This window comes from Brumimicrobium aurantiacum (genome assembly GCF_003402975.1).
Taxonomy (GTDB): Bacteria; Bacteroidota; Bacteroidia; order Flavobacteriales_D; family Crocinitomicaceae; genus Brumimicrobium; species Brumimicrobium aurantiacum.
Genome location: NZ_QURB01000008.1, coordinates 1 through 115,343, shown reverse-complemented (window position 1 = coordinate 115,343; position 115,343 = coordinate 1). Strand labels below are relative to the sequence as shown.

Genomic DNA, 115,343 nt, shown 5'->3' with positions numbered 1-115,343 from the left:
TAAGCGCAATTCGAACCGCTTCTGCCGTTTTTACATTTTCTTTTTTCTTGATATCATCAATCAAATGAATCAATACTTCTGTATCTGTTTCACTTTTGAATTCATAACCTCTAGAAATTAATTCTTCCTTCAGAGAATCATAATTTTCAATAATTCCATTGTGAATCAAAGCCATTTCTCCATCGGAAGAAACATGTGGATGTGCATTTACGTTATTTGGCAAACCATGGGTAGCCCAACGCGTATGACCAATTCCAATTGTACCCGTCGTATCATGATCAGCAGCGAAATTTTCCAATTCCGAAACTTTCCCTTGACGTTTGTAATTATTTAGGTTGGTATCATCATTTAATACTGCAATTCCAGCACTATCATAACCTCTATACTCAAGCCTTTTAAGACCTTTTAAAATAATTGGAAAAGCCTGTTCTTTCCCAATATAAGCTACAATTCCACACATAATGTTAAAGTTTTTAAGTTAGTTTAAAGTACCGTATATACAATACTCAGTTTAGGTTTGTTCTTATTCATTGTATTTACACCGTTAAGAATAATTCTTTCGGCAGTTGTAATATAATTTCTTGGTGAGATAAAAATACCGGTATTTGGTACATCACCTTGTAAAACCAATTGGATATAATCTCTTAAATCTATCTGATATGATTTACTAGAACTATTATACTGAACTCCACTTGTTTTAATAAGGTATTTATCCCCGTCTGAAAGTGCATCGGCACTAACATTTATTGTTGTACTTGGGTAATAATTACTCCCTAAATAATAATTCACAGGAAGCTCCAATGTTGCCTCGTGAATAATAATATTATCTGGTAAAGAGTCTATAGAACTAAACTCGACTTTTGCCAATGTAGAAAAGGCTTGAACGTAATATTCTGTTTGTCCAAGTGTTGGATCATTGATAACTTGTTCAACTTTAGTCCCTGTAAAATCTGTATCTACATGATTATAATCAACAGCAGAACCATTGATAATAAAATCGTAAAAAGATGATTCTCCATTTTTAGTATAGTATACCGTTAATTTTGAGGCAGCTTCTGAGGAAGCCAAATAAACGATAGAACCTTCTCCAGGCGAATTCATTGAATTATTCACTTTAAAATGAAGCCCTTTAAAGCTTTGAAGAAAGTCTTCATCCGTTGAGGCATTCTGAGCATAACCAAGTAAATCACGGGCAAAATTGGTGTCCAATGGAATTCTTAACTGAGGATCTAAAGTGTCATCTCCAACCACTGTCATACTTTCGGTATCAGGGGTAATTAGACCTTCATTATTTAAAGTCGGAACTAAGTTTTGTGAAAAGACATTTGTAGTTGACGTTCTCAAATAACTTGAGTCTCTAGTCAATTCATCTTGAATTTCATAAACTTCGAACAATTGCTCATTTAAATCACCGTAATATCCTCCATATTCGAAAGCCATTACCGCAGAATCTATGGTAATTTGCGTTAAATCCCCGAAATCTGGAGAAAACCCAGACAAGGTTAATTGGGTATAAAAGTTGGCATCAACCGTTCCAAAAACCTCATCGTTATAACTCCCTATTAAGTTAAAGGCAGGATCCATTGAAAAAATAGAATCTTGTTCAACTGTTGAGGTTTTTAACTGAAAAGTATCTACACCTTTTGAATTCATTAAGGTTTCAGAAGACAATGCATCTGAACCTACAGCACTTCTCTTCTTTTTACAAGAAGTAAATGCGATACTCAAACAAAAAAAAGCAGCGAAAAATATAGATATTTCTCGCCACGTTCTTAATTTATTATTTTTTATCCTTGTCATCATTGAATCAATGCTTCTTCGTCTATCACTTTATCAAAGAATTCACTCATTACCTTTGGTTGAACTTCTTCTGATTCGTAATCTAACTTTAGCTTATCAGAATCTTCAAAGGCTTTTTGCAAATCTTCGTTGATAGAAGCACTACCCATAACTACTCCATCAGAATAGTCTATGGCAGCTTTGTTTAAACTGGTAAAATCACCTGCCTTTATCGACTCTACAATATCGTCGTTAAAGCCTTCAAATTTAAGTTTTTCATCAAACCTCCCCTCCCAATTTTTGTTAAACTCATTGTTATACAAAGAGTATACAACTTTTGTGTCAGAGAAGTGCGGATCATTCTTGTAGATATCTTTTACATACATTGGCATAAGCGACGTCATCCAACCATGACAGTGAATAATATCTGGTTTCCAACCTAACTTTTTCACTGTTTCAAGAACCCCTCTACAGAAGAACATTGATCTTTCATCATTATCTTCGAATTCCACCTCTTTATCATTTGAGAAGACTCCTTTACGCTTAAAGTACTCATCATTATCAATAAAATACACCTGCATACGTGCAGTTGGAATTGATGCTACTTTAATAATTAAGGGATGGTCCATGTCATCAACAATAAGATTCATTCCTGACAATCTAATTACTTCGTGTAATTGGTGACGTCTTTCATTAATAACCCCAAATCGAGGCATAAAAACTCTGATCTCTTTACCTCCCTCTTGAACTCCTTGCGGAAGTTTACGGGCAGCAACTGAAACCTCTGACTTTGGTAAAAACGGGTTAATCTCTTGCGAAACAAAAAGGATTTTCTTTTTCTCCATGAAATGTATTTTGGTAAAACGTGTACAAAAATATAAAAAAAAATTCGGATTTTCAGCATAAAAAGATAGTTTTGCTGTTTTGCTTTAAATTTAGTTTCAGAAACATTGATACAATTACACAGCATAGACGATCTTGACGCTCAACTTCATCAATTAAGGGAAACTGGTCACAAAATAGGTTTTGTCCCTACAATGGGCGCCCTTCATAACGGACACATCTCTTTAATTCACAAAGCTAAATCAGAATGCGAGGTGGTTATCGTGAGCATATTTGTTAATCCTACGCAATTCAACAACCCAACAGATCTTGAAAATTATCCAAGAACTGAACGTCAAGACATCCAGCTTTTAGAAGAAAATGATTGTGATTTCGTCTTTTTACCGACTGTTGAGGAAATGTACCCACCAAATTATGTCCCAAAAAAGATTGATCTGAGTCTTTTAGAAAACACCATGGAAGGTAAACACCGACCTGGACACTTCGATGGCGTGGTGAATATCGTGTCGAGATTCTTTGATCTTATCAAGCCTCACAAAGCATATTTCGGAAGAAAGGATTTTCAGCAGGTTGCAGTAATTAAAGCAATGGTCAAACAACTTAAGTTTGCTGTAGAAATAGAAGTTGTTGAAACGAAAAGAAGACCGAACGGACTTGCTATGAGCAGCAGAAACATGCGACTCAATGAAGAAGAATTAGAACAAGCACTAATCATTGCGCAGGTTTTAAACAAAGGAAAAACTTGGTCAGAATCTTATGCCCCAAGCACAACCTTAAGTAAGATGAAACAGTATTTTGAAGAAAGTAAGCTTGAGCTTGAATATCTTCAAATTGTACACCCAGAAACCCTCAATGATTTAAATCAATACTGGGTGCCCGGAGCAACAGCATGTATTGCTGCATTTTGCGGGAATGTTAGATTAATTGACAATATGGAATTGGTTCCAAATAATGAAAACGAATAATTATGTTTACTGGTATAGTTGAAGGTCTAGGAACAATAAAGAACATTGAAAAAGAAGGAACAAACATTCACTTCACTTTATCATGCCCTTTTACCGACGAATTGAAAATCGACCAAAGTTTAGCCCATAATGGAGTTTGTCTTACTGTTGTAAAAATTGAAGGAGACGAATACACAGTAACTGCAATTGATGAGACCCTTTTGAAAACAGATCTTGGTAGCTGGGAATTAGGCGACAAAGTAAACCTAGAACGTTGTATGCCAGCTCATGGACGATTTGACGGCCACATTGTTCAAGGCCATGTTGACACTACTGGAAAATGTATAAGCATCGAAGAAAAAGATGGTAGTTGGATATTTACATTTCAATACAACTCAAAAGACATCACTGTTGAAAAAGGATCGATTACTGTAAATGGCGCAAGTCTAACAGTTGTAAACTCACAAGAAAATCAATTTTCAGTTCACATTATTCCTTACACATACGAACATACACAGTTTCACAGCTTGAAAGAAGGTGATTTTGTAAATTTAGAATTTGACATTTTAGGAAAGTATATTGCGAAGATGTTTAAAGGGAGAGAATAAATAAAAATGATAAATGAAGAATGAAAAATTCAGTTGAATTGGGTGTTTTCATCACTTCATTTCTCATCCTGTTTCTCACTCTGAAATAAATGCGGGACAAATAATTACGAATTAGTTAACTTTCGAATTGGAATCAGATTTCTCAGTCACTACGTTCCATCGAAATGTTGGAGAAATCTTAAACAAAAATTAATTACGATTCGAAAGTTTTCAGATTGAATGCAAAACTAATTACAGATATTAAAAAGATTGTAAGTTTCATAAGATTTGATTTTTGGTTTAAGAACTATCGAACAATTACTTTCTGTCTGTAATGTTTCGTTTCACTGACTACTTCAACAGTATAAAACCCTTTTGATAAATTAGGTGTTGAAACTGTACAACTTTTTGTGTTTTCAATAATCGAATACATTACCTCTATTTCTTTACCCAGATTATCATAAAGTTTAACTTCATCAATTCTCGCAATTCCATCAGCTTGAATTGTAAAAGTATTTCCTGTTAGGGGGTTAGGATAAATTTTAATATTCGGATTTTTTTCATTTTTAATCAAACTTGCTGTTTGACAAAATTGAGAATTAGAATCTCCCCCAAAAACCATTGTGTCTCTTAAAATTAACGTATCTGTTTGACTAGTATATGTTGCTTCATATTCACAAGGACAAAGCCCGAAAAGACCGTAATATAAAATAGGAGTAAAAGGATGCAATCCACCTATTCCTTCTATTAGATAATCTATCCATTGGTCATCCATAGGATGAATCGAATACCTAACCTTGTCAACATTGTTAATTTGAATTGTATCAATTTCAGCAATTGAAAAGGTCACATTTTTTGATGAATTCGTAAAAGAGACAGTATCTCCAACAACAACCGTGTCAAGTACATCAAAATCATATAAAAGAAAGTATTCATCAAGTGGATAACCTGAAGGATTATTAAAATCAGGAAAGAAAACAAATTGAGAGGCTATTGTAAGATTATTTGAATTTACTCTCAACCAAGTTTTTCGACCATCTATCCATAAATTAGCGAAAACATTCCCTGCTACATCTTTTACTCTTAAAGTATCAGAGATAGGGTCATCCGAAAACACTGTTAAATGTTCAAATTGATTAAGGCCTTCAAAATCCCATGCATGAGTGCAAATTTCAGCTTTATAACTTGTGAGGTTAGTAAAAATACTATCACTTTGTGCACTGATTGAAAACGCATTAATAATAGCTAAAATCCAAATTAATATTTTGTTAGTATTCATAATAGTTGCGTTTTTTATTAAACATATAAAATTGTACTACCTGTAAAAATCAATCATTTATAATATAGGTCAAAATAAAATGACATGATTTTCACAATTAAGAATCATTCTCTTATACAAGTTCAAACATAATTGCATTGATTTCAGTACTTCATTCGGATACCTTCGGTTTTATTTTTGCATACTTAATATCTCAAAACTGTCGCTGTAATGGAACGCGGATTTAGAACTAAATGAAATGTTGGAGAAAGCTAAATAATTACGAATTAGTTAACTTTCGAATTGGAATCAGATTTCTCAGTCACTACGTTCCATCGAAATGTTGGAGAAATCTTAAACAAAAATTAATTACGATTCGAAAGTTTTCAGATTGAATGCAAAACTAAAAATGCAAAATTCAGTTCAAGCGAATTTTGCATTTTTCATTGATCATTTTTCATTAATCCCATTTAACCTACATCCAATCCTTCTTCAAGCGTTTCTCCACTTTCTTCAGTAGCTTCTTCATTACGGCATCTTTTGAACCTACGGTTCCTGTGCGGATCATTTCATAATGAACTGGCTTCATATCTCTGTAAAAAGTAAAAGTGAAAGTCACATTTGCAGCACTTTCTCTATATAAAGGATATAAATGCCCAGCACTTAACTCTTCTTTAATTGATTTAATATTCTCTGAAGGTCTAAATCGGTTATTATATCCACGAATAGAAACAAGTAAGTAAGTATCGAAACCTTCTTCTTCAAGTGCTTTTCGAATTGAATCTTGCACCAAAGTTGTATCAGAACCTCTTTGTTTCACAACATTTAAAGATGCTTTTGATTTTATACCATACTGATTAAATAATTGAAGCAAACCGACTTCTAAAGTATATTGATCAGACAATTCATCTTGCTGTCCAACCACCAAAACGTTCTTCAAGTTTAAATCTTCCACATTTTGAGCGAAAGAAAAACAAGAGATCAATAAAACAGAGCTAAGTGTTAAAAATAGATTTTTCATGTTGTTTAATATTTTAAAATAATTCTGAAGCAATTTGTTTCACCTCAGATGAATTAGTCATCGTATAATAATGGATACACGGTACGCCAGCTGCTTTCAACTCTTTTGATTGCTGAATTCCCCATTCAATCCCCACCTGTTTAACTTCTTCATTCGTTTTACATTTCAGCAATTCTGAAGACAATTCTGTCGGTAAATCAATATGGAAGAATTTCGGCAAGAAAGAAATATGTCTTAAATTAGAAATTGGTTTTAAACCTGGAATAATTGGAACATTAATACCAACCTCACGACATTTCTTTACAAAATCAAAGTACTTTTGGTTATCATAAAACAATTGAGTTACGATATAATCAGCACCCATATCTACTTTTTGTTTTAAGTATTGCAAATCTGTTGCCATATTCATTGCCTCGAAATGTTTTTCGGGATAACCGGCAGCGCCAACACAAAAATCAGTCGGTTCTAACTGAATTTCGTCCATTGTGTATTGCCCCTTATTCATGTTTTGAATTTGTTCAATCAACTCAACGGCATATTTATGTCCTTTTACTGCTGGCTTGAAAGTAACCTCAGTTTTGATAGGGTCTCCTCGAAGCGCCAAAACATTATCAATACCTAAAAATTGTAAATCAATTAATGCATTCTCAGTGTCTTCTTTACTAAATCCTCCACAAATTAAATGAGGAACCGCATCAACGTGGTATTTATTCATAATTGCAGCACAGATTCCAACTGTTCCTGGTCTTTTCCTAATGGACACCTTTTCGAGTAAACCTTTATCACGTTCTTTATAAACAAACTCCTCGCGGTGATATGTAACATTGATAAACTTTGGTTTAAACTCCATTAAAGGATCTATACCATTATAGATTGACTGAATACTCTTCCCTTTTAACGGAGGAAGAATTTCAAAGGAGAAGAGCGTATCCTTTGCTTCGTTTATATGATCTATTACCTTCATTGAATTTAGTTTTAGCAAGACAAAAGTAAGAATAGCCTTTAGATTTAAGATCTAAAAATCAATCAATCCTATTATTTTTTCATAAAAAACTCAACCAACTTCAAATCAAAAGGTGTCGTAATCTTAATGTTCTCTTCATTTCCTTCGGTTAGCTGTACTTTTTTTCCTGAAGCCTCTACTAAACTTGCATCATCAGTAACTTTCGAAGAGAATTCTATCAAATAGGCTTCTCGAAGGATTTCAGCACGAAAGGCTTGAGGTGTTTGAACTTCCCAATAATTTGCGCGATCAATATGTTTACTCTCATTTTTAGTTCCTTTTCTCAAGGTACTTTTAATGGGTAAAACAGGTACTGCTGCACCATCTTCAATCGCTTTATTAATTACATTTTCAATTGTGAAGTCATTAACTAAAGGTCGAACAGCATCATGTACTAAAACAATCTCTCCTGTTGCATTTTTCAAAGCATTTTGAATTGAATGATAGCGCTCTTTTCCTCCTTCAACAATTGAGTGTGGGATTTCAAAACCATGCTTTTGACAAAGTTCTTTCCAAAACCCAATGAATGAAGAAGGCAAGGATATAATTATTTCAAAAGTCTTATCGTAATCATAAAACCGATTAATGGTATGCATCAAAATGGGCAATCCACAGACTTCCAGATATTGTTTTGGCAAATCACTTCCCATTCGTTTTCCAATTCCACCGGCAGTTATAATTACAGATTTTTTCATAAAACGAAGTTAAAAGAAAAGTCGCTATTCAAAACTGAATAACGACTTAATATTTTTGTATAAGATTATCTTTCGATTAGAGGATCAACATCACGTCACCGTAAGAATAGAATCTGTACTTCTCTTTTATTGCTTCTTGATATGCTTTCAACATCAACTCGTGACCTAAAAATGCAGACACCATCATCAACAATGTAGAAGAAGGCGTGTGAAAGTTTGTAATCATTGAATCAGCGATACTAAAGTCATAAGGAGGAAAAATAAATTTATTTGTCCAACCTTCGTATGGTTTTAGCATACCGTCCGTAGAAACAGATGTTTCGATTGTACGCATCGAAGTTGTTCCAACAGCACAAACACGCTTTTTATTTTTCTTTGCTTTATTCACAATATCAGCTGCTTCCTGAGTGATTTCAGCTTGTTCTGAATCCATTTTATGCTTCGTTAAATCTTCAACCTCAACAGGTCTAAAAGTCCCTAACCCAACATGTAAAGTGATTTCTGAGAAACTAATACCTTTAAGCTCTAACCTTTTCAGTAGTTGCTTTGAGAAGTGCATCCCTGCAGTTGGCGCCGCTACAGCTCCCTCTTCTTTGGCGTAAATTGTTTGAAAACGCTCAGCATCTTCTGGTTCAACTTCACGATCAATATATTTTGGAAGTGGAGTCTCTCCTAATTCATCAATCTTGTTTTTGAATTCTTCGTAAGTTCCGTCGTATAAAAAACGTAAGGTACGTCCTCTTGAAGTTGTATTATCGATTACCTCAGCAACCAATGATTCATCTTCTCCAAAATACAATTTATTTCCGATACGAATTTTTCTAGCAGGATCTACCAAAACATCCCATAACAAAGATTCTCTGTTGAGTTCTCTCAGCAAGAATACTTCGATTTTGGCTCCAGTTTTTTCTTTATTACCGTATAAACGTGCAGGAAATACTTTAGTATTATTACGTACCATTACATCACCTTCATCAAAATAATTGATGACGTCTTTAAATAATCGATGTTCAATTTCACCTGTTTCACGATGAATAACCATCATGCGAGACTCGTCTCTATTTTCAACAGGGTGTTTAGCGATGAGCTCTTCGGGCAATTCGAAGTCAAACTCAGAAAGTTTCATTTTATTCAAATCGTACTCTTTTTTTTAAGGGTTACAAATGTAATAAATATAAATGTGAATATACATTAAAGTACCATCAAATGTAAAAAGGCAGACCAAGTGGAATGGTTTTAAATCAAAACGATGGCTATCTTTTTACTCTGACAGCAGCTTTCAACAGAACTTCTTCACCAATCATTTTCTCTATTTTATATTTTATCTTATCAATTTCCTCCTCCTCAGGCACATGATCTGAGACAACATCTAACGAAATAACCATCGGACTTCTGGTTTCCATTACAACTTTTTCAAGTACCATTCCATTAATTTCGGTTTCGTTCAGCGATCGAATAATTTTATTTTCTTCAACGACCTTAAAAAATCCATAACCCAATGGAATACTGATAGACAAAACAACAAATAATGATATCAAAATACCTTTTCTAGCCAATTGAAAAGGACTATACCCTGTGAGTAAAAACACGAGAGAAGCCGCCAAGACCATCCCAGTTAAATTGGTAATCAAAAGTAAAAAAGCTCCGAAAAACACATCAAAATTCAACCATGCAACACCTATTCCCGAAACAGCTAGTGGCGGCACTAACGCAACAGCAATCGCTACTCCGGCCAATGTTTTGGCTATTTCTTCTTTCGAATAGGCGTATGCTCCTGCAGCTCCAGAAATCACAGCTATACCTAAATCAATAATATTGGGTTTTATCCTTGAGGTGATTTCCCCATTAAGTTGTGTTAAAGGCGTAATTAAGGTAAAAATAATAGCAAACAAATATCCTACCCCAATTCCTACTAAAATTGTAATAAAACTATTTTTCATGAGTTCCCGATCCTGCCTTAAAACACCCATCGAAAATGAAATGATAGGTGACATAAGCGGCGCTAAAATCATCGCACCAATAATCACAGGAGAAGAATCTGCAAATACACCAAGAGTAGCTAATATGACCGACAAAATCATTAAAACAACATAGTTTTGAGAAGGTCTTGCATTTTCCCTAAGCTGTTTAAAAAGCTCTTTGTATTCATCTGCTGAAGCATGCGAAATAAAAGGTAGATGTTTACGCACCATTTCTTTTTTCAGTCCACCTTTAGGTAAATGTTTTGTTTGAAAACTTTTGGCGCCACTTTGGTCCTTTGTTTCCAAATCATAAACTATTGATTCGCTTGGAATATGATTAAAATCTTCAACAAAAGAGAAATTCAATTGTGATTGTCTTGAAATTCTTCCATCGATATGGCAACGAAATTTCTGATTAGATGAAATACATAAATCCTCTGTTTTCAATCGACTAAGAAAAGTAAAATCTCTGTTTTTCTGCCCTGTTCCTAGAAGCATTTTCATGACATAAGATTTCACTAATTGCAAAACACTTCTAGGTGAGAATATAAAAGTATGAAAGAGCTTTTCACTTGTAAACTCATTGGAAGCGAACACACGAGAAACGACGGAGTTGTGAGCAAATTGTACGATTAACACATCCGTTGCTGCGGTTTCAACCGGATCCTTATCTTCTGTTTGAAAAGTAAATGGCAGGGCTTTAATTTTTACTAACCTTTTTAGGTAACTGTAAAACCTACGTAAACGATGAATAATTCCTCTTTCTGTCGATTTTTTGGTTAAGAAAGTAACCATTTCACCAATCACCACATAGTTTAATACGACTTCGTTATTACAACAAAGGACTCCAGTTTGAATAACGCGCTCAGTTTCCACTAGTTCGTCAAAAGCATCTATTAAATTTTTCGGAACTTGATACCCAGATATGGTTTGTTTTCCATCAGGATGTGGCAAAAAACCAATTTTACAGTTGGTAGCAGCCAACTCAGGCATTATCTTTTTTACCTCATCATCACTAATAAATAAAAGCACACGCGTTTCTTTGTCAAAGATATTTAAGTCGAATGCTTTGATATCGACAACATGTGGACAGTTTTCATAAATATGCTCCTTAGCCTTGTCACTTTCTTTTTCCAGTGCTTCGAGATCAGCAAGGAGATAAACGTTCTTAATTGAGTCCATGTTTTCACTTTAAGTCGAAAAAATCATACAATGAAATGCGCAATACAACACAATTCGGTAATTGCAAAGAAAATTTTCGCATTAACTCAAACGAATATAAGAATAGATAAGGAAGGAATGAAGAAGAATGGATTAATATTCAAACTATTGACTTAACTCATCAGTCATTTCATTGGCGTCAATAATCTCTATCCATTCCTCTACGGATTTCGAATTTTGAATTAAAAACTCACCTGACTGAGTTCTTCTCAAAGCGATTAAAGTAGCTCCAGAATCAAGCGCTTTACCAAAATCATTTGCTATTGAGCGAATATATGTTCCTTTCGAACATTTAATTTCAAAATCTACCTCAGGAAAACGAATAGCTGTGATTTTAAAGGAATGAATATGGATATCATTTTCTTTTAACTTGACATCAATCCCTTTTCGCGCAGATTCATAGGCACGCTTACCATTCACCTTCTTAGCTGAGAAAATAGGCGGTGTTTGTTTTTGATCACCTTGAAAAGATTCCGCCGCTTCATTTATGGCCTCGGAAGTGATATGTTCTAGCGGATATTCCTGATCAAATTCTGTTTCAAGATCGTAGCTTGGCGTTGTTTTCCCCAACAAAAAAGTTCCAGTATATGTTTTATCTTCAGAAGTAAGCTCTTGACTTATTTTTGTACTCTTCCCTGTACAGATAATTAACAAACCAGTGGCTAAAGGATCTAAAGTTCCGGCATGACCAACTTTAAATCTTTTGATTCCGTATTTTTTACTGAGTCTCCAACGTAGTTTATTTACCACATCAAAAGAAGTCCAGTTCAGCGGCTTATCTACCAATAAGACTTCACCTTTTCGAAATTGATAGATTTTATCAGCCATAAAAAAATGTTACGATTACTCCTCGATTTTTTTAGTATCGTCACTGATTTTTGGTTTCTTCATGATACTATAAATAATTACAGCATATCCCAAAATAATTAAGATTGGAGCAACAGTAAGACGTACAGGAGAGAATAATTCTTCTTCATTAAATTCGTTTAGATCTTCCGCAGCACCGCCAATCATTAATAAGAATCCGATAACGTTAAGCAATACACCAGCTATAAGTAAGATATAGTTCGATTTATTGAATAAGAATGTTGTTTTTTCTTTTTCCATATTGAATATTTTCTAATATAAGTTATCTAATTTTTTCCTTAAATACTTATTAAGTGCAAACCAAGTTGAGAGCAGACTAATCAATACACCCAAGCAAATTAACACACCAAATAATAATAAGAATGTTTCAAAATTGTAAGTTGAACTTACGATTTCCATGTAACTTTTTAAGGCATAAAAAACACCTAAAAGAAGAGACATTCCGACAACGGCAGACAATAAGCCTTGAACAATTGAATTCCATAAAAATGGTCTTCTAATGAATCCTGATTTTGCACCTACCAGTTGCATTGTTTTTATTGTAAATCTTTTAGAATAAAGCGCAAGACGTATTGTATTATTGATCATTGCAAAGGCAATAATAGCCAACAAAATCCCAATAGCTACGAACAAATAAATCCATTGAAGGAATCCTAGGTTTACTTGCTCAACTCTGTTTTCATCGTAATTCACTTCTGCCACTTGATCAGGATAGGTAGACAGAATTTTCTGCTTAATTTCCAACAAGCCTTGTTTGTTTACGATATTTCCAATGGGATTAAATGAAACAGAAGGAGGAAATGGACTTTGGTCATTGAAAATTGCTTTAATTTCGTTGGCCTCCTCTTCATTCGATTGAAAAACCTCTAAAGCTCTTTCCGGAGATACAAACCAAACTGACTTGATATTCTCCCAACTTTTCAATTCTTGTTCGATAAGTTTGATATCAGAATCATTCAAATCAGGATTAAAGAACAAATCGATTTCAATATCTTCTTTAGCAGCATTTTGAGTATGCTCCAACCCGAAGTATGCACCCAGCACAAGACCGAGCATAAAAAGCACCAATGAAATCCCTACAACTACTGATAAATAGCCAGATTGCAAGCCTCTTCTACCGTATTTTTCAATATCCTTTCCCATTTAACGCACGAATTTAGAAAGATTTTTTTGATAATCTAATATTGCTATTGTATAAAACGAAATAACTTAAGGAATAAAACCTTTAAAACGAGAGAAAACAACGCAGAACCAAGTCCACTAATTGTCTGTTTTCACATATTTTACAATTCTTTAACTCCTTCAGCACAATCTGTTAATCGACTACATACCTTGGTACATATTTTTTTGCTATTTTAGCAAAAAATAAAAAATACTAAAATGAAAAAAGTAATTTACGGAATTTTCGCATTTGCAGCATTATCATTGACTTCTTGTGGAGGAACTGAAGAAGCTGAAACAGAAACAAACAATACGGAGGTGAACGCAGAGGAAACTGAAGAGGTTGTTAAGGCTGAATACCAATTAAAGAAAGACGATAGTAAAATCGCTTGGACTGGAACATGGGTTGGTGGTGAAAACGATGGAAAATCACACCACGGAACAATATCTTTCAATACTGGAGAAGTGAAGCAAAACGGAGATGATATCAAAGGTGGCTTTACGGTTGATATGACTTCTATCAGTGTAGAAGATTTGGATGAGACAAGTGGAAAAGGGAAACTAGAAGGTCACTTATCAAACGAAGACTTTTTCAATACATCAGAGTATGGAGAAGCAAAAGTAGAGTTATTAAACATCGTTGAAGACCAAGCAGAGATTGTTTTACATGTTGCTGGTGTTGAAATCAACAGAACTATTCCATTAAACATCGATACAGATGAGGATGTAATGACAATTAAAGGTGATTTCACTATTGACTTTACAAAAGCAGAAATGAAAGGAATGCAACCAAATCCTGAGAAACCAGAGGAAGGTTCAGTTTCTAACGAGATTCACTTTGATCTAGAAGCTGTTTTAGGAAAGGTATAATCCCTTTAAAACAATATTTACCAAAAGGCTATTTATCCGATAAAAGGAATTGAATAGCCTTTTTTTTATCCCATTAATAATGAAAATTAAAAACATCATTCTTGACCTTGGTGGAGTTTTACTCAACCTTAATTATCAACTGACAATTGATGCTTTTACCGCTTTAGGCATAAAAGATTTTCAAAGTTTATACACCCAAGCCAATCAAACAGATATATTTAATCAAATTGAAAAAGGAGAGATTAAAGATGGAGATTTCATTAAAGGCCTGATGTCTTTTTTACCTAAGAACACTTCTACAGAAGATGTGACCAATGCATGGAATGCCATGTTACTTAACTTTCCAGCTGAAAGATTAGCCTTTCTTAAAAAGTTAAAAACAAATTACAATGTTGTTTTACTAAGCAATACCAACACTATTCACCTTGATTATTTTCACAAAGATTTAAAGGAGAAGCATGGAATAGAATCCTTAGATGATTATTTTGATCATGTGTATTTTAGCTGTGACATGGGCATGAGAAAACCAGACTCAGAAATCTTTGAGGAAGTATGCAAAAAGGAAAACTTCACTCCAGAAGAAACCTTATTCATTGATGATTCAATTCAACATGTTGAAGGAGCAAAAGCAATAGGTATCAACGCCCACTTATTAGATGTTAAGAAAACAGACGTAATTCAACTAGTCCGTTCGCTCTTGGCAAAGTTCAACCAATAAACCAGCTGTTGATTTTGGATGTAAAAAGGCAATTTTCTTATTGTCTGCTCCGTTTTTTGGTGTTTTTTGAATCAATTGAAAGTCTTCGTTTAATAGACGTTCGATTTCTTCTTCAATATTTGTAACATCAAATGCAATGTGATGCATTCCTACTCCACGTTTTTCGATAAATTTAGCAATAGGACTTTCTGGATTTGTAGCTTCTAGAAGTTCAATTTTAGATTCTCCTACTTTAAAAAATGCGGTTTTAACTCCTTCAGACTTCACTTCTTCTACTTTGTAGCATTCAGTATTGAGCATTTTTTCATAAATGGAAATAGCGCTATCCATATCTTTTACTGCAATTCCTATATGTTCTATTTTATTCATCTTTATTCTCTATTTTTCAATCTCGAAATTAAGGATTAATCTGATTTTAGCGCGGAGTTTTTCAAAACATTTTATCCAAAAAAAGATATTCAAAAGTTGATTTTAATTACATCTCAAGAACATGAAATCAATTTATTGTTCTTAAATTAGAGGGAAACATCACTTCATCAGATTATTTTTACACATCGAAACATGGGGCACACAGCGTTAGGAAAATTACTTACTTTTTTACTGTTCAGCATTTTATTTGCATGTACAAGCGAAAACAAGGAAGAGTTTAAATTCGAAGGTGGAACACTAAATTACGCCATTGATAGAGCGCCATTTACTGATGATCTAAGATCTTCATACCGCCTAAATTCAGCTTTATTATACAGCCAAATTTTCGAAGGACTTGTAGCTCTTGATCCTAAAACCCTAAAAACAAAACCTGGATTAGCGGAAGAATGGCAGATTTCACCCGATGGTAAATTCATTACTTTCATCCTAAAAGACAGTGTTTACTTCCATCAAAACAATAAGCAAAAGGAAAAAATTCCTTTCACGGCAGAGGATGTTGTTTTTTCAATTGAACAATCGTGTACAAAAACAGATAAAAATCAAAATACAGCCTATTTTTTAATCTTTAAAGACAAGTTAAAAGGTGCGAATGATTTCTATAACAAGGTCAATGATCATATAACAGGGCTGAAAGCTAGCGGTAATTCTATTCAACTTGAATTACTTGAGCGAGATGTAAATTTCCTTCCAAAATTATCACTTCCCATGGCAAGTATTGTTTCAAAAGAAGCTTTTGAAGATCAAAAAGAACTTATAGGAACAGGACCATTTCAGTATAATTCACAAGAAAAAGACGATCAGGAAAAATATATTTTAGTTCGCAACGAAAACTACCATGAAGTTGATCAGGAAGGAAATACTCTTCCGTATTTGGATTCAATTGTTTTTCATTTAATACCAGACAAACTTGAACAATTGAAAATGTTTAAGTCAGGAAAACTACATTTAATTGAAAACATTCCTCCACATGAAATGTCAGCAATGTTGGGTGAAGAGAATATAGAAAAATTCAATGGTATTCCACCTAAGTACCTTCTCACAAGAGAACCATTGTATTCAACTCAATATTATTATTTCGACTTTAATGATTCGTTATTCCATGACATCAACCTCAGAAAAGCGATTAATCTGGCCATCAACCGCGATGAAATTATTTCAACGGTATTAAATAACCAAGCCATCGACATTGATGATTCAGGTTTAATTCCAAATGGTATATTTAATGGATACAATACTGAAATTGCCTCGAAAAACAATTATGTGTATGACGCTCAAAAAGCCAAACAATTTTTTAGAAGGGTGGAAAGCGTAAAAATTGATAAATTTCCAACAATCGTTATCTCACCAAGAAAAGGAAGTACCAACTTTATGGTGGCGCAGAAAATTGCGGAACAACTTGCACAAACCTTAAACATTGAGGTTGAAGTCAAAACTAATCCATCTGACACAAGTCATGTCATTGCACAAGCACCACAAATCATAAAAAACAAGAGTCCAGAGAGTTATCTTACAACTGCCAATAGTCATAAAATCCCTGAAGACTCTCGCGTTACTTCATTGATTAATTTTTCGAAATACAGCAATGAAAAATATGATATGTTACTTTCAAAAGGAAGGAAAAGTAAGGATATAGTTGCTCGCTATGATGCTTTTGAAGCTGCGGAATCTGAGTTAATGAAAAACCCTCCTTACATTATTTTATGGCATAATAAAAAGATTAAGATACAATCTTCAGCCCTACGTAACTTTGAAATAAATGAATTAGAAAGACCGAATTTCAAAAAGGTTTACATAAAAGAATGGACAGCTGAGGAATGGCAACAGCAGAAAAAAGATTAATCTAGGACACCTAAACTGTATTGTACTTTAATGAAGGCCTGTTGGTTTTTGGCAATCATCTTTATAAAATCTATTTGTGCTTTGATTAAACTCATTTCTCTTTGATTGACCAAGAACAATGAACTTTCACCCACATCAAAACGTTTTTGCTCTCCTTCAACAAGTTTTTCAACATTCACTACTGTTTGATTATAAATATTGATTTGAGTTTGGGTTGTTTCCCAAGTATTCACAGCAGAATTTACGCTTGATTTCAATTTTGCTTGCAAGTACTCTAATTCCAATTTTTGATCTTGAATTTTCACATCAGCTTTTTTTACCGCAGCTCGTCCTTTACGCAAAAACAAAGGCATTGAAAAAGTTAATCCCCATTTATAATTATTGATGGAATATGCGTTAAAAACATCTCCGTTTACTGGTTCGTTGATGGCATTGTATTTTAAATCAACTTGTGGCTTTATTTGTTCTAACTTCAATCTTCTCTCGATTTCCAACTGATTAATGTAAAGTTGATTTTTCTTCAAATACGGATGATTATGAATCAATGAATCCATTTTCCCCTCTTGTTGTAGCACATTAATTTTCGAAAACAACTCTTCATTTGAAGGTGGTTCTATTCGATCAGAAATTTCTAAAGGAACTTGATTTTCATCCCAGAGATAAACATTAAGTGCTTCTTTAGCATTTTCGTATTCTAAAACGGCATTTTGAAGAAGGATTTCTCTATTCTGCAATTGAATTAAAGCTTCTAAAGTATCGATAGTTGGTGATTCTCCCATCAGAGCACTACTTTTAATTCCTTTGAACCTAACTTTTGCCAATTCAATTGATTTTTCAACTACTTTTATTTTTTGGGCCGCTGCATACCAACTCCAATAAACATTTGAAGCGTCTAGTAAGAGATCATTTACTAACAATCTTCTTTCTTCCAATGTAAGTTCATTATAAATCTTTGCTTTTTTGAGCTGTGCCCTCCTCTCATCCATAAACAAGCCTTTCCCCAAGGAAACTGAAACACCAGCGTAAACCAAACCTTCATCTGGAGTATAGCGCTGCGGATTAATATTTACACCTTCTCCTTGTTCATATCCTGAATAAACTTCAACACCAAACCAAGTGGGTATTTTCAATCCAGCATCAATTAAACTATAATACTGTTTGTCATCAAAATATTTTTGGTTGATATCACCAAATGCTTTTGGATCGAATCCTCCTTTGGAATACATTAGTTCTGCAGCACCAAGTTCCGTTTGTAATTCTGCTTGTTTTGCCAAAGGGTGAAACTTTTTCACGATCGTCAAGTAATCATCAAAACCAAATGATTGAAGACTGTCTTGAGCAAACAAAAAAGGAAATGAACAACACAGTTTCATCAATAAGAGAAGTTTTAAAATTGCACTCATATTAATTCGCTTTTTGATTAGAAGTACCTGCTTTATTTTTTGTTGCTTGACTTTTGTAATAATCTGGTGGGAATCCGTTAAACTGACGCCACAGCTCATACCAAACAGGAACATCGTTCAGTAACAACATACTGTTTGCTCCACCACCAACTCTAATTTCATCTGGCCAAGGATATCCATCATCATCTGGAATGACTAAAACTCTGAAGAGTCCTTGATTGTTTGCAAAGTTATCGATAGCGAAAACTTCTCCAGCATAAGTTCCATAACTTGTATTTGGCCATCCAGAGAACACTAATGCAGGCCATCCATCAAATTGGATTCTTACAGGCTGACCTTTTTTGATTAAGGGCAAATCAAGTGGACGAACGAGCATTTCGACAGCCAATTGATAATCTGCTGGCATTATACTCACAATTTGCTGACCTTCTTTGATTAATTCTCCAATTCCAGAAGTTGTTGCTTGTGTCACATATCCATCTTGAGGTGCAGTCACGAAATACATTCCTTGACGAACAGAATAATTCATGTATTGGTTTTGAAGCTTGGCTACTTGACCTTCTGCGTCGAATTGATTTGATTGCGCTGTAGACTTGTCTGCATTTACTTTCGCAATAGTGTTTTCGTATTCTGTTCTAATGCTAGCCAATTCGATTTTAGCATTGATTAGTTCATTTCGACTCGTTAAAAGCTTATTTTCTACAGCTACTTTTTTAGCTAAAGCTTCTTGATATTTAAGATTTCTATTTTCTAAATCTGTTTTAGATTTCAATCCTTCATCATACAACTTTTCAAAACGATCCAATTGTTGTTTGGCTGTTTCCTGATTGATTTTAAATGCGACCAAATCTATACTGTCACTAGCCACTTTCAGTCGGGCTTGTTTTAATTTATTTTGTCCTTGCTCCAATCGCAATTGCAACATATTTTTTAAAGCATTGGCCTGATTATCCAAGGCTTCAACCTTTTCTTTATAGGCCTCCACAGCTCCCTCTTTTGCAGAAACCTGTTCTTTTGCACGATCTAACAACTCAGGGTCAAAGTAATTGCTTTTAACTTCTGAAATTTTTAAAATAGTATCACCTTTCTTAACGAATTCGCCTTCTTGAACATACCACTCTTCTACCCTTCCTGGAATTACAGAATTCAACATTTGCGGACGTTGAGCCGGATTAAGTGTATTTACTTTTCCAGTGGCTCTAATATTTTGTGTCCATGGAACGAATAAAAAGATGATGAATAAAATCAAAAGTGAGATTAATATTCGAGGTAAAATTTTATGCGCCAATCTCCCTTCAGTTTTCTTTAAAGATGAAAACTTAGCTTTATCAATTTTTCTAGAAATTGTTGTTTTAGAAATGTTCAGCATATTTGTTTATAATTTATTCAATTCTACCTCCAACTCGTCATAAGTTCCTTGAGCAGTAATTCTACCTTCATTCATAATAATTACATTGTCACTTTTTCTGGCTACTTCAAGGTCTTTCGAAATTGCTATAACCGTCCAATTGTTTGATTTATCATAAATGAAATCCATAATTTTCATTTTATCTGGAAAATTCAAATGTTCAAGTGAATATTCGAGTAACAGGAGCTTGGGTTTATCAACAATACTTCTTGCAATTAATAGTTTTTGAACGACACTTTTAGGTAAGGTCTTCCCATTTGGGAAAATAAGTGTATTGTAACCATTTGGTAATTGCTGTATAAAATCAGAAAGTCCAACCTTTTCTATGACCCATTCCACATTAGCAAAGCTTGCTTTACTTCTTCCCATTGTAATGTTCTCCTGAATGGTTCCATAAAACAAATCTTCACTGTTTAAACTTGCTCCAATAACATTTCTCAAGGAGTCTAGATTTAAATTTCCTAATGGTAAGTTATTATAGGATATGGTTCCACGTTCTAGGTCGTATAACCCAGCAATTAAATGTAACAAGGTACTTTTACCTGAACCGTTACTTCCTGTAATGACCACACTCTGATTTTCCTTAACATCCAAGGAAATGTTATTAATGGTAGTAAATTTACTATGCGGATATTTAAAAGTAACGTCATTCATCTTGACGATAAGTCCTTTACCATTACAGCTTTCATCCAAATCAAGTCCATCCGTATTTTCTAAATCTAGATCTGTAACTTCAGCCACCTTTTCAACTGCTGTGATCACATCATAAACGACATCTAAATTTCGAATCAATTTTTCAACTGAGTTTATAATCATCACAATTATGATTTCCGCTGCAACAAATTGGCCAATATTCATCTGCTGTTCCATCACCAACATTCCCCCGATAGCTAACAAACCTGTAGCAACTAGAATTTTAAAAATGACCAATAAACTGTATTGTGAAATCAATACCTTAAAGTGTTTTTCTCGTGCATTGATATAGTTATCGGCGTGAATATTTGTTCTGTCAAGGTTATAAATTGAATCCCCAGCCAATTTAAAAGAGATACTTGCTCTCCCTATTTCTTCCAACCAGTGTGCTAATTTATATTTATGATGAGACTCTTTAATACTTGTATCCAACCCCTTCTTTCCAGTAAATTTAAAAATCAGGAATAGTATAAGAATCAGGGCAAAACTAAAGATGATAAAAAAAGGATGGTATAAAGAAAGTAGTAAAAGCCCTAATATCACCTGAATACCAGCAGTAGAGATTGTAATAATCAATTTTGACAATCCTTTTTGAATGGTCATTACATCAAAGAAACGATTGATGAGTTCAGGTGCATAATTGTAAAACAGTTTTTCTAATTTCACCTTAGGAATTCGGTATGAAAATTCGAAAGCCGCTCGCGTAAAAATACGTTGCTGTATGTTCTCAGTCACCCGCAATTGAAGAATTTGTAACACACCACTAAATGCGACTCCAAGCACAACCACAACCACCATTACTACCCAAGCAGAGCTGATACGCCCACCTTGAATTAAATTGATAATCGCCTGGATCCCTAAAGGCAACGAAAGTCCGATAAGACCAACAAAAAAGGAGTAATAATAAACATTTCGAATTTCCTTTGCATCCGACTTAATCAGCCTCCAAAATCTCGCAGTCTTTGATAGTTTTTCACTCATTCTATACAGTTTATCTCTGCAACCTAGCCCTTTAAGTTACAGATTGCTTGATTTTAGTCACAAGCAAGTTGGTATTGTCAGTTTTTATTGTTGAATATTAGATGATTTCATAGGTGAGACCTTCTAATAACTTTAAAATATACAGTACTTTGGGCTATTTTGTTTTAAAAACACCAAAAATATTTTTAGAAATTTTAAGTAGAAAGAAATACGATAACTAAAATACAAAAAGTAGATTTTTTTAACATTTTGTAAACCTCATGTTCACCGTTTCTTAAAAAAACAGCGCCAAAAAGTTAAAAAACCATAATTCTATCTATTTTTGAACACGAAGTCTCAGCGAAGCGAATTTAAAATAAAGCTATGTATAAGTATTTAAGTCTAGTTTTTTGTTTAATCTCATTGCCCCTACTTAGTCAAATATCTCAAACAGTTAAAGGAACTGTTGTGGATTCTGAATCACAATATCCATTAATAGGATCCAAACTTTCTTTGGTTTCTTCAGACTCTACAGTTGTTTTGAGAAACATGACTGACCTTGATGGAAGATTTAGCTTTAAAGATGTGCCAATTGGAAAATATCAATTAACAGCAACTTATACTTCTTATAAAACAAGCAGTACGACTGTGACTGTAAACTCAGGACGTGAAAGCATTGTGAACATTAAGCTTCACGAGAATATTCAAACTACTGAAGAGGTCAATATTGTTGGAAACAAAGCCGGAAGAATCAACAATGAAATGGCCACTATTTCAGCACGTCAATTTAGCGTTGAAGAAACCAATCGATATGCAGGTTCTCGAGGTGATCCCGCGCGTATGGCGAGTAATTTTGCTGGAGTTCAAGGAGCAGATGATTCACGAAATGACATTGTTGTACGAGGAAACTCTCCGATTGGATTGTTATGGAAGGTGGAAGGAATAGATTTACCCAATCCAAATCACTTTGCTACATCGGGTTCAACAGGAGGTCCGGTGGCGATTCTAAACAATAAAATATTAGCCAATTCAGACTTTTTTATGTCGGCATTTCCAGCTGATTATGGTAATTCGATTTCAGGAGTTTTTGATTTAAAATTGAGAAATGGAAATACAGAAAAGCATGAATTTACAGGACAATTTGGGTTTTTAGGAACAGAAGTATTAGCAGAAGGTCCAATCAATAAAGACAAAAGGTCTAGTTACTTAGTAATGGGACGTTACAGTACCTTGAGTATTTTCCAAGCCATGAATATCACAATTGGAACAGATGCCGTTCCGACCTATGGAGATGGTGCATTTAAGTTTTCTTTTCCATTAAAAAATGGTGGAAACTTAGGCGTTTTTGGAATTGGCGGTGCTTCAGATATTGCCATTAAAATCTCCGAACAAACAGAGGTTTCCGAGGAAGCTTTTGGAGAAGGAGATAGAGACCAATATTTTGGAACAGCAATGGCAACTGTAGGTTTAACTTATAAAAAACCAATTTCGAAAAGCACATTTTTCAAAGCAACGCTAGCACAAAGTTTTGATCAGCAAAAATCAAGACATGACTACCTTGAAAGAAGCTTAGACACTAGTGTTGTAGATGGAGAGGAAACGTTTCAAATAAGAACTGATTCGATCTACCAATTGATGGGTTACAAATTTCAAACCTATAAAACAGCGCTTTTTGCGAGTTTAAATCATAAAATTAATACCCGTAACATTATTCGAGCGGGAATAAACCTTGATGGATATTATATTAAAAATAATGACTCTGCTTTGGATGTTTCGCACACAGCATTTCAAACCCGTCATGATTACGAAGGTTTTAGTATGCTTGTTCAACCTTTTGTTCAATATAAATGGAGGGTAAATGAGAAAATGGATTTCACGGCTGGTATTCACAGTCAATACTTCTCAATGAGCGACAGTTGGAGTTATGCTGAACCACGAATTGGTTGGCAATGGCGCATGAAAAACGGAAATCAAGTGAGCGCTGGAGCAGGAATGCACTCACAAATGCAACCTACCTACCAATATACTTATCAGCAAACCGATTTAACAGGAAACACGCAACGATTTAATGAAGACATGGACTTTACGCGTAGTTTCCATAGTGCGCTTGGATATCAGAAAAGCTTCAAGAATAACCTATCTATTAAATCAGAAGTATATTACCAGTATTTATACAACATTCCAGTTGACATTTATTCTTCTTCGTTCAGTTTGATTAATCAAGGATCAGGTTTCCAACGTTTTTTCCCAGACGAACTCGTTAATGAAGGAACAGGAGAAAACTACGGTGTGGAATTAACCGTGCAAAAATTCTTCAATAAGTCATTCTACTTTATGGCTACGGGTTCACTTTTCGAATCAAAGTATAAAGGAAGTGACGGAATTGAGCGAAATACTGACTTTAACGGAAATTACGCTGTAAATTTCTTAGCTGGTAAAGAGATTAAAATCAACGACAGAAACAAAATTTCGGCAGGATTTAAAGTTACTGCTGCTGGAGGAAGAAGATATGGATATGTTGATGTTGCACAAACACAAATCAACAACGAATTGGTGTTTAAAGATTCATTGTTCAACACCCGACAGTTTAAGGATTACTTCCGTTTAGATTTAAAAGTTACCTATGTATTGAATACGGATAAATTGACCCATGAAATAGGATTGGATTTGGTGAACATTTTAAATACAGAGAATATTTTGGCCTTGAGCTATGCACCAAGTTTAACAGATCCATCTGCTGAACCAATAGCGGAACGTTATCAACTCGGATTTTTACCTATATTCTATTATAAGGTTGATTTTAGTTTATCTAAAAGAAGGAAATAATGAATTTTTGTCATGTTTTGGGACCTGGAGAATGCGGACTCTCTTACGAAGATATAAATGAAAAACTAAAAATGAAAAGTGAAAAATTCGGTAAAATTCAATTTTTCACTTTTCACTTTCATTTTTTCATTAATAATCATTCCTTCACGAATTTTCTGATAACCACTTTTGTTCCGTTTGAAAACTTACAGAAGTAAATCCCTTTTCGCAATGTAGAAACATCTATTACATTTTGCAACTTACCTTCTCCGATATGATTATACTCCTGATTATAGATTCGCTTTCCACTTAAGTCATAAATTTCAACTTCCATTTTTGATGCATTTGTGCTTATTGTGAAGTTGAGCTGGTTTTGAATTGGGTTGGGGTAGAGATTTATATTTGAGAAAGAAGATTCTGTTTTTAAACTAAGGTCTTCATAAACAGTGAAGTCAACAAGGGTGGTATCAACTAATGTTTCAATATCAGAATAGGTTCTAGCGAATAGGTGCAAAGTATGATCCCCTTTATGAAACCCTATTAAAGGAATAGTATCCACTCTAAAACATTCTATTTCTATGTTTTCTGTTGAATAATTAGCGCGTAAATAAATATAATTTCCTGAATGTGAAAAAGTAAAATATATGCTATCTAATTCGCAATTAGTTCGTTTGTTTTTAGAATAGACCACTGCTTTTAACTGATCCACATATTCTGATGGAAATTCGGGTATTACTTTAACACTATCAACTAATGGATATTGAATATTTTGTGCAGTTACATTATTTTTAATCAAAATACACGTAAAAAGTATTAACCAAAATATTATTATCTGTTTTCCCATAATTACTGTTAAAAAATTATCTACTCCAAATTAATTTTAGTCTCTTCCAAAGTCTCTGTATTAATTAACCAAATTGTAGAGTTCTGAACAATTTTACCAGCCCCTGGCCAAGATTCCATTTCGACAAGTTTAGCTGCTGTTCTTTCTCCAATAAGGTACTTCCCATCAGCTGAACAAGAAATATTTGAATATTGCTTACTTTGACAAAAGTCCATTATTTTTTCCTCATGACCGCTTAAAGTTATTTTATACAAACCTCCATTTCCATTGTTTCCTTGATAGCCAGTTGTTGAGTAGAAGTACTCGCCTGATGGGTGCCATGCGAGTCCTGTTAGCGACTTTGAAAATTCTGTTATAACATTGAAACTATCTCTACTAAAGAAGTGAAGAATATCTAGGTCGTATATCCCATAGTAAGTTGATGGATTAGCACTAGATTCAATATTTGTTACAGTTAGGATCTTATTATTTATAACATCTGCAGTAAATATTGTTGTGCTAAAACCGACTGTATCATTAATAAGTTGGTTAATATTTTGTCTTAATTCAAATCCAGAACTTGATGACGGAGAATGGTCCCAATACAAATCGTCTCCAACCCAGAAAGGAAATGTGTTCTGGGTTGAAGTTGAAACCTGTCTATAATCACTACCATCCTCTTTTACCACATGGACATGATGCATATTGCTAAAAGCAATCCAACCATTTTCATTCCATTTTGGTTGATTATAAATACCCAAATTAGCAAGAACAAGCTTTTGCTTAGTTAGTATATTATATTTAATCAATTGTTGAATATTGTTTTCGTAATCATAAAAACTATAAATAAACTCATTTGAATTATTGGGATTAAAATAAGGTGTACGATATTGGTATCTTCCCCATCCATGAGAAATTATAGTCATACTATCCGAGGCATACTCTTCACACTTTAAGGTGTCCACCCATTCTACTTCAGCTTCGCCACATGATCCAGAATTTAGCTTTTCTTTTTTACAAGAGAAAAAAACAATTGCAATCATGGCAAAATAAAATATATAAATAGATAATTTCATAACTTTTATTGTTTAATAATTTTTTTGGTAACTTGTTCATTTCCATCAATAAAATTACAGAAATAGAGTCCATTCGTTAATTCTTAAATATCATCAATTGCCGTATCTGTTACAAAAACATTATTGTCATCATCAACAAACAAATCAGCAGCAAAATCATCCATATTAGCTGCACCATTAAAAGTTTGTTCCCAATGAAGATTTCCGTCTGGATCAAACTTTTGCAAAATAATATCGTGATTTCCACTTAAAATAATGGACGAACCTGCCATATAAACATGCCCCAACCCATCAGTTGCGGTAGTGTTTTTGTAAAATAGTGTAGCCTCGCCACCTTCTTCCATCCAATTTTCAGAAAAATAAATCTGATTTTGACCAAAAAGTTGGTTGACAGAAAACATAAAAATTAGGTTTAATGAAATTAACCAGAATAATAGCGACTTTCCATTAGCGCTGTGTGTGTGTGTGCGTAGTTCATAATTAATAGTGTTAAAATTATGTACTAAATTAGGAATAAATTAGCAATAGCCAAATTTTAAGTTGTTAAAAGTCATCCACTTGCATTAATACGTAGATTATATAGTCGAGGTAGGAATTTATTGGATCGCACTGCTTCTCGATACACCTTCATCCGATAACTACTGGTTAACGAATATTTAAGTTGCGATGGAACCTGGAGGGTACGGATTCTCTAACGAAGATATAAATGAAAAACTAAAATCCGTTAGGTATCGGATTTTAGTTTTTCATTAATCGAATTCAGCTATCTTCGGTATTCGAGGAGGCGAATTTAAATTTATTGAACAATTACTTTTTTGGTTACTACCTTTTCTTCAGAATGAATTTTCACGAAATAAACACCATTATTCAAATTCGAAATTTCGAGTGATTTTTGAATATTTTTGAATGTCGCAACTGTTTTTCCTTGTGTATTTACGACATCAATTTTATCAACTTTTTGATCTGTTTCAATTTGAATTGCGCCTGTTGAAGGATTTGGATATATCTTTAATGTATTATCTATTTTATTTTCATCAGCAATTGACAGTAAATCTGCCGAATTGTACTGACGAAAAAACCTCCATATTTCAATGCTCGCATCGAAATCGTGGTTAGTAACATCGACATCAACTAAAGCTCCAGGCCAAGAATGTCCACCCCCGATAATCTTGTAATGTTCTACTGTTGCACCATTGGTTCCATTGGCATAAAGATAATGTTCTGCGGTGCAGCCATCCGTGTTGTCAATATCCGGAACTGGCGTCATAATAGGAGTTTCATCAGCCCCAGCTATTCCAATCCAATGATTTAAAACATCATCTACCGGGAGGAAAATACCATTTCCGCCATATGGCACAACTGGATCGTTCGTACCATGAATTAACATCGTTGGAATTGGTTTTGTTGGATTACAGCCTGCCGCTTGATTTGCAATCATAGTTCCAGTAACAGAAGCTACGGCTGTAATTTTATCTTCTAATTCACAGGCCAAATGGTAACTCATAAAACCACCATTACTCATTCCAGTAGAATAAACACGGTCTTCATCAATAGCATATTGCCCAGCAATAGAATCGATTAATTTCGAAAGAAATCCTAAATCATCTTCCCCATTTGTAACGAAAAAATTCCAATGTCTTTGATTACTAGTGTTAAGTAAGCCATTCGGCGTAACCAAAATAAAATTGGCAGTATCAGCAATTTCACGGAATTCTCCGTAAATTATTTGTTCATTCATCGATGAACCTAATCCATGTAAGTTTAGCACTAACGGAACAGCTGTTTGTCCGTCATACATCTGCGGAACATATAAAATATATTCACGCGTTTTGCCATCATGTTGTATACTAGAGGTAGATTGTGTTCCCGTCTGTGCAATTGAAAACGCAGCAGTTAAAACGGAGAGAAAAAAAAGTATTTGTTTCATGATAATGGAATTTCATGATGAAATTACAAATTAAATATGAAAATGAAGAATACTCAATACTTTAGCTTCATGAAAACCTTTTTGAAAACCTCGATTTTATTCACATGTTTCTCCGATAGACTTTGACGCCACCAACTCATTGTAGTTCTCATCAACAAAGGCTTCCAAAGTTTTGAAAAAGGCAAGGATATCTTCATGTTTATTTTGACCATTGATGGTAACAAACCTTACAAAGTCATTTTCTTGAAAAGTACCGTGACTTACCATTAATTTTTCCTTTTCATAAAGCGCGGTACACAATTTTTGAGGCGAAACTTTTTTGTAATTGAAGCACACTGAAATAGAATCGTCAAAACTATAAAATGTATAATCGGGATGATTTTTAATATAGTCACGCGCTGTATCTGCTAATGCAAATTGATGATCTACAAGTTTTTCTAGACCTTTTGTTCCAACGCTTTTCCAAAATGTCCAGAACTTTAGGGCATCGTTTCTTCTACCACATTGGAGCGAGGTTTTACCTAAATTAAATTCATCCTCATCCGTTTGGAAAAGGTATTCGGCTTCATTGGCAAAAGAATCGCGTAAATGCTTTTTATCTTTTACAAAGATCATTGAACACGTCAATGGTGTTCCGATCATTTTGTGGGCATTGAAACTAAATGAATTCACGTGTTCTAAGCCTTTTAGGAAGTGTTTATATTTTTCACTAAAAATGACAGAACCACAATATGCTCCATCTACGTGCATCCAAACATTATATTTTTGACAAACAGCACTAATTTGCTCTACGTTATCAAATGCTCCAAGCACAGTTGTTCCAGCCGTTGCATTTACCAAAACTGGGGTAAATCCATCATTTATATCTTTTGCGATTGCTTTATCTAAATCTTCAGGGTTCATCTCCCCTACTTTATTCACTGGAATATACCGTACATTATCTCGACCTATTCCTGAAAAGGAAGCATTCTTTGGAATACTGTAATGTGATTCTATCGAAGTGTAAACAGTCATTTTTTGTTGAACGCCTTGAAATCTAATTTTGCCATTTGCAGCATCTCGCGCCATCAACATAGACATAAAATTTGTCATTGAGCCACCGGTAGCAAAGGCTCCTCCGGCATTCTCACCCCAACCAATAATGTCAACTACCTTTTGAATTACTGCCTTTTCCACACCTATTTGTGGTCCAGCAGCTTTATAAGTGTACATGCTGTTGTTTAAAAGTACAGCCAGCAATTCACCGAGAACAGCTTTTTCATTTCTTCCTCCATAGAGTTGGTTAAAAAAAGCATTCGTAGCTGTTCTAGGAGTAGCAATAATCAATTCCTTTAACTTTTCTAAATGCGTTTCATCATCTATTCCTTCCTCATTTAATGATAAGTCTAAACGATCAAACAATTCTTCAGCAGGAATAAATTCTGCCATTGGATTCACTTTTTCGTCGGCCAATAGTTGCTTTGCAAGAGATTGAAAATCGGCTAATGCTTTTTCCATAGTTTTAAACTGTATTAGAGAACATTGAAAATTTTAGTTAGCATGTTCCCTTAAAAATCAAAGCACAAAAATACGCTTTTTAGTTGGAAGTTGGATGAGTGAACTGAGGATAAGAACTTAAATTAACGTTAAGGACAAGTAGATCATTTTTGACAAAAGTTATCAATAAAAAAAGTTCTGTAGCCCCCTATTTTTTATCTTGTAAATATTCCCCCTATTGTTCTTTAATTATTGTCAACGCATATCAAACGCTCAGGCTCTTAAAATCACTTATTTTAATATCTTTGCGCACTTAACTTATGAGAATTGGCGTAAATACAAGGTTTTTGTTGAAAAACAAAATGGAGGGTTTTGGGTGGTATACCTACGAAACAATGTTGAGAATAACTCAGCAACACCCTGAACATGAATTTGTTTTCTTTTTCGACAGACCTTTTGATGACCGATTTGTCTTTGCAGACAATATTACTCCAGTTGTTGTTCCACCACCAGCTAGACACCCTATTTTACAACGAATTTGGTTTGATTACTCCATCACGAAAGCATTAAAAAAACACAAATGTGATCTTTTTGTCTCACCTGATGGTTATATTTCACTAAAAACGGAAATTCCACAATTGGCAGTAATTCACGATTTAAATTTTGAACATAATCCACAGGATGTTCCAAAATCGGTATTAAAATTTTTCAAAAAAAGATTTCCAATATTCGCAAAAAAAGCAGCAAGAATATGCACTGTTTCTGAGTTTTCAAAGAAGGATATTGTAAAAACTTACGGAATTCCAGAAGAAAAAATTGATGTTACCTACAACGGTGTTTCACCTGTTTTTAAACAGATAGAAGAAAGTCAAGGTCAAAAAATTCGAGATCAATATACAAAAGGAAAGCCATTTATTCTTTTCGTTGGAGCGATTCACAAGCGTAAAAATGTTCAACGATTGATTGAAGCATATTCCAGTTTAAAATCTAAAGGAAGAACTGACCATCAATTATTGATCGTTGGAGAACCGATGTGGAATAGTCAAGCCGTAAACGTTGATCAATCCTTAGAAAAGTTTGTCCATTTCACTGGACATGTGGCGTTAGTCGAATTGGCCAACATTATGGGAAGTGCTTCTTGTTTGGCATTTGTGAGTTATTTTGAAGGTTTTGGAATTCCATTGATTGAAGCAATGCAATCGGGTGTTCCAGTATTGGCAGGAAATAAAACCTCTCTTCCTGAAATTGGTGGCGATGCGGCACTTTATTGCGATCCATTTTCTGTTGACGACATTGCAGAAAAACTTGAAATGATTTTAACAGATGAAAACCTAAGGATTTCCTTAATCGAAAAAGGCTTAAGAAGATCAGAAGATTTCTCTTGGGATTATACTGCGAGGGATTTGTGGAAGGCGATTTTGAGAATGATGAATGAGGAACGAAAAATGAAAAACTAAAATCCGATAGGTATCGGATGAAAAATGAGGAACGAAGAATGAAGAATTCGGTATAATTTAATTATTCATTTATTCTTTTTTAAACCCATAAAAACCAATCAGGACGATAACGAGTTGAATTTAGACAAGCTCAACCACCTTTTCGCGGAAACATCCTAAAAAACAATCAAAAAAAAGCGGTACTCCTTATCGAAGCACCGCTTTTCCTAGTATAATTTATTTACAAATAAAAACTAGACATTGGTTTTCAACGTCCAATTAAGCTTTTTATACACCCAAACTTTGAATCTGTACAATGTTAAATACATTGCAGGAACAATTACTAAAGTTAGGAATGTTGCGAATGTTAATCCATAAATAATTGTCCAAGCCATCGGAGAGAAGAACATATTGTTGTCTCCACCAATGAAGATATTTGGCTTGTACTCTGTTAGCAATCCTACGAAATCGATATTCAAACCAATCGCTAAAGGAAGTAAACCAAGTACAGTTGTAATTGCTGTTAGCAATACCGGACGCAAACGTACTTCACCTCCTCGAATTGTAGCAGCCACAACTTCTTCATCTGGCTCTAACTCTGTTTCTTCAAGACCTGCTTTCTCACGATTTTCTCTTCGGATTAAGTTGGTATAATCTATCAGTACGATAGAGTTATTTACCACGACACCCGCAAGGGAAATAATACCAATCATCGTCATCATAATCACGAATGTTTGACCACTTAATGCCAATCCTAAGAATACTCCGATAAAAGAAAGTATAACTGAGAACAAAATAATTGCAGGTGTAGAGAAGGAGTTAAACTGCGCTACGATAATCAAGAGAATAAGGAACACTGCAATAAGTAATGCATTTGTTAGAAAGGCCATTTCTTCTGCTTGTTCATCTTGTTGACCAGAGAATTTATATTCTACATCATTTGGTAGTTCTCCACTACTCACATAATCCATCATTTTCTCTTTCAAAACCTCCACTACTTCATTGGCGTTGTAACCTTCTGAAACATCCGAGGAAATAATCACTTTTGAAGTTTGATCTTCACGAGAAACTCCTGTATAAGAAATATTCTCTTCTGGATCTTTTACTACACTTCGAATAGGAATATTTAAGAGTTGACCGGTGTTATTTCTAAACATCAGCTTTTGATCCAATAAAGCATCCAAATCATAACGAGAATTCTCTTTAAAACGTACAACCATATCGTAGTTTTCCTCATCTTTCGTATATGTTGCGATGTCTTGACCTAATAATGCTTTTCGAATCGCCATACCTACTTGCGTAGTGGAAGCGCTCAATTTTCTCACTTGGTCACGATCAACTTCAATTGGAATCTCTGGTCTTGTTGCCTCAACGCTCAACTTCAATTCGTCAACACCTTCTACCGATAAACGGTCTAAGTGATTTTTAACATCAGTAGCGACAAGAATCAATTCCTTATAATCGGCATTTTTCTTCGTGTTCACCAACTCAATGTTAATTGGAGCCTCTTGTGGTGGTCCCATTGAATTTTTCTTTACAGAAATCTGAACATCTGCTGGCAATACACCTTTCAATTCATCTTGTAATTTTGTCAAGATAAAACCAGTAGTGTTGATAGAATCTCTATATTGGAACTCGGTAAAGTCAATTGTGATTCTCGCCTTATGCGGCGTATCTCCCATATCCATTCCTTGCTCACTAGTCCCTTTACCAACCTGTGCAATAATAGACTGTACAAGATCTGCATCCTGAACATTACTACGATCTGCACCTTTGGTATAAGGCGCTAAAATCTCATTGATTTTCTCTTCAATAATCAAAGTAGACTTGTTTGTTTCCATAATGTCTGTCCCAATAGGATGGGTGATAAACACGTTCACATACTTCGCTTGATTTGAAGGGAAGAATTCGACTTTTGGTTGATTTACCGCAAATACTACGACTGATAAAATCAGCATCACAAAAGTTCCGATAATAAACCAAATTGGTCTTGAACCTTTCATGGCGAATGTCAAGAAATTTCTATACCAACGTTCTAAAACAGGCAACAACTTTTCTTGGAATACGATTGTTCCTGGATAGAAAACAAAAGTATTCAGAAGGTTTAACCCACCGATTAGAATTAAAATATTCCCAAACAATACTGCATCAATCATCACCAATAAGAATCCAGCACCAATAAATATAGCACCATAAGTGATCGATTTTCCTTTTTTAGGCTTCGCTTGCTCAACAGTCATGTATAATGCTGTTAATACAGGATTGATAACCAAAGCAACGAATAAAGATGATCCTAAAACGATAATTAAGGTAATTGGAAGGTATTTCATGAATTCACCAAAGATACCCGGCCAAATTGCCAACGGAACAAAGGCCGCTAAAGTAGTTGCAGTTGATGCGATAATCGGCCAAGCTACCTCACTTACACCATGAATTGCAGCTTTGAACGGAGGAAATTTCTCTTCATCCATAAAACGGTAGATATTCTCCACTACCACAATTCCGTTATCTACTAACATTCCCAATGCCAATACAAGTGCAAACAACACCATTGTATTCAGGGTAACTCCCATCGTTTGCAAAATCATAAATGACATTAACATAGAAAGTGGAATTGCCACCCCAACAAACATTGCGTTACGTCCACCTAAGAAAAATAACAAGACAAGCGTTACCAAGATTACCCCAAAAATAATTGAGTTTTCAAGGTTAGATACCATGTCACGTGTTTGGTCTGATTGGTCATTTGTTAATGAAACACTCACTCCTTTTGGAATAATATTTTCATCTCTAGCTTGTTGAATTAATGCTTCAATTTTATCGGCGGCATCCAATAGGTTTTCACCACCTTGTTTAATCACATCAAGCATTACAACTGGGGCGCCAAATTCTCTAGCGAAAGAAGTTGTATCTCCATTTCCAAAATAAACATCAGCGATATCCTTTAGCTTCACAGGCATATAATCCTGTTGTTTTACGATGATTTCACCTAATTCTTCGGCATTTTCAAATTCACCATCAATCATAATGGTTTTACGCATTCCGTTCATTAAGATTTCACCACCAGAAATTGTTGCGTGTTCTGCAGCTACAGCGTTTTCGATATCTGTTAAAGAAACTTGTACAGCTTCCGCTTTTAAACGGTCAACATCGATACGCATTTCTTCTTCTTGAATTCCTCGGATATTTACTTCATTGATTTCCGATAAGTCTTCCACCATATCTTTTAAATCCTCAGCAATATCCTTCAATACTTCTGGACTTTCACCACTTAAGTTAATGTTCAGAATAGGGAAATCACTCGGATTTATCTCAAAGATGTTTGGCTCTACTGGAAGTTCTGGGAAATCTGTTTCCGCACGGGCTTGATCAACAGCATCCTTTACTTTATTTAGTCCATCGTTGACATCAATCCCAAACTCGAAAGCTACACGAATTGTGGCATAACCATGTTGTGAATCTGAAGTAATTTCATCCACCTTTTTGATGGTTTTCACCTTTTTCTCAATGGCCTCAGCAATTTTCTCAGACATATATTCTGGAGATGAACCTGGTTTTGCAATCCCAATATAAATTTCAGGGATTTGTAACTCCGGAAAGTTTTCTTTTGGCATCGATTGGTAGGAAATCATCCCACCAATAAAAAGGACAGCAATAATTAAGAAAACTGTTTTGGAGTTGTTTACCGACCAGTTCGATATTCCAAAAAGTTTTGTTGTTTTTTTCTCTTCCATTACTCTATCTTTTCTCTATTCGAACAATATCACCATCTGTAATTCCACGCGCTCCAGCAGAAACTACACGATCTCCTTTTTTGATCACTTCGTTTTCAACATCAATAGCAGCTTTTCCTTCGAATTGACTCACGATGTTAACCATCACTTGTTTCGCTATATAGTTTTCTCCAGATTTCTCTAGGATGAAAATATAATCTTCGTTTTGTTGCGTTTTCAATAAAGCTACCGAAGGAACAATTAAGGCGCTATCAACAACCAAATCAGTAATGTTCATTTCAGCAAGCATATTTGGCAATAATTGTGTTTCATCCTTAATGTCTGCTTTCACTTTGAAAGTTCTATTTGTTGGGTGAATGTAATTACCGATAGAAGAAACTTGAAGAACAAAAGTATCTTCTAATGTTGGTACGTATACCTCAACATCAGTTCCTTCTTTAATTGTTTTATAGTAGTGTTCTGAAATGTTACCAGACACATACATATCTTTATTGTTTACCAATCTTAATATTGGAGATTGAGCACTAGCCATCTCTCCCTCGTGGGTTACAATTTCATCAACAACTCCAGCATAAGGAGCTCTTACTACGGATTTAGAAGATTGTGTTTTTATTGTATTCAATTGAGAACTCAACGACTGCTTTTGGTTTTTTGCTTGTTTTAATTCAAACTCTGTTCCTACTCCTCGGTCAAACAATTGTTGTTGCTTTTCCAAATTATATTCAGCAAATTCTAATTGAGTTTCCAACTCTTTAATGTTACTGGCTAATATTTCAGTATCAATTCTTGCTAAAATCTGACCTTTAGAAACTGATTGACCTTCAACAACGTTAATTGATTTTATCAAACCATTTGCTTCGGCAATAATCATTGCTTGTTTATCTGTTTCTATATCACCTTGAATAGTAATCTTATGTTTAAACTGTCCAAACTCAGCCTTTCCACTTTCCACATAAGGAAGCATCACTACTTTTGCAGTATCCATACTCTTAATTTGAGTATCTAACTCGGCTAACTCAACTTTAAGTTCTGCTCTTTTCTCTTTTAATTTATCCAACTTGGCGTTTGGACTACATGCAACTACTGATGTTATTATTCCTAATACGATCAGTGATTTAAAGTATTTTCTCATCGGTTCTGTTACTATTATTTTCTAATTAATTTATTGTATAATTTATCCAACTCTAATTTCTTGTTGAATACCTCAACCATCGCGTTAACATAGTTAGATTGAGCTTGTACAAGTTGATTGTACTTTTGTGTTACCACAATACTATTCTCTTTTCCAATTTCAGCTTTGATCATTGAGTTGTCATGTATTTTACTTGCCAATTCAACATTTTTCTTTTGTAATTGCAAGTTAATTCGAGCACTATTTAATTCATTTCTAAGTTGCGTTTCTTGCATTGAAAGCGAACGTTCAAATTCTTGAATATTCAATTCATCTTGTTTCACTTTAATTTTCGCTTTTTGAATTTTTGCCCATCTTTCTCCTCCAGCAAAAATTGGAATCGTTAATTTAATACCCCAAACTGTTTGATTGTACCATCTTTCATCTGGATTGAAAAAGTTAAATTCATTTCTGTAGGCTTGATATTGATGATTAAAGAAAGCAGACAATTGAGGGTAGTTACTCATTTTCACATTTTTCAAATCGTACTCTGAAATCTGTCTTTGTTTCTTCAAAATGTCTAGCTCCAAATTATTTTGATACGATCCTGAAATATCTTTTTCTTGGGTCAACAACATTTTGTCTAGGTCTTCAGTTAAAGTTATTTCCTTGTTTAAAGGATAAGCCATTGTCATTTTCAACATTAACAAAGCGTTTTCGTAGGCTGTTTCAGCAGCTGTAAGGTTTGCTTTTGTAGATAACAATGAAAACTCCGTTTGATCTACTTCTTCTTGTGTGATAAAACCTACTTCAAACAATTCCTTTTGCTTGTTGATTAAGTTCTCAGTCACTTCTACCAAGGTGTCAACAAATTGTTTGTTTCGTTTACTGATTAAAGCCATTTGATAAGCTTGCGTCACATTCGACAAAACATCTTGTTCAGACTTCTTAATGTTCGTTGCTACAAACTCAGTGTAAAACTTTGAGACTTGAAGTGCCACGATATAAGATCCATTAAAGATCAACTGGTTTGCAGAAATACCTGCATTTGTATTGAACTCTTGTCCTGCTGTAAACTCAACTGTTGTTCCAGGTTGCCCCATCAATGCACCATCTACAACTTGAGTTGGCAAATTAAGAAACTGTTGAAAAGTTGTTTCTGAGTTGATTTGTGGCAAACCTGTTGCTCTAGTTTCTACCACTTGTTTCTTCGCTGTTTCAAGATCCAATTCAGATCGTTGAATTTGCTCTGCATTTTCTAATGCAAAAGTTTGCGCCTCAAAAAGCGAAAACTCCTGTGATATTGCTGATTGTGTAATCAACAAAACCACTGCAATCATTAGTTTTTTTAACCTATTCATTACTTTACTTTGTTTTTCATGTGTTTATTTAAAATTTCTCTTCCTTTATCGTTTACTATTCCACGCAATTGGAACAGAATAATTTCTTCTAATACTTCCCCAAATTTGTTTATATCTGTATTAAAAATAGCCCCATTAGTTAATGCAGTAACCATTGACAAGTGAATTTCCGCCATAATTTTTGGATTCAATTCTTTGAGGTATACCCCTTCTTCTTGTCCACGGAGAATATTCTGAGATATTTTTCCATGTATTATTTCCTTTCTATAATTTTGGACAATTGCCCAGGCTTCAGGATAATACTTTTGCAAGTCAAAGAAAACGGATGAATGAATCTCAGTGAACAGTCTTGTGGCAAAATTACTGATACTCATTAAAGCCTCAATAGCATCAGCCGAGCGCTCTCTACTGCATTCACTTTCCTGTTGATTTTGATGAATTAAAGTGCTTACAATCCTCTGAATCAAGTCATCTTTGTCTTTAAAGTAATTGTAAATCGTCTTTTTAGACATACTTAATTCCCTAGCCAAATCGTCCATCGTCACAGAACGTATACCATGTCGTAAAAACACAGCTGCAGATTTTTCTATTATTTCTTTACGCTTATCTTCCATTTGGGCGCAAAAGTAGTGAATTAAAAACGATGGAAACTATTAACCCTCTAAAAGTTTCCATTTTTTAACACTTTTTTATCTACTCATTTTAGAAGAGCATCGACCAACAACCTTTAAGCTTGAACAACAACCATTTACAACCTTTTTTAAACAATTTAAAAATAATTATTTCAAAGATTAAAAAATAATACTTTGGAAACTTATGGGATTTTTAGGGTTAAAACTTAACTTTGTTTATATGGCAATTCTAATTTATACAGACGGATCGGCAAAAGGAAATCCAGGGAATGGAGGGTATGGAGTGATTCTCAAATTCATGGGTTTTGAAAAAGAGTTATCTGAAGGCTTTCGCTTAACCACCAATAACAGAATGGAACTACTTGCCATCATTGTGGCTTTAGAGGCCCTTAAAACAACAAAACATGAAGTGGTGATTTATTCAGACTCCAAATATGTTGTGGATTCAGTTGAAAAAGGTTGGGTTTTCAATTGGCAGAAAAAGGGTTTTAAAGGGAAAAAGAATGTCGATTTGTGGCAACGTTACCTAAAACTCCACCCTATCTACAATCCAAAATTTGTTTGGGTAAAAGGTCATGCTGGTCATCCAGAAAATGAAAGATGTGACCAATTGGCAGTGAATGCCGCAGAAGGGAAGAACTTGTTGGTGGATGAAGGGTACGAGGAGAGTATTAGAAAATGAAAAATTATCAATGAAAAGTGAAAAATTTCGTAGAACTCACATTTTTCATTTTTAGTTTTTAATTATTCATTTATTTTCACTACCTTAAATAAGACCACCAAAAAAATCTATACCGAATGAATTCAAAATGGTTGATTAAAGACGCTCCTAATTTACAACAAGTGGAGCAACTCAAAAAAGAAATGAATGTTTCCGAAGTTGTGGCTTATATGCTCGTCCAACGAGGTATTACAACTTTTGATAGTGCGAAATCCTTTTTCCGTGGAACACTTAAAGAATTACATGATCCTTTTTTAATGAAAGATATGGAACGCGCAGTAGAACGTGTGAATATTGCATTGGAAGAAGGTCAGAAGATATTAATATATGGAGATTATGATGTTGATGGAACAACCGCGATTTCGATAGTTTATGGCTATCTTTCTCAACTCACCGATACTATCGCATATTATATTCCAGACCGATATTCTGAAGGATATGGAGTGAGTGAAAAAGGAATTCGAGATGCACATGAAAATGGTTTTTCCTTGATTATTACTTTAGATTGTGGAATAAAAGCCAATGAAAAAGTTGAATTGGCAAATTCTTTGGGCATCGATATGATTATTTGTGATCACCACACGCCAGGAAAAGAATTACCTGATTGTATTGTTTTGGATCCTAAAAGAGAAGATTGTAATTATCCATACAAAGAATTATCTGGTGCTGGTGTGGGTTTTAAACTAATACAGGCACTTGCAACAACGAATGGTTGGGATGAAAAAATTCTGTTTGAAAATTTAGATTTATTGGCCATCAGTATCGCCGCAGATATCGTTCCAGCTACAGGTGAAAATAGATTATTGGCGCAATATGGACTGAAGCAACTGAACGAAAAAACCCGACCTGGAATTGATATAATGCTGAATCTGGCGAAGAAAGAAAAACCGCTTACTTTAACTGATGTTGTGTTTACCATTGCTCCAAGGATTAATGCTGCAGGTAGAATCGATGATGCTAAAAAAGCTGTAGTTCTTTTGACTTCACAAGATGAAAAAGAATTAAGAAGTATTGCTCAATCCATTCATGATTTCAATGAGGAAAGAAGAGGCTTGGATAAAGAGATTACTGAACACGCTTTATCCATCGTTGAAAATGATTCTGATTATGATCAAAAATGTACCACTGTTGTTTACCACGAAACATGGCACAAAGGAGTAATTGGAATTGTCGCTTCTCGATTAATTGAGAATTATTATCGTCCTACAATTGTGTTAACGCAATCTGAAGATGGAGAAACATTGACGGGTTCTGCTCGAAGCATTAAAGGCGTGAATATTTATGATATTCTTGAAAACTGTAGCGATACATTATTGCAGTTTGGTGGACATTATTTTGCTGCCGGAATGACCTTGAAAAATGAGCAGTTATCGAACTTTAAACTACGATTTGAAGAAGAGGTTCGTAAAGTAATTGGAGCAGAAAATTTAATTCCAGAGCAAATTATTGAAAAAGAGATTCACTTTAACCAAATCTTTAATTTAGGTGAGTCTATATACGAAGTTCCACGTTTGATGCGGGTATTAAAACAATTTGAACCACACGGACCACAAAACATGAAACCTTTATTCTTAGCAAAGAATGTTTATGCTCACGATGCAAAACTCTTGAAAGAAGAACATTTAAAAATGAAGGTTTTTCAACCCGATTTCCAAAAACATATTGATGCCATTTTCTTTAAATGCCCTGAAGCATTGGAAATTGTTAAAAATGGAGCTTTTGATATGGTTTTCACTTTAGATGAAAACAATTTTCGAGGTAGGACTACTCCGCAGTTTATGGTGAAAGATATAAGACCTCATCTTTAAACTTCAACTTAACATTTCAGCATAGCAATTGGATTAGTAAAGCAATTATTTATTTGAGTTAATCAAAGCAACTGTCTTGTGGTCAACTCATCCCTAATACGGGCTATCAAAAAACTTGATTTAGCACTTCTGCCATTCTATCACAAGCATTGACATTTCATCCCTAGCCCAGGTTATATTGGAGGTTTAAATGTGGTCTCAAATAATTTTGCAGCTCAAATCAAAAATTATAACATGAAAAAAAGAACACATTTTGTATTCATGCTTCTGGTCCTTTCCTTGAGCATAATCAGTTTAAACAGTTGTAAAAAAGACCTTAGTCTATCGCAAGAAGAATATTATGAATTTTCGATTCTTTCAGAAGAAACACATGACAGTTACGACATCAATGTATTATTTCCTGAAGACTATGATGAACAAAAGAAGTATCATTCAATTTATATGTTGGATGGAGACGAGTATTTCTATGAGGCAGCATCAATGATTAAAGAAAATAAATATCAAAACATTGTACTAATCGCCATTGGATACACCAATAAAAATGAACGTGGAAGGGACTTGTCTTACCCTGAAGACACAAATATTTCTGGAATGAGTGGTGGAGGTAAGAACTTTACAAAATTCTTGAACAATGAGCTAATCCCTTACATAGAAAACAGTTTACAATTAAACAGCATTGATATGACACTTTATGGTCATTCTTTAGGTGGGTTTTATGCACTGTATTACATGCTACAACAAGAAGAACCTAGAATGTTTGACAACTACATCTCGATAAGTGCAAACTTTATGTGGTCTGATGCATATATATTTGAACTAGAGCAATTATATTCTGATCAATTTAATGCATTACCAGCAAAGTTATTTCTATCCGTTGGGGATTTAGAAGGTGCTGCTATAAACACTCATTATCAAGCTTTTTTAGATCAGCTTCAAAAACATTCTTATTTTGATTTTGAGCTCTCCCACCAACGACTCAACAACACCTCTCATCGCAACAGTCCAATAGTTGGAATAGAAAAAGGAATATTAGAATTATTTTAAAATAAAGAACAATGAAAAACATAACACTCATACTCATCACTTGCTTGTCTTTTACAATTTCTGCCCAAAAAGAAGAAGTTAAATCAACAAATCTTGAAAAAACATGGCTTTTTGAATCTGCTCATAATTATGATCTTTTCAATCGAAGTTATGGAAGAAATTATGGTATTTCTCTGAAAGCAAAGCGAGAATTTTGGAGGCCAAAACATTTCACCTTTAGCTATGGAATTATGCTTCAAAGTCACAAGATTAAAGAAAACCAAAACGTCTATACTGAAAATTTGGATGGAAGTACGAAAGACAAAAGCTTTATGGCTATTGCCGAATTAAAGTATTATCCATTTAACCGAAGAAATCTATACATTTCAGCAGAACCATTTATTGGCGCTACTCAACTAAAAACAGAAGGTATTTTAAATCTCCCACAATACACCATGACACAGAGTTTTAACAACAGCTACATCTACTTTAATTATGGAGTCAGTCAAAACATTGGATATAAAATTGGCAGCTTCAATTTATTTGCAACATCTTGGTTGTCATTAAATGGATTGTGGGACAATGGAAGAAAAAGACCAGCTGATTTTGATTCTCGATTTTTTATAGGTTTAGGAATAGGATATACCTTATAATCCTTCCCTTTCATAAATATTAGAGGAATAGGCATTACGCTTATTCCTTTTCTACATTTAGAGCTTCTTTGAATGCCTGAAATCTACTGCGAGAAACAGGTACATCACCATCAACATTATCAAATTTGATTTTAAAGTTCCTAGCATTGCCAGAGGTCGATGTAATCTGATTTAAATTAACTACATAGGAGCGATGAGTTGAAACAATATGATCGTAATCTTCTAAATGATTCAATAGACTTTGAACAGTAAAACGGTATGTTGAGCACTCTATATCCTCCCCTCTTTTAATATAAACATCGAGGTAATTCCCTTCTGCCTTTGCATATAAAAACAACTTAACATCAAGATGAAGAATTTCATTTTTATTATTCGTTTGGATATGAAGCACTTCTCCAGACCCTTCTTCTTTAATGCGTTTTTCTAGTATATTATTATATTCTTCTACACGTTTTAAATTTCTCTTTAGAATAATGGTATAATTTACCCATACCACCATAATAGTTGGGGTAAATCCTATAATCAAAACATATAAAAATGCATTCAAAAAGAGATACAAATCATTGGTATAAAACGAAGATTTTGAAAGAAAAATGATCAGTAAATAATTTAGTATAGTAATTGTAAAGAGTAATAAAACAACCATCAGAAATTCTTTCCCAATAGTCCAAGAATCTTTTACATTAATATTAAAAAACAACCTTGGTATAAGTTCAATAGTTGAAAGTATACCTATAACAGTCGTTAAACCAGCAAACAAACTCAATGCATTCTTCCCAACAATAAAGTTTGTTTGAGCAAAATTTTCGTTTTTAGCCCACCAATTAACTGAGAAAACCATGACTCCCACTATAAATGCAATAAGAACATTTCGTTTAGTATTAAAAAGAAATGGGTATGGTTTATTTAGAATACTTAGCATATATAATATAAAGGAAACTGATTTATTTGATACTACTTCTCAACCTTCTTTTCCGTTTTCACATATCCAGGTCTTTCTTCATTGGCCATGTGAATGGTTCTTTGAGGGAATGGAATAATAATTCCGTGTTGTCTGAAAAGCCTGTCAATTTCAAATCTAATTTCAGACTTGTAGTATTCGGCAAACCATTTTTGTTGTGCCCAAAAAAGGATATCCAATTCTAAGGCGTATTCTCCAAAGTTTAAAATTCGTACGGTCACTGGTTTTTTACTACTCACTTCAGGATGACTTAAAGCGGCTTGTTTTAATAATTTTTTAACCAATTCTGTATCTGTCCCATAAGCCACACGTACCTCGATTTTAAAACGTGTATACTCAGCATTGAATGTCCAATTCTCGACTTGATCTTGGGTTAATAATGAATTTGGAATCACCATCGTGTTTCCATCTCTGGTTTCTACCTTAGCTGTACGAACGTTAATTTTCAAAACACGTCCAATGATTTCTTCACCAGTTACAGGACTATATAGTTTGATGATATCACCTACTTTGATGGTACCTTCGAAAAGCAAAACAATTCCAGAAACCATATCGCGGAACATGCCTTGCAAACCAAGGGCTAAAGCTGCGAATATTGCAGCAGAACCCGCCAAGAGAACGCTTAAATCTGTAAACAAGAATTGTAGGGAGAGAATAACAGCAAAAGTGTAAACGATATACTTGGCAAATTGAATGTAAACGAATCGTGTTCCTTCATCAAAATCATCGTTATCTTTAAATCTTCTATCAATATAAATCCTAAAAATATTGATTGCAAATCGAGAGAAAATAAATAGAATCGCAATGGTGATGACATCCATCATGCTTAAATGAAATTTTCCATCTCCCATTTTAGGAATAACGTCGTAACTAAGAAATTCGCCTATTGATATCTGTTCATTTTCCAATCTAAAAACCTGAAAGCAAATGTAGAACGCAAAAAGAAAAAGCATCTGATTCAATACTTTTAGCAAAGTGATTCTCGTTCCTTTAATTTTAATATTTGGTCGTTTAAGGTAACGCTTGAGTAAGCGTTTTATGAATCGATTTAAGACTACCGTTAAAATAACGATAAGTACCCAAATCATCACAATCCAAATACTTGCTTTATATGGGCCTATATCAAATGACAATAACGATGAAAACATAATACAAAATTAAACGATTATTCTGCCCAATTGACTTGAGAACACACTTTTAATTTTCTCAAGTGACATTTGTTCCTTTATTAACTCTGAGAGCCTTTCAGTGTTGTTATGATCAATATTTTTTAGTTCTTCTTGAATATCTTGAATCCTCATCATAATTACCGCATTTTTAAAAGCATATAATGATTCTTTTACTGCTTGGGCCAATCGATGAATCTCTTCTGTTGTTTCAATATTGAAAGTGTTCAACCATTGGCGACTTAGTTCATATCTAGGAGACAAAATATCGGAAACGAACTTAACTATTTCAGGATCTTCATGACGTAAAAACCTAGCAGGTTCATAGAATACATCTTCATCCAAACCTTGTCTACACAACTCGAAAATCTTCTGGAATAATTTATTTTTGAATCCTAACTCGTCTCTATTAAGCTCAAAAATGATTAGTTCAGCGACACTCACATCATTCGAGCCTTCTTGATTTTCTTCAGGTTTTTCGATTTCAATTGCCCTACTCCCATGTAAAACCAATATGCGTATTAAATCGAACTCTTGATCATAAAAATCCCGTTTATTGGGATCCACTTTTTCTACCTCCGGAGTTGGAAATTCACCAAAAGCTTCCAAAGGAATATCTCCTTCATCCTCATAATTTGGTGGAGCAGGAGAAGGTGAAGGAGCGGGTTGATTACTTACTTGAGGTTTTCGTTGACCTCCTTGTGGTTTACGTGGAGTTGTTTGTGATTTTCGTGGATTATTTAATGCCTTACGACGAATCACATTCATCTCATTCAGCAAAGTTTGCTCTTTGAAATCGAATTGAGAAGCCGTTTGTTTAATATAAACCGAACGCGTAATACTGTCGGGAATCAGTGCAATAGAACCAACAATTTCCTTGATTAACCCAGCACGCTTAATGGGATCATTTTCGGTTCCTTCAAGGAGGATATCCGTTTTAAAACCAACAAAATCTTTTTGATTATCTGCCAGGTATTTTTTGAGTTCATCTGTCCCAACACTCTTTGCAAAAGAATCAGGATCTTCTCCTTCAGGAAACAAGCAAACTTTAACAGTCATTCCTTCCTCTAGCAATAAATCTATCCCGCGAAACGAAGCTTTAATTCCTGCTGGATCACTATCATAAAGAACAGTGATATTTTGCGTATACCGCTGAATCAATTTGATTTGTCCTTTGGTTAATGACGTTCCTGAACTTGAAACAACATTTTCCACACCAGACTGTGACATACTGATAACATCAGTATATCCCTCCACCAAAAAACAATTGTCTTGTTTAATGATTTCATTTTTAGCGAAATTAATACCGTAAAGCACACTACTCTTATCATAGAGCACACTCTCCGGTGAGTTGAAATACTTCGCTACTTTCTTATCAGTTTGAAGGGTTCTTCCTCCAAAACCTAAAACTTTTCCTGAAACAGAATGAATAGGAAACATCACCCTCCCACTAAAAAAGTCGAATCTTCTATCGTTTTTAGTTTTAGTTAGTCCAAGTTGCTCAAGGTACTCTTGTTTATACCCTTTTTCGATCGCGGTTTCTGTAAAAGACTTTTCGCTTCTTGGACAATACCCCAATTGAAATTTATCAATTGTTGCTTCTGTAAACCCTCTTTCTTTAAAGTAGGATAGACCAATATTCTTCCCTTCCGTTGAATTCTTTATGCTATTAGCAAAAAAGTCTCTCGCAAAAGTGTTGATGATTTGTAAACTTTCGCGTTCAGATAACTTTTGCTGCTCCTCAGGCGTCAATGGTTTTTCCTCTGGAAGTTGAATATTATAACGATCCGCCAACCAACGCAACGCTTCCGGGTAGCTAAACTGCTCTAGCTCCATTAAAAAAGAAACCGCAGTTCCTCCTTTTCCTGTAGAAAAACATTTAAAAATCTGCTTGGCCGGACTCACCATAAAAGAAGGGGTCTTTTCTTCGGTGAACGGACTCATTCCTTTATAATTTGAGCCAGATTTTTTCAATTGCACATATTCACCAATGACCTCCTCTATTCGAGCGGTATTCATGATTTCATCAATGATATGCGAAGGTATTCTTGACATTATTTTTTTGAGTAATCTTTGGTTTGGGTCAGTTTTCCTTGTTCATCATAAAATTTCCAAATGCCAACAGGTTCATCGTTAACATACTCTCCTGAATAATGTAATGCTCCATTAGGATGTTTCACTACTGTATGTCCATTTTTCTTTCCATTACTGTAAACGGTAACCGATAGTTCAACTCCACGATCAGAGTAATACTTCCATATTCCAACACGTTCACCATCTTTATTTTTTCTTCCTGTGAGCTTTACTTGCTTGTGTCCAGGATACCATTCTGTATATTTCCCATTATTATCTTCTGAAATCAATGGACGATATTCTGTTTTTTGAGGTTTTGGCCTTTCAGGAGCTTTATCCTCCTCGCAAGCGATCATTATTAGTGTCAATAATCCAATGAAAAAGTATTTTACCATAATGTTTAAATTTCGAGTTTTAAAGAACAAAAATACGTTATTTATTAGAATCAAATAAATGAAAAAGCGTATTGCGTAAGAAACTAATTTTAATCAAAGAGTAAGGCTCTGATTTTCTTCTTCTCGGCTTGCAATTCTTTTAAAGTATCTTTCTGATCAACCATTAACAACATATAACGCCATTTATAACTAATGTGTTTGAGGTATTTAAAAAACCAATAGGTAAAAATCCCCGTTAAGGGCATTAAAATGAAATATCCTAAACTCATCAGAAACGAAAAATCAAGAAGCGTAATTGAAAAATAAATAAAAGCTGCGTAGGTTAAAGGATAGGTAACAAAACCAACTAAAATGGCCAATGGTGCATAGTATTCAATGTCTGTTGAAATTTTTGGCACCAACCAATCCGTAAACAAATACTGCAGGATATTATGAATTAAACCAAAAACAGCTAAGGGTAATGCCACCACAATAAAAATAAGAGAAGTTAAGATTTGACGAAAGAATAAAGTTGAACGGAATTTTCGATCCAAGAAATCTGCTCGAATATGCATTTTATCGAGTTTCCAATTCATTGTTATAATACTGTTTCTTATTTCATCAATACGCCAAGGTTGAACCAGTTTTAATTCATCCAATTTATTCTTAATGACTTTTTGCTCCTTTACCTGACGTTGAACTCCTTTTTCATCAGCTTGAATATACTTAGTGTTCATCACCTTAAAAATCTCATCTAGCAGCTCTTCTTCATCTTTTGTTTCTGTTGTAACGAGTACTTTTTCTAGTCTTTCTCTAAACTGGTTAGTTAATCGTTTTACTGCCTTCTTCTTTTCGGTGAGGTACATTTCATAATGATCCATCACATTTCTAGGCTGATCCACGTCGATCAAAATACTACTCCTAAACTTTTCAGGTTCTGAATAATTGATGCCAATTGCCACAACTTTCAAATCCAGTTCTCCCCCATTAATTTTCTCAGTTTCTAAAGCTATTCTGGCAGTCCCTGTTTTAAGTTCTCTTAAAACCTTTTCTTTATAAGAAGTTCCTTCAGGAAAAATAACCAGTGTTTTTCCTGCACTTAACACTTTGTAGCATTCACTTAAAGAGTCATTATTATCCACTCCAGAAGTAATTCCTTCTCCTTTTCTATTGATGGGAATCATTTTTAGACTGCGCAATAGTCTCAACTTAAGTTTGGAATCAAACAAAGTTGCTTTTGCCATAAAATGGATGGGTTGCTTGCAAATCATTCCGATGACCCAAGCATCCATTAAAGTATTTGGATGATTAGCAATGATAATTAGAGGGCCATTTTTCCCTTCTGACAAATGTGAACGATTAATTACTTTTATTTCTTTGTAATACAATCGTATACCAACGCCAATGATAAATTTCAATAGTCTGTAAAGCATAAATCAATGTTATGACCAGTGAAAGTTACGTGATTTTTGAAAACTTTTTCTCACATAATGATCAAAGCGAAGGTAAGCATATAGAATTAATTATTTAGGCTTATTGCTTTTTTTGAGCGAGAAAGTAAAGGTACTTCCTACTCCAAGTTCACTTTTAACATTAATATTTTCACCGTGAGCTTCAACGATATGCTTACAAATTGCAAGCCCCAAACCTGAACCTCCTTCATTTCTATTTCTACTTTGCTCCACCCTGTAGAATCTTTCAAAAAGACGTGGAATGTTTTTTTCCTCAATTCCAATTCCATCATCCGAAATTTCGGTCATAATCGTATCATTAATCGGGTAAAAACGAATTGTTGTTGAACCGTTTTCAACAGAATAATTTATTGAATTGGCAATTAGATTGGTAAGAACTTGTGCAATTTTCGACTTATCGGCATTGACATAAATAGGCTCATATTTCTTTGCCATTGAAACCTTAACCTTTTTCTCTATGCTTGACTCTTCTAGAGAAAGAATAATGTCTTTTGTTAACTCTACTATATTAAAAGATGTATTCTTAATAGTTACATTATTCACCTCCAAATTCATAATTTGATCGAGATCTTCTAAAATTTCCGCCATTCTTTCAGTAGAAAAAGCGGCACGTTCGAGAAACTTTCGATTCACTTTTTCATCCTCTAAACCGCCTTCCAATAAAGTTAAAATATACCCTTGAATACTAAAAACAGGCGTTTTCAATTCATGAGCAAGATTTCCTAAAAACTCTCTTCTGAAAGTTGCTTGTTCTTTCAGTTTAGCGATTTCACTTTTTCTTTCATTTGCCCAGCTAAGAGATGCTTTTACCGCAGATCCAATCACATCCTCCTTCAAATCTACCCTTTGCTGAGTTGCATTGAAATTAGAACCTTTAGATATCACACGAAAAATCAAATCGAGCCTTTCTTGAATAAACTTTTTAAACACAAAGTAAATGATGATAAAAGAAAACACTCCTCCAAGAAGCGTAATACTTAAAATCATTTCTAAGGATAAAAAATCAATAAAAAGTCGATATAATACGAGTAACAGCAAAAGCATACCAACATGCAATGCTGTACTAATAAATATAATATGAATTGGTTTTATGTTCTTCATGAAGCTTTAAAAGTATATCCAACTCCTTTAATTGTACGAATGTATTCATCTCCAATTTTCTCACGTAATTTTCGGATATGTACATCAACAGTTCTTTCACCTACAATGGTATCGTCACCCCAAACTTCCGCCAAAATCTGGTCTCTGTTTGAAACATTTCCAGGTTTTTTCATAAGAAATGAAAGCAATTCGAATTCTTTCTTTGGTAAATATAACTCTTCTCCTTTAAACAATAGTAAGTATCGGTTAACATCTAAGACTAAATCTTCATTCACCTCTTCTTTTACAATGTTAGACCCTGCTCTTCTCAACAAGGCTTCGATTCTACTAATTAACACTTTTGGACGAATTGGTTTATTGATATAATCATCTCCTCCAGCGTTAAATCCAGCAATTTGAGAATAATCTTCAGCTCTTGAAGTTAAGAACGCAATAATTGGCTGCACTTCTTTTCCATTTGAACGAATTGCTTCACAAACTTGAACACCATCCATTTTTGGCATCATTACATCCAAGAGAATTAGGTCTGGATTAACTTTTTCACTTAATTCAACAGCTTCCTCTCCGTTGACAGCAGTATGAATTGTATATCCTTCTCTCTCTAAATTATAAGAGATCATTTCAAGGATATCTGGATCATCATCTGCAAATAAAATTGTTGCTTTTTTATTCATTTTGTTTATCATTTCTGACAAAGTTATACAGCTTATTCAATTGAATTACCATTCCAACTTTACTCTTAGGTTAACAAAACATCACCAATATTAAGGCTATATTAATTTATTATTAACGGTATATTTATCCAAACTGCATCCACTATATTTGCACCAGCTAAAGAGCAAAAATTTAAACACAAAAAGCTCTGAAACACTGACAAATAAAGACTTTTAAATAATTAATAATCTTTTATTATATGGTTAACATTAAATATATTCTATTGCCCTTTTGCGCTCTTTTGATCACTTTTTCGAGTGTTGCACAATTTAAAGACTATACTTTTGGAGAAGGTTTAAGGTATACCGCAAAAGATTCTAGCTTTTATATTAAAGCCTCTGCTCGTTTTCAAACTTTGTTTGTTGGAGAATGGAATGTTAACAATGATGATCTTGCAAATATTGGAAATTACAACTCTAATTTCTTAACAAGAAGAGCCCGATTAAAATTTGATGGTTTTGCATACACCCCTAAGTTGAAGTACAAAGTAGAATTGGGTGTTTCAAACCGTGATCTTAACAATCAAGGTCCAGCATATTTCGGTACTGGTGGTAGCATGATTTTAGATGCGTTTTTAAAATGGAATTTCTACAAAGGTTTTTCCATAAAAGGTGGACAATATAAATTAGAAGGGAATAGAGAACGTTTAATTTCTTCTGCCAATATGCAATTTGTAGATCGATCATTGTTAAATAGTAGATTTACACTCGATCGTGGTTTAGGAACAAGTCTGCTCTATGATAAAACCATAGGAAAACAATTTGAATTAATGTTGTCTGCTACTGTTTCCAAGGGTGAAGGAAGAAATGTAATCGCGGATAACATTGGTGGATATCAAACTACATTCAAAGCCGAAATCATGCCTTTTGGTCAATTCAAGAGTAAAGGAGCATATAAAGGAGGAGATTTATCAAGAGAACAAAAACCTAAACTCGCTATTGCAGCAGCATATGATCTGAATAGTGGTGTAATCCGTTCGAGAAGTAACAAAGGAAGTTTTTTCCCAGAAAATGCAGAATTAAAAGATTTAACCACAATTTTTGCTGATTTCATGTTTAAATACAAAGGGTTATCAGTTATGGGAGAATATGTTCATCGTAAAACAAATGATGATTCTCCTAGTATTTTTGACGAACTTGGAAATCAGGTTGGGACTTATTATACAGGAGAAGCTTTTAATATTCAAGTAGGGTATTTACTCAAAAACAATGTTGAATTTGCTGGGAGGTACACTTACTTGTCTCCTCAAAACTTAAGCGTAGGAACTGAGACAAATAATTATGTCATTGCTGTTTCTAAATATATCCGCGAACATAGTTTAAAAGTTCAAACAGATTTAGGATATTATGAAAATCAATTTACTGATGATGCGCTAATGTGGAGAGTTCAAGTAGAGTTTGGGTTTTAATTGCTAAATTAAATCCTTACTACTCTTAAATGTTCAATCGGGTTTGCTATAGCGACTTTAACAACATAGCTTCTTTTTCAAAATGAATGCTTTGAGGAAATTGGATAGTGACCTCACTTAATTAAACCCTTGCATTGAGTCATGGGTTTTTTCTGTCCAAATAAAACCATTATCCAAAGTTAAATGTAGTACTTTTCTTTGATAGTCTGGAAAATTGGTTGTTGAATACACATTGATTTGTATGGCAAATCACAAGTTCCGCTCTTCAGCTACACAGGCATTATCTCGCTTCATAGATTGATTAAGAAATAAGGTTGAATCCCAAGATTGACCATAATCTACACTATTATATACCTTTACAACTGTTGTTGGATTTCCATCATATGGTCCTGAAACAATCATTAATTGACCGTTATCATTTGTTTCAAAAGCCTTAGTATCAAAACCACTGAAGTTACTCGGAATTTCAAAGACTGAATTGAATTGAGTCATACCCACATTTGATAACAAACAAAAAAAGGAGTTAATCGAATCATATCCCAACTAGTTTTGAATGTCCAATCGAATTTGGTGTAACTACTTCAACAACTTAGTTTCCTTTTGAAAATGAACGGAAGTAAACAGTTGCTGTTTTTAATTGAGCTTTTCTCATAAGTTTACATAATTAGTCATTGCCAAATCAAGAGTAAAATACTGTTTTTCAAAGCAATTGGTTTAAAATAGATTTGTGTGGCATCAAAAGCAAACCTTGAACTTTACCATTTATTTAATAATTGAAGATGTTTGGAAAAAATCACTGTGACAAAATCGTTTGAAGTAAGCACATATAAAGGGGATAAAGAAAAAGGCTGCTCCGAATAAATCGAAACAGCCTTTCAAAAAAGATGATGTAAATCAATTACACTTTACCAACAATTCCTTCAGAAACATTGATAATATGATCTCCAACTTTTTCTAGTGAAGCAAAGATATCATTGTAAATAATTCCTCCTTTCATGTGAACCTCTTCATCGTTAGAAAGTGCGTCAAGGTATTCACTTCTTATTTCATCACGCTTAGCGTTGATTTTCTCTTCAATTGCAATTGCTGCGTCTAAACTCACATCTGCAGAATGCATGTTAAGGTTTTCAATCATCACTACAAATGCTTCATCAACTAAATCAAACAACTCTGCTAAACGCTCTCTTTGTTGTGGTGTAAACCAAATTTTATCCTCTGCTTTTCTTTCCAAGCCTTTTGAAATTTGGTAGAAAACATCACCAATTCTTTCAAGGTCATTTACGATACTGTTCATTCCACGAATTCTCACAGCAGTATCTACACTCAATTCCCCTTCAGAAATTTTACCTAGATAATTTGCTACCTCGATTTCAACTCTATCCGTAATCTCTTCATATTTAGCAATACGATCGATTAATTTTTGTTGATTCTTTCTACTCTTCTCGAACAATAATTCACGAGAAAAACCTGACATTCTACTTGTTAATTCACCAAATTTAGCAATCTCCTTCTTCGCTTCCAGCATAGATAAATCAGGAGTAGACATATATCCTGCTCCAATGTAATCCAAGTGGAACTCTTCATCTTGACCTCCTTTAGACTTCACTGTTCTTTCTGCAACACGAACCAAGTTTGGCACAAACCAAATTAATACAAACACATTCAACAAGTTAAACGTAGTATGGAAAATTGCGATTCCAGTATTGGCATGCTCTTTAGGGTTAGTAAATGGATTTCCTGTCCCAATTGCAGTCATAAAATATTCAATACCATCCAATATAAAAGGGAATAATAATACAGCCCAAGTAACACCAATAATGTTAAATAAAGAGTGAATTCTTGCTGATCTTTTTGCGTGAACATTACCAATTGTTGAGGCTAACTCAGCAGTAATTGTTGTACCGATGTTTTCCCCTAAAATCATTGCTGCTGCAACTTCAAAAGGAATAATACCACCTGCAACTAAAGTCATTGTTAAAGCCATTGCAGCTGAAGAAGACTGTACGATTACTGTTACAAAAGTACCAAGTAAAACAAATAGCAATGTACTTAGGAAAGGTATATCTTTAAAATCTACAAAGAATTGAACCAACCAAGAGTCAGGCCCCAATTCAGGAACTGCATCTTTCAAGAATCCTAGTCCCATAAACAATAAAGAGAATCCGATAATAGCATTCGACCAAGCTTTAACTTTTTGTTTTCCAAAGAACATTAAAGGAGCACCGATAGCAATTAATACGAGAGCGTACGAACCGATACTTACTTTAAATCCAAAAATATTAATAATCCATCCTGTGATTGTAGTACCGATATTGGCTCCCATCATTACACCTGCAGATTGTACTAAAGTCATTAATCCTGCATTCACGAAAGAAACGGTCATTACAGTTGTTACAGAAGACGATTGAACAATCGAAGTAATTCCAAAACCAGTCAATACACCTTTCACTCGATTTGAAGTAATTGAACCAAGTAAATAACGTAGTCTAGATCCAGCAGCTTGCTGTAAACCTTCACTCATGATTTTCATTCCATAAATGAACATTCCCAAAGAACCGATCAATACTAAGAATTTAAAAATCCCCCAACCTCTCTTTGTTTTCGCTGATTTTTTCTCAGACCAAAAAGTATCTGTTCCATTAGAAACTCCTACTTTAAACACGTATGATTCTTCACCAGCTAGATTATTAATTGAGTACTTTGTTTCATGAATATCAATTCCTTTTAATTCAGTCCAATCAGAATTTGCATATCCTTTTTCATGGCGTTTAGCACCAATTTTGGTGTTGTATTTGATTAAAACTTTATATCCTTCTGATTTTAGCTTTTGAAAAACTTCATAATCTAGGTTCCAAGAAACTTTAAAACCTTCTACAGCTGAACTTGAAGAAACATTTTCTATTGTTTTTGAACTGATTGTTCCAATAGATTTTTTAGGGGCGTTTTCAACATTGTTGTCACTTTGAGCATTCGCATTGAATGCGAAAAAAGTGAAAAAGAAAACGGCAAACGATAAAACGAGTTTATTTTTCATTAAACATTATTAAATTCTGGGACAAAAATAATCCGCAAATCTTAAGCTTACTTCAGTTCAATGTTAAGGAAACATTAATAAAACAAAACCACAATGTTTTCAAGCAAGATTGAATTTGAGTTGGAAAACCGTTATCACTAGCATTTAGCTAGTTCTTCATAAGCTTTACATTGACAAAGTTCGGCACCAAAAGGACAAGTATCATAATCATAATCACAAAATTCTAACACGGTGACTTTAGCATTTGAATATGTTGTTTCTTCATCCATAATATCTAATAACATTACATATTTTGAACGAACATCTAAACCATTTGGAAAATCGAGGAAAAAATTAAAATTATCTAGTACACATAGTAATTGGGTGTATACAACTGTTAGTTGATCATCGGTTAACTTTTCATGAGGAGGAAAATAACATCGATCAAAACCTATAATTTTCGATAGTTTTTCTGTTCTCTCGCAACATATGATCCCTTCTTCTGATTCACACAATTCACTCTCGCCTAATATATCGAGATGACTTCTAACTGCATTTTGACTGGATATCACAACATCCATGTCCTCTATTAATTGTTCTAAATATCGGTTCATATTGGTAGGTGTTTATCTCCACAAGGTATATAAAAATAATCTAATTATCCAAGAAAAAAAAGATTTTTTCCGATGATTCTACTACCAAATGCAACATTACCAACCACTACTATATCTCGTGGACAATCAAAATTTAATTTTTATCATGTTATTCCGCTTTTAAGCTGCTATCGTCAATATCGAATAACAAAATGTTCTTTTTCTTGATGAAATCTTGGTACAATAATCCCCATTTTAAATAAATCAATACTTAAATGATACTTCTCACTTTGCAACAAGGAGTTCCACGTCGATAACATATCTTTCGACCAACGAATATCGTCAATTAAAATAATGGTTTCGTCGTGAATATGTGGCTTAAGCAAATCTAATTGTTCTACAAGTTTTTCGCCTTTATGATCTCCATCAATAAAAACCAAATCATAAACTTGGTCTTTTTTTAGCTGTTTTAGAAAGCTCAGAAAATCGCTATGAATAAAATCAACCTTGTGTTTTACAGATTCTGGAAAAGCCTTCATAGCAACTCCCATGGTTGATTGACACCCTTCAACGGTAGTTAGCACCACCTCATCAGTAGCCGAAGCCAACATATAACTCCCCAAACCTAAGGAAGTACCCAGTTCTAGCACTTTTTGAGGTTGATAATGGCGAACCAATCGATAAAGTAGTTTCGCATATTTAGAACGACTTCCAGAAATTTTAGCAATTTGAGCGACTTTTCTATCCTTTTCCATTTTTTTTGAACCCGCTCCTAAATCGGTAACTTGAATCGTAGATTGATCATTCAAAAGTGAATTTTTAAGTGCTTTAAATTGTCTTTGATGTTCTTTGGGAATTGAAGTAGACAGGCAACGGTCATTGAAATCATAAACATAAGGAGAATGAACTCCATGCCTATTTTTTGCAATTAAGCAATATTTTATATATTCACGAACTAAATAAATCATAAACCCTTAAATTCTGCGTTAAAAGTACGTAAACTTAACAATCAATTCTTATGGATATAAAAAACGACAAGACAATTATTGACAAACATAGAGCGCTTGTTTTTAAAAAGCAACCAGAATTAAATTTAGTAAGCCCATGTCGACTAAATGAGGGGATCATTCGTCATTCTGAATTTGAAAAGAATAAATTCAAAGTGAAATTTGACAATGGTAACCAAAATATCCATTTCTTTATTCCAGCCTCTGGAACAGGTTCAAGAATGTTTAAGTTTTTGTATGAGTTTTTAGCAGATCCTAGTGATGAAACAAGAAGTAAAACTGAACGCTTTTTGAACGCTATTGAATCTTTTGCGTTTTTTGAGTTACTGCCTTATGAACTCAAGAAAAAAGTGAGGGAATACGACATTAGTCTAGATGATTTTGTTTCATACTTACTTAAACAAGAAGGTTTAGGTTTAGGATTAATTCCAAAAGGATTGGTTCCATTTCATCGTTCGAGAAGTTTTATTTTAAATGCTTTTCAAGAACAACTCCTTCAAGGATTAAGATTAAAAGAAGAAGGTGTTAACTTTCATTTCACCATCAACAAGGCACATGAAGAAGCAATTAAAGAGGCTTTGAATTCTATTCGTCACCTAACAGGTAGAAAATGTAATATCGAATGGAGTGAACAAGATCCTTCTACAAATTCTATTGCTTTTGATAAAGATAAAAACGTCGTTCACGATGAAAATGGTGAGGTGCTAACACGTCCATCAGGTCACGGTGCTTTACTCAGTAATTTAAATCAAATTGATAGTGACATTATATTCATCAAAAACATTGATAATATACAGCATGAAGCACATTCAACTGACTCTATTGACAATTTAAAATACCTAGGAGGAATGCTTGATTTCATCAAAATGGAATTAAAAGAAGCTTATGCAAGTCCAAATCCTAGACAACAAATTGCAGCATTAAACCTTAAATATCACTTCATAAATCATGATTTTGATTTTGAAAAGTTGACCATTGAAGAATTGAAAACTCTCATTTACCGCCCTATTCGTATTTGTGGAATGGTACGCAACGAAGGTCAACCTGGAGGTGGTCCGTTTTGGGTTGAGGAGAATGGAATGCAATCGAAACAAATTGTCGAAAAATCACAGATCAGCAAGGATGGCAATCAATATCGATTGATGGTTCAAAGTCAATATTTCAATCCTGTTATTATGGCTGTTTCAACAAAAGACCTTGATGGAAACAAACTGGATCTTGAGGAGTTTGCCGATCCTGACAAGTACTTTATAGTTGAAAAAACATACCAGGAAAAGAACATTAAATTTATTGAACGTCCAGGATTATGGAATGGAAGTATGTCAGATTGGCTCAGTGTATTTGTGGAAGTTCCTACTGAAACATTTACACCTGTAAAAACAGTGTTGGATTTATTAAACAAATCCCATATTGAACAATCTTAGACTACTCAAGACTAAAGAAGTAGCAAATTCATTAATTTGAAAGCGATTGGAAATAATTTCAAAAAATACTTCACTTTTTGTACTTTAGAGGTGAAGTTTATGAAACGTAATTTAATCTATATCGCAAGTTCCCTATTTTTAATGGGCCTACTAAGCCTAGAAAAAGGTTCAAGTAAAAACGCGTATAGCTATGGACCAAATAGGGTTTCTTTTGGCGTTAAAATCGGTTTACTGCCTACTGGAGAGTTAACACAATATTCTTTGTTTTTTTTTAAAGATCAACAACTTGTAGGTAATCAACCAATAGATTTACCGAGTTTAATAAAAATAGGAACTGGAAAATGGCCAATTCCAAGAACGAATATTTTCACGAATATATTTGAAGAAAAAGGTTTTAAACTTGACACCTTACCCGACGGAAAAATTGTTGATTATAATTCTGCATTTGATTCCCTATGGAAAATCAGGTTCGAAGCACATCCATATAAGCATGAGTTAGGAGAAGGCTGGAGTCAAGGTGAAATCAGACCTTCAACAAAACAACAAGTTTACATCTATGATCGTTATGGTGTTCGTGGTTATGATCAAGATTATTTTGTAGACACCAGCTTCTTTAAACTACTTAAAGATGTGATTGACCCCACTTGGATTAACAATTACAAATCCTTACGTTAATTTAAACGTAAAATATCCGTCAACTTTCGCGTTATTTTTAATTTAGGAAAAACCAGTAATACGATTACAACAAGATATTCTATCGCGATTAAAGCCATCCCTATTTGTGTTGATCCTACAGCATAAAACCCATAAGACAACATGATTAAAAGAGACCATATGAGCACTCCTATATTTGCCGAAAAAATAGATAAACCGAGCGGTAATATCACATACCAAGGATGAACTGTAGTAGCCAACATCAAATAAATAACATAGCCCCACATCATTCTTGTCAACAATTCACGATTTGATTTTATAGGTTGGAAAAAGGCCAAGCATAGAATAGCAAGAAAGGATATAATAGATAAAATTGGACCTACAATAAGCGTTGGATTTCCTTCTATGAAGAAAGAGGTAATCCATTTAATTAAATAAAACACACCCGCATTAAATTCAAAATTATCAAAATACAATTCGATGCTTTGCATAAAGTTCCAAAACAGTGTTGGCCATAGATAAATGATCATTAAAAACACAGAACAAATCAAAGTAGAAAAATAGAATTTAAGGGTCCAACTGAACTTACGAAATCGTAAGACAAAAGGGAGTAATATGAGTGGAGTGAGTTTAATATTGATTGCAATCGCCCAAAACAAACTACTTTTTAACCAATTGGATCGAATAAGAAAATATATGCCAATTATCAGCCAAGAAAGCATTATCCCTTCAAAATGAAAATTCCCGATAACCTCTACAATGAGGATAGGATTGAGCAACAATAAAAGACTTCGATGATTTGAAATGGAGAGTAAATCTAAAGTTTTAAGCAGGAATTTATAGCCTAAAACCATGGTGAGCAACATCAACAATCTTAAAATAATGAAGGAAATGAGAAGGTGATCACTGAAGAATGCTGCGATTAAAAAGTAAAATTGATTAACCGATGGATAGATAGAATAATTGCGTTTGGAAAGATCTGTAATCTCTGCAAATAATTCATTCATGTATGTGGACTGACGAACACGAAGATTAGACTCCATTAACTCATTTGGCACACTTGCATAAGGATGAATACCCATCGTAACCAATTCCCCATCCCACAAAAAACGATATACATCTGGAGAGAGTGATGGATTGGAAAAAAAGGGAATAAGCATCAACAACAATGCGAACTTATTCCATGTTTTTAAATCAAAACTATTTTGAACACGAATGAAATAAAGGAACACCAAAAATGCAACTGCATAGGCGCTAAAACTAAGTAGAAAATCAGATTGATTTGCCACATAAGCAATAAGGAACAGGGCAATGGCATACACTAAAAACGCAAAACCAATTCTCCGTGAATCCGTTAGCATTTTAAGCGTTTACGTTACTCGTACTGAATTTTGGAACAAAAGAAAACAATGCTGGTCGCACTTCTGCAATACTATAAAAGAATACTGTTCCGTATCCAATGGAAAGCATTAAGTGGAAAGGCACCATTCCTAAATCTCCAAATGCTAATCTGTTAATTGCTGTAAATCCAAAAACTAAAAACAAGATTCCTTCACCAATCGTGATTAATGAAATTGATTTCTTATCGTATTTATTCTCAACTTTACCTTCAACTTTAGCCGCCACATTAAATTTTGGTGTTCTTACAAAAGATGTTTTGATTCCCATATATCCTTCAAGTACAGCAATCGCATTACTTAATGAAAGTCCCATCATTATTGTCAAAAACTGAACAAAACGCTTAATGAATTGAAATAAAGTTTTTGGTTTATCTTCAGTTTTATCACGGTAAGAAGTCCAATAATAGTACATCAAGAACAATGTTGACATAATAAAAATACTTCCGAACTTGATAAAGTAATTTAAGTCAGAGAAACTATCTTTAATATGTAAAACAGGCAGACTTAAAAGACTCATTAACAAAATGAATACAAAAACAGAAGAATTAAACAAATGAGACAAACCGTGAACACGATCAGCTGTTTTTACACCTTTTGCAGTCAATAATCTTTTGGCCATTTTGCGGAAACATTCTGCTCCACCTTTCATCCATCTGTGTTGTTGACCTTTAAGTGCACTCATTGTAATTGGCAACTCTGCTGGTGCAATAACATCTTCTAGGTAGCTAAACTTCCAACCTTTAATTTGAGCTCTATAACTCAAATCCAAGTCTTCTGTTAAAGTATCGTGTTCCCAACCTCCTGCTTCTTCAATACATTTGATTCTCCAAACACCTCCAGTACCGTTAAAATTAATAAAGTGACCAGCTGCATTTCTACCACCTTGCTCAATTGCAAAGTGACCATTCAAACCAAAGGCTTGCAATTCCGTCAGCATCGAATAATCTTTGTTAATATGCCCCCATCGTGTTTGAACAACACCAACTTCAGGATCTTCGAATTGAGGCATTGTTTTTTGTAAGAAATCTACATCTGGTAAAAAATCTACATCAAAAATAGCGACAAATTCACCTTTGGCATCTGGTAAAGCACTATCTAAAGCACCTGCTTTATATCCAATACGATTGGTTCTGTGAATATGTTTAATATCCACACCATATTTTTCCTTTACCTCTTTTACTTTACGGGCAATTACGTCTACAGTTTCATCTGTAGAATCATCCAAAACTTGGATTTCAAGTTTATCTTGAGGATAATCCATTTGAGCAACTCGTTCGATCACACGTTCAGCTACGTAGTATTCATTATACATCGGTAATTGAATCGTAACATACGGAGCCGTTTTAGGATCAAATTCTGGACGTTTCTTTTTTTCTATTGCTTTACTTCTTTTGTATTTCACCGCCAGAGACAATTGAAGAATACTATAAAAGAGGATTAAGACTAAACTCAATCCGTAAACGATAAGAATTAGTTTTGCTAACAAGTGAGCAAAGTAATGTTCGAAGCCTAAAGCATCTCCCCAATTAAACATCCAAGTTGGGTCGCCAAAGGCACTGTCTAAAATAAAAACCAAATTCATTGCGTAAATTTGTACTTAAAAACTGCAAATATAATTTTAATTCCTGCCATTACCGAACCTTTTACCGTTCCACTTACTTTTGACTGTCCAATTCTTGCTTTATAATCGACTGGAATTTCGCAATATTTTTGCTTTTTTTGCGCTGATTTAATTTGCATCTCGATTGTCCAACCATAGGTTTTATCGTTCATACAGAGACTTTTATAACTTTCAAGCCGAATTGCTCTGAAGGGACCTAAATCGGTGTAATTCACCCCATAAAAAATTTTCAACAATTTTGATGCGAGCCAATTTCCAAAGTGTTGTGGAATGGTCATTGAACCTTTTTCTCTTTTTCCTAGTGCACGAGACCCAATAACCAAATCAACACCGTCATTATAGATCGGAGCGACAACGTCAACAAGCTGTTCAGGGTAATCAGAATAATCACCATCTAGAAAAACAATGGTTTCTCCTTTTAACTCTTCCACCAATGCACAGCCCTTCAAACAAGCCCAACCATATCCTTTTCGTGATTCTAGTAAAACCGTTGCACCTGCAGCTTCAGCGACTTGTTGCGTTTGATCAGTTGATCCGTTATTGACAACAATAATATTTTTTGTTGGAACTTGTGGAATCTCATTTACCACTTTTGCTATTGAGTCTTCTTCATTAAATGCTGGAATTACAACAAAAATCTTTGTGTAATCAATCACTACTGTTTTATTCATTATTTGAAATTGTAAAGAAGGAGATATAGATATTGAATAAATCCCGAACCAGTTTAGTTTAAAAAAAGTAAAATTACGAAAATCTACTTTCTTAACGTTGGATGACCATCATGCCCTATTATTATTGGATTTTCATTTACGCGACCTTCCTCTGGACCATTTTCAAGTTTTAGCACTCCTCTTGGACAAACTGAAGAACAAACTCCACAACCAACACAAGAAGCACGTACAATATTTTGTCCACGTTGGGCATACCATCTCACATCGATTCCTTGTTCACAATAGGTTGAACAATTACCACAAGAAATACATTGACCTCCATTCGTTGTGATTCTAAAACGAGACTTAAATCTTTGGATAATCCCCATATATCCGGCCATTGGACAGCCAAATCTACACCAAACTCTATTTCCTAATAATGGATAAAAACCAACACCTACAATCCCAGAAAATATCGCTCCAACAAAGAAACCATATCCTTTTTTAATGCTATTACTATTAATTCCGAATGCTTGAGAATCGTTTCCAAGGTAGCTCAACATCATTGAAACGATCATCACTATTCCAATTACTGCAGCTACTAACATGAAGTTTCTTGACTTTCCTTTTCCTTTAAAATACAAAAACAAGAACAACAAAATTGCTAATCCTAGTAATCCAAAAAGCAAACTATATCCTACTTCAGCAGGAAAATACATCATGAGTTTAAATTCTGATTTTGCGAAATAAGAATACATCACTGCAATGGTCATAAACATTACAAAAACCATAATAGAATGCACCAACCAACGTTCAATTTTCCATGCCTTAACAGATTTATCTGACAAATGTCTAAAGTTATCCCCTGCTGTTTCAGCTAAACCTCCACACCCACAAAACCATGAGCAATACCAACGTTTCCCTACCAAATAAGTCACAAATGGTGTCACAACCAAAAAAAGAATAATTCCCCAAACCAAATATGCGACTCCCAAAGGTTGATTTTCGGGTGCAATTCTAGCGTCAATCCTATAGCCAGTCATAAAATCATAATTTAAAGGCCATGAGTTTACTGGATTTAAAGAATAATATCCTCCTGAAGTGGCATTCAATCCTTCCAATATATAAGGGAGCATATAAGCCAAAACCAATTGAGAAAACATCACTACAATTGTTCTGATTAAATGGTATTTACTGTGACGGTATTTTATCATGAATTTAACCCCAAGAAATACAATCGCTATGGTATAAAAAGTACCATATAAAAACCATTTATCTGCTGCTTTACCACGAATTAACTGACTTAAAGGGTCAAAAAGTGAAACCAAGCCTTCATTGGCTCCCTTTGCACCTGTTCCATCGCCAAACCAATCACCGTACCAATACAAACAAACGTAAAATAAAGTAAGTATAATTGCTCCTATCCAACCTAATGCACCACGATTCGTGAGCGAATTAAAATAAACTCCATTATTTTTTATTCCCGCAGGAATTCCTTTGTAAGTTCCAACTGCATACAAAACTGGCCCAACAGAAAAACCAAAAATTAGGATACTTAAATACAACCAATTCGGCGTTAAAGTAATTCCTGTCATCCAAGTAAGTAACACAATAAACAAAGAGATTGAAGCCAAGGTCAGCCCAATTTTTTGAGTCAAATTTAAATTCTGTGTTTTTTCTCCAGCGATGGAATAATTAATTGTTGTTCCCATAATTCTAATCTTTGATGTCAGTAAAATGCATTGTTAATCTGCTAAAAATCATTATTGATTGAGTAATTTTCTCCACCATTTTTTGGATGAAACTTCAATCGAATCGTCAAACTCTTGATTAAAAGCTTCAACGATTTCCTTTTCGAAAGAAGTATAAAACTCTGGATCGAAATTGGCTGATTTTAAATTCTGAAGCACATATTGAATCGACCTTTTTTCATTCAACCATTGGTCAAAAAGTTCATGGCGTAGCCTCAAACCAAAAGTATTTACGCCTATAAAAACATTGGTTTCTTTGTCAAATACAAAATGTAATAGCACTTCCTTTTCATCATTTTTCCAAACAAATCTACTTTCATGCTCTTTTGGTTTAGCCCAAACCCTACCATAAGTTTGATATTCTAGATCGAAAAATTTAGCCGAATTAAACCAATGACCAGGTTTGTATTCTAAATGATTTCCACAAATCGTTTGTGCTACTGTTTCTCCCATCATTCGTCCTGTATACCAAACTTGTTCCAATGGTCCACGATCATTAATTGTCTTCCTAAACTGGGCACAATCTCCAATGGCATAAACGTCTTTTTGATTGGTTGACAAGTCTTGTTCCACTAAAATTCCACGATCTAACTCTAGTGCAGATTTTTTTAAAAAGTCAACGTTTGGACTAACACCTGCAGCCAATCCAACAAATTGACAAGGAATAGTTTTTCCAGATTTTGTTTTAATTGCTTTAGCGCGTTTACTTTCGTCTGGAATAATTTCGTCTAACTCCTCCTCAAACATCAATGTTAATCCGTGGTGTTTTCTTAGGTGCTGTGTCACAAAATGACTATCTTCTTTCGGTAAAGCGTTTCCCCAAAATGTAGCCTCTCGAATCAGAAATTTCACGTCGATTCCTCTCGACAAAAGCATTTCAGCCATCTCTACGCCAATTAATCCACCACCAACAAGCACAGCCTCCTTGATACCACGGGTATTCATCTCCATAAGATCTAGGTCTTTTTTCGAGTAAAGTCCTTGCACACCATGATAGTCTTGACCTTTCCAGCCAAACTTATTGGGTTTGGATCCTGTCGCTAAAATCAATTTATCATAATGAATTGGTGGTGTTTGCGCTAATTTGAGTGTTTTAGATTCGAAATCAACATTTTCAACATAATCTTCTATTAAATCAATGCGGTTTTTTTGCCAAAAGTGATTTTCATAAGGCTGAATATCCTCAAATCGCATGTGTCCCATGTACACATACATTAAAGCAGTACGTGAAAAAAAGTACTTCGATTCTGACGAAATAATTGTAATGTTTTTATCTGATTTTTTACGTATATGACGTGCAGCAGTAACTCCTGCAATTCCATTCCCAATAATAACAATGTGTTGCATAGGCATATATTTATTACAATTAATCTCTATTCAATGAAAAATGCTTCACTTTTCGAAATGAGCATAGTACTCATGAAGAATATAATACACCTAAAGATAGAAAATTGTTTAACTAAGCTTGTCGTATTAACGCAAAACTATAAATGTCTGGTGGAATTAAAGTTTAGAAATTTCAATTAAGATATCAGTGACTGATGAGCTAATGTATTCGATTCCGATGGCAATAACAATAAAACCAATGATTCTGGAGACAGCATTAATTCCTGACGCCCCTAAATATTTCACAATGAATGTTGAAGATTTTAACATCAGCCATATCACCACACATACAGTTAATGTTGCCAATAAAATAATAAGATGATCTTCCCAAGCGGAATATTCTTCATGTAAACCAATCAATAATGAAATTGAACCAGGTCCAGCCAGCATGGGAATTGCCAAAGGCGTTAGCGAAATACTGTCACGTGAAGCAATATCTGATTTCACCCTTTCCCGGTCCATTCCTTTGTGTTTATTGAAACTCCCTGTAAGCAATGCAAATCCGGAAGAGACAATAATTAGACCTCCTGCAATGCGTAAAGAATTTAAACTTATTCCAAAAAACTCTAGAAGATAGCTTCCAATATAAAAGGAAACAATAAAAATGGTGAGGACATTAAAACTCGTAAGAAAAGCTGTTTTACTGCGTTCACTTTTCGAGTAATCAGTGGTTAAACCAACATAAATTGGCAACGTTCCAAGCGGATTTGCGATAGATACCATCGCCGCAAAAGAATAAAGATATAGCTCCATTTTTTTCTGCAAAAATGGAATTAACTTTTGCGAAGTAGATTAAATTAATTTTAAGCTTTGCTTTTTTATTCTTGATATTTATAGCCGTTCTTAAAGAAGATGAAGTTCCCTTTATTCACTTGAACTTTTACAGTATTTCCATTGACTTCAAATGCAGCACCAGAAAGATTGCTAATGATTTCTACTTTATTATTGTGAAAAACAGAGACACCTCCATTTAAATTACGAAAAGCGACAATTCCATTACGTATTTTGTATTCTTCAGGAACATAATTTGCGATTTCATAGCGCTGACCCTTATTATAAGTATAAAGTACTCCATTCTCACTCCACACCACCATATCTCTAAATACCTTATAAAAATCTGGATATGAACTCAAAGTAACCAGTTCTTGATCAATGTATGCCTTTAAATTGTTGTTTCTATCTCTGTAAACGAACATATCATAACCTGCTTGATAATCTTCTACTGTCATTGGTTCAACATCAACAACTTCGTCTTTAAATGCAACTGCAAAAGACTGATGAAAAGGGTCGTTAAATACAATTAGATTTGAACCGGCTGCATATTGAACAGGATCATTTAGTACTCCTATTTCTAACTTTTTTCCTTGAATAAATGCATAATGCACATTTCCATTTCCCATAAAAGCAAGAGAATTACTTCCTATATATTGAGGAAAAGAGAGACTAGAAACACTGTAGTATAAGTCATGGATTTCACCACGATAATAAACTCGAACGGCATTATCTCTAGTGTCATTGAACACGACTAAACTATCAGAAACAACATAATTAGATGAAAAACGAGAAAGCGTTTGTTTAACTCCATCTTCCCAAACATTTAAGACTGGCCCTGTATTCCAAGCAACAATATTAATTCCAATCTGGTAACCATTTGCTAAACCAGTTAATTTTTCTGTTTCCTCTCCATCAAAGACCATCAAATCATTTTTATTATCGATGTAAGCAATGAGCTTTTCAGAATATTTCATGTCATTTGGTGGTAAGAAGTCGAGTTGAGTTACAGTTCCTTCATGAAAACTTTTGAAATAATTAAGGTTGTTCAAAAAAGGAAAAACTTCTTGTGCCTTCATTTGAAATGAAGTAAGGATAAGGAGTAAAAAACTAATTTTTTTCATCATAATATAAAAGTAAAAAAGGGTGCTCTAAGAACACCCTTCTATTCAATATTTAAAGTAACTAAAAACCCATTAATTAACCAAATTATTTAAAAGAGATAATCTCTTCTTTTAGGTTTAACAGGTCAATTGTCAAATTTTATTTTGATTCTGTTCTTTCTTTTGCTAACAATACAGCTGCTTTTACATTCACAACTTTACCATATCTAGAAAGGTTATCAAACTTCACTAACTCTTTTGTACCAGGAACATATTGGTAAGTATCACCAAAGTAATCTCCCGAATCAAGAATGATTTGTCTTACTTCTTCCATTGATAAGCTTGGGAAGTATCCTTTCAATAACGCAGCAACACCAGCTACCATTGGAGAAGCCATAGACGTTCCGTTGATTGCTTCGTATTCGTTATCAGGGAAAGTATTGTAAATTTCATAACCAGGCGCGAAAATATCAACCTGATCCTTTCCATAATTAGAGAATCCAGCAGCTAATTTTTCTTCATGATTTCTTGTAGAAGCACCAATTGTCAATAAATGCGTAAATGGCAACTCTTGAAAATCATATTTTACTGCTGGGAAGTTACTATAGATAGCTAAATCTTCAGCTGAATTCCCTGCAGCATGAACAAATAACACATCGTTTTCTTGTGCATAGATAATAGCATCATAAACTGCCTTTGGCAAACTTGAATAAGATTTACCAAAAGATCCATTGATCACTTTTGCACCATTGTCAACTGCATAACGAATTGCCAAAGCGATATCTTTATCAAACTCATCTCCATCTGGAACAGCTCTTAAAGACATTAATAAAACATTGTCAGCAACACCGTCACCTCCTAAATCATTTCCTCTCGTCGCAGCAACAATACCACCTACGTGAGTTCCGTGTAAAGCATCAGGACCTTCAACATCGTTGTTTCCATAATCAGTATCTGTGATATCATAAATATCATCACCAATTAATGCTCTTTCGTTTAAATCTGGATTATAGTGTCCATCAATCATACCTTGAAGTTGCTCAATTTGTTCTTCTAGCACTTCTTCGTTTAATTCTCCTGACAATAAAGACAAACCTATTTGCTTCATTTGTTCTTGTTGAGGACCTTCAGCCTTCCACTTTTTCAATGATTTCTCGTCGTATTCTTCAACGTCCATCATATTTTTGATCATATCAGGTAGATTTGGAAGCATTTGATCTTTGAACTGAGTTGTTTGTTCAATAATCGCTTTATATCTTTCCCTGTTTTTTTCTACCTCACCTTTAGTTTCTAAATAAAGTGCGTAATCCTCAGAATCTTCAGCTTTAACATCTGCAGAATCAACACCTTCAAATCTTGGCTTTAATTCAGCATAAATTCTAGTCACATTTAAACGCGCTGTGTTGATGTTTTCACCCTCTTTATTTCCAAGAAAGTTCCATCCGTTTACATCATCGATGTAACCATTGTTATCATCATCAATTCCATTTCCAGGAATCTCATCTTTGTTCACCCAAATTTTACCTTGTAAATCTTCATGCTCAATATCAATTCCAGAATCGATAATTGCAACAACAACAGTATCTGGTGTAATCTTTTTTAGCTTCTTATAAGCCTTATCTGTTGACATTCCAGTTTTACTAGAGTTGTACCAGTTCAATACTTTTTTATCTACTTGTGCCGAAGCTGTAGAGAAATAAGCTCCAATAAGAGCAGGAAGCATAATCCTTAAAAATATTTTTCTCATATTCAATTTAATTTTACACGTTGAAATTAACGCAAAAGTTGAAATTATTCCACAATTTTACGATATTTATTGTTTGTATGACGATTTTCGTCCATTAATAGGTTAAATAGGTAAACAAATGGTATTCCAAAAATTGATAATTGTGTTTTCCCTCCTTTTTTCGACATGTTTTTCTCATGCCCAAAAACTAGGATTTAATGAAACTTTGAAAACAAATCCTGAGGTAAAAATCCCTTTAACGATTCAAAATAACGAACAGAATATCAGATTTTTAAACAACGAAGATATTCTCATCAAACGCCAAACAAAAAACTGGTTATACATTACGGCATCTCCGGCATGGATTGCTCAAAACCTTAAAGAAAAAAAACTATCTGATTTCTATTTTGAATATGCACCACCAAGCCTACTAGACGACTCTGTACGTGTAACACACAAAGTTAACCCTGTGCACAATGGCGACTTTCCATTGGTTGATGCCTATACAGGAAAAGACGTAATCATTGGCGTTGTAGATGCTGGACTCGATCATAATCACCCAGATTTTATTGATCAATTTGGAAACAAACGTGTTATTCGATATTGGGATCACTCAATCACCAATCCCACACAATCTCCGATGCCTTATAATTATGGTCAAATATGGTATGCCAACGAAATTCAAAACGGGACCATTACAAGTAACGAGGAATCAGTTGGTCATGGAAGTTCAGTAACTGGAATTTGCACAGGAAATGGCTTGGCCAATGGAAAAAATAAAGGAATGGCGCCCGAGGCTCAAATCGTATTTGTAGAAACAAATTTTAACTTGGCGAATTGGACATTAACTGTTGCAGATGCATGTGACTTTATTTTTAGTGTAGCAGATAGTTTAAACAAACCTGCAGTTATCAACTTAAGTGTGGGAAGTTATTTAGGAAGTCATGATGGAACTGATCCAGCAGCAGAATTAATGAATACTTTAGTCAATGAAAAAAATGGAAGAATCATTATTGCAGCAGCGGGAAATTCTGGAAATACAGAGGATTATCACGCCCAACAAACGATGAATGTTACAGACACCAACTTCATATGGTTTGAAAACAATCCTAATGGATCTTTAGGGAATAACACCGCGTTTTTTGATTTATGGTCAGATGTAAACGATGCGCAATTCTACTATTCTTTCGGCGCGAATCAACCTGGACCTTCCTATGCAAATGTGGCTCAAACAGCTTTTCGTTTTGCGCAACTCAATGTTGGAACCCCAATATATGACACCTTATTTAATGCAAATGGAGAAAGAATCGCCACACTCGAGATATATACAGAATATGTCAATGGAAATTATCATTTACAAGGTTTATTTTCAAAAATTGACTCCACTGATTACAGGATGAGATTTAGTACAACAGGTAATGGAAAGTATGATTTGTGGAGTGGTCAATGGATAGGTTTGAGTAAAATTGTTGATAACCCACCTACTCCAGCTGTATACCCTCCAATCGTTAACTATGTAATGCCAGATAATCAACAGAGTATTGTTTCGTCATGGAACTGTTCTCCAGACATCATATCAGTTGCCAACCTTAGAGGAAGAGAAGGTCATATTACTCATGCAGGTACACAATATTATCCATCTGGACCTGCAACAGCTAAAGGTGATATCGCTGCATCTTCAAGCAGAGGACCATCAAGAGCAGGAGTCACAAAACCAGACATTAGCGCATCAGGAGACGTTACATTTGGGAGTGCTCCACTATTTATGGTTGGAAATTCAAACTATGACAGTCAACTTAGCATTGGAGGTTACCACTTAAGAAACGGAGGAACCTCGATGGCTTCACCAGTTGTTGCTGGAATTGCTGCATTGTATTTAGAAAGATGTCCTAATAGTTCGTTTAACGAATTTAAAAATGACCTATTCAATTCTGCAGAAAGTGACAATTTCACAGGCACCACACCCAACAACAGATTTGGACATGGAAAAGTTAATGCTTTTGATTTATTGGTGAGTAGAAATGGAAACCTTTCAATACTTGGAGATACTGCTATTTGTCAAATGCCTATCACCTTAACCACCAATACGAGTTTAACAGAATATGAATGGTCAACCGGCGCATTATCGACAGATATTATTGTCTCTCAACCAGACACTATTTCAGTTTTTGGGCGTGATGTACAAGGCTGTAAAATTTATTCAGATACACTTATAATTGTGCAAGGAAGTCCTCTTGACAATCCAGTAATTCAAGCTTTAGGAAACACATTAGTTTCGAGTAACGCTCCAAACTATCAATGGTATCTTAACGATAGTCCAATCAATGGAGCCACACAGCAAACTTACACTCCACAGAACATTGGTTTTTATAGTGTAGCCATTCAAGGAGCAGATAATTGTAAAAGTTTTTCAAATGCCTATCACTGGACTTTATCTACTGTTGATGAAAAAGACTTAGCGATAAATCTTTATCCAAATCCTTCTCGTAGTTTATTTTATATTGAATCAGAAGGTGCTACAATTCAGCGATATGAAATTACATCTACAGCAGGTCAAGTTTTACGAAATCAGAAAACAAATTCTGAAAAAACACAAGTAAAAACATCTGATTTATCGGCTGGAGCATACTTTATTAAAATAGAAACCAGTCACGGAATTAAAGTCTTACCATTTTTTAAAGAATAGTGCAGTATAGTTTAGCAGATTCTTTCTATTTTTGACATTCTTAAAAAACAACACATTATATGGATTTATCAGGAGTAATTTCGATTTCAGGAAAACCTGGATTATTTAAAGTAGTCGCTCAATCAAAAAACAACATCATAGTTGAGTCACTTATCGATAACAAACGTATCCCAGCCTATTCAACTGACCGCATTTCTGCATTAGAAGATATTAGTATATATACTTATGAGGAAGATGTTCCTTTAAAAGAAGTCTACATCAGTTTGGCGAAAAAAGAAGACTGTGGTGCAGGACCTTCTCATAAAGACAGCTTAAACAAATTAACTTCATACCTTGAAGAGATCTTACCAAACTACGATCAAGATCGTGTTTATCCTTCAGACATTAAGAAGTTATTTCAATGGTACAACATTCTTCACAAAGCAGGTTTAATTACGCTTGAAGAAGAAAAAGAAGCGGAAACCGAAGAGGTTAAAGAAAAATAATTAAAAGTAGGGACGATTATCAAATCGTCCCTACTTTTTTATGATTCACCAAATCGCCCCTACAATCTCATATATTTTTGTAAACTGAACATCACAATGAAAGTTACACGTCCTAAAAGAAGCTTTTTACCAGACAATTTTAAAATTGATGCATGGTCTAGTTTAGAACCATTTTTCATGGATTTAAAAAATAGATCGATTTCAACAAAAGAAGAGTTTGAACAATGGTTAAAAGACCAAAGTGAATTAGAATCAGTAGTTTCAGAAGACTTAGCTTGGCGTTATATCAAAATGACGATTGACACCAAGGATAAAGAACTTGCAGACGCTTATTCATTTTTCGTAAAAGAAATTCAACCACAACTGGAACCTTATTCTTTCAGACTCAACAAGAAGTTATCTGCTTCTCCATTCAAGTCTGAATTTAAAGACGAAGCGTATAAAATCTATTTTAGAGGTGTTGATACTGCCATTAAATTATTTAGAGAGGAAAATATTCCATTAAACATGGAGTTGGCTGAGAAGAGTCAGATTCATGGTGCAGTGAGTGGAGCGCAATCTATCGAACACGAAGGTGAGCAAATCACAATGCAGAAAGCAAGTTCATTATTAAAGGAGAATGACGAATCATTAAGAAAGTCAATTTTCGAAAAAATGGCAGCGCGTAGAGCAGAAGATACCGAAAAATTGGACGATTTATTTACAGAATTGATTCAAACGCGTCATCAAGTTGCAACCAATGCTGGTTATGATAATTTCCGTGACTATATGTTTGATGAGTTAGGAAGATTCGACTATTCGAAAGAAGATTGTTTTGATTTTCATCAATCTGTAAAAGAAGAGATTGTTCCATTAGTAAAACAATTTAGTCAAAAGAAAGCTAAATTGATGGGTAAAGAAAAGCTAAAACCTTGGGATAGTCAGGTTGACCCATTGGGAAGAGCACCACTGAAACCATTTAAAGACGGTAAAGAATTATTAGCAAAAACCATTAGCATTTTCGATAAAATAGACACTTATTTTGGTGATTGTTTGAGAACTATGGAGGCGATGGGCTATTTAGATTTAGATTCGAAAGACGGAAAATCTCCTGGAGGATACAATTATCCTTTATATGAAATTGGTGTTCCTTTTATCTTTATGAATTCAGTGGGCTCTCAACGAGATTTAATCACGATGATTCATGAAGGAGGTCATGCCATTCAATCTTTCTTGACAAGAGATTTGGAATTGACATCTTTTAAAAGTTTCCCTTCAGAAATTGCTGAATTAGCTTCAATGAGCATGGAAATGTTAACCATGGATTATTGGGATGAGTTTTACGATAACCAAGAGAATTTAACACGCGCAAAAATCGAACAATTGGAAACGGTGCTTGAAGTATTGCCGTGGGTGGCAACGATAGATGAATTCCAACATTGGATTTATGAGAACCCAACACATTCGAAAGAAGAAAGAAAAGAAAAATGGATTTCATTGCTTGATGAATACGGAACAGGAACAACAGATTGGACAGGCTATGAAGAGGTAAGAGCATATTCATGGCAACGTCAATTACACCTTTTTGAAGTTCCTTTCTACTACATCGAATATGGAATGGCGCAATTGGGTGCTTTGGCCATTTGGAAAAACAGTAAAGACAATTTCCAAAAGACAATTAAAGCCTATAAAAAAGCGATGGCTTTAGGATATACAAAATCGATCCCTGGAGTTTATAAGGAAGCCAATATTACTTTTGACTTTTCTAAGCAAAACATTAAAGAATTGGCAGAGTTCGTAGGGCACGAACTAGAGGAAGTTTCAAACTAATAAAATTAATATTTGCGCAGCGTTTAAATGAACGTTGCGCCATTTTCTTCCCCTCCTTACCCTGAAATTATAGTCATTTCAAAATATTAGAGGGACATATCTCTTCTTATTTCTAATTGCTTAAAGAAGATTCTACATCGTCCAACTTTTCGAACGGCACTGTTTTTCTAATTGAAAATTCCTCTTCTCATTGTACGATTCTGATAAAGAATAAGCATCCAAAATTACCATAGGCGACCAACTCATTTAAAGCCATTTGTAGAATTAAACATATTATTCCTCAACTCCATAGCGACGATCAACTTCGTTCTCATCATAAATACCTCCCAAACCTATGGTTAAGGTAAAGTAATAATCATAATTCAAAACAGGTGTATTACCCAATTTATTTTGTCCATCATTCACTTCCCATCTAGATTCTCCCAACGGCAGCAAATATCCAGCTCTAAAATTTAATAGAAAAAACCATTGATATGAAAAGCCTACTCCTAAATCTAGATTCGCTCTTGATGTATTGATTTCACTGTACTCTAGATTCGAATTTAAATAACCGTTAAAATCTATTTCACCTTCTGTTTTTTGACGAGTTAAATAATTTAATCCATAGAATTTCAAACCTGCAAAGGGATATATTGAATAGCGATGGTTCTTTGTTAAATCATACCCCAAATTAAAAGATGTGGAACGGTATTCTACTTCAGTTAAAAAATCATTGAAATAACTGCTTTTGGTAGTCTTATTAAATGACAATGTCGTAATCCACCTTTTCAGATACAACTGCAAGCCAATTCCAAGATTGGCCACTGAATAATCACTTGAAGGAAAACCAGATTCATTTAAAACAGAATTAAATTCCTCGTTGTCAATTACAGGAAATTCGATAGGAAAGATTACAAAAGCTCCAAAAGCTTGGCTCTTTTTGGTTTCAGATTGCGCTGATAGTTGAGTTAAAAATCCAGCTAAGGAGAAAATCAGGAATATATATTTCATCGCGTATAGTTTTGTAAATAATAAAATACTAAGCTCACCTAAATTACGTATTATTGCCATAACCATGCCTATATTTTAACATCAACAATTACCTTATGGTATAGCTATAACGACTAAAAACATGTGAGTTTTCATACTTATTCTTTTCAGATTTATTAAAAATCTACTTCTCATCAAGTCTTTAGAACACTACAGTAAAGACAATAAACATCACCTTTACCCAATCTAATTTAACAAAATATTTATGGTATTCTATCAAAATCAATTCGCTTTTATTTGATCTAAATTTCTAAGTTGTATAGTGCGAGCAACCATTCCGTTCGTTATTTCTATAAATTTTCAGTATAATTAATAACGATTATTAATCGCATTATCTCAAAGAATAATTATACATTTAATCACATATTTTAAACTTAAAAACGAATTTAAATCTGGAGAATGAAAAAATATCATCTAATTACAGTTATCAGTTTGGCAATTTTGCTTTCTTCCTGTAAAGTAGGCCGTTTCTTTGTGTATAATTTTGCTGGAATTCAAGATCATAAGATTTTCCCCAATAGAACAATTGAAAAAGGAGATTCTTCATTCACTTTTATCGAAGGAATAGAGAAAAAACCAAAATCCATAACGCAGAATGATGAAAAAATGGAATTTGATGAATTTCTTAAAGCACAAAAATCTGTTGCGTTTATGATCATAAGAAACGATTCAATTCTCTATGAAAAGTATTTTAGAACCTACGATGAATCTTCAATTGTTCCGTCTTTTTCAATGGCAAAGTCTGTCACTTCAATTTTGGTAGGAATTGCCATCGATGAAGGTTTTATTCGCTCTGTTGATGAACCTGTTACCAATTACATTCCAGAACTAAAAGCCAATGGTTTTGATAAAGTGACCCTCAAACATTTGCTCCAAATGACTTCTGGTTTGGATTATAATGAAGGTTATTTTAATCCTTTTGGCGACGTTGCAACATTTTACTACGGTACGAAGTTGAGGCAAGAGATTCCCAAAATGCAACTAAAACATGAACCCGGTGAAAAGTTTGAATATTTAAGCGGTAATACACAAATTTTAGGTTTGGTTTTAGAACGTGCTTTAAATGGAACGACAATTTCTGACTATCTACAAGAAAAATTATGGATTCCGTTAGGAATGGAGTATGATGCAAGCTGGAGTACTGACCACAAAGAAAACGGAATCGAAAAAACATTTTGCTGTTTGAACGCACGCGCTCGAGACTTTGCAAAAATTGGGCGATTGTACCTCAACAAAGGAAATTGGAACGGTAAACAAATTGTTTCTGAAGAATGGGTAGAAACATCAACTAAAATTGACCGCACAGAAGGTAGTGAGCGTTTTTATCAATATCAATGGTGGCTGCCTTCAGACAATGGAGACTTTATGGCACAAGGAATTTTGGGACAATATATCTATGTATATCCAGAAAAAAACTTGATCATTGTGAGACTCGGGAAAAAACAAGGAAATACGAGTTGGTGGAGTGTGCTAACGAGTCTTGGAAAGGCTTATTAATTACATGCTACCACGAGATGGAATCTTAAGGTAGCATGGTTTAATCAGTTATTTGACCACGAGTAGATACTCGCGGCAGCAAATGACTGATTTAAACAAATTTCTACAACAATTCCATTTGCAAATAGATCCTTTTTGAATTAGTAGGATTATTTACAAGGCGCGGGTATTTTTTAAATTTAAGGAGTTGACATTAGTCAATGACTGATTTAAACAAATGCCTGCAACGCAGAAAATGAGCCTACTATTTCAAAAATACTAGGATTTTTTTACGTACTGGGTAAGAATAACAATCTGCTGACCATCAACCTTCCCTTCGATATGGTTTTCGTTATCGCGGTCCAAAGAAATACGTCTTACAGCAGTTCCACGCTTAGCCACCATGCTTGAACCTTTTACTGGTAAATCTTTAATCAAAACAACAGTATCACCGGCTTCTAGAACTACTCCGTTACTGTCTTTGTGGATTACTTTTTCCTCTTCCTCTTCAGCTCCTTCTTTAGCCCAAGCCAATGTTTCGTCTTCTAGGTACATCATGTCGATTAAATCAGTTGGCCAACCTTCACCACGCAATTGATTCAACATTCTCCAAGCTACAACTTTTACTGCAGGAACTTCACTCCACATACTGTCGTTTAGACATCTCCAGTGGTTTGGTTCTACTTTTTCTGCATCGTTGAGTTGGGTATTACAAGTATCACACACAAGGATAGAATTTTCTTCACTTTCTGAATCGCGTGGCGGAACAGTATAAACGGTTAATTCATTAGTATATGCACACAACTCACATTGGTTGTTGCTTCTTTCTTGTAATTTTTCTTGAATCATAGCTGAATTTATTAGAATGCAAAGATAGTGGAAAAAGGGAGTTTCAGTTTGATTCAATCTAATATAGAATCACTTTGAATTACGTTTAAAGACCTTTGAAATCCAATAAATAGGGATAAAACAAAGCGCTGCAGTTGTTCCTAATGCTCCACCAAAACCATTAAAGTAAGGTGCAGTATGTAAGAATATAAAAGAAAACAATAACCCAGAAATTCCTATCAAGAAATAAGAATCTACAATTTTATTAGAAGCCATACCGATAAATGCAGCGCCATAAAATAGTGCAGGAGCTTGTGTAGAAAATTCCATTGGTAAATAACTTTCCAAGGCAAATACAAGAAGAGCAAATACCAAAGATGGTAAAGCCGATCCAACGACAATTCCCAATTTCAAATTATTATTGAGCACAAATGCAATAACTGCACCTAGTAAACCGACGATATATAAGGTCAAAACTATCATCTTAAAAAGAACAATAAAACTGTAGCCAAAACTCCTGAAAATGCAACGGACCCAAGTTTACCTCCAAATCCAATCAACAATCCTCTGGTGTAAACATAGAATAGTCCAGAGATTGCACTGGCGATAAAAATATGATGAACTTCTGTGAACAATGAAGTGCTTGCCATTCCCACAAAGGAACCACAATAAACAGCTATGGCTATAGATGGTAAAATTGTAGATGAGCGTTTTAGATATGGCAACAAACCACCTGCTAATCCTACTGCTGCGGAAGAAATCACTGCACCCCAGCCTAAATAATTGTTTAGGTAGAAGGTGATTAAACTTCCCAAAACCAACACAGAAAACTCAATTACGTGTCCGATTGAATTAAATTTTTCACGAAATATTTTTGTGTAACCAAAACCGATGAGCACAATAATGAGTAAAAAAACAACTGCATTCAGATTAAATTCACTGATGTTTAGTAAACACACCACCAAAAAGAAAAGGTGTAAGAACAAAAACAGGGAATAACCAATTATAGATGAATTCTTCAACATAAGAATACAAAGATAGCGGGAATATTTACACCACAAGAAAAATAATTTCCAAGGTTAAATTGAGCTGTAATAAATTGGAACGTGGTTTTTATTACTAACCTAAAACCTACATTAACTTACTACAAAATTAAAGTAAACACCTTAAAATCTGCTCAAATCTGCGGTCGGAGATCCGTGTTATCTGCGTCCCATTACAGCGCAAACACCAACAAACCAACCAAGAACTAGAAAAAACATAAATTATAAGAAATCTACATAAAGTCAGGTGTGAATGAAGATTAACCTCAAAACTCCCTACTCACTCTCGCTACTGTAAATCATTTATGATTTATTTCCATTGCTTTTAGCGTATTCATCATCAAAGAAACAATTGTCATTGGTCCAACTCCACCTGGAACTGGCGTAATGTAAGAAGCTTTTTCTGCAACGCTTTCGAAATTTACATCACCAGTGATTTTATAACCGCTTTTTTTGCTGGCATCTTCAACACGCGTTATTCCAACATCCATTATCACTACTCCATCTTTCACCATGTCAGCAGTTAAAAAGTTTGGTTTACCAATTGCTGTGATAATAATATCCGCTTGAAGTGTTAATTCTTTAAGGTTTTGTGTTCTCGAATGTGTTAAAGTAACTGTAGCATTTCCAGGGTTAGCACTTCTTCCCATCAAGATACTCATTGGAGAACCAACGATGTGCGAACGTCCAATTACGACACAGTGTTTTCCTGAAGTTTCGATGTCATATCTTTTGAAAAGCTCTAACATTCCTGCAGGAGTCGCTGGTAAGAATCCAGGAAGATTCAAAACCATATTTCCTAAATTTGTTGGGTGGAAACCATCCACATCTTTTTTAGGATCAATTGCTAAAGTAATTTTCTTTTCGTCGATGTGTTTTGGAAGTGGCAACTGTACGATAAATCCATCAATTTCGTCATCGTTATTCAATTCGTGAACCTTTGCCAACAATTCGTCTTCTGTGATGCTATCTTCGAGGTGAAATAATGAACTTTCAAATCCAATTTCTTTACAAGCCCTCACTTTTGCCCCAACATAAGTTAGCGAACCACCGTCGTTTCCAACGAGTACAGCTGCCAAATGAGGAATCTTTTGTCCTTTTGCTTTTCTTGCCTCTACTGCTTCTGCTAATTCTTGTCGAATCGCTTTTGAAGTCTCCTTACCATCTAAAATTTGCATCACGAATATGTTTTTGCAAAAATAATGTTTTAAAATTCAATTGACAATTGATATAGGACAATTAAACGAGAAGATTCCGAATTCACTTAAATGCAGTCAACAGTAAAAATAAATAACACAAAAATAGAGTAAAGAATTTATTAACTTCTCCTCTACTCAGGCACTAAATAAATCGTTTTTTCATTTGGATTGGTAACATACATCGTTTCATATCCTTCCTTACTGAAAGATACTTTGCTGTCTGGACAGCCTTTCACTGCGCCCGTCATTCCACCATCAATTGCATAGCTTCCATCTTCTGCAGAATAAACTTCACCATCCATTCCTTCTTCTCCTCGAACGATAACACTATCGATGGGTTCATTTGTGTTTTTATCTAGGATAATTCCACTCGCTTCTTGTCGGCATTCGCAGGAAAGGAAAAGTACAGAAGCAATTGAAAAAGTGGCTAGTTTAATGGTGTAGTATTTGGCTAGTTTCATGTTCAATAATTTAAAGATATTAGATTTACCCTCTAAACGATTTAGAAACCCAAAAGGTTGGTATTCAACAAAAAAAAACGGCAAACTTTCGATAATCGTCATTTCCATTTCTAATTTTTCAAGCTTACTTTAACTTAAAACTATAACTAAACGATGGAAAAAAGCCAAAGAAACTTTGTTGGTATAATTTTAACTCTCCTTTTTCGTATGAAGTACTAAACTCAGTTTGAACTGGGATTAAATCATGTTGGTAAAAATAGTAATACGGATTTTTTCTACCATATAAATTGAAGATGCTAATTGTCCATGTTCTTTCACCCCACTTCGTCTCTTTAGTGTGGTTAAAAGCAATATCTAAACGATGATAGTCTCTCATCCTTTGACTATTAATCCCTTCAAAATGATAAATATCGTCACCGTCGTAAGTGTAAATTTCATTTGCCAAAGTTAGCGGATAACCTGAACCATAATTCCATGTTGCTGATAGGTCAATTTTCTTATTTAACTTGTAAATCCCAACTATATTCACACTCAAAGGACGATCATATTTAAAAGGGAACTCTCTTCCTCCATTCAAAGTCTCATATTTCAATAATGATCTCGAAACAGTTGTACTTATCCAACCCGTTAATTTTCCTTTCTTTTTTTGAGCTAGGAATTCTATTCCATAAGCTCTATTTTCACCATTCTTTTCTACTAAATCTTCCCATTCATCAACATAACCCATCAATGATTTGCCTGGTTTAAAACTAATCACGTTGTTTGCTGTTTTGTGATATCCTTCTAGACTTACAACATATTTATCCTTATTGATTGATTTGTATAAACCAACTGAATGTTGAACTCCTCTTGATGGTGGTATCTCATTATTTGTAGGCATCCAATAATCAGAAGGCAGACCTGTCCCAGAATAAGATAATAAATGAATGTATTGATGCATAACTGTATAAGAATACTTGAGAGACCAAGTTTTAAGAAAATTCAGACTGGAGACTACTCTTGGTTCAAGATTACTATAATTTGCACCCTCAACGGAGTAGTTAGAGTAACGCAGCCCTCCTTTTAGAGAAAACCAATTATAATCTAAATCCATATCGGCATATGCTCCACTTTCAAAGGTCAATAATTGACTAAGTTGATTACGCTCTAAATCTTCAATTTCACTTCCCTTTTGACTATATTCAATATCATTTGGATTAAAGTCGTGGTAAATTGCATTCACTCCAAAATGCAGATTCAACTTGTCATTAATAAAAAACGAATAATCATTTTTAAATCCATAATCTCGAACTCCTGTAGTGAGTTTATTGTTCATCTCTTGATGTGAATTCTCAGTTTCTTCTTCAAAACGAAACTCTTCATAATATTTATAATCGGTTAAGTAAACAGTTGTGTTACTAAACAATCTCGCTCCAAACTTATGATTCCACCTAAAAGCTAACATTGTGTTCCCCCATGAGAGCTTATTGTCTAATGTAGAAAGACCTTCATTATCCGAATTAATTTTCAAATTATCTCTTCCACGATAAAAACTAAGGTAAAACTTATTATTATCCGAAGAGTTGAAGTTTAATTTTGCATTCAAATCATTAAATCGATAATCTATACCCTCTCCTAAAATCTTAAAAATTGGCAGTGGATTTATTCTACCTGAGACAATAAATGATGCTTTATCTTTAATGATTGGTCCTTCTATTGAAAGTCTTGTAGATAATAAACCGACAGCACCTTGCACTTGAAATTCTTTGGAATTCCCTTCCTTCATCCTTACATCCAACACCGAAGATAACCTTCCAGAGTATTCAGCAGGAAAGCCACTTTTCATCAATTTCGTACTTTTTATTATGTCAGCATTAAAAACTGAGAAAAATCCTCCAAAATGAGAAACATTATATAATGGAACATCATCTAAAAGCATCAAGTTTTGTTCTGCACCCCCTCCTCTAACATAGTAATTACTAGAGTTTTCTCCTCCCGATTCAACACCTGGTGTTAATTGGTAGGTTTTTATTATATCAACCTCACCAAATAAATTGGGTAATCTTCTGACATCTTCCATAGGAATAGAGATTACTCCCATTTCATCGGCTTTTATATCACTCTTTTTGCCAATAACTTCTACCTCCTCAAAATTCGTGATTTTACTTTTTAAATAAACATTGAATGAATTAATGTTCTCAATGTTTGAAATTATAACTGTAGTATCTTTAAAACCAAAGGCTCTAACTTTCACTAAAGAATCATTTTCATCTAAGCTCAAACTGTAATATCCATACTCATTCGTTGTAGCTCCATTTTTTGATTCTAAGCTAAAAACAGCACCACCAATAATCGTCTCATTTGAAGATTTATCAAAAAGATATCCACTAAGCACTTTTTTTTGAGCAACAGAAAAACCAACAGAAAAAAGGATAGAAAGTGTAAGAAATAATCTAAGCATAACTAGAAATTTATAGTTCTCTCCGGAAAGAAAAAATTCTTTTGAGAATGAGAATAAAGACCCAAAACACCAAGCCCATTTTCTATATTACCTGTGACATTTTGTGGTTCAGAGGCACCAAACAATTGACTCATATCACTTGTTATTAAATGAATCCTTTTGCTTGTCTCAAATTCATAATACTCTTTAGAAACATTTCTAAGGTGATAATTCAATTTTATATGGTTAAAGTCAATAGGACCATTCCCCATATAAGTAGCCATTGGGAAATAAAAACTTACAGATTTTTCCTCACCATTAAATGTCTTATCCGTAAAAAGCAATGATTTTGTTGTAGAAGGGGTACTTCCATTAAAATTAGAAGGGTGATGACTTAACCCTGTAATAAATGCCTCATTAGTTCCTAAAGAATATTTAACTAATTCAGCATCTGGAGAACTTATTTGCGTAACCACTATTTCATAATAATTATCTACATCTGGGGGATCCTCAAAAGTTAATTTTGAAGAACCATACAACTGATTTTCATTAATAAATAAAGCATAAACAGAGCTAGTATCAACAGATTTAATCATCACTTTACCAGGTATTTTAGATCTACTCGACACAAATTTATCTCCATAGATCACTTTTACCTCTATTTCATCTCCAGATTCAGGAAACTCTTGTTCATCGACAAATAAAGGGTAATACTCCTTTTCAGAATCATAAAAAATGGTATCATAAACAGTACTATTCTTTTTGAGCACAACTTTACAATCCACTAAATTATCAATTGGCTCTTCATTAACAGAAGAACTCAAGCCCATAACCAAGAAACTTGGTACTTTTTGAGGATAAGCGGAGTCCCAATAAACAACTCCAGAACTTGTATCTAAAGAATCTGGCCAATTTGTAATTTCTGACCTCATTACTAATTTTGGTTCTGCGTTTGGCACTTCAATAGATACCTCCTTTTGACAGGAATAGCAAATTATACATATTAATATCGTAAAAATAAAAGTTATTGATTTCCCCATTTGAATGTAAATAGTTTTCAAATATAACGAAGGGTTCTATTTTTTATTTTGTACCGAAGATAAACAAACAAACTTTTCTACTCAAAAATATTAACCCCATTCGATTCATCGTAGATTTGGTTATTAATTATCAAAATTGGTGTTTGAAAAATGAGATTATTTTTTAACTCATCAATATTCCTTAATAATTGTTTATGTATACTAATCGAATGGTAATCCTGAGTTTTTACAAAAATTCATTTCCCTTTCTGACGGTACAAGACGAATTGAAGGAGTATTCAATGGTAAGCCTAAAACGTATGACTTGAGAAGTAAAAAGTTCAGTGTAATCATGGCCGGAAACCCATATACTGAAAGTGGTGAGCGATTTAGAATTCCTGATATGCTTGCCAATAGGGCAGACATTTACAATTTAGGTGACATTATTGGAGACACGAAAGACTTATTTGAACTGAGTTTAATTGAAAACTCATTAACAGCTAATTCAACTTTAAGTCAGTTGAGGAATAAATCAATGGATGACTTATACGCCTTAATTAGACAGGTACAAACTGATCAACAGGCAGAACTTAAAGCCTCTCATAGTCAACAAGACCTACAAGACTATTCTTCCGTTCTTGAAAAAGTAATTAAGGTAAGAGACACGGTATTGAAAGTTAACGAGGCATATATCAAAAGTGCTGCAATGGAAGATTCTTATAGAACTGAACCCGCATTTAAATTACAAGGTTCATATCGAGACATGAATAAATTGGTTGAAAAGATTGTTTCTATTATGAACAACGATGAACTAAAACGACTACTTCACACGCATTATGAAAGTGAATCACAAACATTAACTGGACAAGCAGAAGCCAATCTATTAAAATATAAAGAACTGAGTCAGACCTTAACGGATAATGAGGAAAAGCGCTGGGAATCGATCAAAACAACGTTTTTGAAAAACAATAAATTGAAAGGTCTATCCAATACGAATGAAATGGGACAAATCATTTCACAATTAATGGATTTTAATAATCATTTAAGTGGTATTCAAAATGCCCTTAAAAAACCAGAATAACAAAAGAACCTAAGTTCGATATATTAATAAAACCCAGATACTGAAGTCTTTGGAGATATCGATCTTAGGTAAAGAAATTAGCCTTTTATACTTAATTCGGCACTAAATAAATCGTTTTTTCATTTGGATTGGTAACATACATCGTTTCATATCCTTCCTTACTGAAAGATACTTTGCTGTCTGGACAGCCTTTCACTGCGCCCGTCATTCCACCATCAATTGCATAGCTTCCACCTTCTGCAGAATAAACTTCACCATCCATTCCTTCTTCTCCTCGAACGATAACACTATCGATGGGTTCATTTGTGTTTTTATCTAGGATAATACCACTCGCTTCTTGTCGGCATTCGCAAGAGAAGAAAGCGATTGAAAACAGTGAGATTGTTGCTAATTTAAGTGTTCGTTTCATATTATATACATTAACATTATTAGATTTAAAACTATACGAATATGCCTTCCAAAGGGTTGGTGATCAGACAAAAAAAACGGCAACCTTTCGATTGCCGTTCAATATATTCTATAGTCTTAAATTACTTCAAGGTCTATTTTTTTGCTCTTTTACGTGCATTTTCATCTAAAAGAATCTTACGGATTCTCAATGAACTTGGTGTTAGCTCAACATACTCATCAGATTGAATATATTCAAGACTTTCCTCCAATGACATTTTAAGCGCTGGTGCAATTCTTACTTTATCATCAGCTCCTGAAGAACGCATGTTAGACATTTTCTTAGTCTTCGTAACGTTAATTACCAAGTCACCTTGTCTAGTGTTTTCTCCAATTACCTGACCTCCGTAAATATCTTCATTAGGATCAACGAAGAATTTACCTCTGTCTTGTAAGTTATTCAAAGAATAAGGAATAGCAGCACCTTGCTCCATAGAGATCAAAGATCCATTAATACGTCCAGGGATTTCTCCTTTGTACTTTTGGAACTCAACAAATCTATGGTTCATGATTGCCTCACCAGCAGTTTGCGTTAATAAATAGTTACGCAATCCGATGATACCTCTTGAAGGAACAATAAAGTTAACAATCATACGGTCACCTTTCGCTTCCATATTTGTCATTTCACCTTTACGTTTCGTTACCGCTTCAACAGCAGTTCCAGAAAATTGCTCTGGTAAATCAATTGTCAATTCCTCAACTGGCTCACATTTTACACCATCAATTTCCTTGATGATTACTTGTGGCTGACCAACCTGCAATTCGTAACCTTCACGACGCATTGTTTCGATCAATACAGACAAGTGCATTACACCACGTCCGAATACCAACCATTTATCTGCTTTTTCAGTTTGCTCAACACGAAGTGCCAAGTTTTTCTCCAACTCTTTATTCAAACGTTCTTGAATGTGACGAGATGTTACAAACTTACCTTCTTTACCAAAGAAAGGCGAATCGTTAATTGAGAACATCATACTCATTGTAGGCTCATCAATTGTGATTGTCTCCAAAGGCTCTGGATTTTCAGCGTCACAAATAGAATCTCCGATTTCAAAACCTTCAATTCCTGTTACCGCACAAATATCACCTGGTTGAACGCTGTCTGCTTTGATACGCTCTGTACCTTCGTAAACAAACACATCTTTAATCTTGTGTTTCTCTTGTGCACCATCACGTTTCGTAAGTACGATTGGCATTCCTGGCTTAATTTCACCTCTTTGTAAACGACCAATAGCGATACGTCCAACGAAAGAAGAAAAGTCTAATGAAGTAATCAACATTTGTGTATTTCCTTCTTCAATTTTCACTGGCGGGAAATACTCCAAAATTGTGTCCAAAAGTGGTTCAATAGTATCTGTTGGCTTTTTCCAATCTTTAGACATCCATTTGTTCTTTGCAGAACCATAAACAGTTTCAAAATCTAATTGATCTTCATTCGCTTCAAGCTCAAACATCAAGTCAAAAACTTTTTCATGAACTTCATCAGGAGTACAGTTGTCTTTGTCTACTTTATTCACAACAACTAATGGTTTCAAACCAAGTTGCAATGCTTTTTGAAGAACGAAACGCGTTTGTGGCATTGGTCCTTCGAAGGCATCAACCAACAAACAAACACCATCAGCCATGTTCAATACACGTTCTACCTCACCACCAAAATCGGCGTGACCAGGAGTGTCAATGATGTTAATTTTTGTTCCTTTATAATTTACAGAAACGTTTTTTGATACGATAGTAATCCCTCTTTCTCTTTCTTGGTCATTACTGTCCATCATCAATTCACCTGCATTTTCACGATCTCTTTCGCTAAATGCTTCTCCTGCTTCGATTATACGGTCAACCAATGTTGTTTTTCCGTGGTCAACGTGCGCGATAATCGCAATATTTCTAATTTCCATTTTTAAATGTATCTAGTTATATAAGTGTTTAATTATCTTCTACGGCTTCTTCCACCACTGCGTCCACCTCTACGGTCTCCGCCACCACGTCTGTCTCCACCGCGACCACCGCCACGATTTCCGCCACGACCTCTTCCGCCGCCGCCTTTCGACTTCTCTTGTGTTTTTTCGATGTTCATGCTTTTCCCTTCGAAATCTGCACCATTTACTTGGGCTAAGATTTTATCAGCATCTGCTTTGTCTGCATCAAAAAATGAAAAGGCTGGCATAATATCAATTCTACCAATCGTGTTTGATTTTAATCCTGTAGCATCACATATTACACGTAACAATCCACCTGGATTTAAACCATCTTTATCACCAAGTGAAACAAAGAAACGTTGTTTGTTGGCATCAGTTTCTCTTCTTCTACCGCGGTCTTTTCTATCTCTTCCTCTATCATCACCTCTGTCAGATGCTTTAGCATTTAAGTCACCAGCTTTCTTATAATAATCTAAGAAACGGTTAAACTCAGCAGAAACGAATTTTTTAATCACTTCTTCTTTAGATAACTCTTCAAGGTCTTCTAAAATATGTGGGATAAATGGAGCAATCTCCTCTTCGTTAACTTTAGTTGCTTTTACTTTATCGATCATTGATTCCAACTGAATAGCACAAATTGCTTCAGGTCCAGGAATCTCAGCAGCTGTAAATTTCGAACCAATAATCTTTTCGATTTGGTTGATTTTATACTTTTCACGCGTGTTGATCAAAACTAAAGATTCACCAGTGTTTCCAGCACGAGCTGTACGTCCACTACGGTGTGTATAATTCTCTACCTCATCCGGTAGATTATAGTTAATTACGTGTGTAATATCGTCAACATCAATACCACGAGCAGCAACATCAGTTGCAACAAGCAATTGAATACTTCTGTTTCTGAACAAGTTCATAACGCGGTCACGTTGTGCTTGAGATAAATCTCCGTGCAATGCTTCAGCGCTATATCCTTCTTTCCCTAATTTCTCAGCAACCTGTTGTGTTTCTCTTCTTGTTCTACAAAAAACAAGTCCAAAAATTTTCGGGTTGAAATCAATTAAACGTTTCAGTCCAGCGTAACGATCTCTTTCTTTTACTGTGAAGTAAATGTGGTCAATGTTGGAATTTCCTTCATTTTTGTTACCTATGCTCACCTCAAGAGGGTCAGTCATATACGTTTTCCCAATTCTAGCCACTTCTTTTGGCATTGTTGCAGAAAACAACCACGTACTTTTCTCGTCAGGTGTAGCACTCAAAATGAAATCCAAATCTTCTTTGAATCCCATGTTTAGCATTTCATCTGCTTCATCGAGTATTACTACTTCAACTTCGTCAAGCTTAATGGCTTTACGTTTAATCAAATCACATAATCTTCCTGGAGTTGCTACGATAATAGACACTCCATTTCTGATGTTTTTAATTTGACGTTGAATATCTGCACCACCGTAAACGGCTTCTACTTTAACACTTTTCTCGTGTTTAGAATAGTTCGTTACATCTTTTGCAATCTGTAAACATAATTCCCTGGTTGGACAAATAATTAAGCCTGTTGGATATTTTCGGCTTTCTGTAATTCTGTTCACTAATGGTAATCCAAAAGCGGCAGTTTTCCCGGTTCCAGTCTGAGCTAATCCTACAAAATCACTCTTAGACTTGAGTAAATGTGGAATCGCTTCTTGCTGAATTGGCGTTGGCTGTTCAAACCCCATGTCTGTAACAGCTTTGACCACTTGGCTTCTCAGCCCTAATTCATTAAAGGTCATACTTTTATTTAAAATTTGGCTGCAAAGGTACGACAATAAATATGGAATAAAGATTTTAAGGTTTTTTTATTCCTTATTTTATTAGTTCAAATCACAAATTGACACGAACAAAAGGTTCAATATTAAGCTCAATATTTGAGCTTTTCATGTTTCAACAAAACAGAAAACACAAAATCCTTAACCTCATCAAAATGGAATCGGGTCGGCTCATATACTGAGGTTCGAACCCTTCTACCTTTTTCCAGAAGAATGAATCTTCAACTTTTAACGCGACAAAGTTTAACCACTGATTTTGAGGGAGATTATGAGTTATGAAATAATTGTTAAATTTGATGAATTGAAAATATGCAAAACACTATTGTCCGATTAAATAAACTTTATTCTAAAAATATAACTTTAGCTCTTTATACTTTGTCTTTTTATTTAGTCTTGTCATTTTTTAAAGGTCTTCATGAGCTCGCTTTGTTTATGTTCATTTTTTTCTTGATAAAAAAACGAAACAACCGACCAAAGGAAGCTCACGAACACAATTGATATAAACAATGGTGAGTAAAAAAATCAATGGAATTCCAAGGCGAATGCTGCGCACCATGAGATTTTCTTATGCTACATGCTATATTTCTCAAAGAGAAATGCAATTTCGCATGAAAACTCATTTTCGCTGTGGAATCCCAAACGCTCCGAATCCATCATTTATGATAAAACTAGCCATAAACGCGTAAAACTATTTGCTTTCCTTTAATAGCAACAAATTGATAATATGACAAAAACTTTTCCGTACAACAATGATTACCTTTTTTCATATCTTACAAAGTGAGCCAGAAATGCTTCTCGATCCCAAAATCATTGAGCTTCTAAAGAATGAAATTGAGATTGGCAATATGCCTAAAGACCTGCTTCTTGGAACACTTAAAAAATGGAAAAAATTCAATGACATTCCTGAAAATAATGGAGCTCAAGATTTATCAGCAGATATACTTAAGTTGTATCATCAAGCGATTAAAAAATTAGAGGATTTGTAGATTCAACTATTCAATGGAGTAAAAAACCTAAAAAAACTATATTCAAATGAATATAGAATAATTCTATTCTCCATCAACACATTAAATCAATAATAATGTACCCCTTAGAACCCTAATTTTACTCATTACTGAGAATAATGGTCTAATTTGGCGATACAAAAATCTACAATTCGTACCACAAACGCCCATCTACAAGTAGTAAGCTCCCCTACTAAATTTCAGTGAAAAATAATTTCAACAAAAGTGTCGAAATATATTTTTAGACTAATCTAAATTATTAGTTTTACAACCATAAATATATTTCAAACTTAAAAAATGAACACAAAACATATTCAAGATCTATTTTTTCTTATCATGATTATAGGGATAAGTATGGTTGGAAAAGCCCAAACAGGAAGTATTAAAGGAAAAATAACGGCAAATGGGGAACCGCTGCCTAAAGCAAGTCTTTATTTACCGGAATTAAGCAAAAGTGAAAGAACAAATGTGAATGGAGAATATACAATCACAGGCCTTAAAGAAGGTATCTACAAGATTAGAATCAGCTATAATGGACACATTGCTATTGATGAAACCTTTGAAATAAAATCAGGTGAAGTCAAAGTGATGGACTTTGAGATGACAGAAGATGTGCTTCAATTGGAAGGAGCAGTTATTTCAGGAACAAGAAAGCAAATTGAAAAATACAATACCCCAGTTATTGTCAATACAATTTCAAATAGAACTTTTGAAACCACGCAATCCTTAACAATTTCGGAAGGATTAAATTTTTCTCCAGGTTTAAGAATGGAAAACAATTGTCAAAATTGCGGATTCAATCAACTCAGAATGAATGGACTTGAAGGTCCATATTCTCAAATCCTGGTCAATAGTCGACCAATATTTTCAGCTTTGGCGGGTGTTTATGGCTTAGAAATGCTACCCGCAAATATGGTAGATAAAATTGAAGTTGTACGAGGTGGTGGTTCTGTTTTATATGGAGGAAATGCCATTGGAGGATCAGTAAATATCATTACCAAAGACCCCATAGTTAATTCGTTTGAAGTGGGAATAAACCAATCTTTTATAGATTTTGACACACCAGACAGAACAATTACATTAAATGGTTCAATTGTAAGTGATGATTTCAAGAAGGGAATAACAATATTCGGATACAATAGAAGTCGAGATCCTTGGGATGCCAACGGAGATGGTTTTTCAGAAATGACAAAGCAAGAAAACAATACATTTGGTTTTGACGCTTTTTGGAATACTTCAGAAAGAAGTAAATTGAAACTTGGATTGTATTCAATAAGCGAATTCAGAAGAGGAGGAAATAAATTTGATTTAGAACCTCACCAAAGTGACATCACAGAGCAACTGGACCATAAAATATTAAGTACAAACATATCATACGAGCAGTTTTCAAAGAATAAAAAACACAAATTATCCGTTTATGGCTCTGCTCAATTTGTAAATAGAGATAGTTATTATGGCGCTGGAGGAAGCGTTTTAACCGAAAACGACACGATAATTTCTCTTGATGATATTATTGCAATCAATGCCTATGGAAAATCTAAGGACATATCAACAGTTGGAGGATTACAATATAATTATGAAATCAACAAAATGTTTAATTTAACTACTGGAGCAGAATATCAATACAATGATGTAATGGATGAAATGCCTGGATACGAAAGAACGGTTGATCAAGAAGTCAAAACGATCGGTTCTTATGCACAATTAGAGTTTCGTCCAATTGAAAAATTAACCTTCTTACTTGGAGGAAGATATGACCATATTGATATTCTAGGGAATTACCAATTAGGATCTGAGGATTTCAATGATGACAAAAGCTTTGATGTATTCGTTCCTCGATTATCGGCAATGTATGAAATCAATAAAGATTTAAAATTCAGAGCTTCTTATGCTCAAGGATATCGAGCACCACAAGCATTTGACGAAGACTTACATATAGAATCTGTAGGTGGTGATGTTCGTTTTATTAGTCTTTCACCAGATCTAGAAATGGAAAGATCTAACAGTATTACAGCCTCTCTAAATTACAGTAAAACATTAAAGAAAACTCAAATGAATTTTGTTTTGGAAGGATTTTATAATCAATTGAACAACCCTTTCATTTTATCAGGACAAACAGCCTTACCGACAGGAACTTCAGTAATTGTGAAAAGAAACGGTGATGGAGCAAGTGTACAAGGAATCAATTTAGAAGCTAATTTTGCAATTGGAAGTAAATTCATTTTTCAATCTGGAGCTACAATTCAATCGGCAACTTATTCAAAAACTGAAGAAATTTGGGCTCCTGAAGACTCTTCAGACCCAACTCCTGCAACAACGACAGACCGTCTTTTGAGAACACCTGATGCGTATGGATACTTTACCATTTCATACAAACCTACAAGGTCATTAAGTTTATCGTACTCAGGAGTGTATACAGGAACCATGGAAGTTCCGCACGTTATAGATATAGATTCCGAAAGAACTATCATTGAAGAAGCACCTTCATTCTTCGAACACAACATAAAAGTTGCATATAATTTCAAAATTGAGAAAACTTACAAAATTGAACTTTTTGCAGGCATTCAAAACATCTTCAACAGCTATCAAACTGATTTTGATATTGGAGCAGAAAGAGATGCTGGATATGTCTACGGACCTTCACGTCCAAGAACACTTTTCATGGGATTAAAAATGGGGTTAAATTAAATTGCTTTTTTAATCATTCAAATGCCATCAAAGCAATTTAGCGCTGGTCAATGAGTAATCATTTACCGGCGCTTTTTTTATTTTGAAACTCATCGCTCAACGATATTTCACCTTATTTATCACTATTCACCACGCTTTCCAAAAAACAAAACCCTACTTTTGCATTCTTGAAGCGAAATATGGAAGAACTGGATGAAAATGGACTGAGTAAGTCTACTCGAATTTTACTATTGGTTGGAGTTTTAATTATCTCTCTAAATCTTAGACCTGCCCTCGCAGCGATTGGTCCGTTGATTGAACTCATAAGTGCAGATTATCAATTAACTGAAGCCTTATTGGGATTATTGACCACACTTCCTCTTATCGCATTTGGAGTAGTCTCTACCATCACCCCAGTTTTCACTAAAAAATTCGGCATAGGAAATACTCTATTGGGTTCATTAATATTGCTTACCTTAGGAATAATCATCCGATCTCTTGGAGGAATATTCCCGCTATATTTCGGTACTATATTACTGGGAATTGCCATTGCGTTTGGAAATGTACTTATTCCAGCACTAATTAAGCGTAATTTCCCACATATTGCAGGATTGGTCACAAGTCTTTATACAGGAGTAATGTCGTTAGGTGCGGCATTAGCTGCAGGCTTGAGTTTCCCTTTAGCAACAGAATTCAATCTTGGATGGAAAGGTTCTTTGGCAATCTGGTCTGCGTTTTCAATTCTGGCAATAATTATTTGGACACCAAACATAAAACGTATCAAAAGAGTACCACCTAGAAGAAGTTTCAAAGTTGCCATTAAAAAATTAAGTGGTTCATTATTGGTTTGGAAACTGGCGCTTTATATGGGGCTACAATCTTTCGCCTTTTATACAGTATTGGCATGGCTTCCTTCAATATTGATTGGTAAAGGCATGGATGCAAATTACGCTGGATGGATGTTATCACTTTCGCAAGTTACTGGAATTATTGGAGCAATGGTTATCCCTATCTGGGCAGGAAGAAGAAAAGACCAGCGTTTGGTTATTCTCGTTTTGTCTATTATTGAAATCGTTGCTTTGACTTGCTTAATGATTCCTGAAATTGGAATTGTTGAACTTTGGGTAAGTATGATAGGAATTGTTTTAGGAGGTACTTTTGGATTGGCGTTATTGCTAATCGTTTTACGTTCCAATGATTCTGAAACAGCTGCCGAACTTTCTGGAATTGTTCAGTCAATTGGTTACTTTATTGCCGCAACAGGTCCTTTTGCTGTTGGTGTAATTTATGATCTTACACATATATGGAATTATGCAATTCTCCTCTTAATTGTTGTTGGAATCCTAAAATTAATTTTGGGGATTGGTGTAGGAAAAGACCAAAAAGTATAAATTCTCCTCAACAATAAGTAATTTTATCCCTATGCGAAATAAAATTACATTGCTGCTCTTTGGTCTCATTTTCAGTTCAACATTATTTGGACAAAAATTCTCAATGAAAATACTGGGCGGACTAACTTCTAGCCAGATCAGTGGAGATGGGATATATGGCTTTGCACAATTTGGAGGAATACTTGGTGCAGAAACAAGTTACAAAATCAAAGATCACCTATCAGCCAGTATAGGATTACAATTTAATCAAAAAGGCGCAAGGAATTACCAATCTTCTTCTGTATATAGCGCCTACCGGTTGCGAGTAAATTACCTCGAAGTTCCATTCACACTAAATTATCAAATTGATCGCTTTACAATCAATCCAGGGCTTTATTTCGGTGTAAAAATTAACCAAAAAGAACGTAACACTTTTGGAGCAATTGAACCTTATCACGAATTCAAACCATTCGATTTTGGTTTGCAACTCGGGGTCGCTTATACAATCAATGACAATTGGGATGTAGAAGGACGATTTCAAAATTCAATACTTCCAGTTCGCAATCACGCCAACGAACAAGCCTATCCACCAGCACTTTTTGTATTCGGAACTTGGCATCAAAAAATGTTGAGTCAAGGTCAGTTTTTCACCAGCCTCAGTCTCGTCTTAAAATACAGGATCTAAATTCCTCTCCTTAAAACTCTCCTTATCCCTATTATTCTTTCTAAAACCTTCTCTCAAGAATCATCTTCCTTTAACTCTTTCCCACAATTCTAAAAGTAATTTTTTTCCATCTGCCATATCCTTTTCAGTTTCGAGGAAATTTAATGTACCATCAGCATTTTCAATGATTTTATATTGGAAAACAAAATTTTCGGCATTATCATGGGTACTTAGCAAACCGAATCTCAAGTCATTAAAAAACAATTCTCCATGATCTTCTGTAATGGTGTACCAACCTTTAGAAATATGGATCATTCGTTTCATTTTATCTTTTTCCATCAAATGACTGGCCAAGTGATGATTTTTTGGATAGTGTGAAAAACGAATAGCACTATTATCAAAAAAGGAATAGCTCCCAATTAAAAATTCATTTTCCCTTTTCACATTAGCTGACCAAAGTATGGTATTCATTGGCGCAGGCTTCGTATCAATTTCTTGGTAAGTAATATTTTGTTGATCCAAAGCTTCTGTAAATTGATAATAAGAAAGTCCTTTAAACAAGAAAGTCAGTGCTAAATAAGAAGTACTAATAACAAGACCAGTTCGATTATAAAATTGACGTTTCGGGGCATCCTTTTTTTGAAACATTGCCAAGATTAAAAAGGTTAAGAATGGCAATGTATAGATTGGATCGATTACAAAGATTGTCTTAAACGCCAATCGAATGTCGAGCGGCCAAAAAAGTTGAGTTCCCCAAGTGGTATGCGCATCCAAGATAGGGTGCGTAAACAATGCCCAGAAAAATAATTTAGTCCAATCTTTATAGGATTTATAGGCATCAATTTTAGCAATTAAAAATCCGAAAATGGGTGCGAATATGATGGAGAAAAGTAAGGAGTGGGTAAAGCCTCTGTGTATTTCCAATGCCGTAACAGAATCCACAAAAAAGGATGAAATCACATCTAAATCTGGAATAGTTCCCGCTAAGGCTCCATAAAACATGGCACGATTTCCTACTTTTTTACCGAGAACCGCTTCTCCAACTGCTGCTCCTAAAACGATTTGTGTCAATGAATCCATAAACTCTTATTCCTAAAATTTTGATTGCTAAACTAAGCAATAAAACAACGAGAAGTACAATTGGTTTAGAATGAATTATGATGGAAATAAAAAAACTCAAAAAAGACTGGGTCCTTCGTATAACACGTGACATTAGTCTTTTCTGAGTTAACTCTGCAAGAGAACATTTGTTCGTTAAAATTGAACCCCTTCAATAAAAACCCAAACAAACTAATATTATGACGATAAAAGAAATCAATAGGTTGTTCCTAATTTAAAAAAAATGAAAAAAATCATTTAACAGTACTTTGCAATTCTCATTTTTCATTCCATTATATTAACCCTAGCTTTGAAACTTAATCAAATTATTATTTTATGAAAATTACAACATTAATTTTAGCAATCGCATTATCAACAGGAGCTACAACTGCTTTGAGTCAAAATACGGGAACACCAATGCCTCAACCACAACAGCAAACAACAACTGTTTCAGATAGTGAATTGGAAAAATTTGCAACAATCTATGTTGATGTTCAAGAAAAAAGTCAGGAAATGCAACAAAACGCAGCTAAAATCATTCAAGAAGAAGGTATGGAATTGGAGCGTTTTAATGAATTAGCTCAGGCCAATAAAAATCCAAATAAAGAAGCTGATGCCACAGAAAAAGAATCAAAACAATTAACGAAAATCAATACAAAAATTCAGAAAATTCAAACGGAATTTCAAGCGAAGGTTGCTGAAATGATTCAAGAAGAGGGATTAACGGTTAAACGATACCAAGAAGTTTTCGCTGCATTGCAACAAGACAAAAGTTTACAAGAAAAATTTGGTGCAATGATTCAAGGCTAGATTTATAAAAAATGAAGAGACAGAGATAGATTTCAATTTATCTCTGTTTTTTTTATCTTAATGTTGAAGATTTAGTACGGAATAACTATATTTAATAAAAATTAGAAATCATGAATGCACCTTTTAACTTATTCAAATGGATTGAAGACAATAGAGATTTGTTGAAACCACCAGTCGGGAACAAAAATCTTTACGTTAAAGCAGGTGATTTTATTGTAATGGTTGTTGGAGGACCAAATTCAAGAAAAGATTATCATTACAACGAATCGGAAGAGTTATTTTTTCAATTAGAAGGAAACATCACTGTTAAGATTCAAGAAAACGGAAAATCAAAAGACATCGAAATTAAGGAAGGTGAGATGTTTCTACTACCAGCAAGAATTCCACACTCTCCAATACGTGGTGAAAACACTGTTGGTTTGGTCATTGAAAGAGTTCGAAAAGGCACGAATCTGATTGATGGATTAATGTGGTTTTGTGAATCTTGCAACCACCCTTTAAAAACATACAAATTCAAACTTGAGAATATAGAAAAAGACTTTCTACCTCGATTTAAGGAGTTTTATAGTTCAGAAGAGCATAGAACATGTGATAATTGTGGAAAGATCATGGAAGTTGATGAACGATTTATTTAGGATTCATTAAATAATTTACTGCCTTGAATACCGAGTTAATTGGTTTTTTCGACATCATAGTTGGCTTTAGTTGGCTTGTGATTCTATTGTCTTCATTTTGGGTCGTACGACTGTTTAAAAACGACATTTCACATTACAAACTCTTCTTTCCTGCTATGGCGTTCAAGTTAGGTTTTGCAGTGATATTTGCATTAACTTACGTATTGGTTCTTGGAGGTGGAGACACAACAGCTTATTGGGGAGGTGCTGTAAAGCTCAATCAACTTTTTTACGATAGTCCAAGCGCATACTTTGCTGAAATGTGGCAAGTACCATCTTCAGAAACCATTCGCATCAACTTTAATTCACGTACTGGTTATCCTCCATCATGGATATATAGTGAACCAGAAAGTTTCTTTGTTTGTAAAATACTTTCTTTTTTCAGTTTTGCTTCTTTCAACAGTTACCTTGCAATGTCAGTAATGTCGGCCTCTGTAGTTGGGATAACTTCATGGAAGCTTTATGAACTCGTCAAAGATTTCACATTTTGTAAACATTGGATACTAGCCACAGCAACCTTATTTATTCCAACAGTAGCTTTTTGGTGTTCTGGTGTTTCAAAAGACACTTTTGTTTTAGCGGCTTTTCAAACCATAGTTTACATCTCTTTTGCCATGATTATCAAAGGGAAATCCTTTAGTTTCAAATACTTTATCCTTTTGGCCATTTCAATTTTGTTTTTGTTTAAAATGCGTGACTTTATGTTGGTAGCCATTGGTGTTCCTTTAGCCACGGTATTAATGCAAAGATTCATTAAGAAAATTAAAGATAATACTGTGCTTTTATGGTCAATGAGATTCTTCTTTGGAATCGTTATTATCGGATTTTCTGCAGTTTACTTGCAAGTAATGGCCGCTCAACTCGCAGAAAATGCCTACCTCGAAGAACTCGCAGTTATACAACAGGATTTTGCTAATAATAAACTTTATACCGGACCTCGTTATGACCTTGGAGTGACAGACTATACTCCATTTGGCATTATAAAAGCGATACCTATCTCCATTTTCACGGCATTTTACAGGCCTTTTCCCTGGGAAGCCAGCAGTGCTTTTCTTATGCTAAGTGCTTTTGAAGGATTGCTGCTTATCGCTTTAACATATGGTTTCTTTTTCAGGTCTGGAGGATTCCGCAAACACCTAAAATTCGTAAGGTCTCAAGAGTTCTTGATTTTTGCACTTCTATTTTCACTGATCTTAGGATTCTTTGCAGGATTTACATCTGGACTATTCAATGTATTGATAAGATTTAAAGCGCCCTTTATGGCATTTATTATCATCTTTTTTGCTTCTAGACCCGCAAAATCAAATGAAATCACGGAAGCAAATAAACATTAACGGTAATAACAAATATCTGGATTTCCTAAAGAGAAAGTAAGCATCACCCCAAACATGGAATACCAATCTTTGGTTTCTGCATTACCACGCTGTCCAGTCATCTGAATATCTGAAGGCGAACGATCAGATAGAACTGCTGCAATATTTCCATTTTGCTCTGCCAATTCTGTTCTGTTCAAATAAACTCCTTTACCTACATCATCTAAATAATCTGTAAATGTTTTTCTAATTCCATATTCTAATGAAAATGCAGCCCTTTCACCTAAGTTAATTTTAAAACCAACTCCAAAAGGAACGACAAGTTGCGTTAATGAATAGGAATTTTTCTCTGTTAAATCACTGTTCTGACCTTCGGTTCCAATTGTTTGCAACTCTACCATTTCACCATTATATTCTGTTTGAGGATTCATTTTAAATAATCCAATGTCAATAAACATATATGGTGTAAAAAAGTAGTCTTTATTCCCTAGTTTATAATTTAAATAATTGAATTCTAACCCTCCAGTAACTTCATAAAGTGGTGACTCAAAAGAAAGGTTTCTTGCTATTTGATCTGGTCTTTCAGATTCAGAATCGTAGGCCTCAACTCTACCATATCTTAGAGAAGTTCGCAACTCTAATCTGGAATTAACATGGTACCTGTAGATTAATCCAAAAGAAAGATTCGTATTTTTAAAGTGATCATATTTATTTAAATCTCCAATATAGTAGCTACCACCAACGATGACACCGATAGACGATTTCGAACGAAAGTTTTCGAGTTGGGCATTCACTTGATTTGCTCCAAACAAAATCAAGCCAATAAGAATTACTAATTTAAATTTAGTCATCACAGGGAACAAATAAACGTCAAAAATAAGGAATTATTGCGTATAATAAATACGCATGGTACATACTCTTCTCTCTTCTAGTGCAAAGAAAAAGACAAACGATTTGAAAGAAAAGAATAAAAGCTTAGATATTTAAATAGAAGTAAGCGGTTACTCACTATTCATTACGTTGATCAATTCCCCACATCATTTTCTCACGTATTGTTTTAAAGAATCCATTTTCTTTAAATTTCACCACATTAATTGTGAAGTTAGCTTTAAAGAGTTTTATTTCTGTTCCATTCTTCACCGGCTTCGAATGAGAATCTAAGGTTAATAAAAAGTTTCTATCTCTACCTACCGCTTTTAATGTAATTGGAATATGATCTGGAACAACCACAGGACGAACATTTAAATTGTGTGCTGCAATTGGCGTTAAGAAATGTACAGCACATCCAGGACTCATAATTGGTCCACCACAACTTAAACTATACGCGGTTGATCCTGTAGGTGTCCCTACCAATAATCCATCCGCCCAGTAAGAGTTCAGGTATTCACCTCCTAAATAGGCCTCAACAGTAATCATTGAAGCGGTATCTTTTTTATGAACAGCCAATTCATTTAAAGCTAAGTTTCTATCGCCAAAGATATTCTCTTCAGTTTCCACTTGAATTAATGAACGTTCTTGAAAAATATAATCCTTCTTCGTTATTTTATCCAGTGTTTTTTCAAAATCAGCTGTATTTGTATCAGCTAAAAAACCCAATCGACCAGTATTAATCCCTAAGATAGGTACACCACTCGATCTCACATAACTCACACATTTCAAGAATGTACCATCTCCACCGATACTAATGGCCATATCAATTCCTGAGATAAAATCTTTATGACTATTAAAAGTATCGAACCCATCTTTCAAACCAATTTGGCTTTTCAATTGAAGGTAGAATTCTTCTTCAATAATTGGGTTCCAATTTAAGTCATCCATTTGCTTGAAGAATTTATTAAAAAATAAAACTTCATGCTTCAATATTTTACGAGAATATACGGCTACATTCATAAATCAGATGTTCAAATAATTCATTAATTCATCATAACGATCTTTTAAATCATCATGATAACTATCACGCTGGAAACTTGCTTTCACATGAAAATCATAGCGTTCTAATGCTCTTATCACGCGTCCCAATTCCAACTGATTAATTTTTAGCGTGAGCTCCAGCTTTTTGGACGTTGGCTTAGAAGTGATGAAAGAACTTAAAATTTTAGCATTCTCACTTTCTATAATTTGAGAAATATGCGTTAATGAATAATCAGTATCACTCATTTCAAGAACAATAATTCCTCCCGCTTCTTTAATACTTCCTGTAGCAGCAATATTTTGCATCAATTTGGCTACACTAATGTTTCCAAGATAATTTTCTTCTACATCTAAAACTGGAATAACAGAAAGTCGGTCAATTGAAGCGATACTTAAAACCTCATAAATATGCGAACTGTCCTTAGCATAAGAACGCGGTAAATGAATGAATAATTCGTCCAAGGTTTGGGTTAAATCAGATTTATCTAACAAATCATCTTCAGAAACTAAACCTACAAAACAGTCTCCTTTAAGCACCGAAAGATGATTCACCTTGAATTCTTCCATCCAAAGTAAAGCAGTTTCCCCAGTATCCGTGTGTTTCAACGGTGGAATTTCTTCTGTTATTAAATCTATTGCTATCATTATAAAGACCAAAGTAGTAATTCTGCGTTAATGTATATAACTTTGTTGTAAAAATTAATGGTATTATGACAAAACTAAGCGTTAATATTAATAAAATAGCAACCATTCGAAATGCTAGAGGTGGGAATATTCCAAATGTAACTCAAGTAGCAATTGACTGTGAAAAATTTGGGGCTCAAGGCATTACTATTCACCCACGTCCTGACGAACGTCATATTACAACTCAAGATGTGTACGATTTACATAAAGTTGTCACAACAGAATATAATATCGAAGGGTATCCAAATGAGCGTTTCATGAAACTTATTGAGGAAACACGACCAACCCAAGCCACTTTAGTCCCTGATGGGCCAGATGTTTTAACTTCAAATGCTGGGTGGGACACCATTAAACACAAAGAATTCTTAACAGATACCTGTAGACAGTTGAATGAATGGGGAGTTCGATCTTCGATATTTATTGATACCGATTTGAATAACATGAAAGGTGCAAAAGAAGTAGGTACTGATCGTATTGAATTTTATACTGGACCATACGCTGATCATTTTGATGAAAACAAAGAAAATGCAGTAAAAGAATACACCGAAGCAGCACAACTTGCGAATGAATTAGGAATTGGAATTAATGCTGGACATGATTTAAATCTTGATAACTTAAAATTCTTTAAAGATGCTGTTCCAAATCTTGCTGAGGTAAGTATCGGACATGCACTAATTGCTGATGCATTGTATTTTGGACTAGAAAAAACGATTGAAAAATATTTAGAATTACTTAAATAGATGGAATTACATTATAAACAATTTGGTGAAGGAAAGGCATTTGTAATCTTGCACGGACTTTTTGGTTCGTCGGATAATTGGCAAACACATGGAAAGAAAATTGCTGAATATTTTGATGTTTACCTCGTAGATCAAAGAAATCATGGTGAATCTGGTTGGAGTGACGATTTCAACTATGATATTATGGCAGACGATTTATATAATTTTTTAAACGAACACCAACTCGATGAAATTGTATTGATGGGACACTCAATGGGTGGAAAAACAGCATTACGTTTTGCGCAAAAACACCCTGAAATGATCGATAAATTAATTATTGTAGATATGGGAGTAAAAGAATATCCCATTACGCACGACACGATAATTGAAGGGCTAAAATCAATCGATTTATCTGTAATCGACTCAAGAAGTGGCGCCGCCAAACAATTAGAAAAATACATTGACAATAAATCTATTCGCCAGTTTTTATTGAAGAACTTATATTGGAAAGAAAAAGGTCAGCTGGCATGGAGTATAAACCTCAAGGTTTTAGAAGAGAAATTACCTGAGGTTGTGAAAGCGCTTCCTAAAAAAGAAACAATGTTGGATACTTTATTTATTTCTGGTGGACAATCGGACTACGTTTTAGCCGAGGACCAAGATTCCATTAGAGAATTGTTTCCATTGGCTGATTTTCACACCATTGAAAGAGCTGGCCACTGGATACATGCCGAAGCACCTGAAGAGTTTATAGAAGAGGTTTTAGGATTTGCTTTAAGATAAAATATTAAAAAAATATTGAACATAAAAAAAACCCGCTTTCAAAATGAGAGCGGGCTTTTTTAATATCTAATTCATCAGTTATTCTTCACTTGCTGTATAATCCATTCTTACAACTTCACCTTCCGTACGACGGTTATATTGGTGTAGTTTCTCGAATGTTTCTTTATCAGATGTTTTAAATTGATTGATGTAAGTTTCAGTCAACTCAACAGCTTCAAATTCACCTTCAGGTTTTTTAGCATAATATTTACCATCTTGCAAGAAAACAATTCTAGGTGCACTTTCACCTTTTCCTTCTGGGATTAATCTTTCTGGATCAACACCTTTTTCATTCACTAGGTAATTGATACAAGATTGAGCTCTTCTTTTTGCCAAGCTTGCATTTGAACTTGCTCTACCTCTCGCATCTGTATGAGATACAAGTTTAAGCACCATTCCTGGATACTCCTCAAGCATTTCATAAACATAGTTCAACGAATCTTTTGAATTAATCTCTCCTTCTATTACTTGAAGTTTAGCAGATCCTAAAGCGTAACGTACCTCTGGAAGTACAATTGGTCTTTTTGGTAGCATACTCATCTCAAGGATAAAGTTTTGGTCATAAGACAATCCAATTGTTGAGAATTCCTCAACAACATCACTTGGATGGAATCCTTCTAATGGAAGAATCTTTACCATATAATCTTTATCTTCATTAATGAAACGGTCTCCATCAGGCTTTCTATCCCAGAAGATTTCACCATATTCATTAGTAGTTCCTTCGTAGAATACAGTATCACCAGGCTCTTCACCTTCTTCAACCTCACTAGGAAGTTCAATAATTTGAACAGTTGCTCCATCTACTCTTTCAGCACCACCAACTTCTGTTACAATAACCTTCAAGTCAAATACGTTTGGTGGCAATAAGTAAGACCAGATGTCTGGTAAACCTTTTGTTCCTTTAGAACCTTTTCTGTTTGATGTGAAGTAACCATTTTTTTCATCAACTTCAACTAACTGGTAATCGTTAGCATCAGAGTTAATTGGTGTACCCATATTTTCTGGTTCACCAAATTTCATTTTACCTTCTAATTTTGGAGATTGAAAAATATCTAAACCACCTAATCCAATGTGACCGTTTGAGGCGAATAATAAATCACCTTCTAATGAAAATGTTGGGAAAAGCTCATCACCTGGTGAGTTAACTTCTGGACCTAGGTTAACTGGAGTTGACCAAGAATCCTCTCTTCTTTGATATTCAGAATACCATAAGTCTTTTCCTCCTTCACCTCCTGGCATATCTGAAGAAAAAATCAAAATTGAACCATCTTCGTTTGGTAATGGGTGACCAACACTAATTGAATCCGCAACACCTAAAATAACACGAGTAGGAACTCCAAAGCTTCTACCTTTTTTCTCAGCTTTCCAAATTTGACAAGCCAAATGCTTTTTAAACTCTGAAGGACATCTTGTGATGTATACCGTTCTGAATCGACCATCCATTGCGATTGTACCTTCATTGAATTCACTATTTAAGCTATCGCCTTCAAATAGTTTTGGCTCTGTCCAGTTTCCTGAACGATCAATTTCTGCTTCCCAAATATTGAAAAACCCTTCTCCTGTAATTGGATCTTTTCCTGAAGATGTTTCAGATGGTCTTGTAGAACCGAAAGCAACAACATTTCCACGACGACTCGAGATGATTGGCGCCATATCTAAACCTTCTGTGTTAATTTTCAACTCAGATTTAACAGTGTATCTTGTTCTGTTATCTTTCATTACAACTGCATCCTCTAATGATTCAAGTGCATTCAAAACCTGTTTATCATTAGGAACTAAAGCTAAAAACTCTTCATAATTTTCTCTTGCTTTGTCGTATTCACCTTTAACTTTATAATTGTTTCCAATTCTAAAATACACATAAGGATTTTGCTCATAGTGTTTTAAATCAATAGCACGCTGATACCAATCTACTGATTTATCTAAGTCATACGCCATATCAAATGAATACCCCGCTTTATAAGCCAATTCAGACTTCAAAGCCAATGCTTTTGCATTTTTAGGAGAAATTCGTTCATACGCTTTAACAGTAAGTTTTGCGGCTTCGTAATACTTTCCGCTTTTAAAAGCAGCATCCGCCTTGTACACTGCAGCTGGCTGTGCAAACACCAAAGCTGAAATGAATAATGAAATTAATAGTAAACAGTTTTTCATAAAAGCAATATTTAACATGTTATTTTCTCGAAAGAAAGTAATTTAAAAATTTAAACACAAGTATTCATTCAAAATTCACACTTGATTTCATAATAATCTTCTAAAATTAATATTTTTTGTCTAAAAATCGGTCGGAACGCTCTTTTTTTAGCAGAACAAATAATTACACACCTCATTTACAGACACTTATTCTCATACAAATAAAAATCAATTCTAAACCTGAACAACATCTAAGCTTTATCACGAGCTGAAAGATAAACTTCCCATTTCTCTAAAACAGCTGAAAAATCATCCGGTAAGTCTGATTCGAATCGCATAAATTCTTTTGTTTTAGGATGTACAAACCCCAAAGTCTTTGCATGTAAAGCTTGACCAGTAAGTAAAGCAAAATTGTTCATCACAAATTGTTTATACTTCGTAAAAGTTGTTCCTTTTAGCACTTTATTTCCGCCATACTCTAAATCATTAAATAAAGTATGTCCTATATATTTCATGTGCGCACGAATTTGATGAGTTCTTCCAGTTTCTAATTTACACTCAATTAATGTAACATAACCATAACGTCGCAACACTTTGTAATTGGTAACTGCGTGTTTTCCATAATCTCCATCAGGAAAGACAGTCATCAACTTCCTATCTTTTAAGGAGCGCCCAAGATTACCAGTAATCGTTCCTTCATCTTCTTTTACATCACCCCAAACCAACGCATGATACCTCCTTTCCGTAGTACGGTCGAAAAATTGCTTTGATAAGTTTGTTAAAGCATCTTCTGTTTTTGCTATTACCATCAATCCTGTGGTGTGCTTATCTAATCGATGAACAAGTCCTGGACGACCATAATAATCATCTGGCTTGGTTGGCAATTGATCAATATGATGAATTAAAGCATTTACCAATGTTCCAGAATAGTTACCATAACCAGGATGAACAACCATATTTGCAGGTTTATTTACCACAATTACGGTATCATCTTCATAGTGAATATCCAATGGAATATCCTCAGGAATTAATTCTATTTCTCGCACAGGGTAAGGCATCACAATAGAAACCTCATCTTCTGGCTTAATCTTATAATTTTGTTTTACCGCTTTATTATTCACCAAAATGTTTCCATTTTTGGCTGCGTTTTGAATCTTATTTCTTGATGTATTTGCCAAACGATCCATCAGAAACTTATCTACACGAAGTACTTCTTGACCTTTGTCTGCAATAAACTTGTGGTGTTCGTATAACTCCTCGTTTTGCGTTTCTTCGATATTCTCGTTTTGTTCTTCTTCTTTCATCCTTAATGAACTACCAGTTTCTTTGTTTTTATCACCTGACCTTTTTCTAAGCGATTGATTAAATAAATTCCATTTTCGACATTTGAAATATCAATTTGTGTCGTCGATGAAAATTGTTTGAGTAATCGACCATTTAGATCTCTCATCTCAAAAGTTGTAGATTGAGTAATATTTTCTCCTTCAATATTTAATATTTCATGGGCTGGATTAGGGTACAATAAAAACGCTTGATCAACTTTTTCTATTTCATTGGTTTTTATTCCTAATTGATAATCCATTTTACTCGTCACTACAGGACGCATCATCACAGCACCTGCAAAACTAGAATTATTCCAACTTCCTCCTCCATCGATGCTCCAAAAAATCTTATCTGAATGATCATTATTTACATCAAAGCCAATATTCAATCTTTCTGTCTCAATTTGACGCATACCAATATAAAATGTCTCTCCTACTCCAATTTTCGAAGAATCTGGAAAGAAATAAGACTTAAATCTATTTCTACCACTTTTATAAACTGGTGTACGAGGATAGAAGAACTCATCTTCAAAAAGTAAATCTCCTGGTTCTCCATTATTATCGTCCCACACAGAAAGTAAAAACAAGTTATTCGAAACATCTACGACAGAAGGAACAAAGTGAATTTGAATTGCGACTAATGAATCTTCTTGATAAGCATTAAATTTATAAGCCAATAATCCTTGCTCCCCTGTCACTCCATAAGCCTTCTCCGCTGTACCGTCATCATAAGCATAGTAGTTTTCAAAGACTTGCCTACCAAAAGTAGTATCATTAATTGGGTCATTTGGAAACTGTGCACTCGCAATTCCCTCATAGTCAAAGTGAGCTAAGGTATCATTTGACAATGTAGGATCGTATTCATATCCAGTAGAGAAATCATGTAAACTGGAGTATGTTGTTCGCGGCTCATAGTTAATATTCCCCCCTGACAAAGTCGATGCATTTAAAGTAAATGATCCTTCTAAACTACCATCATAGTAAACATTTACTTGTCCATTTTGATTGTTTTCTGTTAACTCACTCCCATTTCGCACCGTCACTTCAACTTCACCCCCCATTTTTCCTGAAGGATTGTTACGGTAATGCTTCCATGGAACACTGATGTATTCATCAAGTAAAGAGGATATAGGATAAACGATGGCAAAATCCTTAAACAAAGTATCTTGGTATCCAGATAGCGGTCTTAGATTTACATAATCAATATGAAAATGATCTAAAGCCCCAGCCATTGAACCATAATTCATGAATCTAAATTGAAATCCGTTTTGAAAATAATCTGGATTCGTCAATGCAACATGTCCAACTTTAAAATCAGTGTTTGGTGCTCCTTCAGCACGCCAAACACGTTGCCACAATTCAGTAACCGGTGAATAAAACTCTAAATACAGTGAATCATCACTTTCTGGAGCATCACCAAATCCTTCAGTTTGATATAAAAAACTAAAATACACAGAATCAGCTGGACTATTTGTAGACAAATCCAACGGTTTACTGTAAAGCGTATCTGCTGTTCCGTTTGTGGAAGTACTAAAATTGTATGGATATCCATATTCATCCAATCCATCAAAAGTCACGACTCCAAGTGACCAAGGATTTACTGCCATTCTGTAATTATGATAGGCTTGGTCATTTAACCACAGTTTTTCAGGATCATTGATGGCAGCAATAAAAATTCTTGCAGAATCTTGCACATATTCAGGATTGTTTCCCCAAACAGTATCTTGAGCATTTGGAGCACCTCCAATTGTATCATAAATGAAATAATTAGGATAAGCATAAGTTTGAATATGATTCGGCTCATAAACAGACAGGTCATCATATAGGAATCTTACTGAATCGAAGTAATAATATATCGTAGTATCTAGAGCAATATCATATTCCGAACGATAAGTCCTTGTATTTGTAAGTTTTGTTTCTGGATCTAAAGGAAGACTTGTTAGCTCATCTAACATTCTATAGAAAAGTTCTTCCGTCACATTGGCATCACCAAAATCAGCGTCATAGTTTTGGAATTTATTTCTCGAGAAATCATCGAAAAAAGGCAACGCAATCGTATCAGAAACATAATGAAAGGTACTGTCGAAACTATTGACCAAAGCTTTAGTTGGGATTTCTTTTACTTTATTAAACAAATCTGGATTTGCTGTTAAAGGTCCAACACCGTCTTGTGCAAATGTAAAAGAAGCGAAAAGGGTAAATAAAAGTATCTTAATGTGTTTCATGTTTGCTATTTTCCTAATTATTCTCCGTTTGCACCAGGAGATAAAAATATGGTAATTGTTGACCCTTCAGGTATCTGGCTGCTATCTGATGCAACAGGCGTTTGACGGGTAACTCTAGCTTGAAGACTATCACTTTTCGTTTCACAATTATTAAAAACAGCATACAATCTTAAACTAGAACTACTTGGAAAACGTTTTTCCGCTTCATTTATTGTAAGTCCATTAAGATTAGGGATAGACACCATTTCTCCTTGTGTTCTTTTTCCAACGGTTAATTCAATAACAGAGTTTATTGGCACTTGTTGGTTACTTTCGATACTTTTTCCTTTATACTTTTGAGAAATAACACTTCCTTGATCTTCGTTACTAGGAACAAAATTCACACGTGTTCTTAATCCTTTGGTCATTAAAATGGCTTCTGCGAAGCGGTGACTTTTACTCACAACAATTGGAACATTAACCAATCGAGAGCGTTTTGAAACCCTTACTTTCACGACGCGATTAGATTTAACTGAAAGTCCAGAAGAATCAGTTGGCATCGGATTTTGATAAATAACAGTTCCTTCAACTAGATTAGGATTGTAAATGGAATCCAATATTTCATATTCAATTTCTCTATCTCCAATTAAAGTTGAAATATCTTTAACATTATTTCCTAGAAGATTAGGCACTTCAATCTCCTCACCATGACGTGTATAACTATCAAAATAGCTAGTTGCTCCCCAAATAATTAAAAACCAAACCAACCCAAACATCAAAAAATTTAAAATGAATTTTCGACTAATAATAAAATTTCCTAGTTTCTTAATGAAGCCCATAATTACAATTGGAATAAATAATTAAACAAAACTAACTAAATTGTTTAAACTCTATTTAGTAATTAGCCAGGGAATGTCAAAAAATATCAAAAATTCACGTTTTTTAAACGTCTTTATATCATTGATTCAAGATGAAGGCAAATGATAACATTATGTTTTAGAATATGAAAAAAACTATTTCACAACGACTTTTACCACTTGCTCATTAAAATGGATGAAGTAAAGTCCACTTTTGAGTTCAATTTGATTTGAATTCCCAGAAAACACTATTTCACCAAGTACTGAAATTACTTTAAAGTTCTCCTTACCTTGGTATTGTATATTCAACATACCGTCTTCTGATGGATTAGGATAAACATTAATTGATTGTATTTTTTCGTCCAAAAGATTTAAAGTATTGATGACTACTTGCTGCGTTGAACTATCGCTTTGGCACCTCGCTTTGGTAAACATTTTCAGCTCATATGTTCCATTATCGAGATAGGTATGTGTTGCATTTTCTTGTGTCGATATTTGTCCATCTCCAAAATCCCAGTAATCAAAAGTGCCTTCTACAACATTTGGAGTCAAGCTAACCGTTTCTTCCACCAAAGTAAAATTGAAATCATTGTTATTTAAATTGGGTTTAAAATCCACTTGAACACTATCTACATCATAAACTACGTGATCGGCAACACCTTGGAGGTAATTTGCTTCAGCTGTATTCATCCCATTCGGCAAGTAATTATTTCCTGTAGAAACTGTTTCGAAAATCAAGTTGTTAAAAATACATGCCGCTAAATATGAACCTTTTATTGTGGGATGACTCCCATCACCCGTATACAAATCCCCAAACGAAACTACACCTGATGGATCTTGGTATACATGAGCAAATCCAATTCCGACGGGAGAAAGCATACCTTCTGCTTCACTCGCCATATGAGAATAGGCGTTAAACAAACGTGTGTTCATTTTTTGAAAGGTACTGATACTGTCCCACTGAGGATCACCATTTTGCCTTCCCCAAGTACCATAAAAAAGAGGTGTCGAACATTCATCATTTGAATAAATACTATCAACAAGAATTTCAGCAAAAGGATACACATTATTTTGAACATAATCGTATTCAAAAGATGGTTTCTGACTTTGGTCCTGAAGCACTACAAAATCCCATTTTTCTGATGCAATTTTATTTAATACAGTGGAATTTACGGCATGTTGACTCAATTGCGAACCTCCTGGTATATGCTGGTCTGTTGAAATCCCATTTCCTGCATCATTTGCCAATTCCGAAATCAATAGCGGAAGATTGTTGGCGCCTGTATAGCTGTTCCCAATAAAAAGCACTTTTTTATCACTTTGACTAAAACCATAAGAAAGACAAAGTACCATTATAAAACACAATATTTTTTTCATATCTATTCAATTTTTGGACATGAACGATTGAGCTTTACAACAAGTTGCTATTCTATGAAAAAGAGGAAGAAAATTCTGACCAATTGTCAATTTTCTTCCTCTTATAATATTTAATATAAGGCGAGTTAAGCCTTAAAATGTGATCTATAATTAATCTAGCTTACTGATGCGTTTTCTATAAACATCACCATTATCTGTTTTTACTTCAATCGAGTAAATACCATTTTCACCTTTTAGGTTAAATGAAAATTCTGATGAGTTTTGAATCTCCATTTCTTGAACAACTTTACCTGTCATTTCAACCACACGAATCGTTGCATGATTTACTTTATTTGGTAGGTTCACCATCACTTTTCCTTCAGTAGGATTTGGGTACACACTGATGTCTTCAAAATCATTTGTTTCAAGACCAACACTGTTCAAAGTGAAACAATCCGATGTATCTGCACAAGTTCCGTTACCGATAATCACTGCGTAAGATCCATTATTAGAAGGTTCAAAGGTTGAATTGTTTTCTCCTGCGATTTCAACATTACCTTCACCACAATCAATCCATTGATATGATTGATAACCTGTTGGTGCTTCTAAAGTACCTCCAAAATCAGCAATGGTAACATTCGTATTGATCTCTTGAATTGTAAGGTCAAGTGACATTAACGCATCACAAACCCCTGCACTTCCTTCCAAATGTGTATAATTTCCAGAACCTGTATATGTTTGTCCATTCACTGGCCATGTATAAGAATTACATGCTGTGACTACCGCATAATTTGGTGATGGAACAAGGTTTGGAGGTAAATCAAAGGCTTCCACCTGATCAGTTCTATCGTCTGTATTTCCTTGTTGTGCAGAAAAACCTAGACCTCTATCTGCAAACACCTTCCAAATCAGACATTCATTTGCACCATTATTGTTCAATTGATCTGCCAATAAAATTGCATCACGACCATCTACAAAACCTGGAGAACAAGGTTGAAGTTTCAGTCCATCAATCACCAATTGCATAGCAATATTATTTCCACCTGTTCCATAATAAACATCAGAATCAAAACCATATTTATCAATCAAAGCCCAATTTAGATCCCACAACATAGTAGCCCAAACAAATCCAATTCCATGTGGTTGTGAAATACCATTCACATTATTTGTTGCGGCAAACGTAATGTTATTTACCGACAAGTCTGTACTGTATGGCATAGGACGAATTCCTCCTCCAGTTACTGGCTCAGCAGTAGCATAAGTTCCAATTCCTCGAACATCCTCTGCTTGATCTCCCGGTTCAATTGTTAGCATTAATGCGAACCAATCTGACCAACCTTCACCCATTTGATCTTCATTGTATAAACAATTTGAAACTGAAGCTCCACCCGTCAAACGAGTAGAAATTCCATGACCATATTCGTGAGCAACAATTCCATTATCAAAATCTCCATCTTTATAGAAAGATCCTGTTGGGGATTGAAGTGTAACATTAACCGCTAAACCACTCTGAATTTGCATTATCAGGGTATTTCCATCAGTTGCAGAAATCATCACTGAAGGAATTCCAATATTCGGATTTGTCCCTCCCATCGAGATAACATTCCCTCCATTATTTACTACAATTACAGCAATAGCTCCTGCATTTTCAGCATTTTCTACCTTATCAGTAAAATTACAATTTCCTCTTTTAACCACTACAATTTTACCATTCAACATAGCTGCATTCACCGCCGGGCTACAAGCATCATTTATATCTGGGGTAGCGTCCTCAAAAAGTGCTAAGTTGGCAGTAATTGGGGTTGTTGTAATAGGAGGACCAAAACTAGCTGGTTCGGCATCATAAGTACCGCTCAAAATAGAAGGAGAATTTACGGTCATAATATCTGGTGATGACGAAGACCACAAATACATTTGCATTCTTGGATTATACCCATCTGGACCTGTCGCCATATTCGCATTATTCATTCCACCACCGTCTTGAGCTTGTGCATTTACGTAATCATCATCAAAACCTCCATTTGCATAATTGTTCTCTTGAAAATTTCCGCTCTCTTCGTTAAATCCATAGTGATACCAAACGTCATGCATTATATTATTCATATAAAACAAATTCGTTATGGCAGCATCTTGATAATCGATTGGAGACAGATTAAAGTCAAGTGGAAAATCGAAGTCAAGCGTACTTCCTCCTTCTGGAGTATGTCCAAAAGCATCAGTATCCGCTCTATCTTCGCTTGCATAAACATTGTTACCCTGTGCTGTTGTATATTCAGAACCAGTTAAACCGTCTGTATCGTGCCATCCAAAAGGAGAGGCTATTGAATCTGAAGGGTCAATTAATAATTGACGTGGGCCATGATTCGGACTTTCTAAAGGGATTGGAAAAACGTTATACCCTGCACCATTTCCAAACGATTGTTGTGGTGGCATTGGAAACATAAATTCCGATTTTGTATGTTGATGTCCCGCGTGAGAATGGTTATGAGTATTATCTTTCTCAAAATCACAACTCACCACCCAATCAGTTTGATCTAAGATCTCGCCTGTTTGAGCATCAACTCTTAAACTCCACCAATGTTTTTGATCCAATTGATAGATGTGTAAATCCCACGCGGCACGCATTGAGTTTTCATTTACTTTAAACAATTTCAACTGAACATCAATGGTTTCTACGGAAAGATCATTTGCTTCAAAAACAAAAGTATTGTTTTCTTTTTCTGATAACAATTTAAGGTCCCCAACATTATCGAGACCTAAATGATTTGCCGCCGCATGAATCGCTGCTGTTGGAGTAATCGTTGCTGTTGAGGTTTGTACTTTTGAAGCAAGATCTGAGACAAAGCCATTTGAAGCGAGAATTCCAAGATCCTCTTTGACAGCAACGACACTTATCGCATTATAAATTAAAACATCATTAAATGTTTGATGCAAATAATTAAATTCAATTCCAGTTTTTTCGTTGGTGTGATGATTAATTAACTTCCAACTAGAAACATCTGATTCAGAAAGTTGATGTTGTTTGGTGTTTTCTTGAAGTGTTTGTTGTAATAATTCGGATTTATCTTGACTTAAAGCTACAAAAGGCAAAGTCAAAACAAAAACGAAAATTTTAAAAAAATTTAATCGCATTTTAATGGGTTTTATAAGCATGGATTCCAAAAGTAACTTAAATAAGTGAATTTGGCAAATGTGTTGATTTATAGACTTTAGGCTTTAAGCAGTAAGCGATAGACAGTAGGCTTAAAGCAAATAGCCAACTACATAAAACTTTAAGCTACTTCCCAAACGAAAACACATACCGTAATCCCAACTCCGCATTTACATAATGTAACATTCTTGTTTCCATTGGAATATCTTTTAACATTTCACGATAATCCTCATCATTTTTCCACTCCAAGTATTTATACCTCATAAGTTGCATGCCATAACCCAAGGAAAAACTAAGATGCAAATCTTTGATTAAACGAAGATCAAAACCGAAAGACGCTGTTCCGAAAAAAGGCGTGGAATAGTAAAAACCAGAGCTGTTAAAAGTATAAGGATAGCCATTATTATACTCAGAATACTTTACATGGCTGTCTACAGGAAGGAAATAGGTTCCTTCCAATGACCCCGATAAAAAACCTTCTTTATAATTCGAAGTAACTTCACTCATTAACGACAGTCCAATAAAGGGGCTAAATCGTTTTTGATCATTTACAAAGTGATGCTCAAAGGTGAGTCCAAAATAGTGACCGTTATACAATCCATACCCATTATCAAGTCTCATATTAAAGGAGTTTGTATTATATAAGTATGCTAAGCTAAGATATGATACAGCTCTTTCAGATTGCTTAACGAGACCAATATCAATATCAGTTGAGTTAAGAATAATCCCGTAATTAGAGAAAATAGTAGTATAGAATCCATAATTTGCTTTTAAGGATAATTTAATGTCATTAATCTGTGTAAGTCCATTGGGAAGTATAAACAAAAATACTGTAAATATTAATATTCTCATCGCTTAACTACTTTAAAAGTTTTATTTTGATTGACAAAGGTGAGAATGTATATACCACTTGATAAGTTCGCAGTGTTCACTCTTGAATATCCCTTCTCAATCTCATAATTATCAATAATTTTTCCTTCAATAGACTTTAAAATCAACTCGTCTTTTTGAGGACTTTGTATAGAGATATGATTTTGAAATGGGTTAGGATGAACATTTAAAATAGTTTCATTATTTTCCTGATTATTCAATAATTGTTTTCTGTTCATACCTTCCTCAACTTCTTCTATATCATCTTGCTGAACCATTCCGGAGCTACAACTTTGTTGTTGTATCACATACCAAACAACAGGCAAATCATTACTTCCTGTATGGCTTACCGTAAGTTCAGGATATTCTAAAGTTATGCCCCAGACTCCATCTTTTTTATTGGTCTCAATACAGTCAGTTTTTATATACTGATTATTACTGTACCAATTAATTTGATACTCTGTATGTGTTTTAAGGTTTTTTACCCGTAAACGATCGCTATTTTTCACATCATTCCATTCAGTATCTCTTGGAGAATTGTTTACTACTCCGAAATCTTCATTATAACACAATGAACTGTAACTACTCCTCGTTTTCACATTAAAACTCCTGTTTTTTACATACCCTACTGCATTCTTTCTATCTGACGAAGTGTAGTATTGATGCTCTACTGAATATCTTTCGAACAACGAAGACTTTCTTTCAGCTATCCCCATCCCATGCTTCCAATCGCCCCAGCCATCACTCAAGGTACTAATCACATCATCCCCATTCATGTGGTTTTGGGCTCTAAAAGTGTTCTTCCAAAGTTCAATATAATTTGCAGTATGTTCCGCTCTACCATTCCATAAGTGAAACCCAGCAACTCCAGTGAAACCGAGGGTCATTTGCCTCTTCAAAAGTATTTTCATATTTTTATTCTCAGGTTTCATTTTTTCAATTTATGAAAATTATTTGGTTTTTTTGGCGTTAGGCTTTGAGCATTATGTTGTTTTCATTGATTATCATTCCTTTTTAGATTTTTTTCCAAATGAAAAATCATAGCGTAGGCTCAATTGCGCATTAGTATATAACAGGTTTCTAGATTGAATCGGCATACCTTCTAAAATTTCTCTATAATCTTCGTTTTCGTACCATTCTAAATACTTATATCGCATTACTTTTATGCCAAGGCCAAAATCCATGCTTAAATACAAGGTACTAATCAAACGAAAATCAAATCCAATTGACAATCCACCAAAAAAAGGAGTTCCATAATAGAATCCAGAAGCATTATAGTAATTAGGATAGAACCCATTGCCTTTAGAATAATTATTTCCGACAATAAAAGAAGAATCCGCAATAAACCCATTTTCATGATTGGAACTTATTTCACTCATAATAGTCACACCATAATAGGGTTTAAT

96 protein-coding genes and 2 pseudogenes (1 of these 98 running past the window's edge) are annotated in these 115,343 nt (G+C 34.4%); 29 read left to right on the top strand and 69 right to left on the bottom strand.

Going from position 1 to position 115,343, the window contains the following annotated elements; translation table 11 throughout:
• The 3 genes in view from glmS to DXU93_RS12450 are tightly spaced (at most 23 nt apart) and all read right to left on the bottom strand, a layout consistent with a single transcriptional unit that may run on beyond the window.
• Nucleotides 1-460: the start of a glutamine--fructose-6-phosphate transaminase (isomerizing) gene (gene glmS / locus DXU93_RS12460; RefSeq protein ID WP_116881628.1), read on the bottom strand. Its footprint begins 1,388 nt before the window's first position; 460 of the gene's 1,848 nt are visible here — the first part of the coding sequence; its start codon is at nt 458-460; its stop codon lies off the left edge, out of view.
• Between the two features lie 23 nt (nt 461-483).
• Entirely contained in the window at nt 484-1,800 is a 1,317-nt protein-coding gene (locus tag DXU93_RS12455) for a DUF4270 family protein (protein ID WP_165851406.1), read from the bottom strand.
• Complete coding sequence (locus DXU93_RS12450; protein WP_116881626.1) at nt 1,800-2,624, bottom strand: glycogen/starch synthase; 825 nt, start codon at nt 2,622-2,624, stop codon at nt 1,800-1,802. Before DXU93_RS12450 ends, DXU93_RS12455 begins: the two co-directional genes overlap by 1 nt.
• 105 nt (nt 2,625-2,729) lie before the next feature.
• On the opposite strand from DXU93_RS12450, the gene panC reads away from it, so the two are divergent.
• Both panC and DXU93_RS12440 read left to right on the top strand, forming a co-directional pair.
• Nucleotides 2,730-3,587 carry a pantoate--beta-alanine ligase gene (panC, locus tag DXU93_RS12445; RefSeq protein WP_116881625.1) on the top strand — a complete coding sequence of 286 codons (858 nt, stop codon included), beginning with the start codon at nt 2,730-2,732 and terminating at the stop codon, nt 3,585-3,587.
• Nucleotides 3,588-3,589: 2 nt separating this feature from the next.
• Nucleotides 3,590-4,174, top strand: a complete 585-nt coding sequence (locus DXU93_RS12440) for a riboflavin synthase (protein ID WP_116881624.1) — start codon at nt 3,590-3,592, stop codon at nt 4,172-4,174.
• Nucleotides 4,175-4,460: 286 nt separating this feature from the next.
• On the opposite strand, the gene DXU93_RS12435 is transcribed toward DXU93_RS12440, so the two are convergent.
• The 6 genes from DXU93_RS12435 to DXU93_RS12410 form a co-directional block, all read right to left on the bottom strand.
• Nucleotides 4,461-5,432, bottom strand: coding sequence for a T9SS type A sorting domain-containing protein (locus DXU93_RS12435; protein WP_116881623.1), 972 nt, complete (start codon nt 5,430-5,432; stop codon nt 4,461-4,463).
• A gap of 454 nt (nt 5,433-5,886) precedes the next feature.
• Nucleotides 5,887-6,432 (bottom strand): hypothetical protein, encoded by a 546-nt coding sequence (locus DXU93_RS12430; protein ID WP_116881622.1) that lies wholly within the window; start codon nt 6,430-6,432, stop codon nt 5,887-5,889.
• 13 nt (nt 6,433-6,445) lie between these two features.
• Nucleotides 6,446-7,396, bottom strand: coding sequence for a methylenetetrahydrofolate reductase [NAD(P)H] (gene metF, locus DXU93_RS12425; protein WP_116881621.1), 951 nt, complete (start codon nt 7,394-7,396; stop codon nt 6,446-6,448).
• 71 nt (nt 7,397-7,467) lie between these two features.
• Nucleotides 7,468-8,130 carry a 2-C-methyl-D-erythritol 4-phosphate cytidylyltransferase gene (locus tag DXU93_RS12420; RefSeq protein ID WP_116881620.1) on the bottom strand — a complete coding sequence of 221 codons (663 nt, stop codon included), beginning with the start codon at nt 8,128-8,130 and terminating at the stop codon, nt 7,468-7,470.
• A gap of 76 nt (nt 8,131-8,206) precedes the next feature.
• On the bottom strand, nt 8,207-9,256 hold the full coding sequence (gene queA, locus DXU93_RS12415) for a tRNA preQ1(34) S-adenosylmethionine ribosyltransferase-isomerase QueA (RefSeq protein WP_116881619.1): 1,050 nt from the start codon (nt 9,254-9,256) through the stop codon (nt 8,207-8,209).
• A 127-nt stretch (nt 9,257-9,383) separates the two neighbouring features.
• Complete coding sequence (locus DXU93_RS12410) at nt 9,384-11,273, bottom strand: TIGR00341 family protein (RefSeq protein ID WP_116881618.1); 1,890 nt, start codon at nt 11,271-11,273, stop codon at nt 9,384-9,386.
• A 30-nt stretch (nt 11,274-11,303) separates the two neighbouring features.
• On the opposite strand from DXU93_RS12410, the gene DXU93_RS15290 reads away from it, so the two are divergent.
• On the top strand, nt 11,304-11,429 hold the full coding sequence (locus tag DXU93_RS15290) for a hypothetical protein (RefSeq protein ID WP_262510729.1): 126 nt from the start codon (nt 11,304-11,306) through the stop codon (nt 11,427-11,429).
• Here the strand turns inward: DXU93_RS15290 and truB are convergent.
• From truB to DXU93_RS12395, 3 genes are read right to left on the bottom strand one after another with little or no spacing between them, the layout of a single operon-like run.
• The gene (truB, locus tag DXU93_RS12405) at nt 11,418-12,140 is read right to left on the bottom strand and encodes a tRNA pseudouridine(55) synthase TruB (RefSeq protein ID WP_116881617.1); all 723 of its coding nucleotides are present in this window, start codon (nt 12,138-12,140) and stop codon (nt 11,418-11,420) included. The genes DXU93_RS15290 and truB overlap by 12 nt on opposite strands.
• Nucleotides 12,141-12,155: 15 nt before the next feature.
• Nucleotides 12,156-12,419, bottom strand: coding sequence for a DUF3098 domain-containing protein (locus DXU93_RS12400; RefSeq protein WP_116881616.1), 264 nt, complete (start codon nt 12,417-12,419; stop codon nt 12,156-12,158).
• 12 nt (nt 12,420-12,431) lie between these two features.
• Nucleotides 12,432-13,322 carry a cell division protein FtsX gene (locus DXU93_RS12395; protein WP_116881615.1) on the bottom strand — a complete coding sequence of 297 codons (891 nt, stop codon included), beginning with the start codon at nt 13,320-13,322 and terminating at the stop codon, nt 12,432-12,434.
• 237 nt (nt 13,323-13,559) lie between these two features.
• Between DXU93_RS12395 and DXU93_RS12390 the strand changes: the two genes are divergently transcribed.
• Together DXU93_RS12390 and DXU93_RS12385 are read left to right on the top strand one after the other, a co-directional pair.
• Nucleotides 13,560-14,210, top strand: a complete 651-nt coding sequence (locus tag DXU93_RS12390) for a YceI family protein (protein ID WP_116881614.1) — start codon at nt 13,560-13,562, stop codon at nt 14,208-14,210.
• Between the two features lie 79 nt (nt 14,211-14,289).
• Nucleotides 14,290-14,928, top strand: a complete 639-nt coding sequence (locus DXU93_RS12385; RefSeq protein WP_116881613.1) for an HAD family hydrolase — start codon at nt 14,290-14,292, stop codon at nt 14,926-14,928.
• Here DXU93_RS12385 and mce read toward each other — a convergent pair.
• Complete coding sequence (gene mce, locus DXU93_RS12380; protein ID WP_116881612.1) at nt 14,893-15,297, bottom strand: methylmalonyl-CoA epimerase; 405 nt, start codon at nt 15,295-15,297, stop codon at nt 14,893-14,895. The genes DXU93_RS12385 and mce overlap by 36 nt on opposite strands.
• 192 nt (nt 15,298-15,489) lie before the next feature.
• On the opposite strand from mce, the gene DXU93_RS12375 reads away from it, so the two are divergent.
• Complete coding sequence (locus DXU93_RS12375; protein ID WP_116881611.1) at nt 15,490-17,196, top strand: ABC transporter substrate-binding protein; 1,707 nt, start codon at nt 15,490-15,492, stop codon at nt 17,194-17,196.
• On the opposite strand, the gene DXU93_RS12370 is transcribed toward DXU93_RS12375, so the two are convergent.
• The 3 genes from DXU93_RS12370 to DXU93_RS12360 are packed head-to-tail and all read right to left on the bottom strand — an operon-like array spanning nt 17,193 to nt 21,681.
• Nucleotides 17,193-18,599 (bottom strand): TolC family protein, encoded by a 1,407-nt coding sequence (locus DXU93_RS12370; RefSeq protein WP_165851405.1) that lies wholly within the window; start codon nt 18,597-18,599, stop codon nt 17,193-17,195. The genes DXU93_RS12375 and DXU93_RS12370 overlap by 4 nt on opposite strands.
• Nucleotide 18,600: 1 nt before the next feature.
• Entirely contained in the window at nt 18,601-19,968 is a 1,368-nt protein-coding gene (locus DXU93_RS12365) for an HlyD family secretion protein (protein WP_116881609.1), read from the bottom strand.
• A gap of 6 nt (nt 19,969-19,974) precedes the next feature.
• A complete protein-coding gene (locus tag DXU93_RS12360; RefSeq protein WP_116881608.1) occupies nt 19,975-21,681 on the bottom strand; it encodes a peptidase domain-containing ABC transporter in 1,707 nt (568 codons plus the stop codon).
• Between the two features lie 363 nt (nt 21,682-22,044).
• Between DXU93_RS12360 and DXU93_RS12355 the strand changes: the two genes are divergently transcribed.
• The gene (locus DXU93_RS12355) at nt 22,045-24,486 is read left to right on the top strand and encodes a TonB-dependent receptor (RefSeq protein ID WP_116881607.1); all 2,442 of its coding nucleotides are present in this window, start codon (nt 22,045-22,047) and stop codon (nt 24,484-24,486) included.
• A 136-nt stretch (nt 24,487-24,622) separates the two neighbouring features.
• On the opposite strand, the gene DXU93_RS12350 is transcribed toward DXU93_RS12355, so the two are convergent.
• The 6 genes and pseudogenes from DXU93_RS12350 to DXU93_RS12330 all read right to left on the bottom strand — a co-directional run bounded on the left by DXU93_RS12350 (nt 24,623) and on the right by DXU93_RS12330 (nt 29,788).
• The gene (locus DXU93_RS12350; RefSeq protein ID WP_116881606.1) at nt 24,623-25,309 is read right to left on the bottom strand and encodes a T9SS type A sorting domain-containing protein; all 687 of its coding nucleotides are present in this window, start codon (nt 25,307-25,309) and stop codon (nt 24,623-24,625) included.
• Between the two features lie 20 nt (nt 25,310-25,329).
• Nucleotides 25,330-26,364 (bottom strand): hypothetical protein, encoded by a 1,035-nt coding sequence (locus tag DXU93_RS12345; protein WP_123776132.1) that lies wholly within the window; start codon nt 26,362-26,364, stop codon nt 25,330-25,332.
• A 5-nt stretch (nt 26,365-26,369) separates the two neighbouring features.
• Nucleotides 26,370-26,435, bottom strand: a pseudogene (locus DXU93_RS15350) (hypothetical protein); the annotation flags it as partial.
• A gap of 12 nt (nt 26,436-26,447) precedes the next feature.
• Nucleotides 26,448-26,765: an NHL repeat-containing protein gene (locus DXU93_RS12340; protein ID WP_116881604.1), complete on the bottom strand. Its 318-nt coding sequence runs from the start codon at nt 26,763-26,765 to the stop codon at nt 26,448-26,450.
• Between the two features lie 395 nt (nt 26,766-27,160).
• The gene (locus tag DXU93_RS12335) at nt 27,161-28,291 is read right to left on the bottom strand and encodes an extracellular catalytic domain type 1 short-chain-length polyhydroxyalkanoate depolymerase (RefSeq protein WP_116881603.1); all 1,131 of its coding nucleotides are present in this window, start codon (nt 28,289-28,291) and stop codon (nt 27,161-27,163) included.
• A gap of 96 nt (nt 28,292-28,387) precedes the next feature.
• Nucleotides 28,388-29,788, bottom strand: a complete 1,401-nt coding sequence (locus DXU93_RS12330; RefSeq protein WP_116881602.1) for a pyridoxal phosphate-dependent decarboxylase family protein — start codon at nt 29,786-29,788, stop codon at nt 28,388-28,390.
• 299 nt (nt 29,789-30,087) lie between these two features.
• On the opposite strand from DXU93_RS12330, the gene DXU93_RS12325 reads away from it, so the two are divergent.
• Nucleotides 30,088-31,224 carry a glycosyltransferase family 4 protein gene (locus DXU93_RS12325; protein WP_116881601.1) on the top strand — a complete coding sequence of 379 codons (1,137 nt, stop codon included), beginning with the start codon at nt 30,088-30,090 and terminating at the stop codon, nt 31,222-31,224.
• Nucleotides 31,225-31,457: 233 nt separating this feature from the next.
• Here the strand turns inward: DXU93_RS12325 and DXU93_RS12320 are convergent, their stop codons facing one another.
• From DXU93_RS12320 to DXU93_RS12305, 4 genes are read right to left on the bottom strand one after another with little or no spacing between them, the layout of a single operon-like run.
• Nucleotides 31,458-34,937: an efflux RND transporter permease subunit gene (locus DXU93_RS12320; RefSeq protein WP_116881600.1), complete on the bottom strand. Its 3,480-nt coding sequence runs from the start codon at nt 34,935-34,937 to the stop codon at nt 31,458-31,460.
• A 4-nt stretch (nt 34,938-34,941) separates the two neighbouring features.
• Complete coding sequence (locus DXU93_RS12315; protein ID WP_116881599.1) at nt 34,942-36,069, bottom strand: efflux RND transporter periplasmic adaptor subunit; 1,128 nt, start codon at nt 36,067-36,069, stop codon at nt 34,942-34,944.
• 14 nt (nt 36,070-36,083) lie between these two features.
• Nucleotides 36,084-37,409, bottom strand: a complete 1,326-nt coding sequence (locus DXU93_RS12310; RefSeq protein ID WP_116881598.1) for a TolC family protein — start codon at nt 37,407-37,409, stop codon at nt 36,084-36,086.
• On the bottom strand, nt 37,409-38,023 hold the full coding sequence (locus DXU93_RS12305) for a TetR/AcrR family transcriptional regulator (RefSeq protein WP_116881597.1): 615 nt from the start codon (nt 38,021-38,023) through the stop codon (nt 37,409-37,411). The genes DXU93_RS12310 and DXU93_RS12305 overlap by 1 nt, the downstream gene beginning before the upstream one ends.
• 238 nt (nt 38,024-38,261) lie before the next feature.
• On the opposite strand from DXU93_RS12305, the gene rnhA reads away from it, so the two are divergent.
• From rnhA to DXU93_RS12285, 4 genes are all read left to right on the top strand, one after another.
• Nucleotides 38,262-38,723 carry a ribonuclease HI gene (rnhA, locus tag DXU93_RS12300; RefSeq protein ID WP_116881704.1) on the top strand — a complete coding sequence of 154 codons (462 nt, stop codon included), beginning with the start codon at nt 38,262-38,264 and terminating at the stop codon, nt 38,721-38,723.
• Nucleotides 38,724-38,839: 116 nt separating this feature from the next.
• Nucleotides 38,840-40,570 carry a single-stranded-DNA-specific exonuclease RecJ gene (gene recJ, locus DXU93_RS12295; RefSeq protein WP_116881596.1) on the top strand — a complete coding sequence of 577 codons (1,731 nt, stop codon included), beginning with the start codon at nt 38,840-38,842 and terminating at the stop codon, nt 40,568-40,570.
• 234 nt (nt 40,571-40,804) lie between these two features.
• Nucleotides 40,805-41,614 (top strand): alpha/beta hydrolase, encoded by an 810-nt coding sequence (locus DXU93_RS12290; protein ID WP_116881595.1) that lies wholly within the window; start codon nt 40,805-40,807, stop codon nt 41,612-41,614.
• Between the two features lie 11 nt (nt 41,615-41,625).
• Nucleotides 41,626-42,246 carry a hypothetical protein gene (locus DXU93_RS12285; protein WP_116881594.1) on the top strand — a complete coding sequence of 207 codons (621 nt, stop codon included), beginning with the start codon at nt 41,626-41,628 and terminating at the stop codon, nt 42,244-42,246.
• 40 nt (nt 42,247-42,286) lie between these two features.
• Here the strand turns inward: DXU93_RS12285 and DXU93_RS12280 are convergent, their stop codons facing one another.
• From DXU93_RS12280 to DXU93_RS12250, 7 genes are all read right to left on the bottom strand, one after another.
• Nucleotides 42,287-43,087, bottom strand: coding sequence for a LytTR family DNA-binding domain-containing protein (locus tag DXU93_RS12280; RefSeq protein ID WP_165851404.1), 801 nt, complete (start codon nt 43,085-43,087; stop codon nt 42,287-42,289).
• Nucleotides 43,088-43,200: 113 nt separating this feature from the next.
• On the bottom strand, nt 43,201-44,355 hold the full coding sequence (locus DXU93_RS12275; protein ID WP_116881592.1) for a mechanosensitive ion channel family protein: 1,155 nt from the start codon (nt 44,353-44,355) through the stop codon (nt 43,201-43,203).
• A gap of 9 nt (nt 44,356-44,364) precedes the next feature.
• Nucleotides 44,365-46,428, bottom strand: coding sequence for a DNA primase (dnaG, locus tag DXU93_RS12270; RefSeq protein ID WP_116881591.1), 2,064 nt, complete (start codon nt 46,426-46,428; stop codon nt 44,365-44,367).
• Nucleotides 46,428-46,841, bottom strand: a complete 414-nt coding sequence (locus tag DXU93_RS12265; RefSeq protein WP_116881590.1) for a toxin-antitoxin system YwqK family antitoxin — start codon at nt 46,839-46,841, stop codon at nt 46,428-46,430. Before DXU93_RS12265 ends, dnaG begins: the two co-directional genes overlap by 1 nt.
• 89 nt (nt 46,842-46,930) lie before the next feature.
• Nucleotides 46,931-48,253 (bottom strand): 1-acyl-sn-glycerol-3-phosphate acyltransferase, encoded by a 1,323-nt coding sequence (locus DXU93_RS12260; protein WP_116881589.1) that lies wholly within the window; start codon nt 48,251-48,253, stop codon nt 46,931-46,933.
• Between the two features lie 90 nt (nt 48,254-48,343).
• A complete protein-coding gene (locus DXU93_RS12255) occupies nt 48,344-49,393 on the bottom strand; it encodes a sensor histidine kinase (RefSeq protein WP_116881588.1) in 1,050 nt (349 codons plus the stop codon).
• Nucleotides 49,390-50,067 carry a response regulator transcription factor gene (locus tag DXU93_RS12250; RefSeq protein WP_116881587.1) on the bottom strand — a complete coding sequence of 226 codons (678 nt, stop codon included), beginning with the start codon at nt 50,065-50,067 and terminating at the stop codon, nt 49,390-49,392. Before DXU93_RS12250 ends, DXU93_RS12255 begins: the two co-directional genes overlap by 4 nt.
• 239 nt (nt 50,068-50,306) lie before the next feature.
• On the opposite strand from DXU93_RS12250, the gene DXU93_RS12245 reads away from it, so the two are divergent.
• Complete coding sequence (locus tag DXU93_RS12245; protein WP_116881586.1) at nt 50,307-51,515, top strand: porin; 1,209 nt, start codon at nt 50,307-50,309, stop codon at nt 51,513-51,515.
• Between the two features lie 249 nt (nt 51,516-51,764).
• Here the strand turns inward: DXU93_RS12245 and DXU93_RS12240 are convergent, their stop codons facing one another.
• From DXU93_RS12240 to DXU93_RS12225, 4 genes are all read right to left on the bottom strand, one after another.
• Nucleotides 51,765-52,007, bottom strand: a complete 243-nt coding sequence (locus DXU93_RS12240) for a hypothetical protein (RefSeq protein WP_116881585.1) — start codon at nt 52,005-52,007, stop codon at nt 51,765-51,767.
• A gap of 406 nt (nt 52,008-52,413) precedes the next feature.
• On the bottom strand, nt 52,414-54,549 hold the full coding sequence (locus DXU93_RS12235) for a Na/Pi cotransporter family protein (RefSeq protein ID WP_116881584.1): 2,136 nt from the start codon (nt 54,547-54,549) through the stop codon (nt 52,414-52,416).
• A 137-nt stretch (nt 54,550-54,686) separates the two neighbouring features.
• Nucleotides 54,687-55,142 (bottom strand): hypothetical protein, encoded by a 456-nt coding sequence (locus DXU93_RS12230; protein ID WP_116881583.1) that lies wholly within the window; start codon nt 55,140-55,142, stop codon nt 54,687-54,689.
• A 173-nt stretch (nt 55,143-55,315) separates the two neighbouring features.
• On the bottom strand, nt 55,316-56,089 hold the full coding sequence (locus DXU93_RS12225; RefSeq protein WP_116881582.1) for an O-methyltransferase: 774 nt from the start codon (nt 56,087-56,089) through the stop codon (nt 55,316-55,318).
• A 50-nt stretch (nt 56,090-56,139) separates the two neighbouring features.
• Between DXU93_RS12225 and DXU93_RS12220 the strand changes: the two genes are divergently transcribed.
• The gene (locus DXU93_RS12220; RefSeq protein ID WP_116881581.1) at nt 56,140-57,552 is read left to right on the top strand and encodes a DUF4301 family protein; all 1,413 of its coding nucleotides are present in this window, start codon (nt 56,140-56,142) and stop codon (nt 57,550-57,552) included.
• Between the two features lie 99 nt (nt 57,553-57,651).
• Nucleotides 57,652-58,227: a hypothetical protein gene (locus DXU93_RS12215; RefSeq protein WP_116881580.1), complete on the top strand. Its 576-nt coding sequence runs from the start codon at nt 57,652-57,654 to the stop codon at nt 58,225-58,227.
• Here the strand turns inward: DXU93_RS12215 and DXU93_RS12210 are convergent.
• The 8 genes from DXU93_RS12210 to DXU93_RS12175 form a co-directional block, all read right to left on the bottom strand.
• Nucleotides 58,224-59,567 (bottom strand): hypothetical protein, encoded by a 1,344-nt coding sequence (locus DXU93_RS12210; RefSeq protein WP_116881579.1) that lies wholly within the window; start codon nt 59,565-59,567, stop codon nt 58,224-58,226. The genes DXU93_RS12215 and DXU93_RS12210 overlap by 4 nt on opposite strands.
• A gap of 1 nt (nt 59,568) precedes the next feature.
• Entirely contained in the window at nt 59,569-61,188 is a 1,620-nt protein-coding gene (locus DXU93_RS12205) for a cellulose synthase family protein (RefSeq protein ID WP_240623458.1), read from the bottom strand.
• Entirely contained in the window at nt 61,185-61,898 is a 714-nt protein-coding gene (locus DXU93_RS12200; protein ID WP_205679268.1) for a glycosyltransferase family 2 protein, read from the bottom strand. Before DXU93_RS12200 ends, DXU93_RS12205 begins: the two co-directional genes overlap by 4 nt.
• A gap of 83 nt (nt 61,899-61,981) precedes the next feature.
• Nucleotides 61,982-63,589: a 4Fe-4S binding protein gene (locus tag DXU93_RS12195; protein ID WP_116881578.1), complete on the bottom strand. Its 1,608-nt coding sequence runs from the start codon at nt 63,587-63,589 to the stop codon at nt 61,982-61,984.
• A 51-nt stretch (nt 63,590-63,640) separates the two neighbouring features.
• Complete coding sequence (locus DXU93_RS12190; RefSeq protein WP_116881701.1) at nt 63,641-64,975, bottom strand: NAD(P)/FAD-dependent oxidoreductase; 1,335 nt, start codon at nt 64,973-64,975, stop codon at nt 63,641-63,643.
• 156 nt (nt 64,976-65,131) lie between these two features.
• On the bottom strand, nt 65,132-65,767 hold the full coding sequence (locus DXU93_RS12185; protein ID WP_116881577.1) for a MarC family NAAT transporter: 636 nt from the start codon (nt 65,765-65,767) through the stop codon (nt 65,132-65,134).
• Between the two features lie 65 nt (nt 65,768-65,832).
• Nucleotides 65,833-66,912 carry a hypothetical protein gene (locus DXU93_RS12180; protein ID WP_116881576.1) on the bottom strand — a complete coding sequence of 360 codons (1,080 nt, stop codon included), beginning with the start codon at nt 66,910-66,912 and terminating at the stop codon, nt 65,833-65,835.
• A gap of 136 nt (nt 66,913-67,048) precedes the next feature.
• The gene (locus DXU93_RS12175) at nt 67,049-68,635 is read right to left on the bottom strand and encodes a S8 family serine peptidase (RefSeq protein WP_116881575.1); all 1,587 of its coding nucleotides are present in this window, start codon (nt 68,633-68,635) and stop codon (nt 67,049-67,051) included.
• Nucleotides 68,636-68,840: 205 nt separating this feature from the next.
• Between DXU93_RS12175 and DXU93_RS12170 the strand changes: the two genes are divergently transcribed.
• The 3 genes from DXU93_RS12170 to DXU93_RS12160 all read left to right on the top strand — a co-directional run bounded on the left by DXU93_RS12170 (nt 68,841) and on the right by DXU93_RS12160 (nt 73,594).
• The gene (locus DXU93_RS12170) at nt 68,841-71,300 is read left to right on the top strand and encodes a S8 family peptidase (RefSeq protein WP_165851403.1); all 2,460 of its coding nucleotides are present in this window, start codon (nt 68,841-68,843) and stop codon (nt 71,298-71,300) included.
• A 59-nt stretch (nt 71,301-71,359) separates the two neighbouring features.
• A complete protein-coding gene (locus tag DXU93_RS12165; protein WP_116881573.1) occupies nt 71,360-71,785 on the top strand; it encodes a DUF5606 family protein in 426 nt (141 codons plus the stop codon).
• A 96-nt stretch (nt 71,786-71,881) separates the two neighbouring features.
• Nucleotides 71,882-73,594 (top strand): M3 family oligoendopeptidase, encoded by a 1,713-nt coding sequence (locus DXU93_RS12160; protein WP_116881572.1) that lies wholly within the window; start codon nt 71,882-71,884, stop codon nt 73,592-73,594.
• Between the two features lie 273 nt (nt 73,595-73,867).
• Here DXU93_RS12160 and DXU93_RS12155 read toward each other — a convergent pair whose 3' ends face one another.
• Nucleotides 73,868-74,584: a hypothetical protein gene (locus DXU93_RS12155; protein WP_123776130.1), complete on the bottom strand. Its 717-nt coding sequence runs from the start codon at nt 74,582-74,584 to the stop codon at nt 73,868-73,870.
• Nucleotides 74,585-75,022: 438 nt separating this feature from the next.
• Here DXU93_RS12155 and DXU93_RS12150 point away from each other — a divergent pair, with 438 nt between their 5' ends.
• Nucleotides 75,023-76,120 (top strand): serine hydrolase domain-containing protein, encoded by a 1,098-nt coding sequence (locus DXU93_RS12150; protein ID WP_116881570.1) that lies wholly within the window; start codon nt 75,023-75,025, stop codon nt 76,118-76,120.
• A 258-nt stretch (nt 76,121-76,378) separates the two neighbouring features.
• Here the strand turns inward: DXU93_RS12150 and DXU93_RS12145 are convergent, their stop codons facing one another.
• From DXU93_RS12145 to DXU93_RS12115, 7 genes are all read right to left on the bottom strand, one after another.
• On the bottom strand, nt 76,379-76,948 hold the full coding sequence (locus DXU93_RS12145; RefSeq protein ID WP_116881569.1) for a PhnA domain-containing protein: 570 nt from the start codon (nt 76,946-76,948) through the stop codon (nt 76,379-76,381).
• A 69-nt stretch (nt 76,949-77,017) separates the two neighbouring features.
• Nucleotides 77,018-77,401: a hypothetical protein gene (locus DXU93_RS12140; RefSeq protein ID WP_123776129.1), complete on the bottom strand. Its 384-nt coding sequence runs from the start codon at nt 77,399-77,401 to the stop codon at nt 77,018-77,020.
• Between the two features lie 5 nt (nt 77,402-77,406).
• Nucleotides 77,407-77,952: a hypothetical protein gene (locus tag DXU93_RS12135; protein WP_116881567.1), complete on the bottom strand. Its 546-nt coding sequence runs from the start codon at nt 77,950-77,952 to the stop codon at nt 77,407-77,409.
• 317 nt (nt 77,953-78,269) lie between these two features.
• On the bottom strand, nt 78,270-79,148 hold the full coding sequence (locus DXU93_RS12130) for a bifunctional 5,10-methylenetetrahydrofolate dehydrogenase/5,10-methenyltetrahydrofolate cyclohydrolase (protein WP_116881566.1): 879 nt from the start codon (nt 79,146-79,148) through the stop codon (nt 78,270-78,272).
• A 152-nt stretch (nt 79,149-79,300) separates the two neighbouring features.
• Entirely contained in the window at nt 79,301-79,630 is a 330-nt protein-coding gene (locus tag DXU93_RS12125) for a hypothetical protein (protein ID WP_123776128.1), read from the bottom strand.
• Nucleotides 79,631-79,754: 124 nt separating this feature from the next.
• Complete coding sequence (locus DXU93_RS12120; RefSeq protein WP_116881564.1) at nt 79,755-82,070, bottom strand: TonB-dependent receptor; 2,316 nt, start codon at nt 82,068-82,070, stop codon at nt 79,755-79,757.
• A gap of 2 nt (nt 82,071-82,072) precedes the next feature.
• Nucleotides 82,073-83,089: a DUF4249 family protein gene (locus tag DXU93_RS12115; protein WP_116881563.1), complete on the bottom strand. Its 1,017-nt coding sequence runs from the start codon at nt 83,087-83,089 to the stop codon at nt 82,073-82,075.
• A gap of 214 nt (nt 83,090-83,303) precedes the next feature.
• Here DXU93_RS12115 and DXU93_RS12110 point away from each other — a divergent pair.
• Nucleotides 83,304-84,149, top strand: a pseudogene (locus tag DXU93_RS12110) (DNA repair ATPase); the annotation flags it as partial.
• A 91-nt stretch (nt 84,150-84,240) separates the two neighbouring features.
• On the opposite strand, the gene DXU93_RS12105 reads toward DXU93_RS12110, so the two are convergent.
• From DXU93_RS12105 to DXU93_RS12095, 3 genes are all read right to left on the bottom strand, one after another.
• The gene (locus DXU93_RS12105; protein WP_116881562.1) at nt 84,241-84,558 is read right to left on the bottom strand and encodes a hypothetical protein; all 318 of its coding nucleotides are present in this window, start codon (nt 84,556-84,558) and stop codon (nt 84,241-84,243) included.
• A 133-nt stretch (nt 84,559-84,691) separates the two neighbouring features.
• Nucleotides 84,692-86,491: a translational GTPase TypA gene (gene typA, locus DXU93_RS12100; RefSeq protein ID WP_116881561.1), complete on the bottom strand. Its 1,800-nt coding sequence runs from the start codon at nt 86,489-86,491 to the stop codon at nt 84,692-84,694.
• A gap of 32 nt (nt 86,492-86,523) precedes the next feature.
• A complete protein-coding gene (locus DXU93_RS12095) occupies nt 86,524-88,272 on the bottom strand; it encodes a DEAD/DEAH box helicase (RefSeq protein WP_116881560.1) in 1,749 nt (582 codons plus the stop codon).
• Nucleotides 88,273-89,057: 785 nt separating this feature from the next.
• Here DXU93_RS12095 and DXU93_RS12090 point away from each other — a divergent pair.
• The 4 genes from DXU93_RS12090 (at nt 89,058) to DXU93_RS12075 (ending at nt 94,034) form a co-directional block, all read left to right on the top strand.
• Nucleotides 89,058-89,294, top strand: a complete 237-nt coding sequence (locus DXU93_RS12090) for a hypothetical protein (protein WP_116881559.1) — start codon at nt 89,058-89,060, stop codon at nt 89,292-89,294.
• A gap of 315 nt (nt 89,295-89,609) precedes the next feature.
• A complete protein-coding gene (locus DXU93_RS12085; protein ID WP_116881558.1) occupies nt 89,610-92,000 on the top strand; it encodes a TonB-dependent receptor in 2,391 nt (796 codons plus the stop codon).
• Nucleotides 92,001-92,179: 179 nt separating this feature from the next.
• On the top strand, nt 92,180-93,370 hold the full coding sequence (locus DXU93_RS12080) for a CynX/NimT family MFS transporter (protein WP_116881557.1): 1,191 nt from the start codon (nt 92,180-92,182) through the stop codon (nt 93,368-93,370).
• A gap of 31 nt (nt 93,371-93,401) precedes the next feature.
• Nucleotides 93,402-94,034, top strand: coding sequence for a porin family protein (locus DXU93_RS12075; protein ID WP_116881556.1), 633 nt, complete (start codon nt 93,402-93,404; stop codon nt 94,032-94,034).
• A gap of 60 nt (nt 94,035-94,094) precedes the next feature.
• On the opposite strand, the gene DXU93_RS12070 is transcribed toward DXU93_RS12075, so the two are convergent.
• Entirely contained in the window at nt 94,095-95,093 is a 999-nt protein-coding gene (locus tag DXU93_RS12070; RefSeq protein WP_116881555.1) for a metal-dependent hydrolase, read from the bottom strand.
• 354 nt (nt 95,094-95,447) lie between these two features.
• On the opposite strand from DXU93_RS12070, the gene DXU93_RS12065 reads away from it, so the two are divergent.
• The 3 genes from DXU93_RS12065 (at nt 95,448) to DXU93_RS12055 (ending at nt 97,929) form a co-directional block, all read left to right on the top strand.
• Nucleotides 95,448-95,921 (top strand): DUF4168 domain-containing protein, encoded by a 474-nt coding sequence (locus DXU93_RS12065; protein WP_116881554.1) that lies wholly within the window; start codon nt 95,448-95,450, stop codon nt 95,919-95,921.
• A gap of 110 nt (nt 95,922-96,031) precedes the next feature.
• Nucleotides 96,032-96,556, top strand: a complete 525-nt coding sequence (locus DXU93_RS12060; protein ID WP_116881553.1) for a 3-hydroxyanthranilate 3,4-dioxygenase — start codon at nt 96,032-96,034, stop codon at nt 96,554-96,556.
• 23 nt (nt 96,557-96,579) lie between these two features.
• A complete protein-coding gene (locus DXU93_RS12055) occupies nt 96,580-97,929 on the top strand; it encodes a hypothetical protein (protein ID WP_123776127.1) in 1,350 nt (449 codons plus the stop codon).
• Here the strand turns inward: DXU93_RS12055 and porG are convergent.
• The 3 genes from porG to DXU93_RS12040 form a co-directional block, all read right to left on the bottom strand.
• Entirely contained in the window at nt 97,926-98,759 is an 834-nt protein-coding gene (porG, locus tag DXU93_RS12050; RefSeq protein WP_116881551.1) for a type IX secretion system protein PorG, read from the bottom strand. The genes DXU93_RS12055 and porG overlap by 4 nt on opposite strands.
• Nucleotides 98,760-98,916: 157 nt before the next feature.
• Complete coding sequence (locus DXU93_RS12045; RefSeq protein ID WP_116881550.1) at nt 98,917-99,798, bottom strand: NAD kinase; 882 nt, start codon at nt 99,796-99,798, stop codon at nt 98,917-98,919.
• 3 nt (nt 99,799-99,801) lie between these two features.
• Nucleotides 99,802-100,464, bottom strand: a complete 663-nt coding sequence (locus tag DXU93_RS12040; protein WP_116881549.1) for a CBS domain-containing protein — start codon at nt 100,462-100,464, stop codon at nt 99,802-99,804.
• Between the two features lie 65 nt (nt 100,465-100,529).
• On the opposite strand from DXU93_RS12040, the gene DXU93_RS12035 reads away from it, so the two are divergent.
• Nucleotides 100,530-101,243: a pyridoxine 5'-phosphate synthase gene (locus tag DXU93_RS12035; RefSeq protein WP_116881548.1), complete on the top strand. Its 714-nt coding sequence runs from the start codon at nt 100,530-100,532 to the stop codon at nt 101,241-101,243.
• On the top strand, nt 101,244-102,005 hold the full coding sequence (locus DXU93_RS12030; protein ID WP_116881547.1) for an alpha/beta fold hydrolase: 762 nt from the start codon (nt 101,244-101,246) through the stop codon (nt 102,003-102,005). It abuts the gene before it with no gap.
• Nucleotides 102,006-102,083: 78 nt separating this feature from the next.
• Here DXU93_RS12030 and DXU93_RS12025 read toward each other — a convergent pair whose 3' ends face one another.
• The 9 genes from DXU93_RS12025 to DXU93_RS11985 form a co-directional block, all read right to left on the bottom strand.
• Nucleotides 102,084-104,198, bottom strand: a complete 2,115-nt coding sequence (locus tag DXU93_RS12025) for an OmpA family protein (RefSeq protein ID WP_165851402.1) — start codon at nt 104,196-104,198, stop codon at nt 102,084-102,086.
• 230 nt (nt 104,199-104,428) lie between these two features.
• Nucleotides 104,429-105,481: an RluA family pseudouridine synthase gene (locus DXU93_RS12020; protein ID WP_116881545.1), complete on the bottom strand. Its 1,053-nt coding sequence runs from the start codon at nt 105,479-105,481 to the stop codon at nt 104,429-104,431.
• A 2-nt stretch (nt 105,482-105,483) separates the two neighbouring features.
• Entirely contained in the window at nt 105,484-107,724 is a 2,241-nt protein-coding gene (locus DXU93_RS12015; RefSeq protein WP_116881544.1) for a T9SS type A sorting domain-containing protein, read from the bottom strand.
• Between the two features lie 17 nt (nt 107,725-107,741).
• Nucleotides 107,742-108,479, bottom strand: coding sequence for a PASTA domain-containing protein (locus tag DXU93_RS12010; protein ID WP_165851401.1), 738 nt, complete (start codon nt 108,477-108,479; stop codon nt 107,742-107,744).
• 237 nt (nt 108,480-108,716) lie between these two features.
• On the bottom strand, nt 108,717-109,937 hold the full coding sequence (locus tag DXU93_RS12005) for a PKD domain-containing protein (RefSeq protein WP_116881542.1): 1,221 nt from the start codon (nt 109,935-109,937) through the stop codon (nt 108,717-108,719).
• 150 nt (nt 109,938-110,087) lie between these two features.
• Nucleotides 110,088-113,048, bottom strand: a complete 2,961-nt coding sequence (locus DXU93_RS12000; RefSeq protein ID WP_165851400.1) for a T9SS-dependent M36 family metallopeptidase — start codon at nt 113,046-113,048, stop codon at nt 110,088-110,090.
• A 145-nt stretch (nt 113,049-113,193) separates the two neighbouring features.
• Complete coding sequence (locus DXU93_RS11995; RefSeq protein WP_116881540.1) at nt 113,194-113,919, bottom strand: hypothetical protein; 726 nt, start codon at nt 113,917-113,919, stop codon at nt 113,194-113,196.
• Nucleotides 113,916-114,848, bottom strand: a complete 933-nt coding sequence (locus tag DXU93_RS11990; protein WP_165851399.1) for a T9SS type A sorting domain-containing protein — start codon at nt 114,846-114,848, stop codon at nt 113,916-113,918. Before DXU93_RS11990 ends, DXU93_RS11995 begins: the two co-directional genes overlap by 4 nt.
• Before the next feature lie 93 nt (nt 114,849-114,941).
• Nucleotides 114,942-115,343 (bottom strand): hypothetical protein (locus DXU93_RS11985; protein ID WP_205679267.1); only part of this gene is annotated, 402 nt, incomplete at its 5' end.

Coding starts and splice junctions, on each gene's coding strand:
- DXU93_RS12015 (WP_116881544.1), bottom strand. CDS start 107,724: ATGAAACACATTAAGATACTTTTATTTACCCTTTTCGCTTCTTTTACA.
- DXU93_RS12235 (WP_116881584.1), bottom strand. CDS start 54,549: ATGAAAAATAAACTCGTTTTATCGTTTGCCGTTTTCTTTTTCACTTTT.
- DXU93_RS12325 (WP_116881601.1), top strand. CDS start 30,088: ATGAGAATTGGCGTAAATACAAGGTTTTTGTTGAAAAACAAAATGGAG.
- DXU93_RS12360 (WP_116881608.1), bottom strand. CDS start 21,681: ATGAGTGAAAAACTATCAAAGACTGCGAGATTTTGGAGGCTGATTAAG.
- DXU93_RS12070 (WP_116881555.1), bottom strand. CDS start 95,093: ATGGATTCATTGACACAAATCGTTTTAGGAGCAGCAGTTGGAGAAGCG.
- DXU93_RS12160 (WP_116881572.1), top strand. CDS start 71,882: ATGAAAGTTACACGTCCTAAAAGAAGCTTTTTACCAGACAATTTTAAA.
- DXU93_RS12410 (WP_116881618.1), bottom strand. CDS start 11,273: ATGGACTCAATTAAGAACGTTTATCTCCTTGCTGATCTCGAAGCACTG.
- DXU93_RS12025 (WP_165851402.1), bottom strand. CDS start 104,198: ATGAAAAACTGTTTACTATTAATTTCATTATTCATTTCAGCTTTGGTG.
- DXU93_RS12430 (WP_116881622.1), bottom strand. CDS start 6,432: ATGAAAAATCTATTTTTAACACTTAGCTCTGTTTTATTGATCTCTTGT.
- DXU93_RS12320 (WP_116881600.1), bottom strand. CDS start 34,937: ATGGAAGAGAAAAAAACAACAAAACTTTTTGGAATATCGAACTGGTCG.
- DXU93_RS12045 (WP_116881550.1), bottom strand. CDS start 99,798: ATGAATGTAGCCGTATATTCTCGTAAAATATTGAAGCATGAAGTTTTA.
- DXU93_RS12350 (WP_116881606.1), bottom strand. CDS start 25,309: ATGGGAAAACAGATAATAATATTTTGGTTAATACTTTTTACGTGTATT.
- metF (WP_116881621.1), bottom strand. CDS start 7,396: ATGAAGGTAATAGATCATATAAACGAAGCAAAGGATACGCTCTTCTCC.
- DXU93_RS12315 (WP_116881599.1), bottom strand. CDS start 36,069: ATGAGAAAATACTTTAAATCACTGATCGTATTAGGAATAATAACATCA.
- DXU93_RS12400 (WP_116881616.1), bottom strand. CDS start 12,419: ATGGAAAAAGAAAAAACAACATTCTTATTCAATAAATCGAACTATATC.
- DXU93_RS12390 (WP_116881614.1), top strand. CDS start 13,560: ATGAAAAAAGTAATTTACGGAATTTTCGCATTTGCAGCATTATCATTG.
- DXU93_RS12420 (WP_116881620.1), bottom strand. CDS start 8,130: ATGAAAAAATCTGTAATTATAACTGCCGGTGGAATTGGAAAACGAATG.
- DXU93_RS12455 (WP_165851406.1), bottom strand. CDS start 1,800: ATGACAAGGATAAAAAATAATAAATTAAGAACGTGGCGAGAAATATCT.
- DXU93_RS12210 (WP_116881579.1), bottom strand. CDS start 59,567: ATGCTAACGGATTCACGGAGAATTGGTTTTGCGTTTTTAGTGTATGCC.
- DXU93_RS12395 (WP_116881615.1), bottom strand. CDS start 13,322: ATGGGAAAGGATATTGAAAAATACGGTAGAAGAGGCTTGCAATCTGGC.
- dnaG (WP_116881591.1), bottom strand. CDS start 46,428: ATGTCAAGAATACCTTCGCATATCATTGATGAAATCATGAATACCGCT.
- typA (WP_116881561.1), bottom strand. CDS start 86,491: ATGGAAATTAGAAATATTGCGATTATCGCGCACGTTGACCACGGAAAA.
- DXU93_RS12305 (WP_116881597.1), bottom strand. CDS start 38,023: ATGGAAGATAAGCGTAAAGAAATAATAGAAAAATCTGCAGCTGTGTTT.
- DXU93_RS12285 (WP_116881594.1), top strand. CDS start 41,626: ATGAAAAACATAACACTCATACTCATCACTTGCTTGTCTTTTACAATT.
- DXU93_RS12345 (WP_123776132.1), bottom strand. CDS start 26,364: ATGAAATTATCTATTTATATATTTTATTTTGCCATGATTGCAATTGTT.
- DXU93_RS12385 (WP_116881613.1), top strand. CDS start 14,290: ATGAAAATTAAAAACATCATTCTTGACCTTGGTGGAGTTTTACTCAAC.
- DXU93_RS12155 (WP_123776130.1), bottom strand. CDS start 74,584: ATGAAATATATATTCCTGATTTTCTCCTTAGCTGGATTTTTAACTCAA.
- DXU93_RS12035 (WP_116881548.1), top strand. CDS start 100,530: ATGACAAAACTAAGCGTTAATATTAATAAAATAGCAACCATTCGAAAT.
- DXU93_RS12085 (WP_116881558.1), top strand. CDS start 89,610: ATGAACACAAAACATATTCAAGATCTATTTTTTCTTATCATGATTATA.
- DXU93_RS12275 (WP_116881592.1), bottom strand. CDS start 44,355: ATGTTTTCATCGTTATTGTCATTTGATATAGGCCCATATAAAGCAAGT.
- DXU93_RS12090 (WP_116881559.1), top strand. CDS start 89,058: ATGATTACCTTTTTTCATATCTTACAAAGTGAGCCAGAAATGCTTCTC.
- DXU93_RS15290 (WP_262510729.1), top strand. CDS start 11,304: ATGAAATGCGCAATACAACACAATTCGGTAATTGCAAAGAAAATTTTC.
- DXU93_RS12065 (WP_116881554.1), top strand. CDS start 95,448: ATGAAAATTACAACATTAATTTTAGCAATCGCATTATCAACAGGAGCT.
- DXU93_RS12310 (WP_116881598.1), bottom strand. CDS start 37,409: ATGAATAGGTTAAAAAAACTAATGATTGCAGTGGTTTTGTTGATTACA.
- DXU93_RS12240 (WP_116881585.1), bottom strand. CDS start 52,007: ATGACTCAATTCAATTCAGTCTTTGAAATTCCGAGTAACTTCAGTGGT.
- porG (WP_116881551.1), bottom strand. CDS start 98,759: ATGACTAAATTTAAATTAGTAATTCTTATTGGCTTGATTTTGTTTGGA.
- DXU93_RS12245 (WP_116881586.1), top strand. CDS start 50,307: ATGGTTAACATTAAATATATTCTATTGCCCTTTTGCGCTCTTTTGATC.
- DXU93_RS12040 (WP_116881549.1), bottom strand. CDS start 100,464: ATGATAGCAATAGATTTAATAACAGAAGAAATTCCACCGTTGAAACAC.
- DXU93_RS11990 (WP_165851399.1), bottom strand. CDS start 114,848: ATGAAAATACTTTTGAAGAGGCAAATGACCCTCGGTTTCACTGGAGTT.
- queA (WP_116881619.1), bottom strand. CDS start 9,256: ATGAAACTTTCTGAGTTTGACTTCGAATTGCCCGAAGAGCTCATCGCT.
- DXU93_RS12145 (WP_116881569.1), bottom strand. CDS start 76,948: ATGATTCAAGAAAAATTACAAGAAAGAAGCAACAACCAATGTGAGTTG.
- DXU93_RS12005 (WP_116881542.1), bottom strand. CDS start 109,937: ATGAAAAAAATATTGTGTTTTATAATGGTACTTTGTCTTTCTTATGGT.
- DXU93_RS12105 (WP_116881562.1), bottom strand. CDS start 84,558: ATGAAACGAACACTTAAATTAGCAACAATCTCACTGTTTTCAATCGCT.
- recJ (WP_116881596.1), top strand. CDS start 38,840: ATGAATTCAAAATGGTTGATTAAAGACGCTCCTAATTTACAACAAGTG.
- DXU93_RS12230 (WP_116881583.1), bottom strand. CDS start 55,142: ATGAACCGATATTTAGAACAATTAATAGAGGACATGGATGTTGTGATA.
- DXU93_RS12340 (WP_116881604.1), bottom strand. CDS start 26,765: ATGTTTTCTGTCAACCAACTTTTTGGTCAAAATCAGATTTATTTTTCT.
- DXU93_RS12135 (WP_116881567.1), bottom strand. CDS start 77,952: ATGTTGAAGAATTCATCTATAATTGGTTATTCCCTGTTTTTGTTCTTA.
- DXU93_RS12205 (WP_240623458.1), bottom strand. CDS start 61,188: ATGAATTTGGTTTTTATTTTAGACAGTGCCTTTGGCGACCCAACTTGG.
- DXU93_RS12195 (WP_116881578.1), bottom strand. CDS start 63,589: ATGGGAACAACAATTAATTATTCCATCGCTGGAGAAAAAACACAGAAT.
- DXU93_RS12200 (WP_205679268.1), bottom strand. CDS start 61,898: ATGAATAAAACAGTAGTGATTGATTACACAAAGATTTTTGTTGTAATT.
- DXU93_RS12250 (WP_116881587.1), bottom strand. CDS start 50,067: ATGAATAAAAAAGCAACAATTTTATTTGCAGATGATGATCCAGATATC.
- DXU93_RS12450 (WP_116881626.1), bottom strand. CDS start 2,624: ATGGAGAAAAAGAAAATCCTTTTTGTTTCGCAAGAGATTAACCCGTTT.
- DXU93_RS12030 (WP_116881547.1), top strand. CDS start 101,244: ATGGAATTACATTATAAACAATTTGGTGAAGGAAAGGCATTTGTAATC.
- DXU93_RS12150 (WP_116881570.1), top strand. CDS start 75,023: ATGAAAAAATATCATCTAATTACAGTTATCAGTTTGGCAATTTTGCTT.
- DXU93_RS11995 (WP_116881540.1), bottom strand. CDS start 113,919: ATGAGAATATTAATATTTACAGTATTTTTGTTTATACTTCCCAATGGA.
- DXU93_RS12175 (WP_116881575.1), bottom strand. CDS start 68,635: ATGAGAAAAATATTTTTAAGGATTATGCTTCCTGCTCTTATTGGAGCT.
- DXU93_RS12180 (WP_116881576.1), bottom strand. CDS start 66,912: ATGATGAAAAAAATTAGTTTTTTACTCCTTATCCTTACTTCATTTCAA.
- DXU93_RS12440 (WP_116881624.1), top strand. CDS start 3,590: ATGTTTACTGGTATAGTTGAAGGTCTAGGAACAATAAAGAACATTGAA.
- DXU93_RS12365 (WP_116881609.1), bottom strand. CDS start 19,968: ATGCTGAACATTTCTAAAACAACAATTTCTAGAAAAATTGATAAAGCT.
- DXU93_RS12185 (WP_116881577.1), bottom strand. CDS start 65,767: ATGGAGCTATATCTTTATTCTTTTGCGGCGATGGTATCTATCGCAAAT.
- DXU93_RS12215 (WP_116881580.1), top strand. CDS start 57,652: ATGAAACGTAATTTAATCTATATCGCAAGTTCCCTATTTTTAATGGGC.
- DXU93_RS12190 (WP_116881701.1), bottom strand. CDS start 64,975: ATGCAACACATTGTTATTATTGGGAATGGAATTGCAGGAGTTACTGCT.
- rnhA (WP_116881704.1), top strand. CDS start 38,262: ATGGCAATTCTAATTTATACAGACGGATCGGCAAAAGGAAATCCAGGG.
- DXU93_RS12280 (WP_165851404.1), bottom strand. CDS start 43,087: ATGGTTTTCTCAGTTAATTGGTGGGCTAAAAACGAAAATTTTGCTCAA.
- DXU93_RS12000 (WP_165851400.1), bottom strand. CDS start 113,048: ATGCGATTAAATTTTTTTAAAATTTTCGTTTTTGTTTTGACTTTGCCT.
- DXU93_RS12120 (WP_116881564.1), bottom strand. CDS start 82,070: ATGCTTAGATTATTTCTTACACTTTCTATCCTTTTTTCTGTTGGTTTT.
- DXU93_RS12115 (WP_116881563.1), bottom strand. CDS start 83,089: ATGGGGAAATCAATAACTTTTATTTTTACGATATTAATATGTATAATT.
- DXU93_RS12080 (WP_116881557.1), top strand. CDS start 92,180: ATGGAAGAACTGGATGAAAATGGACTGAGTAAGTCTACTCGAATTTTA.
- DXU93_RS12095 (WP_116881560.1), bottom strand. CDS start 88,272: ATGACCTTTAATGAATTAGGGCTGAGAAGCCAAGTGGTCAAAGCTGTT.
- DXU93_RS12260 (WP_116881589.1), bottom strand. CDS start 48,253: ATGCTTTACAGACTATTGAAATTTATCATTGGCGTTGGTATACGATTG.
- mce (WP_116881612.1), bottom strand. CDS start 15,297: ATGAATAAAATAGAACATATAGGAATTGCAGTAAAAGATATGGATAGC.
- DXU93_RS12355 (WP_116881607.1), top strand. CDS start 22,045: ATGTATAAGTATTTAAGTCTAGTTTTTTGTTTAATCTCATTGCCCCTA.
- DXU93_RS12435 (WP_116881623.1), bottom strand. CDS start 5,432: ATGAATACTAACAAAATATTAATTTGGATTTTAGCTATTATTAATGCG.
- DXU93_RS12335 (WP_116881603.1), bottom strand. CDS start 28,291: ATGAAACAAATACTTTTTTTTCTCTCCGTTTTAACTGCTGCGTTTTCA.
- DXU93_RS12130 (WP_116881566.1), bottom strand. CDS start 79,148: ATGCAAATTTTAGATGGTAAGGAGACTTCAAAAGCGATTCGACAAGAA.
- DXU93_RS12125 (WP_123776128.1), bottom strand. CDS start 79,630: ATGAAACTAGCCAAATACTACACCATTAAACTAGCCACTTTTTCAATT.
- DXU93_RS12225 (WP_116881582.1), bottom strand. CDS start 56,089: ATGATTTATTTAGTTCGTGAATATATAAAATATTGCTTAATTGCAAAA.
- DXU93_RS12330 (WP_116881602.1), bottom strand. CDS start 29,788: ATGGAAAAAGCATTAGCCGATTTTCAATCTCTTGCAAAGCAACTATTG.
- DXU93_RS12290 (WP_116881595.1), top strand. CDS start 40,805: ATGAAAAAAAGAACACATTTTGTATTCATGCTTCTGGTCCTTTCCTTG.
- DXU93_RS12075 (WP_116881556.1), top strand. CDS start 93,402: ATGCGAAATAAAATTACATTGCTGCTCTTTGGTCTCATTTTCAGTTCA.
- truB (WP_116881617.1), bottom strand. CDS start 12,140: ATGGCTGATAAAATCTATCAATTTCGAAAAGGTGAAGTCTTATTGGTA.
- DXU93_RS12255 (WP_116881588.1), bottom strand. CDS start 49,393: ATGAAGAACATAAAACCAATTCATATTATATTTATTAGTACAGCATTG.
- DXU93_RS12375 (WP_116881611.1), top strand. CDS start 15,490: ATGGGGCACACAGCGTTAGGAAAATTACTTACTTTTTTACTGTTCAGC.
- DXU93_RS12020 (WP_116881545.1), bottom strand. CDS start 105,481: ATGAAAGAAGAAGAACAAAACGAGAATATCGAAGAAACGCAAAACGAG.
- DXU93_RS12220 (WP_116881581.1), top strand. CDS start 56,140: ATGGATATAAAAAACGACAAGACAATTATTGACAAACATAGAGCGCTT.
- DXU93_RS12370 (WP_165851405.1), bottom strand. CDS start 18,599: ATGAGTGCAATTTTAAAACTTCTCTTATTGATGAAACTGTGTTGTTCA.
- DXU93_RS12265 (WP_116881590.1), bottom strand. CDS start 46,841: ATGGTAAAATACTTTTTCATTGGATTATTGACACTAATAATGATCGCT.
- DXU93_RS12060 (WP_116881553.1), top strand. CDS start 96,032: ATGAATGCACCTTTTAACTTATTCAAATGGATTGAAGACAATAGAGAT.
- DXU93_RS12010 (WP_165851401.1), bottom strand. CDS start 108,479: ATGTTTGGGTTGGTTTGGTTTTTAATTATTTGGGGAGCAACTAGCTAT.
- DXU93_RS12165 (WP_116881573.1), top strand. CDS start 71,360: ATGGATTTATCAGGAGTAATTTCGATTTCAGGAAAACCTGGATTATTT.